Source organism: Mesorhizobium sp. M1142 (assembly GCF_040318565.1).
Taxonomy (GTDB): domain Bacteria; phylum Pseudomonadota; class Alphaproteobacteria; order Rhizobiales; family Rhizobiaceae; genus Mesorhizobium.
In genome coordinates this window covers 1-114,859 of record NZ_JAMYMK010000019.1, presented here as the reverse complement: position 1 = coordinate 114,859, position 114,859 = coordinate 1, and the positions used below count along the sequence as shown (strand labels likewise).

The following is a 114,859-nucleotide window of genomic DNA, read 5'->3' as shown; positions in this document are numbered from 1 at the left end:
CGCGCAGTTCCGACGGCCTTCTGGACATCTGGCTATCGACGCCTGGATCGGCGCGCATCGGCACCAATCCGGAGCAGTTGCTCGCGGCCGGCTGGTCGGCCAGCTTCGCAAGCGCAATCGCATCTGCGGCCCACGAACGAAAAATCGCGCTGCCTGCAGGGATGAGCATCGAGGCCGAGGTGAATCTGAACTACGAAGAAAACGGCCACTTTCTTAGCGTCCAACTGGATATTGCCGTGCCGAGTCTGGAGCGCGATATGGTACAAATTCTGGTGGATGAAGCGCACGAGATTTGTCCTTACTCCAAAGCGACACGGGGCAATATCGATGTCATAATGAGGATCGTCTGATTTGACCTCCATCGCTCTTCGGCGTTGAAGCTTTTGGCACCTCGCTCCCAGTCTGTTCGGGGTCAGATCATGATCATGCCCACTCGACGTGAATGTCCGCTTTCGATATCCGCGGGCTCGAAGCTGCCGGTCCGTTGTCGGCCCCATCAACGACGTTTGAGACCTTGATGCTAGGCAATGCCGACGACCTCACCTACCCCCCAGCCAACCGCGGCAACAAAAAAATCTCCGCCCCTTCCGGCAGTTCCTTCGACCAGGTGTCGCGATAGATCGTCCCGTCGATGGCGACGGCGATGCCGCGATCGATGTATGGCTCGAGGCCGGGATACTGTTCGGCCAGTTTCCTGAACAGCTCCCGAATATCCTTGGCCTCGATTTCGACCTTGCTCTTGCCTCCGGCGATCGCGCCGAGCGACCCCCAGAGCGTTACTTCGACCATCAGCCTCCCCGTTCAGCCTCGAGCGCCGCCAGGATGCGCGGCGGCGACATCGGGATATGCGTCATCCGCACGCCCGCGGCGTTCGACACCGCATTGGCGATCGCCGCCAGCGGCGGCACGATCGAGGTCTCGCCGACGCCGCGCACCCCGTAAGGATGGTTAGGATTGGGGATCTCGAGGATCTGCGTGTCGATCATCGGCAGGTCCGAGCAGACCGGGATGCGGTAATCCAGGAAGCCAGGGTTTTGCAGCCGCCCGTCCTTGCCGTAGATATACTCCTCGTTGAGCGCCCAGCCGATGCCTTGCGCGGCACCGCCCTGGTACTGTCCCTCGACATAGGTCGGATGCACCGCCTTGCCGGCGTCCTGAACGACGGTGTAGCGCAGCACCCTGGTCGAGCCTGTCTCGGGATCCACCTCGATATCGCAGATATGGGTGGCGAAGGAGACGCCGGCGCCGTCGGCGACGAGCTCGCTATGGCCTGCGATGGGTCCGCCCGTCTTTCCGGAAGCGGCCGCGATCTCCTTCATCGACAGCGGCGAGAGGTTGCCGTGCGTCGCGCCCTTGGCAATCGCATGACCCTCTTCCCAGACCACGTCGTCGACGGGTATGTCCCACATCTGCGCGGCGCGTTCTCGCAGGATCTTGATGGCGTTGCGAGCGGCGGAGATCGTCGCCATCGAAGACGAGAAGGTGCCGCGGCTGCCGTCCGTCATATCGTTGTAGCCGAGGCTGGAGGTATCAGCGACCACCGTCTTGATCTGCTCATAGGGGATACCGAGCTCCTCCGCCGCCACCAGCGACAGCGACGCGCGGGAACCACCCACATCGACCGTGCCGACGGCAAGCGAGACCGAGCCATCCATGCCGATGTTGAGGTCGGTGCAGGTCTGGCCACCGAAGTTGAACCAGAAGCCGCAGGCCATGCCGCGGCCCTGGTTCTTGCCGAGCGGCGCCTTCATGTGCGGATGGTTCTTCGCCGCCTCCAGCGTCGGGCCGATGCCGATCGGCCCATATACCGGGCCGTAGGACGATCTGGTGCCTTCCTGCGCCGCGTTCCTGATCCGAAACTCGACCGGGTCCATGCCGATCTCCTTGGCCAGCTCGTCGACCGCGCTTTCCACCGCAAACGCTGCCATCGGCGCCGACGGCGCGCGATAGGCCGCGGTCTTGGGCCGGTTGACCAGCACTTCGTAACCGACCGTCTTGACGTTCTCGAGCTTGTAGCAGGCAAAGGCGGTCATGGCGCCGATCTCGGCCCACATGCCGGCATAGGGGCCGCAGGAATAGCGCAGCGTCGCCTCGGCCGCGGTGATCGTGCCGTCCTTGCGGGCGCCGATCCGAACATCGATCGAGGTGGCGCTGGTCGGGCCGGAGGCGCGGAACACCTCGTCGCGCGTCATGACCAGCTTGACCGGCCGCCCGGCCTTGCGTGACAGCGCCAGGGCCACCGGCTCGGCCCAGACATGGGTCTTGCCGCCGAAACCGCCGCCGATCTCCGACGAGGTGACGCGCAGCTTCGAGGCTTCCATGCCAAGCAGCTGGGCACAGTGCTGGCGGTAGACAAAATGGCCCTGCGTGCAGACCCAGAGGTCGGCGGTGCCGTCGGAGCTGACATTGGCCACGCAGGCATGCGGCTCGATATAACCCTGGTGCGTCTGCTCGGTCTTGAAGGAGCGTTCGACGACGAAATCGGCCTGGCCGAAGCCTTCATGGATGTCGCCATGGCCATACTGGGTGCGCTTGGTGACGTTTGAAGGCTTGACGGGCTTTTCCTCGAGGCCCTCGGTGAAGATGGCGTCGTTGATCAGGGGTGCGGAGTGCTTCATCGCCTCGTCGACGTCGGTGACATGCGGCAGCACCTCGTAGTCGACCTCGATCAGCTTCAGTGCCTGCCTCGCCGTGCGGGCATCGACCGCAGCGACCGCGGCCACGGCATGGCCGTCATAGAGCGCTTTCTTGCGCGCCATGCAGTTGTCGAGGATGTCGTACATGGCGGCATCGCCGTCGGTCAGGTCGGGCAGGTCGGCCGCGGTGATCACCGCCTTGACGCCGGGAAGCATCTGCGCCTTCGACGTGTCGATCTTCCTGATCATGGCATGCGCATGAGGGCTTCTGAGAACGCGCCCGACCAGTTGCCCGGCCATGTTGAAGTCGGCGCCATAGCGTGCGCGGCCCGTCACCTTGTCGACGCCATCGGGACGAATGGGACGCGTGCCGACAGAGGTGAAATTGCGTCCGGAGTAACGCGGATCGAAATTCATCGTCATGCTCCCTTCATCACGCTTGTTTCATTACGATGGCGGCGTCCTGGACGGCACGCACGATCTTGTCATAGCCGGTGCAGCGGCAGAGGTTCCCGGCGAGGCCGAAGCGGATCTCCTCCTCGGTCGGATCGGGGTTCTTGGCCAAAAGGTCCTTGGCCGCCATGAGGAAGCCCGGCGTGCAGACGCCGCATTGAAGTGCGGCGTGCTCCAGGAATTTCTGCTGCAGCGGATGCAGCCTGTCGCCATGCGCCATGCCCTCGATGGTCTCGAGGTGCCGGCCCTCGGCCTCAGCGCCGAGCACCAGACATGAGCATACCAGCCGGTCGTCGAGGATGATGCTGCAGGCCCCGCAGTCGCCGGTGCCGCAGCCTTCCTTGGCGCCCGTCAGCCCCAGGCGATCGCGCAGGACATCAAGCAGCGTCTCGTCCGGCTGGCAAAGGAACTCGACATTGTCGCCGTTGATTGTCGTTGATACTGCTACACCGGCCATCACTTGCCTCCTGCACGTGTATAGGCGGTCGTGGCGGCCCGCTTGGCCAGCACACCCGCAACTTTCCGTCTGAATTCGATAGTGCCTCGCTTGTCGTCGATCGGACGGCAGGCGCCCGAGCAGACCTTGGCGAGCCTCTCCAGCGTGGCTTCGTCCAGCTTGGAGCCGATGAGAACCTCGGCGGCCTCCTCGACCAGAACCACCGTCGGCGCCACGGCGCCCAGCGCCACGCGGGCCGATTTGACGACACCCGCCTCATCGAGCGTCAGGTTCACGCCGGCGCTGACCACCGCGATGTCCATCTCGGTGCGCGGAATGAAACGCAGATAGGCATCGCCCGAACGCGGCAGACGTTTGTCGAGCAGGATTGCCTCGATGATCTCGCCCTTGGCCAGCGACGTCTTGCCCGGCCCAGTCGGCACCGCTTCCACGGCAATCGTGCGCCTGGTTCCCGGGCCGACGACCACCGCCTTGGCGCCAGCGGCCACCAGTGCCGGCACGCTGTCGGCGGCCGGCGAGGCGTTGCAGAGATTGCCGACGATGGTGCAGCGTCCCTGCACCTGCTTGGAGCCGATCAGCTTGGCTGCTTCGACGACGCCAGGCCATGCCTTCTGCAGGGCCGTGTTCTCGCCCAGCACGGCGCAGGGGACCGCCGCGCCGATGCTGAAGCCCTCGGCTGTTTCCCTGATCTCGCCAAGCCCGTCGATCGCCTTGATGTCGACGATCAGGTCGGGTTCGATAAAGCCGCCCTTCATTCTCACCAGGAGGTCGCTGCCTCCGGCGAGGATGGCGGCCGTGCCGGCCGAACTGGCCAACAGGCCGGCGGCGTCTTCAATTGAAAGCGGACGTATGTAACGCATCGTCTCCCCTTACTCGTCATAGTCACATCAACTGATATAACCGTCTCTCGACAATGGCCATCCTGTTCGTGCATTCGCGGATTGGGCCAGGCGCCGCAATTTCATTTTGCTCGTCCAACTGGACGCACCGCCAGCCACTAATGCTCGATCGGCCCCTTCGGCATGACCAGCGCCGTGCCAGCCGTCGTCGGGCGCTCGATCATGCGGCGGACGCGCGGTGGCTCGTTGCCGCTGTGCAGCGCCCTTATACGCTCGCCGATGACGGCGTCCGCGTAGGTGGCGCGCCTGTTGTGGCGGATATATTCGACCCAGGTCGGCGTGTGGTAGTGCTCGATCCATATCGACGGATTTTCGAGATCGCGCGCCAATGTCCAGTTGCGGGCGCCGTCACGGCGGCGGATGCGGCCGCGCTCGGCCATGGTGGCGAGGAATTCCGGCACGTCCTCGTTACGGATGACATATTCGATCATGATGGCGATTGGACCGCTGCGCGGCTTGAGATCAAGCGCCAGATGCGGCTCCTGGAAGCGGTTGAGCGGATCGAGGTTGAGCACAGCCTGCTGCGGCAGCGGCAGGAGCAGGCCGATGGCACCGCCCGCCAGCATGGCGACGCTGGCCGCCATCAGGGCGACTTCGGCGCCATGCGCGTCGGCGACGACGCCCCAGACCCAGCTGCCGAGCGCGATGCCGCCGAAGGTCGCGGTCTGGTAGACCGAAAGCACGCGGCCGACCACCCAGCGTGGCGTCGACATCTGTACGGTGACGTTGAAGTGCGACAGCGCCGTCACCCAGCAGGCGCCGCCGACCAGCAGGCCGAGCGACGTCTGCCAGGCATGATCGCTGACGGCGGCGTTGAAGGCGCAGACGGCGAAACCGGCGAATGCCGTGCGCACCATGGTTTCGCTGGACAGCAGCTGCCGTAGCCTGACGCTGATCAGCGCGCCGCCGACGGCGCCGATGCCGAAGGCACCGAGCATGATGCCGTAGATCAGGGCATCACCCTTGACGACGTCACGCGCGACCAGCGGCAGCAATGCCAGGACCGCGCCGGCGCTGAAGCCGAAAGCGGAGCTCCTGACCAGCACCTTACCGATATTAGGCGACATGGCGACGTAGCGCAGGCCGGCGCCCATTGCGGCGCCCAGCGTCTCGCGCGGCAAGGTCGATGCCGGCAGTTCCGGCTTCCAGCGGGCCAGCACGACGATGAGGCCGACATAGCTCAGCGTGTTGACGGCGAAGGCCGCGGCGGCACCTGCCGCGGCAACGATGATACCACCGATCGCCGGGCCGACGCTGCGCGTCAGGTTGAAGCCCATCGAGTTGAGCGCGATTGCCGCCGGCACCTTGGTGCGAGGCACCATGTCGCCGACCGAAGCCTGCCAGGACGGACTGTTGAGCGCGGTGCCGCTGTCGATCAGGAAGGTGAAGGCGAGCAGCGTCCACGGCGTCATCAGGTCGAGATAGGTGAAGACGGTCAGAAGAGCCGAGACGACCAGCATGAAGATCTGCGCGATCAGCATGATTTTGCGCCGGTTGAAGCTGTCGGCGATAGCGCCGGCCAGCAGCGCAAACAGCATGATCGGCAAGGTGGTCGAGGCCTGGACCAATGCCACCTGGTAGGACGAGGTGGCGATCGTCGTCATCATCCAGGCGGCGCCGACGCCCTGGATGAGGCCGCCGAAATTGGAAACCAGGCTGGCGGACCACACCGCCCGGAAGATGCCGTGCCGGAATGGCGCCAGCGCCGAGGCGCTTTCGTTTTCCGGTGTGTCGTCCCTCATAAATGCTTTCCCGGGGCTCAAATGCGTTTGTTCTTCCGATGAATTCGGCCCCTCAAAGCCATGGATTCAAAAAATAGAACATCATTTCGCAAGGGCGAACGCATTCTGGAAAAACATCATGGTCCAACAACACGATAGCGCCGGCCCGCCGTGGCGCTCGCCGCGCCGAGTGCGCCATATGAGTTGCGGGCACCGGCAGCGCCTCTAGCGGTCCTCGAAACCGGTCAGCACGCCGACGGCGTTGATGCCGATCTCCTCGACGGCGTAGCCGCCTTCCATGACGAACAGCGTCGGCAGGCCGAGCCTGGCGATGCGGCGGCCGATCCTGGGATAGTCGCCCGTTTTCAGCTTGAACTGGCTGATCGGGTCCTTCTCGAAGGTGTCGACGCCGAGCGAAACCACGACGACGTCAGGAGCATAAGCCAAAAGCCTCGTGCAGGCGTCCTCAAGTGAGGCGTTCCACACCTCCCAGCCGGTGCCGAAGGGCATCGGATAATTGTCGTTGAAGCCTTCGCCGTCGCCCTCGCCGCGCTCGTCGGCATGGCCGAGGAAGAAGGGATATTCGGTCATCGGATCGCCATGCAGGTTCAGCACCTGCACGTCGCCGCGGCGGTAGAAGATCTCCTGGGTGCCGTTGCCGTGGTGATAATCGACGTCGAGGATCGACACGCGCCCGGCGCCATGGTCGCAAAACCATTGCGCGGCGACGGCGGCGTTGTTGATGAAGCAATAGCCGCCCATGAAGGCTGCGCCGGCATGGTGCCCCGGCGGTCGGCAGAGCGCGAAGGCCGAACGGTCACCGGCCTTGACCAACGCGGCGGCTGTCAGCGCGACGTCATAGGACGACTTGATCGCGTCCCATGTACCTTTGACGAACGTCGCGCCGCCATCGAAGGAGTAGAAGCCGAGCAGCGCATCGATGCCTTTCGGTCGCACGTCGCCGCGCAGGCCGCGCGTCGGCCAGGTGAAGGGAATGGCCGAACCGCTGCGGCCCGATGCTTCCCAGAGCGGCCAGACGGTCGGCAGGAAATCGATGTAGTCGCTGTCATGCACCTTCCTGGCGGCGGCGAGGTCGTGGATTTCCGGCGGCAGGATCGGACCGAGTTTTTCGCTCTCCACCCGCGCCCTGATGAACTCGGCGCGCGAAGGCTTTTCAAATGCGGGCACGATGGCGCCGGCGATCAATTCGACATTGCCGGAATGGCCGGCATGGAGAGGCGAAAAAACAGTCTTCATGAACTTGTTCCGTGGTGAGACGCGGCGACCCTAACCGTCCTGCATGGCCCTCCACAAGGCGCTGGGCCAACCGGCCATGGCTTGCTGGCCCGGCAGCCGGTCGTCTAGCCTGTCGGCAGCGCAACCGAACCGCGGGTAATCATGAGTTCAAATGCCGACCTGATCGTCACCAATGCCCGTGTGCTGACCATGGACGAAGGCAATCCGACGGCCGAGGCGGTGGCGATAAAGGACGGCAACATCCTGGCGGTCGGCGATCGCCGGACGGTCGAGGCGCTGAAAGGGCCGGCCACGAAGGTCATGGATGCGCAAGGCGGGTCGGTGGTGCCGGGCTTCATCGAAGCGCATATGCATCTTTTCGGCGGCGCGGCCGAACTCGACAATCTGCACCTTCAGGGCGTGCATGGCTTCGATGCGCTGAGCGAAGCGATCCGTGCCTACGCGGCGGCACGACCGTACGCCAAACTGCTGCTTGGGGCCGGCGTCGACTACACCATCCTTTCCACGAAAGAGCCGGTCACCCGCCACCATCTCGACCGCATCATCCCCGATCGGCCGTTCGCGATGTCGGCTTCCGATCACCACACGATGTGGGCCAATACCAAGGCGCTGGAGCTGGCCGGCATCCTGCACGGCAGGCAACTCGGGCCCGGCAACGAGATCGTCATGGGCGCCGACGGCCTTGCGGCCGGCGAATTGCGCGAGGGCGAGGCGTTCGGGCCGATCCTCGAGCTTTCCGGGCAAAACCGCGTGCGGCTCGGCCTTGCGACAGGCGGCGAGCCCGACCCTTATCCTTCCGCCGCAGAAGTCGCGGCCGATCGCGACCTGATGCATCGCGGGCTGGAATGGTGCGCCCGCCACGGCATCACCTCGATCCACAACATGGACGGCAACCTCTACCAGCTCGAGCTACTTGCCGGTTTGGAGCAGGAAGGGCGGCTGCTCTGCCGCACCAAGATACCTTTTCATTTCAAGAACTTCATGACGCTCGACAGGCTGGAAAAAGCGTCGAGGATGGCCTCCGCCTACCGATCGGAATGGCTGTCGTCCGGCATGGTCAAGATGTTTTATGACGGCGTGCTGGAAGGCTGGACCGCGGTCATGGTCGATGACTATGCCGACCGGCCGGGCTGGCGCGGTGAGACGCTGTTCACGCCGGAGCATTTCGCCGAGGTGGCGCCGGAGGCCGACCGACGCGGCCTGCAGATCGCCGTGCATTCGATAGGCGACGGCGCGGTGCGCGCGGTCCTCGACGGTTACGAGGCGGCGCGGCGGAAGAACGGCAGGCGCGACAGCCGGCACCGCGTCGAGCACATCGAGGTTATCACCGGCGCCGACGTGCCACGCTTCGCCGAACTCGGCGTCATCGCCTCGATGCAGCCGCCGCACCCGCCCGGCGCCATGGACTTCCCGCTGGAACCGACGCTTTCGCGTATCGGCCGCGAAAGATGGCCGCTCAGCTATGCCTGGCGGACGCTGAAGCAGGCGGGCGCGCATGTCGTTTTCGCTTCCGACTGGCCGGTGTCGCGGGTCGACCCGATCCTGGGCATTCAGGCGGCGATGCTGCGCAAACCGTGGGCAGAAGGCGACCCCGACCAGAGCTTCTCGCTGATCGAGGCGCTTGCCGGCTACACGGTCGAAGGCGCCTATGCCGAATTCATGGAGCACCGTAAGGGCCGGCTGAAACCAGGCTATCTGGCCGATCTGGTGGTGCTGTCGGCCGATATCGAGGCAACTGAACCGGCTTCCTTGCACAAGGTGCATCCGGTCAGCACCATCTGCGGCGGCAAGATCACTTATCAGGTTTGATGATGGCGCTGACTGGGGCACGGAGCTTGCGTTTTGAACCGAGGCCCAGATGCATGGTTGCCAAGCCGACCGGCATATGCTGACAATCGAATGGGAACTGGATCCGCCATCAAGAGCGGACATGAAAATGGGGTAATGCGTGCCGGATCAACCGGGTAAGAGTGCAATCGAGGTCCGCGGCGTCCGCAAGGTGTTCGGTATCGGGGACGCACAAGTCGCCGCCCTCGACACGGTTTCGGTGTCGATCCGCGAGAACGAGTTCTTCACGCTGCTGGGGCCGTCGGGCTGCGGAAAGACGACGCTGCTGCGGCTGATCGCTGGCTTCGACTTCCCCAGCGAAGGCGAAATCCTGCTGCACGGCCAGGACATCGCGCCGCTGCCGCCGTTCAAGCGGCCGGTCAACACCGTCTTCCAGTCCTATGCGCTGTTCCCGCACATGACGGTGGCCGAGAATATCGGCTTCGGCCTTGAGATGCTGGGCAAGCCGAAGGCCGAAATCAAGGCGCGCGTCGCCGAGATGCTGAAGCTGGTCAAGATGGAGGCGCTGAGCGCCCGCCGCACCAGCCAGATCTCCGGCGGCCAGCAGCAGCGCGTGGCACTGGCGCGCGCGCTGGCGCCGCAGCCAAAAGTGCTGTTGCTCGACGAGCCATTGTCGGCGCTCGACTACAAGCTGCGCAAGGAAATGCAGATCGAACTGAAACGGCTGCAGCACCAGACCGGCATCACCTTCATCTTCGTCACCCACGACCAGGAAGAAGCGCTGACCATGTCGGACCGCATCGCGGTGATGTCAGCCGGCAAGATCCTGCAAGTCGGCACGCCCTGGGACATCTATGACAAGCCAGCCGAGCGCTTCGTCGCCGACTTCATCGGCGAAACCAATTTCCTGACCGCGGCCATCACCGGCATCGGCAACGGCAAGGCGCGCGCGACACTCAAATCCGGCGCGACGATCGACGCGACGGTGGCCGAGGGCTTCCAGCCGAAGGCGAATGCCACCCTGGTGGTCAGGCCGGAACACGCAAAGCTGACCGGCGGCAAGGGCGATCTTTCCGGAACCGTCGAAAACATCGTCTATTTCGGTACCGATACGCATATTCATGTCCAACTGGACAGCGGCGAAGCCTTCACCGTGCGCCAGCAGAACACGCGCAGCGCAGGCTGCGGTTTCGAGCGAGGCGACAAGGTCGGTGTCTCGATCGGCAACGACGCCGCGCAAGTGCTGAGGGATTGATGGCGAGCGCGGAAGAAGTCGCCAAGGCGGCCGAACGGCGCGATATCCGCGACCGCTGGCTGCTGTCGGCGCCGGCCCTGTTGATCATCTTCCTGGCAGCGACCGGCCCATTGCTGATCGTGCTGGTCTATTCGTTCCTGACACCCGGTCCTTATGGCGACGTGAAGTGGCAATTCTCGCCGGAGGCGTGGATCTCGGTGTTCATGGAACGCGACATCTTCGACGACACGCTGTCGCTCGCCGCTGCCCATGTCACCATCTTTTGGCGCTCTATCAAGCTTGCCATCGTGACCACACTCGCCACGTTGGTGCTTGGTTTTCCTACCGCCTATTTCATGGCAACGCGCAGCGAGAAGACGCGCGATCTCTGGCTTTTCCTGATCACCATTCCGTTCTGGACCAACCTGCTGATCCGTACCTTCGCCGTGCTGCAGATCATCCGCAACGAGGGTTTGATCAACACGGTGCTGCTCAAGCTCGGCATTATCTCCGCGCCGATCCAGATACTCTTCACCGACACGGCGATCCTTATCGGCATGGCCTATGTCTATCTGCCGCTGATGGTGCTGCCGATCTATGCCAGCATGGAGAAGCTCGATTTCCGGCTGGTCGAAGCCGGCTACGATCTTTATGCGACGCGCTTCCAGGTGCTCAGGCGCATCATTTTCCCGCTGGTCAAGCCCGGCGTCGTCGCTGGCTCGATCCTCGTCTTCATCCCGGCGCTGGGCGCCTATGTCACGCCGAGCCTATTGGGCGGCGGCAAGAACATGATGCTTTCCAACCTGATTGAATTGCAGTTCGGGCAAGGCCGCAACTGGCCGCTCGGCTCGGCGCTGTCGATCGCTGTGATGGTCATCGTCATGGTGGCGCTGCTTGCCTATGTGCGCAATGCCGGACAATCGGAGATGCGTCATGGCTAGCAGCTTCTCCATCAAGCATCAGTCCGGCTTCACCGCGATCGCCGCCACCTGCTTCGTCGTGCTTTATCTGCCGATCGTCGTGCTCGTCGTCTATGCCTTCAACGCCGCGACCTCGACGTCGGAATGGGGCGGCTTTTCGCTCAAATGGTTCCAGTTGGCGTGGCAGAACACGCAAGTCATAGACGCCACCTTGCGCTCCTTTGAGATCGGCGCCACGGCGGCGATCCTGGCCACCGTCTTCGCCACCATGGCGGCGCTCGCTACCACGCGCACGCCGCCCTATCCCGGCCTGACCTTCAAATATGCCGCCATCAACCAGCCTTTGATGGTGCCCGAGATCGTCACTGGCGTGGCGTTGCTGATCTTTTTTTCGCGCATAAAGATATTCACCGGCTATTCGGGGCTCGGCTATCTGATCGCCGCGCATACGGCGTTTTGCATTCCCTTTGCCTATCTGCCGATCCGGGCGCGGCTGGAGAACATGGACCTGACGCTGGAGCGCGCCGCCGCCGATCTCTACGCGACGCCGTGGCAGACGTTCAGGCGCATCACGTTGCCGCTGCTGTGGCCCGGCATTCTGGCGGGACTGATGTTGGCCTTCGTCATCTCGCTCGACGATGTTGTCATCACCGAGTTCGTGAAATCGGGCGGCCAGGACACGCTGCCGACCTACATGCTTGGCCAGATACGTCGAGGGATAACGCCGGAGATCAACGCGATATCGACCGTGTTCCTGCTCTTGTCGGTCGCCATCGTGACGTTGTTTTTCTTCATCAGCAGGAAACGGGACTAGACATGAAAATGGGAGCTAAGACCATGAACTGGAAGACCACGGCGACCGCCATCGGGCTGGCGCTGCTCGCCTCGACGAGCCTTGCTCGCGCCGACGGTGAGCTCAACATCTACAATTGGGGCAACTACACCAGCCCCGATGTGATCAAAAAGTTCGAGCAGAAATACAACGTCAAGGTGACCATCACCGATTACGATTCGAACGATACGGCGCTGGCCAAAGTTCGCCAGGGCGGCACCGGCTTCGACATCGCGGTGCCTTCGCAAACCTTCGTGCCGATCTGGATCAAGGAAGGCCTCGTGCAGGAGACCGATCCCGGCAAGATGGAGAACTTCAAGAACGTGGCGCCAGAATGGGCCAATCCCGATTTCGATCCCGGCCGCAAATATTCCGTGCCGTGGGCCTGGGGCACGGTGGGCATCGTGGTGAACACCGATGTCTACAAGGGGCCGTCGGACAGTTGGGGCATCATCTTCAACACACCAGACGAATTGAAGGGCAAGGTCAACGTCGTGCCGGAAATGAACGACGTCATGTTCGCGGCGACCAAATATGTCGGCGGCGCGCAATGCGCCAGCGACAAGGAAACGCTGAAGAAGGTGCGTGACACGCTGGTTGCTGCCAAGCCGAACTGGATCGCGATGGAATACAATACCATCGAGAAAATGGGCGCCGGCGATTTCAAGGCAACCAGCGACTGGAACGGCTCAGCCCTGCGCCAGCGGCTGGCGAATCCCAAGATCCACTATTTCTATCCCAAGGAAGGTTTTGGCCTCTGGAGCGACAATGTCATGGTCCTGAAGGACGCAAAGAATGTCGAGAACGCCAAGCTGTTCCAGAACTTCATCATGGATCCGGAAAACGCCGCCGGCCTGTCCGCCTTCCACCGCTACGCCAACGGCATTGCCGGTTCCGACAAGTACATGCCAGCCGATATGAAGGATGCGCCGGAAGTCATCATCCCGGAAGACGTCAAGGCGCATGGCGAGCTGCAAAAATTGTGTTCAGAGGAAGTGCAGGCCATCTACAGCAAGATCTGGACCGAACTGCAGAAGTAATCCACATCCGGACGAAACCCGGCGGCAATTGCCGCCGGGCCTTTTCCCGGCGATCGGACTGCCTATGATTTCTTATCGCAACAGCGAACCGGCGCCGCCGATCATGCAGGGTTCGCCGCCGCGGATGGTGCCGCCGAAGCTCGAATGGGACCGGCCGCCATGGAACCGCTGGGCGTTCCAGCATATTCGCGAAATCCTGCCGACCGTCGAGGTCTGGCGCGGCAATGGCCATCGCCACAGGCTGGAGCGAGCCGAGGTCGATCTCGACGTGCTGCCGGTGGGCGACAGCATGGGGCAGCCGACGACGCTGGCTGGACTGCTTGACGAGACTTACACCGACGGCTTCCTGGTGCTGAAGCGCGGCAAGGTCGCCTATGAGCGCTACTTCAACGGCATGACCGAGCGCACGCTGCATCTGTCCCAGTCGATGGCGAAGTCGGTCACCGCATCGGTGTTCGGCATACTGGTCGGACGCGGACTGATCGATCCGGGTTTGCCGGTGACCACCTATCTGCCGGAGCTGGAAGCGACCGGCTGGGAGGGCGCCAGCGTGCAGCATGTGCTCGACATGACGAGCGGGGTGCGCTTTTCCGAGGAATACACCGACCCCTATTCCGACATCGGCCAGGTCGATGTCGCCACCGGCTGGAAGCCGGTGCCGCCGGACTGCGATCCGGAATTGCGCTGGCCATCGCATATGTTCGAACTGATCCTGGGGCTCAAGGAAAAGAGCCGGCCGCACGGCGCTGCCTTCGAATACCGCTCGATCGAGACCGACGTGCTTGCCTTCATCATGGAACGGGTGAGCGGCAAACGGCTGGCGCAGCTGGTTTCGGAAGAGCTCTGGCAAAAGCTCGGCGCGGATGAAAGTGCCTGCTTCACCGTAGACAGCGCCGGCTATGCGGTTGCCGATGGCGGCTTCAACGCCACGCTGCGCGATTATGGCCGCTTCGGCCAGCTGATCCTCGGCAATGGTGGCGGCATCGTGCCGGCCGACTGGATCGAGGCGACGCGCAATGGCAGGCATGGGCCGGATTTCAGTCCCAGCCTGCCGGAAGGCAGCTATCGCAACCAGTTCTGGATCGAGGATCCGCGCTCGCGGGCGCTGATGTGCCGTGGCGTGTTCGGACAGCTGATCCACATCGACTGGGATACGAAAATGGTCGTGGTCAAGCTTTCGAGCTATCCGGATTTCACCAACGTCGCCTATTCTGTGGCGACGCTGCAAGCGGTGCACGCCATCGCCGCAGCGCTCGCCTGAAACTCGGCCAAAAGATCCTGAAGGGACGCTATGACCGGCAAGACCGCGTTTGAGACCAGGTATGGCTTTGCCCGAAACCAAGTGCTGCTCGGCAATTGGCGGGAAAGCCCGTTCAGCCGGTGGTCGTTCCAGAATGTCGGCGAGCTGGTGCCGAGCGCTGCCGTGACGGCAAGGCCGGGCAGCAGCGAGGCGCCGGCGCAGGATTTCGGCGGGCTACTTGGCGAAAAGGTCGCCCTTGCAGGCGGCGCGGAGACTGTCGCGGCGTTTCTCGCGCGCTCCGATACCGACGCGCTGACGATCATGAAAGCCGGCAAATTCGTCGGCGACTGGTTCGCACCGCATATGGAGTTCGGTTCACGCCACATCGTCTTTTCGATCAGCAAGTCGCTGACCGCCATTGTTGCCGGCATATTGGAAGGCGAGGGGATTTTCGATCCGCAGGCTCCGGTAAGCCGCTACCTGCCCGAAGCCCCCGGCTCGGCCTATGGCGATGCACGTGTGCGGCACGTGCTCGACATGAGTGTCAGCCTCGATTTCGAAGAGGCCTATCTCGATCCGGACAGCGCCTTCGCCCGCTATCGCCGTGCAATGCTGTGGAATCCAGGCGGGGGCACCGAGGGCCTGGCCACTTTCCTCACGACGCTGCAGAGCCTGACCGAGCCGCATGGCCGGACGTTCCGCTACCTTTCGCCCAATTCCGACCTGCTCGGCATCCTGCTCGAACGCGCGTCTGGCCAGCGTTTCGCCGATCTGATGCGCGAGAAATTATGGGAGCCGCTCGGCGCCGTCGGCGACGCCTCGGTGACAGTCGACATGGAAGGCACGGCGCGTACCGCCGGCGGCATTTCGGTGACACCGCGCGACCTTGCGCGCGTCGGCGAGATGATGCGGCAAGGTGGCGTGGCCAATGGCCGCCGCGTCGTGCCGGAAGCCTGGATGCGCGACACGACCGAAACCGGCGGTGACGCCGAGGCATGGCGGCGCGGCACGATGGCGTCCCTGTTTCCGCGTGGCCGCTATCGCAACAAATGGTACCAGACGGGCGCGGCAAGCGGCGCCTTCTGCGGCATCGGCATTCACGGCCAGTGGCTTTACGTCAATCCGATGGCTGAAATTGTCATCGCAAAGATGTCGTCGCAGCCGGTACCGGTCGACGATCCGCTCGATCTGGATTTGATTTCTTTCTTCGAGGCGCTGAGCCGGATGGTCTGATCCGATCTGTACCGCTCATGCAGCTTTCCTGTGGACCTTTCAGCGGGTTGAAAACGCTGCGGTTGGCGCAGCGGGCGTCTCCGCCTATGGTCGCTGCTCTTTTCGACCAACGACAGGTAGGACATGGCATCCGACATCAAGCGCATCGCAATCATCATAGCCGCCGAAATCGGCGCGCGGCCCGAACAGGCTGCGGCGGCGATCGGTTTGCTGGACGACGGCGCGACAGTGCCCTTCGTGGCGCGCTACCGCAAGGAGGTCACCGGCGGCCTCGACGACACGCAGCTGCGCGATCTTGCCGAGCGGCTCGCCTATCTGCGCGAACTCGACGCGCGCCGCGACACCATCCTTGGTTCGATCCGCGAGCAGGGCAAGCTAACCGAGGGGCTTGAAGCGAAAATCGCTGCTGCCGTGACCAAGGCGGAACTCGAAGATATCTACCTGCCTTACAAGCCGAAGCGCCGGACCAAGGCCGAGATCGCGCGCGAGCGTGGGCTGGGCCCGCTGGCGGAAGCTATTCTCGCCGACCGTGCGGCCACGCCCGCCGAGCTGGCGCTGGCCTACATCAGCGAAGGCGTGGCAGACGCCAAGGCAGCGCTCGAGGGTGCGCGCGACATCCTGTCCGAGCAGTTCGCCGAGAATGCCGACCTGGTCGGCAGATTGCGGACTTATATGAAGGAACGCGCATTCCTGCGGTCGCGCGTCGTCGACGGCAAGCAGGAGGCCGGCGCCAAATTTTCGGACTATTTCGACCATGTAGAGCGCTGGGCCAACGTGCCGAGCCATCGCGCGCTGGCCATGCTGCGCGGCCGCAACGAGGAGGTTCTGTCGCTCGACATCGAGGTCGATGCCGACGATGCCTCGCCGGTGAAGCCGGTCGAGCGGATGATTGCCGATGCTTATGCCATCGGCCGCCAGTTGCCGGGAGACCGCTGGCTGATGGAAGTAGCCAGCTGGACCTGGCGCATAAAGCTGTCGCTGCACCTGACGCTCGATCTGATGCGGGACTTGCGTGAACGGGCCGAGGAAGAAGCGATCCATGTCTTCGCCCGCAATCTCAAGGATTTGCTGCTTGCCGCCCCTGCCGGCTCACGGCCGACGATGGGCCTCGATCCGGGCATTCGCACCGGCGTCAAGGTGGCGGTGGTGGACGGCACCGGCAAGCTGCTGGCGACGACGACGGTCTATCCGTTCCCGCCGAAGAATGATGTCCGCGGCACGCAGGCCGAACTGGCCAAGCTCATCCGGCTGCATAAAGTCGAGCTGATCTCGATCGGCAACGGCACCGGCAGCCGCGAGACTGAAAGGCTGGTGGCCGACATGCTGGCTGACATGCCTGCCGGGTCCGGGCCGAAGCCGCTCAAGGTGATCGTCAGCGAAGCCGGTGCCTCGGTCTATTCCGCCTCGGCAACGGCGGCGGCGGAATTTCCCGGCCTCGACGTGTCGCTGCGCGGGGCGGTGTCGATCGCCCGGCGCCTGCAGGATCCGCTCGCCGAACTGGTCAAGATCGAGCCGAAGTCGATCGGCGTCGGCCAGTATCAGCACGACGTCGATCAGTACCGCCTCGGCCGCTCGCTGGAAGCGGTGGTCGAGGATGCGGTCAACGCCGTCGGCGTCGACCTCAACACGGCGTCAGCGCCGCTTCTGGCGCGGGTTTCGGGTCTCGGCGCATCGCTGGCCGAGGCGATCGTTGCGCACCGGGACGCGACCGGCCCGTTCGCAAACCGCCGCGAGCTGTTGAAGGTCTCCCGCCTTGGACCCCGCGCGTTCGAGCAATGCGCCGGCTTCCTGCGCATTCCCGACGGCAGCGAGCCGCTCGATGCCTCCGCCGTGCATCCGGAAGCCTATGGCGTGGCCAAGAAGATCGTTGCGGCCTGCGGGCGCGACGTTCGCTCTCTGATGGGCGACAGCGCCGCACTCAAGGCGCTCGATCCGCGCGTCTTCGTCGATGAGCGCTTCGGCCTGCCGACGGTGCGCGACATCCTGGCGGAGCTGGAAAAGCCCGGCCGCGATCCGCGCCCCGGCTTCAAGACCGCGACCTTTGCCGATGGCATCGACGACATCAAGGATCTGAAGCCCGGCATGCAGCTTGAAGGCACCGTCACCAATGTCGCGGCCTTCGGTGCCTTCGTCGATATCGGCGTGCACCAGGACGGATTGGTGCACGTCTCGCAACTGGCTGATCGGTTCATCAAGGACGCGCATGAGGTGGTCAAGGCCGGCGACGTGGTCAAGGTGCGTGTCGTCGACGTCGATATCAAGCGCAAGCGCATCGGCCTGTCGATGCGCAAGGATGGCGACGGTGGCGCACCGAAGCCACGCGACAATGGCAGCAGGCCGGTGCCGCGCGCGCCGGCGCCCCAACGCCAGTCGGAGCGGCCGGCGCAGCAGGGCGCGTTCGGCGCCGCGTTGGCCGATGCGTTGAAGCGGAAATAATTCGCGAGCCGGGCTGTGGCAGGTCAGACGGCGGCGCTCGACATTGATGATCCATCACCAATGCTCATGGATCGGCGAAGCTATTTCGTTTGATTTTTTCAGGACGGGAGCCGATAAGCCGCGCGTTTCAAGATTTCTGTTTCGATGCATGTCGTTATCTCCAGGCTGCCGAACACCCTCGGGTCAGGCCCGCGGGCAAGCTTTGGGCGACATGCACGAGTTTGGGAGACCGAGAGCCATGGCCGCCGACAAGAACGCATTCGTCTGGGATGATCCTTTCCTGATCGAGGACCAGCTTTCGGAGGACGAGCGCATGGTGCGCGATGGCGCCGCGGCGTTTGCCGCCGACAAGCTCGCTCCGAAGATCGAGGAAGCCTACCTCGAGGAAAAGACCGACGCCGGGATCTTTCGCGAAATGGGCGAGGCGGGTCTGCTCGGCATCACCATCCCCGAGGAATATGGCGGGCTCGGCGCCAACTACGTCACCTACGGGCTGGTCGCGCGGGAAGTGGAGCGGATCGATTCCGGCTATCGGTCGATGATGAGCGTGCAGTCGTCGCTGGTGATGTATCCGATCCATGCCTATGGCTCGGAAGAACAACGCAGGAAATACCTGCCGAAGCTGGCGTCGGGCGAATGGATCGGCTGCTTTGGCTTGACCGAACCTGATGCCGGTTCCGACCCGGGCGGCATGAAGACGCGGGCCGAGAAGACCGCGAACGGCTACAGGATCTCCGGCTCGAAAATGTGGATTTCCAACGCGCCGATCGCCGACATTTTCGTCGTTTGGGCAAAGTTGTCCGACGAAAGTGGGGGCGCGCATGACAACCAGATTCGCGGCTTTGTCCTGGAAAAGGGCATGAACGGGCTGTCGGCGCCGAAGATCGGCGGCAAGCTGTCGCTTCGCGCGTCGATCACCGGCGAAGTGGTGATGGAAGGCGTCGAGGTCGGCGAGGACGCGCTGCTGCCCAATGTCTCGGGTCTCAAAGGACCGTTCGGCTGCCTCAACCGGGCGCGCTACGGCATCTCCTGGGGTGCGATGGGCGCGGCGGAGGATTGCTGGCACCGTGCTCGCCAGTATGGCCTCGACCGCAAGCAGTTCGGCAAGCCGCTGGCCGGCACGCAGCTTTTCCAGAAGAAGCTCGCCGACATGCAGACCGAGATCGCGCTCGGCCTGCAGGGCAGCCTGCGCGTCGGGCGGCTTATGGACGAAGGCAAGATGGCGCCGGAGATGATCTCGCTGGTCAAGCGCAACAATTGCGGCAAGGCGCTCGACATCGCCCGCCAAGCCCGCGACATGCATGGCGGCAACGGCATCCAGATCGGCTACCACGTCATGCGCCACGCGCAGAACCTGGAGACGGTCAACACCTATGAGGGCACGCATGACGTGCATGCGCTGATCCTCGGACGGGCGCAGACCGGGTTGCAGGCGTTCTTTTAGCATCGGCAGGGGTCCTCCGCTTCCAGGGGGCCATTGCCTGGCATCTCCCCCGCAAGGCGGGCGATCGGCAGCTTTCGTCGGCGGTGCCACATTTTGTTCTTGCTTTGTGCCGGCAGCTATGCTACTAATTTGGATATGGTGCTAATTGGCTCCAACGACCCGCCCGCCGAGGCGGGTTTTTCTTTTCCGCTGTTTTCGACGAAGCATCGCGTGTGCTGCCGATCATCGATATCGGCGGGAAGCGCCCGGTGCTGGACCCGCCGCACCTCGGCCCAGCACCGTTGCAACGTCATGCCGCCACGCGGAATCCCAAGGTCGGCGCTCCGTTTCGTGAAGCTATGAAAGCTTCTTAATTTAGGTGCAGCGCAACATCTCTGCTTGGAGAATGCTCAGCATTCGTGTCAGGGTTCAGCGAACTCCTTTTGAAACGCCGACCTCAGGGGCACCATGGCAATTCTGGCAGCCGTCTATCACCTGACCCACTACAAATACGACAGGCCGGTCGTCTTGGGCCCGCAAGTCATAAGGTTGCAGCCTGCGCCGCATTCCCGCACGAAAGTGCTCAGCCATTCGCTGAAGGTCGGGCCGGCAAATCACTTCGTCAATTTGCAGCAGGATCCCTACGGCAATTTCCTTGCCCGCTTCGTCTTCCCCGAGCCGGTGACGGAACTGAAGATCGAGGTCGATCTCGTTGCCGACATGACAGTCTACAATCCGTTCGATTTCTTCGTCGAGCCCTCGGCCGAGACGTTTCCGTTCGAATACCCCGAAGAGATCAGGGACGATCTGACCATCTACCGGACGCCGGAACCGGCGGGGCCGCTGTTGGAGGCATTCCTCAAAACCCTCGACCGCAGCCCGACCAACACCGTCAATTTTGTCGTCGACCTCAATGCGAGGCTGCAGCGCGAGATCGCCTATATCGTGCGCATGGAAACCGGCGTCTTCTCGCCCGAGGAAACGCTGGCCGCCGGCAAGGGGTCGTGCCGGGATTCCAGCTGGCTCCTGGTGCAGATACTGAGGAACCTCGGCATCGCTGCGCGCTTCGTTTCCGGCTACCTGATCCAGCTGAAGCCCGACCTCGTCGCGCTTGACGGACCGCCCGGCACCGCAGTCGACTTCACCGATCTCCATGCCTGGTGCGAGGTGTATCTGCCGGGCGCCGGCTGGATCGGCTTCGACCCGACCTCCGGCCTGCTCACCGGCGAAAGCCATGTGCCTCTCGCGGCAACGCCGCATTTCCGCAATGCCGCGCCGATCTCCGGCATGGCGAGCTTCGCCAATGTCGAGTTCGGCTTCGACATGCGGGTCGACCGCATCGCCGAGCATCCGCGCATTACCAAGCCGTTTTCCGACGAAAGCTGGCAGGCGCTCGATGCGCTGGGCAACCAGGTTGACGCCGCGCTTGATGCCGGCGACGTGCGGCTGACCATGGGCGGCGAGCCGACCTTCGTCTCGATCGACGATTTCGAGGCTGCAGAGTGGAACACCGCCGCCGTCGGGCCAACCAAACGCGAAAAGGCCGATGCGCTGATCCGCCGGCTGCGCGAGCGCTTCGCGCCGGGCGGCTTCCTGCATTACGGACAGGGCAAATGGTATCCCGGCGAAAGCCTGCCGCGCTGGACCTTCTCGCTCTACTGGCGCACCGACGGCGAGCCGGTGTGGAGCGACCCGTCGCTGATCGCGCATGAAAAGAGCGAGGCGGATGTCGGACCGATGCAGGCCGAGAGCCTGCTGACCGCGATTGCCGACGAACTCGGCATCGACAAGACGATGGTCAGCGAAGCCTATGAGGACCCCGCCGAATGGCTGCTCAAGGAAGGCAAGCTGCCTGACAACGTCGATCCTTCCAATTCGAAGCTGGAGGACCCGGAGGAGCGCAGCCGCATGGCGCGGGTGTTCGAACGCGGGCTGACCAAGCCGTCGGGCTATGTGCTGCCTGTCCAGCGCTGGAACAGCCAGGCGTCAGGACCGCGCTGGCGCTCGGAGAAGTGGAAGACGCGGCGCGGCAGGCTGTTCCTGGTGCCGGGAGATTCACCGGTAGGTTACCGCCTGCCGCTCGGCACGCTGCCTTACGTGCCGCCGGCGCAGTTCCCCTACATCGTGCCGGTCGACCCATCGCTGCCGCGCGGACCATTGCCGGCGCGTGAGGCGATCTTGCCCGATTCTGCTTCTTCGCCTGCGTCGGCCGAACTTGAAGGCGCCGACGAAATGGCGCGACGCCAGCAGGCCGTTTCCTTCACGGCCGTTACCGGCCAGCAGGACCGCGTCGAACAGGAGATCACCGAGATCGGCGGCGCCGTGCGCACGGCACTTTCGGCCGAGCCGCGCGACGGACGGCTTTGTGTGTTCATGCCGCCTGTCGAGGCGCTGGAGGACTATCTCGAACTGGTCGCGGCGGCGGAGAACGCGGCAAAGGCTATTGGCCTGCCTGTGCATATCGAGGGTTACGGCCCGCCGCACGATCCGCGCCTCAACGTCATCCGTGTGGCACCCGATCCCGGCGTCATCGAAGTCAATATCCACCCCGCCGCGAATTGGCAGGATTGCGTGGCGACGACCACGGCGATCTACGAGGAGGCGCGGCAGACGCGGCTTGGCGCCGACAAGTTCATGATCGATGGCCGCCATACCGGCACCGGCGGCGGCAACCACGTTGTCGTCGGCGGCGCAACGCCCAATGACAGTCCGTTCCTGCGCCGCCCCGACCTGTTGAAAAGCCTGGTGCTGCAGTGGCAGCGGCATCCGTCGCTGTCCTATCTGTTCTCCGGCCTGTTCATCGGCCCGACCAGCCAGGCGCCACGCTTCGACGAGGCACGCCACGATTCGCTCTACGAACTCGAAATCGCGATGGCGCAGGTGCCGCATCCGGACAAGGGCGCGGCACCGCTGCCGTGGCTGGTCGACCGGCTGTTCCGCAACCTTCTGACCGACGTGACCGGCAATACCCATCGCTCGGAAATCTGCATCGACAAGCTATTTTCGCCGGACGGGCCGACCGGCCGGCTCGGGCTGGTCGAATTCCGCGGCTTCGAGATGCCGCCCAACGCGCGCATGAGCCTGGCGCAGCAATTGCTGGTGCGCGCCATCATCGCTCGGGCCTGGAAGAACCCGCTCGACGGCCGCTTCGTGCGCTGGGGCACCTCGCTGCACGACCGTTTCATGCTGCCGCATTATGTCTGGGCTGACTTTCTCGATGTGCTGGACGACCTCAAGCTGAACGGCTTTGCATTCCGTCCGGAATGGTTCGACGCCCAGCTCGAATTCCGCTTCCCGTTCTGCGGCGAGGTCCAGCATGCCGGTATCAAGCTGGAGCTCAGGCAGGCGCTGGAGCCGTGGCATGTGATGGGCGAGCAAGGCGCGATCGGCGGCACCGTGCGCTTTGTCGATTCCTCCGTCGAGCGGCTGCAGGTGAAGACCGAGGGGCTCAACCCGGAGCGTCACGCGGTCGTCTGCAACGGCCGCCTGGTGCCGATGAAGGTGACCGACAACCGCGAGATCGCGGTGGCCGGCGTGCGCTTCAAGGCCTGGCAGCCGGCGTCGGGCCTGCATCCGGCGCTGCCGGTCAACACGCCGCTGGTCTTCGACATCTATGACCGCTGGTCGGGCCGCGCGGTCGGCGGCTGCGTCTACCACGTCGCGCATCCCGGCGGGCGCAGCTACGACACGTTCCCCGTCAACGGCAACGAAGCGGAGGCGCGGCGGCTCGCCCGCTTCGAGCCGCGTGGCCATACGCCGTCCAGCTATGTGCTGCGCAACGAAGAAGGCTCTGAAGATTTCCCGATGACCCTTGACCTTCGGCGACCGCAAAGACTCTGATCAGCCATGGCGAAGGGGAATCACAAAAGGCTGCGCAGCAAGCCGCAGACCCACAGTCTGCTGGAGCACTACCAGCCGATCGACGGCGTCGTCGACGAGATGGTCGATGCGTCGGGCAATCCGCGGCCGGCCTGGCGGCACTTCATCGAGGCGCTGGAGGACCTGGGGCCGGAAAAGCTTGCCCAGCGCTTCGCCCGCGCCGACCAATACCTCCGCGACGCCGGCGTCTACTACCGAGTCTATGACAAGGCCGGCGCCAACGAGCGGGAATGGCCGCTGGCACATGTGCCGCTGCTGATCGAGGAGCAGGAATGGGCTGAGATCAGCGCCGGCCTGGTCCAGCGCGCCGATCTGTTCGAGGAGACCATCGCCGACATTTACGGGCCGAACCGGCTGGTCGAGAAAGGCATTCTGCCGGCCGGATTGATCGCGGCCAGCCCGGAATATTTGCGGCCGGTCGTCGGCACCAGGCCGGCCAGCGGCCATTTCCTGCATTTCTGCGCCTTCGAGCTCGGTCGTGGCCCGGACGGCCGCTGGTGGGTGCTTGGCGACCGCACACAGGCCCCATCTGGCGCCGGCTTCGCACTGGAAAACCGCGTCGCCACCACCAGGGCGCTGTCCGACATCTACGGCGAAATGCATGTGCACCGCCTGGCCGGCTTCTTCCGCCGTTTTCGCGATGCGCTGATCGGCATGGCCAAGCAAGCCGGTGGCCGTGTCGCCATCCTGACGCCGGGACCGCTGAACGAAACCTATTACGAACATGCCTATATCGCCCGCTATCTCGGCATCATGCTGCTCGAGGGCGAGGACCTGACCGTCTCGGGCGGCAGGCTGATGGTGCGCACGGTTTCGGGGCTGATGCCGGTGAGCGTCTTGTGGCGGCGGCTCGACGCCGCCTTCGCCGATCCGCTCGAACTGCGGCCGGACTCGCAGATCGGCACGCCGGGGCTGGTCGAAGCGGTCCGGCAGGGGGCGGTTTCGGCCGTCAACGCGCTGGGCTCCGGCCTGATGGAGACACGCGCGCTGCTCGCCTTCCTGCCGAAGATTTCGCGCGCCCTGCGCAACGAGGAACTGCTGCTGCCGACCGTGGCGACGTGGTGGTGCGGGCAGGAGGCGGAGCGCGAGCATGTGCTCGCCAATATCGATAGCATGGTGATCGGTCCGGCGCTGTCGACGCGGCTCGCCTTCGAGGATGACGGCTCGACCAAGCTCGGGTCAGCGCTGTCGGTCGAGGAGCGGGCCGAACTCGTCGCCCGGATCGAACGGGACGGCGGCGACTTCGTCGGCCAGGAAGCGGTGACGCTGTCGACCACCCCGGTCTATGTCGGCGGCTGGCTGGAGCCGCGGCCGGCAAGCCTGCGCGTCTATCTGGCGCGGACGCCCGAAGGCTGGACCGTGATGCCGGGCGGTTTTGCCCGTGTCGGCTTTTCGCTCGACCCGACGGCCATCGCCATGCAGCGTGGCGGCCAGGCGGCGGATGTCTGGGTGGTCAGCGACAGGCCGGTGGAGCGCGAGACGCTGCTGCCGCAGGAGCACGACAGCTTTACCCGAACCTTGCCAGGCAGCCTGCCCAGCCGCGCGGCGGAAAACCTGACATGGCTTGGGCGCTATATCGAGCGGTCGGAAGACACGGTGCGCATCCTGCGCGCCTACCATGTGCGGCTGGCCGAGACATCCGATCCCGAGATGCCGCTGCTCGCCGATATCAGGGACCATCTCGCGCCGTTCGGCATCGACGTCGAGACGGCAATCCCATTGGGGCTCATCAGCACCCTGGACAGCGCCGTCTACAGTGCCGGACAGATCCGAGACCGTTTCTCGCCGGATGGCTGGCTGGCATTGAAGGATCTGTCGAAGACCATCCATCAATTTGCCGCCACTGTGGCGCCGGGCGATGACGCGACAAGGGCAATGACGGTGATCCTGCGCAAGCTGGCCGGGTTTTCCGGCCTGCTGCACGAGAACATGTACCGCTTTGCCGGCTGGCGTTTCCTCGAAATCGGCCGCAGGCTCGAACGCGGCATCCAGATCGCCCGCACGCTCGCCCGGCTGACCAGAGCCCAGGCGCCTGAAGGCGCACTCGACATGATGCTGGAGATCGGCGACAGCGTCATGACGCACCGTCGGCAATATCCGGTGCAGGCGGGGCGGCGCACGGTGGTCGACCTTCTGGCGCTCGATCCGCTCAACCCGCGCTCGATCCTTTTCCAGCTCGAACGGCTGAAGGCCGAAATCGCGCTGCTGCCCTCCGTCGGGGCTGAAGGCCATATGTCGCCGGCGGCCAAGGAAATTCTGCAGCTCAACACGTCGATCGCCATCAAGGAGCCCTCGGACATGACGGCCGAGGCCCTCGGCGATCTCGCCAATGAAATCGGCGGGCTCTACAACAGCCTCGCCAAAGCCTATTTCGGGTAGAGACAGCATGCTCTACGACATCAGGCTTCACCTGCGTTACGACTATGATGCGGCGGCCGGTGGCGGCCGCCATCAGGTGCGCGTGCTGCCGCCGACCATCCCTGGCGTGCAGCGCGTCGTCGCCGCTTCACTGTCTTTTGTGCCGGCGCCCAGCGAACGCTCCGACTTTTCCGACTTTTTCGGCAACAGTGTCACCTCGATCGCCTTTCGTGACGCGCATGATGCGCTCGACATCAGGATGAGCGCGCGTGTTTCAGTGTCGCGGCCGGAGCCCGGGCTCGACGTATCGCCGGACATACGCCGGCTGAGGGAAGAACTCGGCGCCGTGCACTCGCTGGCGCCGGCGTCGCCGCATCACTTTCTGGCCACCAGCGATCATGCCGGCATCGACCCGGCAATCACTGCCTATGCGAAAGACAGTGCCGGCAGTTCGACAGTCGGCACGGCCATGGCTCTGTGCAACCGCATTCACCGCGATTTCACCTATGACGGCGAGGCGACCACCGTGCAGACGCGGGCCAGCGACGCCTTCGGCCTGAAGCGCGGCGTCTGCCAGGATTTTTCCCACATCATGATCGCCGGCCTGCGCGGCCTCGGCATTCCTGCCGGCTATGTCAGCGGGTTCCTGCGCACCATCCCGCCGCGCGGAAAGCCGCGGCTCGAAGGCGCCGACGCCATGCATGCCTGGGTCAAGGTGTGGTGCGGACGCGATGCCGGCTGGCAGGAATTCGATCCGACCAATGGCATGCGGGCAAGCAACGACCATATCACGGTCGGCTACGGCCGCGACTACTCCGATGTGGCGCCGATCGTCGGCGTGTTGAAAACCACGGGCGGGCAGGTCGGCGAACAGGCGGTCGACGTCATACCGGTCGTGCTCGAAAAGGCGTGATGACGCATGTCTTCGTTGCACGGCGACGTCGATAGGCTGTTCTGGAACCAAGAGATCAAGAGGCGGTGGAACCCGCAGCCGGCAAGCGGCTTATCTACGGAAATTCCGTGGAGAGGACATGCTCGACAAATCCGAGTCGTCGTCTGGCCGATCGGCTGTGAGGAAAGCTGCACCAAAGAACGGGGTGCCGCGGAACGGGGCGCTGGAGAATGGCGCGCAAGCCTCGGCCGTTCGGGCCTCGCTCAATTATGTCACCGACACTGAACCCGGTATTCGCCGGCTGCGTTCGGGCAAGGGGTTCTCGTACAAAGGACCCGACGGGCGGATTGTCGACGGGGAGGCGCTGGCACGCATCAAGGCGCTCGCCATCCCCCCGGCCTGGACGGACGTCTGGATCTCGCCGGATTCCGATGGTCATATCCAGGCGACCGGTAGGGACCAGCGTGGACGCAAACAATACCGCTATCACCCGCACTGGGCGGAGGAGCGTGACGGCGTCAAATATTCGAGCCTGGTCGCCTTCGCCGAGAGCCTGCCCGAACTGCGGCGGCAGATCGACGTCGATTTGCGCCGTCACGGCCTGCCGCTGGAACGCGTCGTTTCGGCTATCGTCTGGCTGCTCGACAACACGATGATCCGTGTCGGCAATGCCGCCTACGCGCGCGACAATAAGAGTTTTGGGTTGACCACGCTGCGCGACCGCCATGTCGACATCAAGGGCTCGAGCCTGCGCTTCGCCTTCATCGGCAAATCCGGCAAGGAATGGAGATTGAAGCTTGTCGATCGCCGGATTGCCAAGGTCGTGCGTGGAGCGCAGGACCTGCCGGGGCAGAAGTTGTTCCAGTATCTCGACGAGGAGGGAAACAGGCGTCCGGTGCGCTCAGACGACGTCAACCGCTATATCAGGGAACACGCCGGAGCGGAGTTCAGTTCCAAGCACTTCAGAACCTGGGGTGGCACCATTCATGCCGCGTCGCTGTTTGCCCAAACCGAACGTCCCGAAAGCCAGGCGCAGCAAAAGCGGGTGATGAACAATGTCATCGACAAGGTTGCCGAGCGGCTTGGCAACACACGCGCGGTCTGTCGCCAATGCTATATTCATCCGGAGGTCTTCCGCGCCTGGTCCGAAGGACGGCTGCTCGACGAAATGGCGGATGCCAACAAAGGCAAGCGCTCGGTCGCCGGGCTAGACGACGAGGAGGCCCTGGTCTTGAGATGGCTGAAGGCGAGAGAAAGCTGACGTCGGACCGCGGCGTATTTTTTTGTCGACGCCATGTCGGCATCGGTCCTAGTGTTTCGTCCTTTGAGAAAAGGACGAACCATGCTCTACGCGATCCTCTGCTATGCCTCTGAAGACGTCGTCTGCTCCTGGAGCAAGGAGCAGGACGATGCCGTCATGGAAAAACTTCTGGGTGTGCAGGAAAAATATGCCCAGGCGGGCCGCCTTGGCCCGGTGGCGCGGCTCTTGCCGACGACCGCGGCGACGACGCTGAGGAAGGTCAAGGGCGAATCGATCGTCATCGACGGCCCGTTTGCCGAAACCAAGGAACAGTTCCTCGGCTTCTACACGCTCGAATGCGCCGACCTCGATGAGGCGGTCGACTTCGCGCGTGAGCTTTCCGAGGTCAACCCGAGCGGCGGCTCCTATGAAATCCGGCCGGTCTCGCTCTTCAATCCCGCCAAGGTTTCCGCATGACCGAACTCGCCTGGATCAGCACGGCAATCAGCACCGCTCGCCCGCAGGTGATGGGGGCATTGCTGCGCTACTTCCGCGACCTCGACGCGGCGGAGGAAGCATTCCAGGACGCCTGCCTGAGGGCACTGAACAACTGGCCGAAAAACGGCCCGCCGCGCGATCCGGCAGCCTGGCTGATCTTCGTCGGCCGCAACAGCGGCATCGATGCGGTGCGCAAGCGCGCCAAGCAGGCGCCGCTGCCGGAGGAGGAGCAGATCTCCGACCTGGAAGATGCCGAGAGCGACGTCGCCGAGCGGCTGGACGGGGCGCATTACCGTGACGATATTTTGCGGCTGCTGTTCATCTGCTGCCATCCAGACCTGCCGGCCACACAGCAGATCGCCGTGGCGTTGCGCATCGTCTCCGGCCTGACGGTCAAGCAGATCGCCCGCGCCTTCCTCGTCGGTGAGAGCGCGATGGAGCAGCGTATCACGCGCGCCAAGGCGCGTATCGCCGACGCCGGGGTGCCGTTCGAGACGCCGGGAGCGGTCGAGCGCTCCGAACGGCTCGCCGCCGTCGCTGCCATGGTCTACCTGATCTTCAACGAAGGCTATTCCAGCAACAGCGGCGAGGCATCGGCGCGTGCGCCGCTTTGCGAAGAGGCGATCCGGCTGGCCCGGCTGCTGCTCAGGCTGTTCCAGACCGAGCCGGAGATCATGGGGCTGACGGCGCTGTTGCTGCTGCAACATGCACGCGCGCCTGCCCGCTTCGACGAGAACGGCGAGATCGTGCTGCTCGAAGACCAGGACCGCAGCCTGTGGAGCCGCAAGATGATCGATGAAGGCCTGGCGCTGGTCGATAAGGCGTTGCGCCATCGCAAGCCCGGTCCGTACCAGGTGCAAGCGGCGATCGCCGCACTGCATGCGCGGGCGGAAAAGCCCGAGGATACGGACTGGAACGAGATCGACCTGCTCTACGGCCTGCTCGAGCAGATGCAGCCGTCGCCGGTGGTGACGCTCAACCGCGCCGTCGCGGTCTCCAAGGTGCGTGGACCGGAAGCCGCACTCGCCATGATCGAGCCGCTGGAGGGGCGGCTTTCCGGCTATTTCCATTTCTTCGGCCTCAAGGGCGGACTGCTGATGCAGCTTGACCGCGGCGAGGAGGCGCGCGTCGCTTTCGACCGCGCCATCGCGCTTGCCAATACCGCCGCCGAGGCCGCGCATATCCGCATGCATATCGACCGGCTGATGAAAGAAGGCGCCAAGCAAACGGCGCATTGATCCGACGCCTTCGCCTGGTTCAACGGTCTGACCTTTGCTTAGACCATGCCGGGGTGGCGATTTTTCCCTGAAACGAGTAATGCCACGCCATGACAGCGCCTGGTGTGCCAACCGGCAGGGGGCGGGTATGGCGCCAGGCTTGGACCGACGCCATATGAGCGACGGGATCTGAAAGGGATGAAAATGACGATTGCGAAGGAAACGGCCGGGCTTCTGGCGAAACTGGGCGTTGCCGAAGGCGCGCTCACGGGCGGCGACCTCATCGTCCGCAGCCCGGTGACCGGCGAGCAGATCGCCGCGCTGAAGACCATCTCGCCGGCCGATGCGGCGACGACCATCGACAATGCCTACAAAGCTTTCCTGGCGTGGCGGCAGGTGCCAGCTCCCAAGCGTGGAGAACTGGTACGGCTGCTCGGCGAGGAATTGCGCACACACAAGGCCGAGCTTGGCCGGTTGGTATCGATCGAAGTCGGCAAGATCCCATCCGAGGGTCTTGGCGAAGTGCAGGAGATGATCGACATCTGCGATTTCGCCGTCGGTCTTTCCCGGCAACTGTACGGCCTGACCATCGCCACCGAGCGTCCCGGCCATCGTATGATGGAAACCTGGCATCCGCTCGGCGTCGTCGGGGTCATCTCGGCCTTCAACTTTCCGGTCGCGGTATGGTCGTGGAACGCAGCACTTGCGCTGGTCTGCGGCGACGCGGTGGTGTGGAAGCCGTCCGAGAAGACACCGCTGACGGCGCTCGCCTGCGAAGCGATCTTCAAGCGTGCAGCAGAGCGTTTCGGCGATGCGCCGAAGGGGCTGGCGCCGGTTCTGATCGGCGATCGCGCCGTCGGCGAGATCCTGGTCGATCATCCCAAGGTGCCGCTGGTCTCGGCGACCGGCTCGACGCGCATGGGCAGGGACGTCGGACCACGGCTGGCGAAGCGCTTTGCCCGTGCCGTGCTGGAGCTCGGCGGCAACAATGCCGGCATCGTCTGCCCGACGGCCGATCTCGACATGGCGCTCCGCGCAATCGCCTTCGGCGCCATGGGCACGGCCGGCCAGCGCTGCACGACGCTCAGGCGCCTGTTCGTGCATGAGAGCGTCTACGACCAGCTCGTTCCGCGCCTGAAGAAGGCCTATGGAAGCGTCTCGGTCGGCAATCCGCTGGAGACAAGCGCTCTGGTCGGCCCGCTGATCGATAAGGCTGCCTACAAGAATATGCAGAAGGCGCTGGAGGAGGCGGCTTCGCATGGCGGTAAGATAACCGGCGGAATGCGGGTCGAGAACGGCCATCCCGAGGCCTACTATGTGCGTCCGGCGCTGGTCGAAATGCCGCGGCAGGTTTCGCCAGTGACGGAGGAGACCTTCGCGCCCATCCTCTACGTGATGAAATATTCGGACTTCGACGCCGTGCTAGAAGAACACAATGCGGTGGGAGCGGGGCTGTCATCGTCGATCTTTACCCGCGACCTGCAGGAATCCGAGCGCTTTCTTAGCGTCGACGGATCGGACTGCGGCATCGCCAACGTCAATATAGGCACGTCAGGGGCCGAGATCGGCGGCGCCTTCGGTGGCGAGAAGGAAACCGGCGGCGGCCGCGAGAGCGGTTCCGATGCCTGGAAGGCCTATATGCGGCGCGCTACCAATACGGTGAACTATTCCAAGGCGCTGCCGCTTGCGCAGGGCGTGTCGTTCGACATCGATTGAAATGCCAGACCTCCGTCGCGGCGGCGCCAAGGCCGCCACGACGGCGTTCGGCTTGCGGTTCAGCTGGCGTCGGGAGTTACAACACAATTGTCGAAGGCTGAATCGATGATGGCGAGCTTGACCGCCTGGGCGGTCATGTATTCCTGATAGAACTCGCTCGACACCCACATGACCGAATGACCGCGCTGGCCCAGCCAGCCGATGCTGCCGAGTTCCTCCGCATCGCGCAATTTGCGTGAAAGGTGGGTCCGGGAAAGCTTGAGCCAGTTCGCGAAATCTCCGATTGAGACGACACCGGTCGGAATTCGGTCCAGGTCGGCATGATCGGGATCGACGCCGGACATCAGCCAATCCATCACGATGCCGCCATTGTCGAGCCAGGTGAACAAGGAAAAAGTCTGTCTTGGCTCGCGCACGGCATGCGACGAAAGCAGGCCGTCGGCCACCAGCGGCTGCAGTTTGGCGAGCACGTCCGGTTGTGCGACGAATGCAGCCAGTCGAGATCCACCGTCCAGGCTGTCCAGCGTTTTCAGATGAGCCATGACCCAGCCGGCAACCGTCTCCAGAGTGCCCGCGACCGGCTCAAAGGGGCGGATGCGCCCGTATTTAATCGGCAGATGCCGGATGAAACCGTAATGCAGCATCTCCTTCAGGAAGGCATCGGCGGTGTTGCGGCTGGCCACCGAATGCCGGCGGATTCCGTCCATGAACCGTGCGGACGTAAGTCCCTTGCGATGGTCGTCCGGCTCTCGATCGAAATACAAGGCAAGGCCGATATGGGCCATCAGCCAGCGTTGTTGCGTGGCGAACACCGAAGCCAGCCGCGGGTTCGCTTCATAGGTCTGGAGCAGCGCCCGCGACTGAGCCTGGACGTGCCGACGCAATGCCGGATGGCTGGCAATATCTTCAGAAACCAGCGCCATCCCGCCGAGCCCAACCAAATTTGCAACTGGAAATACCGGTCACAATTTCAGCCTTCGCGGACCGTGTCCAGAGCCGGCACATCAGGATACGAGCTGAATCCCGCCGGCTAGCAATTACGCGACTTGGTCGCCGAGGATGCGATCTCGCGAGGCGCTGATCTTGCCGCGCGAGACTAGCCTGCTTGAACCCATAATGGTGGCTTCGCCTGGCCAGCCCGCATTCCCCGACGGCGAGGCGGAACCAACACCAGTTTTGCTCGTTGAAGAACGCTGATTGGACTGAGACAGTGAGGAATTACAAAATGGAGAATGGGCTTTTCGCCACGCCGCCTGCAGCGTTCCGAAAAACAGAGTCGGTTTGGCTACGGGCGCTCAAGTGGCTGTTAAGCCGGGTGCGCAGCGCCTCCGACAGCTCCGGAACCATGTTGAAGCCAATCCTTGCTGGACCGGAGGATGGCGGGGTCCACTCCGCCTCGACGCGTTTGAGCCGATCTCGACGCGTTTGAGGCCGACCGCGCTGCGATTTTGACTCCAAAAGTAGCCGCTCACATATTTTTTCTTTTTATGGCCGCCGCCGCAACCTCGCCCATAGCCGCTTCGAAGGCCGGCCACGGCGGCGTGTCGGCCTGATGCAGCAGGCGGGAACCATCGGGCATGCTTGGCTATTAGATACAGGCGGCTGCTGGTCTGCCGAGCCAGGAGCCATTGCTTATGATCATCGATCCCCCACCGAAAAGCGCCATCCCGGCATCAGTTCCGTCGGTCGATCCAAAAGCCGCCCCGACGCCTCGCAATGCCGAAGCGGAGGTCTTTTATATCGAAGCGATCCGCGAGCTTGTCGCGACCGGCATCCCCTTTCTCGTCGCCGGCACCTATGCCGTAAGCGCCTATACCGGGATCACCCGCCCGACCAAGGATCTGGACATTTTCTGCAAGGCCGGCGACTGCGCGCGCATCCTCGCCCATTTCAAGCAGATCGGCTACGCCGTCGTGGTCGAGGACGACCGGTGGCTGGGCAAAGTGTTCAAGGGCACGCATTTTTTCGACGTCATCTTCACCTCGATGAACGGCACAATGCCTGTCGACGACCAGTGGCTGGAGCATGCTCGCCAGGCCGAATTGCTGGGCAGCCAGGTGCGGATCATCGGCCCAACCGAGCTTATCTGGTCCAAATGCTTCATCCAGGATCGCGGCCGCCACGATGGGGCCGACGTCGCGCATACCATCCTCAAAGCGCACGACCAGATCGACTGGCAAAGGCTGCTTTCCTACATGGAAGTCCATTGGGAAGTTCTGCTGATGCATCTCTTGAACTTCCGATGGATCTATCCGACGGAGCGCGACCGGGTGCCCGCGTGGCTGCTCGACGAACTGCTTGACCGGCTGGCCAAGCAGCGCGAATTGCCGCCTTCCCGGATGCGGATCTGCCGCGGGCGCATGCTTTCACGAACCGACTATGAGATCGACGTCAAGCAATGGGGCTTTGCCGACGTCGGCGGTGAAGGAGAATATAGCGATGGCTGACGGGCTCGAATCTGCTTCGGCAAAGGCGGAAAATGGCGGCACTCTCAAGGTCGCCGCAATCGGCGATCTGCATGTCGGCAAGGAGGACCAGGCCTCGTACCGCGACCTTTTCGGCGAGATGTCGCGTGAAGCCCAGGTTCTCGTGCTGACGGGCGACCTTACCAATCTCGGCAAGCCTAGGGAGGCCGAAATCCTTGCCGAGGAACTGCGTGCCTGCACGATCCCGGTCGTCGCCGTACTTGGCAACCACGACTATGAGTCAGGCGCCGTCGAGCAGGTTACCGATATTCTGCGCCAGGCGGGCGTTCACCTCCTCGACGGCGAGGCGACGGAGATTCATGAGGTCGGGTTCGTGGGGGTCAAGGGTTTCGTTGGCGGTTTTGGATCGCGCATGCTCGGCTCCTTCGGCGAACCGGCCATCAAGTCGATGGTGGCGGAAAGCGTGAACGAAGCGATGCGGCTTGAAAACGCTATGCGGCAGGTCCGCGCCAAACGCACGCTTGTCGTCCTGCACTACGCGCCTGTCGTCGAGACGGTCGAAGGCGAGCCGCTGGAGATCTTCCCGTTTCTCGGTTCGTCACGTCTGGCCGAGACGATAGACCGGTTCCAGGTCAGCGCAGTTGTGCATGGTCATGCGCATCGCGGCGCTTACGAGGGCCGCACGCCGGGCGGGGCGTCGGTCTATAACGTTGCCATGCATGTCGCCAAGCCGACCGGCCGCCCCTACGCCATGCTCGAAATCTGACAGGCGGCGCCACTGGCGCAGGCAATCGCAGTACACACTGCAGAACGATCACGGCAATTGCCGGCTAAAAAGCCGTCCGCTTCGGTGGAATGTCGTTTTCATCCGGGTTGGGAACGGGGTCCTCGTCGGGGAGCCTGTCGGGGTCCGGCTCACGCACGGGCTTGGGATCGGGAATAGGAGGCGGTGGCACCGGCGTCGGTGTCGGCTCGGGTGTGGGGATAGTGGCCATCGTAATCATCTCCTCTTGGCGCAGAACAACGCAACAGGTCGGCTGGTTCCCGGCTTGCCCGTTTTTGGAAAACCACACCGTCGCACTTGCCGGTCAGCCCATTTCGGGATTCGGCTGGCTGCCACCCGACTTGCTTGACCGCAGCAGCAGCGCCAGCGGAACCAGCAGGGCGGTTGCCACCGCGCAGTAGCGGAAGACATCGACATAGGCGAGCAGCGTGGCCTGGCGGGCGATCAACTGACCAAGCCAGCCGATCGCATGCTGCTTCGCCTCGACCATCGGCGAACCCTGGGCGACGAAATGCTCAGTCGCCTGCCGAAGCGCCTGCTGATAGGCGGGCGACGATTGCGCGGTGTGGCCGACCAGATTCGATTGATGGATCTGGGAGCTTTGCGAAATGACGGTGTTGGACAGCGAGACGCCGATGCTGCCGCCGATATTGCGTGCAACGTTGATCAGCGCCGACGCCTGGTTGGTCTTCTGCGGGGGCAGGCCGACATAGGCCGCGGTTGAAATGGGAATGAACAGGAACGGCAGCCCGACCATCAGGAAAACACGGGCAAAGGCAAAGAAGCGGAAGCTGGCGTCCGGAGTAAGCGAGGTCATGTGCCAAAGGGCCACTGCGACCACCGACATGCCCATCATGATCAGATATTTGGGCTGCACGATGCTGCCTACAAATCCGGACACCGGCATCAAGATCAGCATGGCGATGCCGCCCGGCATCATCGAAAGGCCCGAGAGCGTCGCGGTGTAGGCAAATGTCGTCTGCTGCAGCTGCGGCACGATCTGGGTGGTGCTGAACAGGATAGCACCGACTGCCATCATGACCAGGAACGCCGTGCCGAACTGGCGCGTGAACAATAGGTGCATGTCGACGACCGGATCGCTGCGACTGATTTCCCATGGGATAAGCAGCAGGAACGCGATCGCGGAAATCACTGCGAAAGTGGTGATGAAATTCGAGGCGAACCAATCGTAGCGCTGGCCCCGGTCGAGAAAGATCTCCAGGCACCCCAAGGCTATCGCCACCAGGACGAAACCGACCCCATCGATCTTCAGGCCGCCTTTCAGCCGTTCCTTGCGTTCGCGTTCGAGTACGTCCGGTTCGACCAAGAGCCACTGCACCAGCGCCAGCGACAGGATGCCGAACGGCACGTTGATGAAGAAGATCCAGTGCCAGGAGAAATGGTCCGTCAGCCAGCCGCCGATCGTCGGCCCGACCGTCGGTGCGACGATGACCGCAATGCCGTAAAGCGCGAAGGCCTGCGAGCGCTTTTCTGGCGGGAACGTATCGGCAAGGATCGATTGCTCGCTTGGCGCCATGCCGCCGCCGCCGAGTCCCTGAAGGACCCTGAACAGGATGAGCAGTTCCAGGTTGGGCGCCAGTCCGCACAGCAGCGACGCGACGGTGAAGGTCGCAACGCAGAGCATGTAGTAGCGCTTGCGGCCGATGACGTTTGCCAGCCAGCCGCTGACCGGGATGATCACCGAGTTGGCAACGAGATAGGTGGTAATCACCCAGGTGCTTTCGTCCATTCCGGCCGCCAGGCTGCCGGCGATATTGCGCAGGGCGACATTGGCGATCGAGGTGTCCAGCACCAGCATGAAAGTGGCGATGGAGACGACGACGGCGATAAGCCAGGGATTGTGCGTCCCGGCGGCGGATCGGCTTTCGCCCTGATTTCTGGCGGTTTCGCCGTTCATCGCACCTTGACCGTCGGCACCACCGACAGGCCGGGACCGAGAAGCACATCCGGCGGCTTGTCGAAGACGATCTTGACCGGCACGCGCTGCACCACCTTGACGTAATTGCCGGTGGCATTTTCAGCCGGCAGGAGGCTGAAGGCGGTGCCGCTGCCGGCCTGGATGCTGTCGACGCGGCCATGGAAGGACTTGTCCGGGTAGGCGTCGATGTCGATGTCGACCGGCTGTCCCTGCCGCATCAGATCGAGCTGCGTCTCCTTGAAGTTGGCCTTCACCCAGACCTCGTCGGGAACGAACATCATCAATACCTGGCCGGGTTGGGCGTAGGTGCCGTTCGCGGCGGAAATGCTCGTTGCGCGCCCGGCTGCGGGTGCTGTGATAGTCGTGCGCGACAGCGTCGTGCGAGCTTGCTCCTGGCTGGCCTTGGCCTGCTCGAGCTGCGCCTCGGCGCTCCTGGCCTGTGCCTGCAAGACCGAAACCTGGCTTTTGCCGAGGCGACATTGGCCTCGGCGCTGTCCAGCGCGGCCTGGTCCTGACGCAACGTCGATGCCGCCTGCTGCGCCTGCTGCTGCGTTGCCGTGCCCCTGGCCAGGAGTTCGCGGTTGCGTTGATCCTCGGCCTTGGCGAAATCCAGCGCCGCCTTGGCCTGGGCAACCTGCCTCTGGGCAGCGTTCACCTTTGCGTTTTGAGCCTCGACCTGGGCGGTGACATTGACGATTGCGGCCTCGGCCGCAGCGACGCCGGCATCGGCCTGCTTCAGGTTTGCCTGATAGTCGCTGTCATCGATACGCAGGAGGACATCGCCGGCCTGTACATGCTGATTGTCGGTAACCGCCAGCTCGGTAACGCGGCCGGCTATTTGCGCGCCGATCGTCACCGTGCGCGCGTCTATGAAGGCGTCGTCGGTCGATTCGTACTGGCGAGCGTTCAGCCACCAGATCGCGATGCCTGCCGCGACGAGCAACAGCGCAAGTGCTATCGCTGCGGCCGCATAGGGATGGCGCCTGGGAAAGCCGAGCAGACCGGCCTTTCGTTGCGAGGCATTCCCGTCGGGCTGTTCCTGCCGGGGCTCTGCCGATCGCCCACGAGATTCTCGCACCCGGGCCGGTTGCTCCCGAGTTTCATTTACAGGCTCGACGTCTTGTTCGACGCTTTGAGGCTTCGTGTCCAACGGAATTGCTTTCAAGACTGATATTGCAGCCGCCGAAGCGGACGCAAAGCCAAACGGCAAGCTTCCGCAAAAGTTCCTGTCCGGAACGGGGTGGTCGGGTTAACGGGTCGACATCGAACCCACCGAGCGGTGCCGGCGCGTTCGAACTAGAGCGCCGTTTCACCGGGCAGGTGATTCATATGCTTCATGTTGCGGCGGTCCGGCCTTGTCAGCGCTCCACGGCGCGATAATTGCTCATAAAGGCGTGGGCAAATTCACCTGTCGACAGGAGCCGACCATGAAACATCAAACACTCGACCAACTGCAAGCCGTCGCGGAAGTTGAGTCCTTCGCGGCGTATCCGGCGATGACTCGAAACCAACGGATTGAACGTTGGGCGGAACTTCTCGAACAAAACCCGACGCGATGCCTTGGGGCGCTTCCAGGCACCGAATATATGAACAGGGAAGCGCGCGACAGATCGCGTGGTGCTGGAACGCCGCTCACCGTCGCCTTCGAGGATCCGGTTCTGCGTGCCATGGGGCTGAAGGACGATACCTACGGTGAGGCAAAGCGCTTCTTCGAACTGAGCGATCGGCAGTTGCACCAAATCGTTTGCCATTGCCATGTCGGTGCTACGATGCAAGCGCGATGGGCCGCTGCCAGGGTGCGCGGGATAGTCCGCGGCAACAGATTTGTTGCCTGGTTGAAGGGATTGATCGCGCATTGACGCGGTACGAGGAACGGCGGAACACGCGTTCTTTCCGCGCCGTGGAGAGCGCTTCCGAACTTGGAAGGGCACGTGCCACGTCGGGCCGCGCAGATTGTGAAAGTCCTCGACGCTTGGCTGCGCCTTGTCGCGGCCATGCGTCCGTTTTGATGCGAGAATTTGAGTTGGCCCGCCGCAAGTGAGAGCCGTCGTCCGACCGGCGTCCGAGCGCAGTCGAGGCAGGTGCGATCTGGCTAGGATGGACCCGCGACCCTTTGACGTGGCTAACGATCGATTTCTCCGAACACGATGTCGAGCGAGCCGATGATCGCGGCGACATCGGCGATCATATGGCCTCGGGACAGGAAATCCATCGCCTGCAGGTGGGCGAACGAAGGTGCGCGGATCTTGCATCGGTAGGGAACATTGCCTCCGTCCGAAACGAGGTAGACGCCGAACTCGCCCTTCGGCGCCTCGACGGCGGCGTAGACTTCACCGCTCGGCACGCGAATGCCTTCGGTGTAGAGTTTGAAATGGTGGATCGTCGCTTCCATCGAGCGCTTCATCGTGGCACGCGGCGGCGGCGTGATCTTGTGGTTCGGGATCGCGACCGGTCCCTGGCCTTCGGGTGAGCGCAACTTTTCCAGGCATTGCCGCATGATCCGGACCGACTGGCGCATTTCCTCCATGCGTACAAGATAGCGGTCGTAGCAGTCGCCATGCTTGCCGACCGGAATATCGAAATCCATCTCCGAATAGCATTCGTATGGCTGCGCCTTGCGCAGATCCCAGGATGCCCCCGATCCGCGCACCATCACGCCGGAAAAGCCCCAGGCCCAGGCATCATCGAGGCCGATCACGCCGACATCGACATTGCGCTGCTTGAAGATGCGGTTCTCGGTCAACAGCTCTTCGAGATTGTCGCAGACCTTGAGGAAGGGATCGCAGAACCTCCAGATGTCGTCGAGGAGTTCCGGCGGCAGATCCTGATGCACGCCGCCGACCCTGAAATAATTCGCGTGCATGCGGGCGCCGGACGCGCGCTCATAAAAGACCATCAGCTTCTCGCGCTCGGCGAAACCCCAGAGCGGCGGCGTCAGCGCGCCGATGTCCATGGCTTGCGTGGTGACGTTGAGGAGGTGCGATAGCAGCCGGCCTATTTCGCAGAAAAGCACGCGAATGAGCTGTCCGCGTTTCGGAACCGATATTTCGAGGAGCTTCTCGGCGGCGAGACAGAATGCATGCTCCTGGTTCATCGGCGCGACGTAGTCGAGCCGGTCGAAATAGGGCAAGGCCTGCAGGTAGTTCTTGTACTCGATGAGCTTTTCGGTGCCGCGATGCAGCAGGCCGATATGGGGATCGGCGCGTTCCACGATCTCGCCGTCGAGTTCGAGCACCAGCCGCAGGACGCCGTGAGCGGAGGGATGTTGTGGCCCGAAATTGATGGTGAAGTTGCGAACTGCAGCCTCGACCATGACAGTCCTCCGCGATCAGGCGGGCTTTGGTTCCGTGCCGGAGCCGGCTTGTCCGCTTTCAGCCGCTCACGTCGTCGTCTGGATGATCAGCGTCAGCGTGCCGTCGCCGTCGATATTGGCCGCCACGACCTGCGTGGAATTAAGCCCATTCGCCGCCAGTGCCGATGCCGCCTGCGGCGATGCGTCGATCGAACTTTGCAGGATGCGCAAATCCTCGGCGCTGGTCTGGGTGACGACGGCCTCCGCCTGTGCCTTGATGTCAGGAGGCAGATCCTCCATCGCCACGATTGTCACTGCGGTGAAATTCTGGGCGGAGAACGCATCCTCCGGTGTAGCCTGGTCGGGAGTGGTCCCTTGGGGCGTGGCTTGCTCTGGCAAGGTTTGCGGCGCCGTCGGCGGCACAGGGGCAAGCTCTGGTCCCACGGATTGCGCATAGACCGGCGAGGCAAGGGCCAGTGCCGAAAGTGTGGCAATTGTCGTCGATAGGCGCATGGCCGTTCCTTCCGTTTGCTCAGCGGACGATCAATTCGGTGACGACAAAACCATCGTGTCGAAATATGGTTCCGTGACTGAGGTGCTGTCTTGTACTGAGTGCTGTCTGGCCGAAAGCCGTGATTGTCGCGGAGAGCAGGGCGCGAAATCCGGCGTTGCCTGTCTCAGGCAGCGGCGTGGCTGCGATCGGGCTGCGGCCAGCGCTGCAAGGCTTCACGGCCCTGAGCGGTCAGTTCGTAGATCCCGCGATCGGTGCGCGCGAACCAGCGATACACGTTGTGCAGCAGAATCTTGGGTGCGTTCGGCAGGTTGGGCTTCAAGTCACGCGGCCGTTTTGGGCCGTCGGCGAGTGCTGCGGCGCATGCCAGTGCCTGCTGGCGATAAGCGGTCATGATCGGCGCACGTGAGCCGCCGCCGGCGACAGGATCGCCCTGCCGACGCCGATGTTCGTCGATTAGTTTCGAGCGGCGCCGGGGATCCCGACGCGGGGCCAATGCCGTCGGGCTGAGCAGCACCTGAACCTCGCCGTTCGGTCGCACGCCAAGCAGGCCAAAGCCGAGCCGACGGCAGAGATTGCGGTATCTCACATCGCTCTCGCGGCCCTTGCCACGGGCCGACATGCATGCCGCGAGCCAGACCTCGTCGCTCGCCGCCATACGGTCGACGCCCTGGAGGATGAGCTCGAGATTGAACTTCAGCTTCAGCTCGCAGATGACGACGATCGGTGGAGAGTCGGCACTCAGCGCCAGCAGGTCGCAGCCGCCGATCTCGCCCTTGACCATAAATCCCAGGCCTTCGAGGAAGGCCTTGACCGGGCTGTAGAGTGACGTTTCGAGCATGGGCCTTTGTTGGCTGCGAATCATCCCGCCGATCGGCGGGTCAGCGCGATGATCGCTCTTTGCCGTTGAACAGAGGTAAACGACGGGCAAACAAATGGTCAGAGCAGTGCCGCGGCCGCTTGCGAATTTGGTATGCTGGTATAATGTGTACCTGAGGTAGCATGCTCCGCGTAGCTGCGCTGGACATCCGGGCGCCCGAGACACGTCCAGGCATCGTCATTTGAGCGACGGCTCCCCGCGTTTTTACCCGCCAGCCGGCGGCAATGTGCATACAAGTCAATGAGATGACGATCGGTAGGGCCGTCGTTGGAATTCAGGAGTAACGACATATGACAACGATTGCGCTGTTTGGTGCAGGCGGCAAAATGGGTTACCGTCTGGCAACCAATTTTCGCGGATCTTCGTATACGATACGCCATGTCGAGGTCAGCGACGCCGGCCGCGAGCGGCTGAAGTCGGGCCTCGGCATCGATGCCGTCAGCGCCGATGAGGCGCTTGATGGCGCCGATGTGGTGATCCTGGCGGTGCCGGACACGCACATCGGCAAGGTCGCGGCGAGTATCGAGAGCAAGCTTGCGTCAGGCACGATGGTCGTCGTGCTCGACGCCGCGGCACCTTTCGCCGGGCATTTGCCGAAGCGGCCGGATCTGACGTATTTCGTCACCCACCCCTGCCATCCGCCGATCTTCAACGACGAGACCGACATGGCGGCCAAGAAGGACTATTTCGGCGGCGTCAAGGCCAAGCAGCATATGGTCAGCGCCTTGATGCAGGGACCGGAGGAGGATTTCGCCAAGGGTGAGGCGATCGCAAAGATCATCTGGGCGCCGGTCATGCGCTCCCATCGCGTCACTGTCGATCAGATGGCCCTGCTCGAGCCCGGCCTTTCGGAAACGGTATGCGCTTCGCTGCTCGTCGTCATGAAAGAGGCGGTCGATGAGGTGGTGGCGCGCGGGGTCGACAAGCAGGCGGCGCTCGACTTCCTGCTTGGTCATATGAACGTGCTTGGCGCCGTCATCTTCGGCGAGACCAAAGGCGTGTTCTCCGACGCCTGCAACAAGGCGATAGAGTTCGGCAAGCCGGTTCTGATGCGCGACGACTGGAAACGGGTGTTCGAGCCGGAGGAGATTGCCGCGAGCATTCAGCGCATCACTTGAGGGCAGCGACGCGTTTTCGGAACATGTTACCTGAAATTGTCATTGACTCATTATACCAGTTGCCTTAGCTGTTCGATGGATCGGACCGTCAAGCTTCGCAGCAGGCTCAGGGGCCAGATGAGTGGAGGGTAGTGGGAAGCGATCCGTCGAAGTGAAGCCGGCAAAGGCTTGTGAATCTGACGCGACCCGCCACCTACGGCCGGCTGGCGAAATCGAATGCATATAGCCTTGGGACAAGGCGCGGATTTTCAACGGGAGGAATACATGAAACTGACACGCAGAATGACGCTTGCGGCTTTCGCCGGCATGCTGGCGCTTGGCACCGCCGCACCCGCCTATGCGGCGGATTTGATCGCCATCATCACGCCCTCGCATGACAATCCGTTCTTCAAGGCGGAAGCTGTCGGCGCGGAGGCCAAGGCCAAGGAACTCGGCTACGAGGCGTTGGTGCTCGTCCATGACGACGACGCCAACACGCAGTCCGAATTGATCGATACGGCGATCGGCCGCGGCGCCAAGGCGATCATCCTCGACAATGCCGGCGCCGACGCCACAGTCGCTGCGGTGCAGAAGGCCAAGGACGCAGGCGTTCCTTCCTTCCTGATCGATCGCGAGATCAATGCCACCGGCGTTGCCGTCGCGCAGATCGTCTCCAACAATTATCAGGGCGCCCAGCTCGGCGCGCAGGAATTCGTCAAGCTGATGGGCGAGAAGGGTAATTTCGTCGAGCTCGTCGGCAAAGAATCCGACACCAATGCCGGCATCCGCTCCAAGGGTTACCACGACGTCATCGACGACTATCCGGACCTGAAGATGGTGGCGCAGCAATCGGCCAACTGGAGCCAGACCGAGGCCTATTCAAAGATGGAATCGATCCTCCAGGCCAATCCCGATATTAAGGGCGTGATCTCCGGCAACGACACGATGGCGATGGGCGCCTATGCGGCACTTGCCGCTGCCGGTCGCAAGGACGTCATCGTCGTCGGCTTCGACGGGTCGAACGACGTGCGCGACTCGATAACTTCCGGCGGCATCAAGGCGACGGTCCTGCAGCCGGCCTTCGCGCAGGCACAGATGGCGGTCGAGCAGGCCAACGACTTCATCAAGAACAAGAAGTCTCCGGCCGAGGAAAAGCAATTGATGGATTGCGTCCTGGTCAATGGCGACAATGCCGCCAAGCTGGAGACATTCGCGCTCACCAACTGAGCCGGCGTAACATCAAGCGCAAGGGACGAGCTCCGGTTCGTCCCTTGCTTCCATTTCGCCCTTGCTTCCATTTCTGGGTGCTCCTGACCGCCATGCCGAACGAGCCGACATGTTCAACACGCTGACCCGGCCAATCCTTGTCGTGTCGTTCCTTGCAGCTATAGTCAGCCTGACCGCCTGCAAGATCCTGCCGACGCCGTCAGCGGAAAACGGCGGCACTGGCTCGGCCTTCAATCCCGACAAGATGGTCGAGGACATTTGGGCGACGAAAGCGATACCCTATCTGCAGCAGAAGGCCGGCCCGTTTGCCGAGGTTCATGCTTTGGCGAAGACCGATCCCGCCGCTGCCGGCGCCAAGTACGGCAATCCGAAAAAGCAGGCGAACTCGCCGTGGACCTTCGCCGTCCGGCTCGAGGGCAAGGTCGTTGCAGCCAATACACAGTCACGCGCGTCGACAATGGACGTCGATGCCGACGGCGACGGCAAGGCGGATGCGCGAGTGCAGATCGGACCCGCCACTCGCGGTACAGCGCTGCGCGACAGCCTTGACTTCATTCAATTCAACGATTTCACCAACCAGATCGACTTCGCCCAGTTCGGCAAGGCCTTCAACGCCTACGCCGACAAGACCGTGCTTTCCAAGCTGCCGCGCGAGGCACTCGAGGGCCGAAGCGTCAAGATCCTCGGCGCCTATACGCCAGGCAGCGGCCAGGACCTGCCGCTGGTGACGCCGGCGGAGGCAGAGATCGGGCCGAAGCCATGACCGGCGATCAAGACGTCATCCTGAAGCTGGAGGATGTCTCGAAAGTCTATTCGGGCACCGTCGCGGTCAAACGTGCGAATTTTGAGGTGCGCAAGGGTGCGGTCAACGTGCTGGTCGGCGAAAACGGGGCCGGCAAATCGACGCTGATGAAGATCATCGCCGGCGTCGAGCGGCCGACGCTCGGGCGCATTCTGCTGGACGGCGAGGAGGTCTCCTTCTCGTCATCCGGGGACGCGGTAAATCGCGGAATCGGCATGGTGTTCCAGGAGTTGAACCTGTTCGGCAACCTGACCGTCGCCGAAAACATTTTCGCCACCCGCGAGATCACCAACCGCTTCCGCAAGATCGACCGCAAAGAGCAGGAGCGCCGCGCGGCGGAGTTCCTGGAACGGCTGGAAGCCGGCATCCGGCCGGACATGCTGGTCGAGGATCTGCGCATCGGCCAGCAGCAGCTGGTCGAGATCGCCAAGGCGGTTTCGCTCGATGCGCGCATCCTGATCATGGACGAGCCGACCTCGGCGCTCAGCGCGGCGGAAGTCGAGATCCTGTTCAAGGTGATTGCCGACCTCAAGGCGGGCGGCGTGGCAATCGTCTACATCTCGCATCGGCTCGAGGAATTGATCCGCATCGGCGACACCATCACGGTGCTGCGCGACGGGCGCATCACCGGCCAGGCGAAGATGAAAGACGTCGACACCCAGTGGGTCGTGCGGCAGATGATCGGCTCGGACGCCAAGGACTTCGCCAAGGCCGACGGCCATGTGCCGGGCGACGAGATATTCCGCGCCGAGGACATTTGCCTACCGCGCGTCACCGGCGGGCTTGCGGTCGACCACGTCTCGCTGTCGCTGCGCGCTGGCGAGATCCTCGGCATCTACGGCCTGATGGGCGCCGGACGCAGCGAGCTGTTCGATTGCATCATGGGCCGCCACGGCCATTCGACCGGCGCGATATTCATTGCCGGCAAAAAGGTGCACGAGCGCGACACGACACGGCGCATCCGGCGCGGGCTGGCGCTGATCCCCGAAGACCGCCAACGCGAAGGGCTGGTGTCGATCCTCTCCGTCGCCAGCAATCTGACTCTGGCCAGCCTGTCGCGGTTCGTGCGCCTGTTCCACATTCGTGGTGCCGCCGAACGACAGGCGGTGACCCAGACGATACGCGAACTGGCCATCAAGGTCGCCGATCCGACGCAGGAAGTCTCGTCGCTGTCGGGCGGCAACCAGCAGAAGGTGGTGATCGGCAAGGCGCTGCTCACCGGACCGAAGGTGCTGCTGATGGACGAGCCGAGTCGCGGCATCGACGTCGGCGCCAAGGCCGACGTTTTCCGCACCATGCGCAAGCTGTCGCGCGACGGTCTGGGGATCCTGTTTGCCACCTCCGATCTCGACGAAGTGATGGCGTTGTCCGACCGTATCGCGGTGATGAGCAATGGAAAATTGACCGGTATCTTCGATCGCGCGGAGGCGACTGAGGCCGCGCTCGTCGCTGCCTCGGCCCTCGGCCACGGCCCGGTCCCGCACGGAGAGCAAGGCGCATGACTGACATTCCAGCCAAGGCGGTGGTCAACTCCATTTCGAGCGGCTCGGTCCTGCTGACGCTGATGAAGGCGAGGACGTTCATCGCGCTGATCGCCGTGCTGTTATTCTTCTCGATAGCTGCCCCTAATTTCCTATCGGCCGCCAATCTTATCCTGATGTCGAAGCACGTGGCGTTGAACGCATTCCTCGCAATGGGCATGACCTTCGTCATCATCACCGGCGGCATCGACCTGTCGGTCGGCTCGATCGTCGGCCTGTGCGGCATGGTGGCCGGCTATCTCGTGCTGAACGGCGTCGACCTGCAGGTCGGCTACACCATCTATTTCAACGTCTTCGAGATCGCGCTGATCACGCTTGCCGTCGGCATATTGATCGGCGCCGTCAACGGCTTGCTGATCACCAGGCTTAACGTTGCGCCATTCATAGCCACGCTCGGCGTGCTCTATGTCGCACGCGGCCTGGCACTGCTGTCGTCCGACGGGCGCACCTTCCCCAATCTCGTCGGCAAGCCGGAGCTCGGCACCACGGGGTTCGGCTTCCTCGGCGCCGGCCGGCTGCTTGGCTTGCCGGTTTCGATATGGATATTGGTCGTCGTCGCACTGGGGGCGGCCTATCTCGCCAGATACACTCCGCTCGGCCGCCATATCTTCGCCGTTGGCGGCAATGAGCGGGCGGCGCGGATTTCGGGCGTCCGCGTCAACATGGTGAAGATGTTCGTCTACATGTTTTCCGGGTTCTGCGCGGCGATCGTCGGGCTGATCATCTCGTCCGAACTGATGGCCTCGCATCCGGCGACCGGAGAGAGCTTCGAACTCAACGCCATTGCCGCGGCAGTGCTCGGTGGCACCTCGATGTCGGGCGGACGCGGCGCCATCGGCGGCACCATTGTCGGCGCCTTCGTAATCGGCATCCTTTCGGACGGGCTGGTGATGATGGGGGTGAGCTCGTTCTGGCAAATGGTAATCAAGGGCCTCGTCATCATCGTAGCCGTTGTCGTCGACCAAGCCCAGCGCCGGCTGCAGAGCCGTGTCACGCTGATGCAGATGGCAAAGGCCGGCTGACATGGCGGAGCTGCGTGGCGCGCTGATCGGCTGCGGCTTCTTTGCCGTCAACCAGATGCATGCCTGGCGCGACATAGAGAGCGCTTCGATTGCCGCCATCTGCGACCGCGATCCGGACCGGTTAAGGGTGGTCGGCGACCAGTTCGGCATCGCGCGGCGCTATACCGACGCTGCTGCGCTGTTTGCCGGCGAAAGGTTGGATTTCGTCGACATCGCTACCACCGTACCAAGCCACAGAACGCTGGTGGAGATGGCGGCGCAGTATGGCGTTCCGGTAATCTGCCAAAAGCCGTTCGCGCCGTCGCTTGCCGACGCCAAGGCCATGGTGAAAGCCTGCGCCGACGCCGGCGTGCCGTTGATGGTGCATGAGAATTTTCGCTGGCAGTCGCCGATCCAGGCGGTGCGTGCGGTGCTCGACAGCGGCGAAATCGGCACCCCCTTCTTCGGACGGATCTCGTTCCGATCGGCTTATGACGTGTTTTCCGGCCAGCCCTATCTGGCGACCGGAAGGCGCTTCATTATTGAGGATCTAGGCATTCATATCCTCGACATCGCCCGCTTTCTGCTGGGCGACGTCTCGACGGTCACCGCGCGAACGGCGCGCGTCAATCCCGGCATAACCGGCGAGGACGTTGCGACGATGCTGATGGACCACACGGGCGGCGCCACTTCCGTGGTCGACTGCAGCTACGCCAGCAAGCTCGCGACAGAGCCGTTCCCCGAGACGCTGATCGAGATCGACGGCAAGGATGGCACGATCCGGCTGGCGCAGGGCTACCGCCTCACCGTCACCGGCAGGAGCGGGACGGTCGGTAGCGACGTCTCGCCGCCGCTGCTGGCCTGGGCATCGCGGCCGTGGCACAACATCCAGGAAAGCGTCGTCGCCATTCAAAAACATTGGGTCGATTGCCTGACCAACGGAACCGAGCCCGCGACCTCCGGCGCGGACAACCTTAAAACATTAGCGCTGGTCGAGGCAGCGTACGCCGGCGCCGCAAGCCGGGAGCCGGTGCAACTCGACGCCTTGCTGAAATGACAGCCAACGCCTTCCTCCTCTACGGCACAGGTGCCGTTGAAGCCGAACCGGTCAGGCTGCAAGCCGGCGCGCTGACGGCGGACTTCGTCAACGGCAATCTGCGCACCATTCGGCATGGCGGCACCGAAGTTCTGCGCGCTATCGCCTACATCGTCAGGGATCGCGACTGGGGCACCTACGAGCCGAGACTGGCCGATCTTGCCATCGAACAAAATGCCGAGGCTTTTTCCGTCAGCTATTCGGCAAATTGCCGGGCACCGGACGGCAGCCGGCTCGACTTCCGCGCCACCATCAAGGGCTCCGCCGATGGTAAATTGGTCTTCGACGTGAGCGCTCTTCCCGACAGCGATTTCGAAACCAATCGCTGCGGCTTCTGCATCCTGCATCCGATTGCCGGCTTGGCCGGCAGCCCGGTCACGGTCGAGCATACCGATGGCAGCGTGGTCGCGACCAGGCTTCCAGAGCTGATCGATCCCTGGCAGCCTTTCAAGGATCTGCGGGCGATCACCCATGAGGTCCGGCCGGGCGTCACCGCTGAATGCCGGATGGAAGGCGACATTTTCGAGATGGAGGACCAGCGCAACTGGTCGGATGCCTCCTACAAGACCTATGTCCGGCCGCTCGCGCTGCCATGGTCATACATGCTGCCTGCCGGCGAGACCTTCCGCCAGACCATCAGCTTGCGGATGGAGGGTGGCGGGAAAGTGCCGGCTGCCGCGGCAAGCGCCGAACCGATTCGTGTCACGCTCGGCCAAGCCGGACCGGCGCTGCCGGATATCGCCGTGATCATCTATCCGGATGAGGTCGAGGCGGCGCTGGGCAAGCTGCCGATGCTGTCCGAGCTTGGCCCGCAGCAATTGATGTTCCACTATGACCCGACGCGCGGCCACGAGCTCGATGCCTTGCGATCCTACGCCCGGCTCGCCGCCGCCTATCCGGTCCGGACAACGCTCGAATGTGTCATTGCCGGCGACGGCGATCTCGACGCCGAGCTTTCAGGCGTCGCCGACAGGGTGCGGCAGGCCGGGCTCAAGCTTTCGGCCATTGCCGTTTCGCCCTCGGTCGACCGGCAGTCGACGCCACCGGGCAGCGCGTGGCCGCACTGCCCGCTGCTCGAGGACGTCTATGCCGCGACGCGGCGCGCCTTTCCCGACAGCCGCCTCGGCGGCGGCATGTTCAGCTATTTCACCGAACTCAATCGCAAGCGCGTGCCGGCCGATCCGCTCGATTTCGTCACGCATTGCACCTGCCCGATCGTGCACGCCGCCGACGATCTCAGCGTCATGCAATCGTTGGAGGCGCTGCCTTCCATCACAGCCTCGGTGAGGGCGATCTTCGGGCCAAAACCCTATCGGATCGGGCCGTCGACCATTGCCATGCGCCAGAACCCCTATGGCGGTGCGACCAAGGCCAATCCCGACAGTCAGCGCATTGCCATGGCCGACCGCGACCCTCGCCATACCGGGCTGTTCGGAGCCGCATGGACGATCGGCTATGCCGCACGTGTTGCGCCGGCTGGCCTCGAAATACTGACGCTCTGCAGCTTCACCGGACCATTCGGCGTGCTGGCCTCGTCGGGCGAACCTGTCGAAGACGGTACACCCCGGCCGATTTTCCACGCGGTGAAAGGACTTTGCGATCTGGCCGGCCATGCGCATGTGGCGGCGACAACGACCGATGAGAGGCGGGTGCTGGCACTTGCCGGCCGCTCCCAGACAGGCAAGATCATCATCTGGCTGGCGAACCTTACCCCGGTCGATGTTCCGGTCGACGTTTCCGGGCTCGGCTCCGATCAGGGCCCTCTCAAGATTTGGAATGGACGACTGTCACGCCAGATTCCGCGCGATACGTCGGGCCGAGACCATCTTGTGATGACACCCTACGCAATCGTCCGGATCGGCTGAAGTCATTTGCCGAGGCTCATGGGTAGCCGCACTTGCGTAGCGGTTGCGTGTAGCCGCAGCACTCCGCTGCCGAGTTGTCACCGGATTTGCTTTCGAAACTCGCCCGGTGCCATTCCAGTTGTCTTGGAAAAAAGACGGCTGAACGAGGCGACGTCCTGATAACCCACCCGATAGCAAATTTCTGAAACGCTCAGTTTCGTTTCCTCAAGCATGGACCTTGCCAACTCCAGCCGCCTTTCCTGGATCCATTTTCCCGGCGTTGTCTGGAGTTCGTCGAAAAACCTGCGAGACAGGGTTCGCGAAGACATGCCCAATTCGGTTGCCAGAAATTTCAGATCGATTTCCGACATCTTGTCTTTCGAGAGCTCACGCAACTTGTCCTCGAATGGGCTGGCTCCGTACGAAATTCCATCGAGGGAAAATTCGTAGGGACTCTGGAATGTGCGCGGCGGCGGGAGAACCAGAAGTTTTCGAATGATCCGCTCTTCCTTCGAGAAGCCCAGATCGATCAGCAAAGCCCTGGCGAGTTCGAGTCCGGAAAACCCGCCTCCGCATGTGTAGAGGCGGTCCTGGCGAATGAGGAGCCGGGAAGCGTCCCATCGCACTTGCGGAAACCGGCGGCTTGCCTCGGCTCTCAGCCACCAGGATATCGTCGCGCGTTTACCGTCCAATAATCCCGAATTGGCGAGCAGATAACACGCGCCGCAATGTGCTGCGATGATTGCGTCCTGCTGCTGCGCGAGCGCGATCAGCGGTTTTGAATGTTCACTCTCCTCGTCGAGCGAGCGCAGAAGCTCCGGAATCTCGACACCCGGCATGGCAATGAGAATCAGGACATCCATTTTCCGGGATGGTTGAGCTTTTGTCGGGAAGGAAATTCCGGTGCTTGATGCCGACGGCGCGCTCCTTGAAACGAACTCACAGGAGAGAACCTGCGAACGGCAGACATCATTCACAAGCTGAAACATTTCCACGAGCGTCGAGACGACGGCCGAATAGAAATTCGACGGCAGCCAGATCACAACGTGGAGGCTCCTGACAGCCATTGCGGTACTCCAGTGTCGTTCTCGTGGATGGCAAGCCTAGCATAGTCTTTGCAAGAATTGCCAATTCCAGAACAAGCGCGCGGGCTCCAGGAGGGCCTATGCGGGCTTGCTGATGAAGGCGGGGCCGCGGAAATCCATGGCTGCGAAGATGCAAATGCTGAAATCGTTGAATGAAAACACGCGGCAAATACATCGGATTCAGAGGGCAACAGAAAACTGCGTCGGTCCGGGCTCAGGCTGATCTGTGGTCAGTCAGTAGGCCGAGAGCAAGGTGCCGGCCGCTACGCCGGTCCGGACCTTGCTCTTGATTTTCAGCTGCCGGAGTTCATCACGTAAAGCGCACGCGAGCGTTCGAGGTGCTTGATCATCGCCTTCTCGGCGCCATCCGCATCCTTGGCTTCGATGCGTCCGATGATCTCTTCGTGCTCGGTCAGCGTGAACTTTTCCTTGCCGGTCCAGATCAGCATTTCGGTGTGGTATTCCTTTAGCCAGCCAAGCATTGCCTCGCTGACGGCGACATAGATCGGGTTGCCGGATATTGCCGAGATCTGGGTGTGGAATTTCATGTCGGCGGATATGAAGGCTTCCGAGTCGCCACGATGGCTGCGCTGCTCTGCAACCGTTGCGCGCAACCGCTGCACGTCCTCGGCGGTTGCCTTCTCCGCGGCCTCCCTGACCATGCCGCGCTCGAAGAAGATACGCGCGTTCTTGAGGTGCTCCAGCGTGTCCTTCGACGACGACAGGATGATCTTGGCGGCGCCGTCGACCTGTTTGATGATCGACTTGGCGGTCAGCTGCAGCACTTTCGCCCGTTCGCCATGCGAGATCGCGACGAGGCCCATATTGCTCAACGCCTGCATTGCCTCGCGGATCGCCGGCCTGCCGACCTCGAAGCGCTCCATCAATTCGCGCTCCGATGGCATGTCGTCACCCGGCAGCAATTCGCCGCTGGTGATCAGGCGCTTCAGTCTCAAGAATACTTCGTCGGAAAGCTTGCGCCGGACGATCGGCTCCGAACGGTTCATCGTCGCGAATCACTCCTTTGACCGGCCCCTATCTAACATTTTCGGCGCGAATTCCGGAACGCCTGCTGCCGGCTCGTCCCAGCCGGATAGGGCTTGCAAAGCTTATGTACTCATTATACCAGATTTCAAGGGCCAAGGAACCTTTTTCGAACCACCCCGGCAGGCCGCGCGAATATGATTGTTCTCACCTATCGCATCGAAACGCCCGGCAATATCGAGGCGCTGGCGGCCAAGATCGCAAGCGACCAGTCGACCGGAACCTTCGTCGCGCTGGCCGGCGAGACCGAAGAGCTCAAGGCCAGGGTCGCGGCGCGAGTCCTGGCGATACGGCATCTGCCCGATGCGGATCGGCCGTCTCTTCCCGAAACCGGTCCCGAAGCGCGCAATGGCCCGGTCAAGCGCGCCGACGTCGACATCGCGTTTCCGCTAGACGCCATCGGCACCGATTTGTCGGCGTTGATGACCATCGCCATCGGCGGCACATTTTCGATCAAGGGCCTGTCCGGTATCCGGATCGTCGACATGAGGCTACCCGAGGAGTACCGGGGCGCGCATCCGGGCCCGCAATTCGGCGTCACGGGCAGCCGCAGGCTGACCGGTGTCGCGGATCGTCCGATCATCGGGACCATCGTCAAGCCGGCGCTGGGGCTCCGCCCGCCCGAGACGGCCGCAATGGTGCAAGAGCTGATTGCCGCCGGCGTCGATTTCATCAAGGACGACGAGAAGCTGATGAGCCCGGCCTATTCACCGCTGTCGGAGCGGGTGAGGGCAATCATGCCGCTGATCCTCGACCACGAGCAGAAGACCGGCAAGAAGGTCATGTATGCCTTCGGCATCTCACATGCCGATCCCGACGAGATGATGCGAAACCACGACCTGGTGGCAAAGGCCGGCGGCAATTGCGCCGTGGTCAACATCAATTCGATCGGTTTCGGCGGCATGGCTTACCTTCGAAAACGCTCCAGCCTTGTGCTCCATGCCCACCGCAATGGCTGGGACATTCTCACCCGCCATCCCGGCCTCGGCATGGATTTCAAGGTCTGGCAGCAGTTTTGGCGGTTGCTCGGCGTCGACCAGTTCCAGATCAACGGCATCGCCTCGAAATACTGGGAACCCGACTGGTCCTTCGTCGAATCCTTCAAGGCGGTGGCCTCGCCGATCTTTTCGCCGGCCGATTGCGCATTGCCGGTCGCCGGTTCCGGCCAGTGGGGCGGGCAGGCGCCTGAAACGTTCCAGCGAACCGGCCGGACGGTGGATCTTCTCTATCTGTGCGGCGGTGGCATCGTCAGCCACCCGGACGGGCCGGGCGCCGGCGTGCGCGCCGTGCAGCAGGCCTGGCAGGCGGCGGTCCAGGACATTCCGTTGTCGGATTATGCCTTGAGCCATGTCGAGCTGGCGCGGTCGATCGAGAAGTTCGGCGACGGCAAGGCGGCCTGACGCCATGCAGAACCTGCTTCTGAGTTATTATGGCGACGACCTGACCGGCTCGACCGACGTGATGGAGGCGCTCGAGCTCGGCGGCGTGCCGACCGTGCTGTTCATGCGCCAGCCGGACGAGGCGCTGCTTTCGCAGTTTGCGCATTGCCGTGCCGTCGGGCTGGCCGGCACCAGCCGCAGCGAGACGCCGCAGTGGATGGACACGCATCTGCGAGATGCCTTCGCCTGGCTGAAGACCCTTAAAGCCGAGATCTGCCACTACAAGGTCTGCTCGACCTTCGATTCCAGCCCGGCGATCGGCAGCATCGGCCGGGCGATCGAGATCGGCTGCTCGGTTTTCCGGCAAGACGGCGTGCCGCTGGTGGTCGGCGCGCCGCAGCTGAAGCGCTACACCGCCTTCGGCCATCTGTTCGCGGCCTATCGCGAAAAATATTTCCGCATCGACCGCCATCCCGTGATGAGCCGCCATCCGATCACGCCGATGGACGAATCCGACCTGCTGATCCACCTGTCGCGCCAGACAGACCTCAGATCGGGCCTGATCGACCTGGCGACGCTGCAGTCTGCGTCGCGGTCGGAAGCATTCGACCGGCTTGTGGAGGAGGGCACAGGAATCGTGCTTGTCGATGTCGACAGCCTGGAAACCCAAGCGCTTGCCGGCAAGGAGATTTGGCGCGCTCGCAAGCCGGGGGGTTATTTCGTCGTCGGCTCTTCGGGCATCGAATATGCCTTGCTGGTCGAATGGGCATCGAACCGAATCGTGGATGCCAAACCCGCCTTTTCGCCGCCGGGCGCTGCCTACAGGATCGCCGTGGTCTCGGGGAGCTGCTCGCCGACGACGGAACGACAGATCCGGCATGCCCTGGCCGAAGGCTTCGACGGGATCGAGCTCGACCCGGTCGAACTGGTTTCTGAGGCTTCGAACGACGCTATTGCGCGCGCGGTCGCAACCGGCCGCTCCAGCCTACGGGCCGGGCGGAGCGTCATCCTCTACACCGCGCTCGGACCTGCGGCCGACCGCGGTGCTGAAATCGATCTCAGGGAAGGCGCCCGCCATAAGCTCGGCCGCGGCCTTGGCGAGCTTCTCCGCGAACTGACGCTTCAAGAGAAGCTGCCGCGCGTGGTCATCGCCGGCGGCGACACGTCGAGCCATGCACTTGGCCAGATGGGCGTCGACGCGCTGACGGTGCGAATGCCGCTGCCGGCATCGCCGGGCTCGCCGCTTTGTGTGGCGCATTCGCGCGTAAAGGCGATCGACGGGCTGGAAATTGCCCTCAAGGGCGGGCAGGTCGGAACCGACCGCTATTTCTCCACTATTCGCGATGGAGTCGGGTCGGCGGTTGAGAGCGGGAAACATCCGTTCAAATCGGTGATGCTCGATCGAGATCAGGGATAGTCATCAGCCGGCAAACCAGAAACCCCAGACATTTTAGGTCGGCGGCAATGCGACTCATTCCGCTATCTTGTACGGCCCCTTGCCCTGCTTGGATGATACTGACGGGCATAGGCGACACAGGCGTCCACCGTGCTGACACAGAGCGCATCGCGGTTGTTCGGCAGGTTGTTGTCGCCGGCGTATGCAACCTCGGCAACACGACCGTCAACCATTCGAATTTGCGTGTTGCAATAGCCGCCGGGGGCGACGTTGACGGAACCTCCGAGCGCAGGGACCGGGCCAATCGCCACGGTCGGAACCACAATGTTGAGATTGCCGCGTTGAACGACCCGCTGATAGGTCCAGATCTGGCCGGATTTGCCGACATCGGCAGTGGCGGTCGGAAAGCCGGCGCACATTCGAACGTCCGCCTCGCTAAGGCCGACCATCTCCTTGCGGGCTGCCGCCGCCGTGGCGTCTTCCCTCGCGGTGCTCGAGGTGTCGTCGGGCATGACGCAGGAAGACAGGATGGCGGCGCCTGCCGATAGAAGGAGAAGGGAAAGCTTTCGGGTGTGGAATGATGTCATACCGACTTCGGATTGCACGGGAGCCCCGAATGCCAACCTAGGAAGTGGGCCAATCGAGTCAACCGGCAGAAAATTCACGAAGTCGTTTGGTAGGTCATTCCGCCGCGCGCATCCGCTGCAAGAGGTTGAGGCTGCCGCCGTGACCCTCGCGCCCTATCTTCCGCCTGGGCATCGGATTTCCCAAACCGACCCCTTCTTGTCAGACGTACTGGCGCACGGTGCTGTGACTTTGGTTCGGCCGACGGTGTGCTAGTTTCTGCCGATTGCTCCGGAGACGTCATGCCTATCAAGCTGCAAGAAATCGCCCTCGCTCTTCTGCTGTTGGTTGCCGGAACTGGGGTCGGTCACGCGGAGACGGCCCAGCGGCCGCCGCCCACCGGCGGGGTTCTCTCGCTCCTGCCACCGCCGCAGACTTCCGATCATTCGATCGTCATTGCCGGACGCACGCTCGATTACGAGGCCAGGGCCGGCACGCTGTCATTACCGTCCGGCAAAGGCGATATCACCGCCGAGATCTTCTATGTCGCCTATGCTCTGCACGCCGGGAAAGAAACGGGACCGGATCCGCGTCGCCCGATCACCTTCGTTTTCAATGGCGGTCCGGGAGCAGCTTCCGCCTATCTTCATTTGGGCGCGCTCGGTCCGCGGGTTCTGGCGACAGCGGCCGATGGAAGTTTCCTGCCGCCGCCGCAGAGGCTGTTCGACAACCCCGACACTTGGCTCGACATGACCGACCTGGTCTTTGTGGACCCTGTCGGAACCGGTTACAGCCGTGAAGCGCCCGGCACGGAAGCACACAGCTTCTGGGGCGTCAGCCAGGACGCTGCGTCGATAGGCGCGTTTATCCGGCTCTATCTGGCGCAGACCAACCGTACGGCATCGCCTGTCTTCCTGGCTGGCGAAAGCTATGGCGGCTTTCGAGCAGCATTGCTCGCCAGGAAGCTTCAGGAAGACATCGGCATCAGCCCGAGCGGCGTCGTGCTGATTTCGCCGGCCCTCGAATTCACACTGGTGCGTCCGGACGAGTTCCAGCCGCTCCACTGGGCGCTCGAACTGCCGTCGCTGGCGGCAGTGCGCCTGCACAGCGAAGGCGTTTCTGGCCCGGCTCTGCAGGCACGGCTGGCGGAAGTCGAACGCTATGCGCTCGGCGAATATCTGGCCGCGCTGGCAGGTGGGCTGGAGCAGGGTGGAGGCCTGGCGAGCCAGCGTGTCGCCGCAATCACCGGTCTGCCGCTCGATCTCGTCCAGCGGCACTTTGCACGCATTCCCATAGGGCTGTTCGCCAAGGAGTTTGCACGGGCAAAGGGCAATGTTCTCAGCGCCTATGACGGCAACATCGCAACGGCGGACGTGGCGCCAGAGAGCCTGGGAGTCGAGGGTCCCGATCCGGTGCTCGACCGAAGCGTGCCGGCGCTTACCTCCGCTTTCGTCGGCTATGTGCGTGATGAATTGAACTTCCGTACGGATATCAGCTATCGGCTTCTCAACCGCGAAGTCAGCGGCAATTGGGATTATGGAACGAGCCCGACGCGTCAGGGCTATGCGGGTGTCATGGACGACCTTCAGCAGGCGCGCACGCTGAACCCCAGCCTCGGCGTGCTGATCGTCAACGGCTATAGCGACCTGGTGACGCCGTACATGGGCTCGCGCTACCTGCTTGGTCAAATTCCTTCGCTTGCCGGCGCAAAGCCCATTCGCAGCGAGGTGCTGGAAGGCGGGCACATGATGTATCTGAGGCCGGACGGGCGGGCGGCGCTGAAGCAGGCTGCGTCCGAGCTTTACCGAACGACGCAATGAGACGATTTGCGCAAAAAAGCGTCGGATGCGCTGTTCGCCCTCTCATCAGGCCCTAGTTCCATCGCGATTGATCGGTTACACACCTAGGATGGCGTCTTTTAGCGACGTTCGACAGCGGATTAGCCGGCTCTCCAGAATCGCGCCACTGGCGCGGCGTGCTGCCGAGCGGGCCATGCGGAATACCAGGCCACACAGGCTGACAAGCCTCGTCGACAGCTGGAACGCGCTGTCGCTGGCCACGCAGTTCCTGCTCGCGGGTGGTCTATTCTCCCTGTCGGCCATGGTGGTGGTGGGGATTTCAGTCACGAACCATATAGAAACCGTGGTCACGCAGAATTCGGCTTCCGCTACGGCTCTTTACGTGGACAGCGTTATTGCGCCGCTGCTTCCGGATATGCGCAAGAGCGAAGTCCTCGACGAGAGCGTAGCCCATGCGCTCGATGAAACGCTGGGACAAGGGGCACTCGGCACAAGGCTCGAATCCTTCAAGCTCTGGCGTCGCGACGGAACCATCCTGTATTCGACCGACAAGACATTGATCGGCAAGCGCTTTGAACCCAGCGACAATCTCCGGGCGGCATTCGCCGGCCAAATGGTTTCGGAGTTCGACAGGCTCGACGATCCAGACAGTGAGGCCGAAAGAGCCAGCGGCTTGCATCTCCTCGAGATTTACAATCCGGTGCTGCAGCCATGGTCGGGGGAAGTGGTGGCCGTTTCGGAATTCTACGAGGTCGCCACTGATTTTGAAAAAAACCTGCATCAGGCACTCATTCGAACCTGGCTGGACGTTGCCGCCGTCACAGCGGCCTTCTTTCTTGGGCTGTCGGCAATCGTGTTCCGTGGCAGCCGCACGATCAGCTCACAGAGCCGCTCGTTGAAGCAGCGCATTGCCGAGCTTTCCGATCTGCTCGCTCAAAACAGACTTTTGAGGCTGCGGGTGCAGCGCGCTTCGCAGCGTGCCACCGCACTCAACGAACGCTATCTCAGGCGCATCGGCGCGGACTTGCACGATGGCCCCGCGCAACTGGTTGCTCTCGCGGCGCTAGGGATCGATAGCCCGGTCATTGCCGATCCTGCTACGTCGCAATCGAAGCGTGCGCAGGAATTGCGGGCCATCAAAGCACATTTGGACGATGCCATGCGCGAGATCAGGAGCATCAGCAAGGGCCTTGTCCTGCCGCATATCGAGCATGCCGAACTGGGTGAGATTCTCCAGCTTGCCGTACGGGCGCACGAAGAACGAACCGGCGTCAAAGTGAGACTATCGATGACCGGCGGCCATACCCCGTTGTCGCCGGCGGCCAGGATCTGCATCTTCCGCTTCGTCCAGGAGACGCTGAACAATGGATTCCGTCATGCCGGAGGTGAAGGTCAGTCGGTCGAGAAACATTTCGACGGCGAACGCGTTTGTATCGAAGTGTCCGACGCCGGCCCCGGCTTTGATCCACAAATCGTGCGTCCCGAGGGGCTGGGGCTCGTTGGGCTGCGCGAGCGGGTGGAAAGCCTAGGGGGCCAGTTTACCGTGACGTCCTCACAAAGTGGCACGATCGTGAAAATGGCTCTCAACATCGTTGAAATGGGGCAGACATGACGACATCCATCAAGCTCGCCATCGTCGACGACCACCCGCTGTTCAGGGAAGGCGTTGTGCGCACGCTCGATCAGATCGGCGGGTTCGAGATCGTCGGCGAAGGAAGCAGCAGGGATGATGCCTTGCGGATAGTTGAAGACCGGCGGCCCGACATTCTGCTGATGGACATCTCGGTGCCTGGGGGTGGTCTTGGCGTGATCGAACCGGCCCTGGAACGGCATTCGGCACTGAAAATTGTGATGCTGACCGTTTCGGAAGAAAACCAGCATGTGATGGCCGCGTTGCAGAGCGGGGCGAGAGGCTATGTTCTGAAAGGGGTCGGGTCGAGGACGTTGGCTGCGATCCTGCGCACGGTAGCCTCGGGCGAACGATATGTTTGTCCACAATTGTCGGCGCGCCTGCTGGCCGATCTGTCGGCTCAATCAAAAGAGCCAGCGAAAGTTGACGGACTTGCCGAACTCACCAGCCGCGAAAGGGAGATCCTGACGCTGGTTGCCGCGGGCCTGAGCAACAAACGGATTGGGCTTCGGCTGAACCTGCATGAGAAAACGATAAAGCACCACATGACGCGAATCCTGGCCAAGCTCAACGTCAGCAACAGGACCGAAGCCGCAATGACTTTACGCGATGCGACTGAGCGCCGGCATTCGCCTGTTCGCGATCATGCTTGAGCCGAAACAGCCTCACGGGGCGGCTGTGTGATCTGGCCGTCAGTTGATCATTTCAAGCAACCTGTCCCGATCGGAACGCGTCGCCAGGCGCCGAATGATGGTACGGCCCTTGGCATCGCGCATTTCATATTGGCCGCTATCAACGCGCTCGCTGAGGCCGTTCGAATGCACCACGCCAATGCTCGGCCCACTCACCTCGATCCGGTCTCCCGTGGTTGCATTGATAAAGAGTTTTGGCCTGCTGCCCGGGGTTACCGCGGCGGCGGGATCAGGGAGATTGTCGTCCTGCGACTTTGCTTTGCCCTTGCCGGCTCCGGCATTCGAGTTTGAATTGCCGGAGTTTCCACCCGGATTGCCGGAATTGCCGCCCCCATTCCCATTTCCGTTCCCGCCATTGCCGTTGCCGTTCCCGCCGTCTTTGGCCCAGGCAGCCAGCCGGCCGAGCGGCTGCGATAGTCCGTCGAACACGACGCGATAGGGGCTCACGACGAGAACGAAGGTCAAAACGACTACAGAAATGCCGACATGACGTCCTCGCGAAGATCCGGTCCTTCGTCTCCGGGTCGTCATCAATGAACTTGCCAGTCGCATGGCGGAAATCCCCTTAATCATACGGACCTTTCGTGCTGCCTCCTGTTCGAATTCGTGCGATGCTTAAAACAATGGTTTGTATCGGTAAGGTCAAGACCCACCAGTCCCACGAGGGTAACTGGTGGGTCTCGCTGGCGCAGGAAGGGACTATTTACTGCGCAAGTCTTTTGCCTTCGCTTCGTTGCGTCTCTCGGCGGGGGGCGCCGAGTTCTCACCGTCAGCCAACAATAAATCCAATGGCTGCGATCCCGAAACACAGGCCAAATAACGGAAAAAGCAGCCAACGCGCCTGGTGAACGCTCGAATCCATAGCGGCCTCCTGTAACAGTCGGCATCGCAACGGGGCTCTTCTGAACTCGGTTCCTGAAACTCTCGCGTTTCGGGCTTTTGCGATAGCAGCCTCGGACCAAAGTTCGGCTGTGCAGGCCCTTGGTCGACAGGCCTACAGACTGAAGTCCCTATGCAAGGAGCCGCCTGCATTCGGCGACCTTTGTGTCCACCAGGCGGCGCGATCCACCGGTCCCTTCGAATGCTTTACCTTCCTGGCTCTATGGCGAAGCGACATTGGTCCACTGCATGTCATTGAAACGTCACCAGTAGAGACCCATATGCGGATTGCGTCGGATGTCTCCTCCCATTGCGTCCGGCGCGTTCCCCTCTGGAGGTTACAGACCTTCACGCTTGGCCGGGCTCAACAGTCCGGCCTTTTCTTTTGGTCATCGCTGTCTGGGTCGAGCATCGTTCTGCCGCAGCGCGCCGCCTCAGCTGCGAGGTGGAATTTGCTGGACAGACCATGTGTTGCCGTCAGGATCCTCAAAGAAGACAAATCTGCCCCAGGGAAAATCCTTGATATCGCTGACCTCAATGCCTTGGGGGGCCAGGTGCCGGTGTGCCTCATCGATGTCGGGCACAACCAGCTGCAGACCCCGTATGGATCCCGGGGTGCTGTCGACGATGCCTTTGCCCATGGCAATCGAACAGGCCGAACCGGGCGGCGTCAATTGCACGAAACGTATCTCGTCGCTTACCGTGTGATCATGATCGAGGTGAAAGCCGACCTTCCCAACATAAAAGGCGATGGCATTGTCGACGTCCGATACGGGGACCGGGACCAGTTCCAGCTTCCAATCCATGACAACCCTTTCGCAGCTTTCGCCAAGTGGTGCCGAACACCGTGGGCGACATCCCGCCATCTTCCCAATGCCATTGTCGGCGCGGGCCGCTCAATCGGTCAAGAGATATCCGGCAAAAGCCGGGTTCGGGCAACGTGAGGACTGGTCTCATTGCTGACGGCGTTCGGAACCGATAAGCGCAAGCTCAGTGTTGGCCAAGGCGTTCTCGTGCTTTCCGCCACGCCCGAACCGGGCAGGGTGGCGGTTCGGCCGAGTTTGCCGCGCGCTATGCAGCGCGCTTCGGACCGATCGGCAATTATGCCGTGAACGCCCACGAATTCGGCCTGTCTTCTTCTTGCCGCGATCAAAGACGCCAGCACTGTATCCAAGGGACATCCGAGCCGGTGCAACGTTCTAGCGGCAGTGCGCGATATCCGTTTCAAGGGAATCGCCTATCGCGAGACCGTACGGTGGAATGAAAGGCGACAATCTGGCCGCGGTGACTGCACTCAACGTGGTGGAAAACGGCCAGTTCCGACAGATCGCCGAAATCCGGCAGATGCAGAGTGTCGAGCAGACCAACCCCCGACAGGCTCTCCGACCGAACCGCTTTCCGCCGCTTTGCCAGGCGATTTTCACAGGACCGCGAAACAATTATCTCCGGTCGCCGTTTCGCCCGCAGAACCTTTCGAGGAGGCGACGATGAGCGCGACCGGCTTGGACGTTTTTGACAAAACGCTGCAAATAACAAACATCTGGCTAGACGAGATCATGGTGGATCTTGGTCCGGATCGACACGTCGCCTGGCATACGTTGGGCGCCGTTCTGCGAACCCTTCGGCACAGGCTGCAGGTCGGACTGGCAGCCAAATTGGGAGCGGAACTGCCGCTGCTCGTGCGGGGCGCCTACTATGATCGCTATCGGCCCGCCGACATGCCCGACAAGACACGCTCGCTCGAGGAGTTCCTGCAACACATCGCCGATGAATTGAAATCGACCCGTGCTGTCGATCCCGAGGATGCGGCACGCTCGGTGCTGCGTGTGCTTGCACGGCATATCGACCTTGGCCAGTCGGCAAAGGTGCGGGATGCGCTGCCAAAGGAAATCCAGGTCCTCTGGCCTGAAAGCGTGGGCGTCAAATAGCGGCGATCCTGCTCGTGCGGACGCGCGACGGACCGAAGCTTCGAACGTAAGCGCGAGTGGGTCTGGTCGACCCCGGTGACGCTATGTGCCGCGCTCGATGGCAAGGCTTAGCTGGGCAGCCGATGTGGGCTGTCGCGGCCTAACCTGGAAAGATCGTGAAACCGCCATCGACGCGGATTACCTGCCCGTTGATAAAGCGCGCGCGCGGACCGGCGAGGAAGGCCACCGCTTCGGCGATCTCTTCAGGCTCCGCATACCGGTTCAGCGATTTCTTGCTTGAGTCCATACGCTGCGGATCGACCACGCGGCTCGCCTGGAAGCGTGCCGTTTTGGTGGCGCCAGGGCTCACCGCATTGACGCGCACGCCATCGTCGATCAATTCCTTGGCGAGGCAGCGCGTATAATGGACGACAGCCGCCTTGAGCGTCGAGTAGACCACCTCGGGCGAGCATCCGATATGCGCTGCCGCCGAGGCGATGTTGATCACCGAGCCCGAGCCGCGCTTGACCATGGGCGGAACAAAGGCCTGGCAGACCAGCATCGTGCCTATGAGGTTGTTCTCGGTCAGAACCTTGATGTCTTCGTAGTCGATATCGAGTGCGTTGTTGGGATTGGGCTTTACGCCCTTGGCGCCGATGTCGCCGCCGGCGCAGTTGACCAGAATGTGCACGTCGCCGAGATCGGCCTCGATCTTCCTCTTCATCTCGGCGACAGCTTGTTTGTCGCCTATATTGCCGGTGACCGCGGTCACCCGCGTCCCATGCTTCTCCAAGCCCCGGGCAGAGTCGCCGAGATCCGCGAATTCGCCATATTGAGATGGCCGGGTCCAATCGAGGTCGTGGACCGCGACGTTTGCGCCAAGTCCGGCCAAGCGGTCGGCCATCACGCGGCCGAGGCCGCGTCCCGAGCCGGTGACGAAGGCAGTCAGGCCGCTGAGTTCTCGAGCAGTCATGCTGATTTCTCCATTGCAATGAAATCGAACTTCTTCATGTTGGCGGCGCTGCGCCGGATCATGTCGAGCTCGTACGAAACGAGCGCGCCGTCATCGTCCCGTTCCCATGGCGTGCGGTAGTCGGCGTCGTCCGCAAGGCGGTTCACGCGCGCAGCACTCAGGCACGCGGCGAACTCGCGGGCGGTCTTCGGCGCATATCCGTTCCACCAGTCGTCGGTGAGCCAGCGAACGTGACGGGCCTCCAGCGCGCCTGGCTCAAGCACCGCCGTCAGCGTGTCGTGGTGCTCGCCAAGGATGGCTGCCAGTTCGGCGAATGGCACGGCGCCGTCGCCGATCGCGCAGCGGACCAGACGGTAGCCCTCATCCGTGAACTGAATGCGATAATCCTTGAGGTGAACATGGCGGACATGGGGCGCGATCCGGCGCGTGAAGGCAAGCGGCGCCTCGCCGACAGGAAAGGTGTTGCCGGTGTCGTAGGTGATGCCGACACCCGGCCCGCCGAGTTCGCAGAACGCAACCAGTTCGTCGCTGCCGAAGTCCTGATGGTTCTCGATGCCGAGCATCCAGCCCTCGGCCGCCGCACGCGGTCCCCATTCCGTCAAGGCAGCGCGAATCGTGGCGTTGAACTCACTCCATTTCGGTCCCCACGCATTGCGGTCGCCGCACAGGACAGGCGTCAGTGCGATACGGATCGTCGTCGCCTCGAGCAGCCGCGCAGCCCGAAAGGCGTTGTCCAGCGGACCTGCCACCAGCAGTCCGCCGCTCACCACCGGGACGATGTCCAGCGCGGCAAGACGCCTGCGCAGGGCGACGATTTCGGCGTCAGTCAAGTCGGTCAACCAGGGTTCGTAGATCTCGAGCGTGCGTGCGCCTAGTTCCTGCGCCAGCGTAATGAAGCCTTCCAGCCCCACGCCGTCCGGATTGTGCCGTGGCGTGCCGCGGCCCTGCAGTCCGAGATGATAGGTCAGTCCGTAGGGGTTGAGGCCGAGACGAAGCATCAGCTTGGCGGTTCCAATGGAGAGCGGAGAAGCGTCACTAGCGCAGACCAGCATCGACGGTAATGGACTGTTTGGTGATCATGCGGCTGTCGTCGGCTGCCAGGAAGAGCACTGTGCGTGCAATCTCCTCGCCCAGCAGGACGCGGCGGATCAATTGCCGCTGCACCGTCTGGTCGACTGCCTCCTGCGTCTTGAACCACAGCTCGCGCTGCCGCTCGGTCATGACGGCGCCGGGTTCGACCGCATTGACGCGGATGTTATCCGGTCCGAACGAGCGCGCCAAAGCACGCGTCAGCGCCACCACAGCCCCCTTGGCGGTGGCATAGGCCACCATCTGGTCCGCTCCGAAACGCCAGGCGATGGAAGAGAAGTTTATGATCGAGCCGAAGCCGAGTTCCTTCATATGCGGATGCACAGCCTGCGCGGCGAAGAAGTGATGCCTCAGATTGACGTCGAAGCTGCGGTCCCAATAGTCGGCCGTTACCGCGTCGATGGGATGGCGTTGATCATTGGCGGCGTTATTCACCAGGGCGGCGACCGGACCAAGCCGCGCGCGCACGCCTTCTACCGACGCCTTTAGCGCATCGACGTCGGTCACATCGCAATGGAGATATAAGGGAGCCTGCCCGGCGGCACCAGCGAGCTCGCTCACCAACGCCTCCGCTGGCTCGTCTTGCACGTCGAGAAAGGCTACCCGGGCGCCATTCGAGGCGAAGGCACGGACCATATCGGCGCCGATGCCGGAGGCGCCGCCGGAGATCAGCACGACCCGATCGGTCAAGCTCGGATAAGTCGCGAATTGTACGGACATCGATTACAGAAGCGCCTTGGTTGTTGGATCGAACAGACAGGCGCGCGACATATCGATGCCCAGCGTTATCGTCTCGCCCATGACTGGAGCGTCGTCCGGCTCGAAACGGCCGGTGATCTCCAGGTCACCCAGCCTGAGCACGGCAAGCGTCTCGGCCCCGGTCGGCTCGACCAGTTCGACCGGCGCCTGCATGGACGCCACAGCAGGTTTGCGCGACTTCAGATCGGTCGTGAAACGGTAGATGTGTTCCGGCCGGATACCGAGCACGACGTCCTTTGGCGCACCGGCGGACATCGGCGCGGCAAGGGCAAGGCTGGCATCGCTGCCGTCAGCGGCGCGTACCGAGATGCTGGTCGAGCCGGTAAGCCGGGCGGGGATGAAATTCATCGCCGGCGATCCCATGAAACCGGCAACGAACATGTTGGTCGGCCGGTCGTAGATCCGCTTCGGCGTGTCGAACTGCTGGACCGAGCCCTGGTTCATCACCGCAATGCGGGATGCAAGCGTCATCGCCTCGACCTGATCATGGGTGACGTACACCGTGGTCTTGCCAACGCGATGGTGAAGCTTCTTGATTTCGGTACGCATATCGACGCGCAGCTTGGCGTCCAGGTTGGACAGGGGCTCGTCGAACAGAAACAGCTTTGGGTCGCGTACGAGGGCGCGCCCCATCGCGACGCGCTGCCGCTGCCCGCCCGAGAGCTGGCCGGGCTTGCGTTTAAGCAACTGTTCGATCTGCAGGAGCGCGGCAACCCGTTGGACAGCTTCCGCCTGCGCCGCTTTTGGCACGCCGCGGCTTTCCATGCCGAAGGTGATGTTCTGGCGCACTGTCATGGTGGGATAGAGGGCGTATGACTGGAACACCATCGCAATGTCGCGGTCCTTGGGTTGCACGGAGTTCACCAGCCGGTCGCCGATCCATATCTCGCCCGACGTGACGGTTTCGAGGCCGGCGATCATGGCGAGCAAGGTTGACTTGCCGCAACCCGACGGGCCGACAAGGGCGACGAATTCTCCGGTCTTAGCCTCGAGATTGATGCCGGCAAGAATCTCGAGCGAGCCGTAGCTCTTGTGAAGGTTGCGGATCATCAACGCGGACATGGGCGACGCCTCATTTGATGGCGCCCTGGGTGAGGCCGCGCACGAAGTATTTTCCACCGAACAGATAGATCAGCAGCGGTGGCAACGCGCCGATCAGCACGGCTGCGCTCATCACATCGTAAGCACGCGCGGTCGTGCCGCCGGCCGTGAGCGCGACCAGTGCCGCGGTAATGGGCTGCTGCTGGCCTGATGTGAAGACGACGCCGAACAAATACTCGTTCCAGATGCCGGTGAACTGCCAGATGACGGTGACAATCAGAATGGGCGGCGACAGGGGCAGGATGATCTTGCGGAAGATCCGCCAGAAGCCGGCGCCGTCGATGCGTGCCGCCTTGATCAGGTCGTCCGGTATGCTGACGTAGAAATTGCGGCAGAACAGGGTGGTGAACGAGATGCCCTGGACGACGTGGATAAGCACCAGCCCATATGTCGAATTGGTCAGGCCGAGCTTGCCGAGCAGGAACGCCCACGGCATCAGCGAAATCTGGCCGGGCATGAATACGCCAAGCAGCATCAGATTGAAGATCAGTTCGGAACCCCTGAAGCGCCATTTGGAGAGGATGTAGCCGTTCATGGCGCCGAGAATGGTCGAGATGATGGTGGCGGGGATCGTCATCGCCAGCGAGTTGAAGAAATTGCGCTTCATGCCCTCGCAGGTACCGCTGACGCAGTAGGATCCCCAGGCCTGCGCCCACGCATCGAACCGGAAGCTGCGCGGTACGGAGATGAGGCCGTTGCGGGCAATCTCCGACTGCTCGCGCAATGAGTTGAAGATCACCACCAGCAATGGCACAAGATAGACGACCGCGAAAAGCGTCAGCACGGCATAGACAAGGAAGCGGCTCCAGAAATGCCGGCGCGTGGCAGCGGCTTCCTCCGGATCAAAACGGGCATTAGGGGCAACTTCAGCCATTGCGGCCCTCCGCCCGCCGGCGCCAGACGATCCACAAGGAGTACGGCACCAGCACTACCGCGACCGCCGCGAGCATCATCATCGCCGCGGCGGCACCCTCGCCGATTTGGCCGCGCTGGAACATCAGGTCGTAGACATAGATGGCGGGGAAGGTCGTGGACACGCCTGGCCCGCCCCGCGTCAGCGCCGCCACCAGGTCGAAGGTCTTGATGGCGAATTGTATCTGAATGACCGCCACCGCCAGGAATATCGGAGCGATGGTTGGCAGAATGACCCTCCGATAGGTCCGGAAAACCGACGCGCCGTCGATTTGCGCGGCTTTGACGAGATCCGGATCGACCGACCGCAGACCAGCCAGGAAAAGTGCCATTGCGAAGCCGGACGACTGCCAGATACCGGTTATGATCACCGCATAGATCGCGGTGTTGCGGTTGGCCGTCAGGGCGAAGCTGAAGTCGGTCCAGCCAAGCCCTCGAACGAAGGCCTGGATACCGTCGACAGGGTTATACAGCCAGCTCCACACCGTACCGGTGACGATGAAGGACACCGCCAACGGGTACAGAAAGATGGTGCGCCAAACCGCCTCGCCGCGGACGCGCTGGTCGATCGCGATCGCGAGCAGCAGGCCAACCGCCATCGAGCCTACGATATAGAAGCCGCTGAACAGGAAGAGATTCGTATAGGCGATGTTCCAGCGCCGGTTTGCCCAAAGCGAAGCGTAGTTGTCCAGGCCAACGAACCCATAGGTCGGCAACAGCGACGAATTGGACAGGGAGATGTAGAGCGTCCAGAGTGTGAAGACGAAAACATAGATGAAACTCGCCGCTATCGATGGCGCCAGCACCAGAATGGGCACCATCGTGCCCAGGCGCTCGCGCCACGGACGGGCCGCGGCAGCTGCGGCTGGTACAATCAGATCATGGGTGGACATCGGGCTGCTCCGGCGAGGTCTGGCCAGGCGCTTCGCCCCGGCCATCATCGGCAGCGTCACTCCTGCGCTTCGGCCGCATCCGCCATCGCATTGGCCGCGTCCTGCGCACTCATATCCGGCGTTGCTACAAACTCCGTGATGCTATCCATTATTGCGCCGCGGACCTTTTGCGGAACCGTCATGTTGTGCGCCATTGAACGCACGAGCGTGCCGGCGGCGATCGAGGCTTGCAGATCCTTTTGCGAGAGTTGCTGGCAGGGATTGAAGCCGTTCGAAAGATCGACGTCGAGGCGGGCCGGGATGGACCCTTTGGTCTGATTGAAAATGGTCTGAAATTCGGGCGACAGGATGATGCTGGCAAGCAGCTTCTGTCCCTCGATGTAGTCCGGGTCCTTTTGCTTGAAGAACACGACCGAGTCCGAATTCAAGATGAAGCCGGGCTTGCCCCAATCGGTCGGCGCCTGTGCGCAGACATAGTCGGTGCCCTCCTTGAAGCCGCCGGCCGTCAGCAGGCCGATCGTCCAGTCGCCCATGATGTGGAAGGCGGCCTCGCCGCGGCCGACGAGATGCGACATGGTATCCCAGTCACGCCCGTTCATGCCGGGGTCCATGTACTTCGAGGTCATGGTGCGAAACTGCTCGAAGGCCTTGACCATGCCGTCGCTACGCATGGCATCGACGTCGCCCTCGACGAAAGCTTTCCTGTAGAGATCGAGGTCCTGACCGTACACGACCACTTCGAAGACCGTCGAGTCGGTCCAGTCGGCGGTCGAGTGCGAAATGCAGATCTTGCCGCTGGCCACGATCTTGTCGCAGGCGGCGTTGAATTCCGCCCATGTCTTCGGCATCTCGGTGACGCCCGCGTCCTTCATGACCTTCGGCGATGCCCACAGCCAGTTGATGCGGTGGATGTTCATCGGCGCTGCCACCCAATTCCCGGTCGGCTTCATCACCGGCAGCAATTCGGGAGCGACGACCTTCTCCCAATTTTCCGCCTTCGCCAGGTCGTCGAGATTGGCTGTCATGCCCGTCTCGTTCCATTCGGCGATCTCGGGGCCTTTGAGTTGCACAGCGGGAGGTGCGTTGCCGGCGATCACATCGGCACGCAGTTTGGCCAGGGTATTGGCCGTATGGCCTGCGATGGAGGTCTGCTGCCAGGTGCCACCCTTGGCGGTAAACATCTCGCCGAGCTTGGCGATAGCCTGGGCGTCCGATCCGGTGGCCCATTGATGCAAGAGGTTGGTCTTCGGCTCCGCGAGCGCTGTTCCGGTAATCAAGGTGAAGGCGGTAGCGGCCGCAAAGGCCGTCCTCAGGTATTTCATCGTTTCACTCCCATATGTGATGCACGGTTCGTTTCGACCGCTTGTGGCCTGCGATTTGAGGTCGTGGCCGGCGAGATGCAGTAATCTCCGTTCTTTCCAAGATGACATATTTGAGCTATCAGTCAACATGCTTTGTGCTCATCATGAACAAACCTTCGCTTAGAAATTGGCTGATCGACAGGCCGTCCGCGTCGCCGGAGAGCCTGATCGTCCGATGCTTGCGCGAGCGCGGCGTGCTTTCCGCGTCGCAAATTACCCGCATTACCGGTTTGGCGCGGTCGACGGTTTCAACCGCGCTCAACGGCTTGAGAAAGTCAGGGATGGTGATCGAATCCTCGGCCCATCGTGACGCGGCCAGGGGCATTGGCAGGCCGGCCACGGCATTGACGCTCAATCCCGCTGCGGGCACCTGCGTCGGCATCCACCTGGGCCTCGACGAGATGCGGTGCGTCGTCGCCGACGTCTCGCATTCTTTCGTTGCCGAACAAACTATCCCCATGGGTCTGGACTACCAGCCGCAACAGGCGGCCCAGCTCGCCAAGTCAGTAATTGCCCGATGCTACGAAGAGAACGGTCTGCCGATGGCGGGGCTCCTGGGGGTTGGGGTCTCCGTCTCGGGCCCAGTCAGCCGCGAAGGAGTGGTGCTGCGCGCGAGTATTGTTCCGACCTGGGCCGGGGTCAACATCCGCGATGTGTTCGGGCCGGTCCTCGAACAGCCGATCTTCGCCGACAATGAGAGCAACTGCTCGGCCATTGCCGAGCTGATGTGGGGTGCGGCCGTCGGCCACGACGATTTCGTGCTGTTCAAGGTCGATCTGGGCGTCGGCGGGGCCATTGTCCAGCACGGCCGGCTGGTGAGCGGCATCGCCGGCGGCGCCGGCGAATTCGGGCACATCAGCATCGATCCCGGCGGCGACCTTTGCCGGTGCGGCAATCGCGGATGCCTGGAGCTCTATGCCAGCTTTGCCCGGCCGCTCGAGCAGATTTCGCGCATCGTGCGGCGGCCGGTCACGATGGACGATGTGATCATGATGGCCGAGCAGGGCGACGTGAGGGCGCTGCGGATGATCGAGGACACCGCAGAGTTCGCCGGCCGTGGCCTTGGCCTGATCGGTTCGGTGCTCAATCCGCCGCTCATCATAATCGGCGGCCGCATGGCCTTGGCGGGCGACATTCTCCTGGCGCCACTGATCGCGTCATATGAACGCCATACGCTCATCAAGTCCCGCGATGTGGCGCCTGCGCTGCGCACGCGGATAATCGTTGGCAAGCACACGGAGAACGACGCACTGCTCGGCGCGGTCGGCCTCGTGCTGCGCCACAACAGCCGGCTTCAATGACCTGACTCCGCTTCGGGTGGTACTCTGAGGCTCGTTGTTCCAAATCGGTGCGCACCCGCATCGCAGCCAAGTCCCTCCGGCCTTTGGACTGGTTCACTCTGGCGCGTTAGAGCGTGGCCGATGATGAGCGTGCCGAGAGGTGTCACAAGAATCGCGTAGGTTTATGGTGTTAACGGGCAAAGCTTGGGGAGCAGTCGTCAATGCCGTATTGCTGCAGCAGGCCGAGCCCTACCTCTCGCCCGGCCGGGAAAACTGTAAGATGAAGCAAAGCGGAGTTGTCTTGCCGCACGGCGGTGGGCGGGTGGTGCCGGCTCTCGGGATCGACGTCCATGTGTGGCGGGTTGCTCTCGATGCTCCCCTTTCGCAGTCGGACATGGCCGTGCTCAATCCAGCCGAATTGACCAGGGGCGGACGGTTTGTTTTCGAGCAGGATCAGCGGCGCCATCTGGCAGCTCATGCCGGCTTACGCCGGGTGCTGTCCATGTACACCGGCCGAGCGCCGGGAGAACTCGATCTGCGGGAGACCCCACAGGGAAAGCCGTTCCTTGCGGACGGGCGCCTCGCCTTCAACCTTTCGCATTCGGGGGATCTTGCCCTTGTGGCCGTGGCTGCCGCCGGGCAAGTCGGCGTCGATGTCGAGCGCGTCGCCCCGCGGAGCGGCGAGATGTCCATGGCCCGTTCTCTGTTCGCGCCCGGCGAGATCGCACAACTTGAGTCACTGGCGCCAGAGGCCCGCCGCCTCATGTTCTGCCGGCTTTGGACTTGTCGCGAAGCCGTGCTCAAGGCTGCCGGCGTCGGCCTCTCCGGGGTGGGACTCGAGATTGGGATGGACGGGAGCGGCGAGGCCTATATCCTCTCGCCGCCACTGGAATTGGTTGAACCCCTCAGGCTCATTGAGTTCCGCCCAAGCGCGCACCACGTGGCCGCCGTCGCCTGGAGTGCACGCAGTCCTCAGGTCGTCGCACGCCGCTTCGATTTCGACTTGGGATTGCGTTGACGCTCCGGAACGGGCCTCGGGGACGCCTGTTTTTGGCGACGAGGATCGAGCGGACGGGTTTCTCTTCAAAAGCAGCCACATCGGCCTAAAAACTAATCAAATTGGCCTAAAAAGTAATCAAATCGGCTTAAAAGACACATTTTGCGATAAAAATGCTAACCTGGCGAGTTTTGCTCTTGGAGCTTCCGTTAGGACATGCACTTAAATACGCCGTGACTGTAAGTGCGCCGTGGGTTGGGCAACCCACGGTGTATACTAGGCGGGGGTCTGGGCATGAACATTCATCGTGGGGGCGATGCCCCTCAGCAGGTCATTGAGTCAACACAGCCAATCGCAGTTATCGGAATTGGTTGCCGGTTTCCTGGAGGAATCCAGGACGCGGACTCGTACTGGAACTTTCTCTTGGAGAAGAACTGCGGCATCGTCGATATCCCGGCGGATCGATGGAATGTCGATGCATTCTATGATCCGGAGCCCGATGCCCGGGGAAAGATGCGGACGCGCTGGGGTGGGTTTCTTGCCAGCGACGTTTTCGGCTTCGACCCGAGTTTCTTCGACATGTCGCCCCGCGAGGTGACAACGATGGACCCGCAGCAGCGCCTGGCGTTGCAAGTGGCCTTCGAGGCCGTCCAGGATTCGGAGCGCACATTGGCCGACCTGCGCCGCGGGCGCACCGGCGTGTTCATCGGAATCTCGACCAACGATTTCGCGCAGAACCTGCGCCGCGGACGTGTCGGTGGTGGGGATATTTTTGCCGGCACCGGTTCGGCGTTCTCGATCGCGGCCAACCGAATATCCCACCGTTTCGATCTGAAAGGGCCGAGTATCGCCGTCGACACGGCATGCTCGTCGGCGCTCGTTGCCATCGACCAAGCGGTGCGCCACCTGAGCACCGGCACCTGTGAGACGGCGCTCGCCGGCGGCGTCAACTGCATGCTCGATCCAGGCCCGTTTATCGCATTCTCCAGCGCCAACATGCTTTCGCCGACCGGCGGTATCTACACCTTCGACGAAAGGGCGGACGGGTTCGTGCGCGGCGAAGGCTGCGGTTTCGTTTTGCTGAAGCTTCTCGACCGGGCAATTGCCGACGGCGACCGGATCTATGGCGTGATCCGTCATTCGATGGTCAATCAGGACGGGTATACGCCGACCCTGACCTCGCCGAGCGGGGAAGCACAGCAAGCGATGCTGGAGGCGCTGGTGGAAGGCGCCGCCATCGATCCGGCCGATGTCGACTATGTCGAGGCCCATGGAACCGGCACGCCGGTCGGCGATCCAATCGAGGCGGCTGCTATCGGCCGCGTATTCGGTGTGAATTCACGCCCAAAACCGGCCTATGTCGGATCGTTCAAGCCCAATCTCGGCCACCTCGAATCGGCGTCCGGTATTGCGGGTTTCATCAAGACGGTGCTGACGGCGGGAAAGGGCATCGTGCTGCCGAACCGGAATTTCGAGCGCCCGAATCCGAGCATTCCGTTCGACGCGCTCAACATCGCTGTGGCAACGAAGCCGACGCCGATCGACCACCACGGCCGGCCGATCCTGGCCGTCGTCAACTCCTTCGGCTTTGGCGGTACCAATGCCTCCATCGCCGTGGAAGGATGGCGGGGGTTGTCCGCCAGCGCCAACCGTGCGCCAAGGCCGGTGATAGCCGGCCATCCGATAGCCGTCCCGATCTCGGCCGGCAGCACGGCCGGACTGGAACTGTGGGCCGGCCGTCTAGCCGATGCGCTGGAGCAGGGAGGCTCCCTTGCGGAGACCCCGGTCGAAGACATCACCGCCCATTTGAGCAGCGCGCGCGATAACTTCGCCCAACGGGCTGCGCTCATCGTCGAGCCGGAGCGTGCCGCGCTCCAGACCCAACTGCGCGCATTGGCTAAGGGAGCCATCGAGCAAAGCGCGGAAGGGCCAACCATCATCACCGGCAGGGCATCCAACCGTCGGCTCGCCATCGCCTTCTCGGGCCAGGGCGGCCAGTGGTGGGCCATGGCGCGCCGCCTGTTGAAGGAAGACCGTGCGTTTCGCCGAACCGCCGAGATGTTCGACGAAGTGCTGCGTCCGATGGTCGGCTGGTCGACCGTCGAGGAGATGCTGCGGGACGAGAAAAAGACCCGCATCAACGATGCCGACGTTACCCAGGCATCCATCTTCACCACGCAGATATCCCTCTACGAGCGCTGGACAAAGGCCGGCGTGCGGCCTGAGCTTCTGATCGGCCACAGCTTCGGCGAGGTCGCGGCCACCTACGTTTCAGGTATCATCGATATCGAGACGGCGGCTCGCATCATTGCCAAACGCGGCCTCATCCCGCTGAAGAGCGAGCGGCGCGGTGCAATGGCCACGATAGGGCTGACGGTCCATCAACTCGAACCTTTGCTGCCCGGTGACGAAAGCGTTGTCATTGCCGCCTACAACGGCCCGATCGCGCAAACGATTTCCGGCATGGAGGACGCGGTGCTTGGCGTGCTGGCCAAGGTCGCGGAAGCCTATCCCGATGCGACGGCCCGCCGGATGACCATGGATTTCGGATGGCACAGCGCGCATCTGGAAGACTGCAAGGAATGGTTCCTCGGCGAACTGGGTCCGGTCGCCTGGAAAGAAGGCCGTCTGCCGATCATCTCGACGGTCACCGGCATATTCGAGACGAAGTTCGACGCCGACTACTGGTGGGCCAATTTGCGCCAACCCGTCAGCTTTACCAAGGCCTTGGATTTCACCCTCGATTTCGGCATCAATACTTTCCTGGAAATAGGTCCGCACCGCACGCTGACGCCGCTCATCCGAGGCATCTCGCAGGAGCGCGGGGTAGACGCCGCCGCGGTGAACTCGCTCGATCGCAAAACTGACGATTTCTGGACGCTGGCGCGGGCCGAGGGCAGCCTTCATGTTGCCGGCGTCGAATTCGACCGGCCGAAATCGTTGAGTGGCCACGTGGCCGTTCCCAAGTTACCCTGGAACAACCAGCGCCTGCTGAATACATCCGAGGAAACCAAGAACTTCCTGTTCGAGGCACCCCGGCACGCACTGCTTGGATGGCGCGACTTCACTGCGGCGCCGTCCTGGACGAACGAAATCACGCTCAGAGGCTTCAAATTCCTGGCTGACCATCGGGTCAGCGGCGATTGCCTCTTCCCGGCCGTCGGTTACATCGAAATCATGGGGGCCGCACTGCGCGACCATTTCGGCTCTGAGTCCGTGGAACTGCGTGATTTCAAACTGTACGAAGCGCTTTCCATCGCGGAGGACGACGTCGTACTGTTTACGACGACGTTCGATCCGGTCGGTAGCAGGCTGCGCATCGCCACGTTCCATCGAGGTTCGGAGGATGGCTGGAGGACGCGTGCCGAAGCTTATGGCTTCAGCCACAAATATGAACTTGCACCAGCTCCTGCCGACCTGCTGCTGGATCGCCCGAACCTAGTCGAAAAGACGGAATTCTACCGTCTCGCCGAACGGCACGGGCTTGAATACGGTCCCTATTTCCAGTCGGTGAACGCACTCGACATTGTCGGCGACCGCCTGGTTGCCAAGCTGTCAAGCAAGGATCCCAACTTGGCGAAGCAGTATTTCGCCTTCCCCGGATTGCTGGACGCGGTGCTCCAGGCCGGCATCGGCCTGGCTTCACATCGAGACGGCGTGTGGGTTCCAGGTGAATCGCTGCCGCCGGCTAATGAAGACAAGGCCCAGTATCAGTTGCGCCTGCCGACCGGCGCCCGCAAGATCCTGCTGGGCGCTCCTTTGACGCCCGAGGTGATCGTCGACATCCAGCCGGGTCTCGACCCGTACTCGATGCGGTTCAGCGTGTTCTCGCCGGAAGGGCAGCCGCTCATCGTTCTCGACAACCTTCAGACCAAGGCGCTGGGCAAGGTCAGGAGCAGCAGGGCCAAGCAAGGTGCCGGCTCGGGCTCCAGTGTTTTCGAGGAGCATTTCGAGAAGCAGGAAGCCAAACCGGCAGCGCCCTCATTGCGTTGCGCCCACTGGTTGGTGGTGGGTGATGGAACGCAGCGCCTCGAAGCGACATTGGCTGAGCTGGTTAGCCGCGGAGCGACGGTCGAGGTCGCAAACCCCGCGCCGTTCCTGAACCTCGATGCGGATGAAGCGCTCGCCACGATCCGGGCATTCATGACCAAATCGGGTGGGACAGGTGGCATCCTGTTCAGCGCCGCCACCCCCGAAAAACTCGACGACAAAGCAGGCGGGGACGAGCTTCTCGCCAGGATCACGCCTATCGTGCACCAATTGATCACGCTTGGAAAAGTCATCGACCGGCTGCACAGTTCGTCCGAACAGCGGCCCGAACTGGTTGTCGTCACGTCCGGCAGCCGGCTTGTGCAAGGTGACCAGCCGATGAGCCTTTCAGGCCTGAGTGAGAGCGCCTTAATCGGCATTGCTCGCACAATGGCAAACGAGTTCAAAGGTTTGGGCATCCGCCTTATCGATGCGGATCCCACATCGCTGCAGTCGGGGGTGAGCATTTCGGGCGCCGTGCTGGAGGAAACCGCAGAGACGGAATTCATCCTGCGTGGCGCCGAACGCTATGTCCCGCGGCTGGAGCAACTGGCTTTGCACGAAGTGGCGCCGTTGCGGCGGACGCTGGAGACCGCGCGGGATTCTTCCAACTTCGCCGTCACCATGACGGGGCCTGGCACCATCGACAACATCGTACTACGCGAAATCGCCGATCCCGAATTGGCGCCAGACGAGGTCATGGTCGAGGTCGCCGCGGTCGGATTGAACTTCCGCGACATCATGGCGGCCACCAGCATCTTGCCGGACGAGTTGGAGAATGACGAGGCATACTGGCGCAATCTCGGGCTGGAGTTCGCCGGCACCGTCCGCAGGGTCGGCGAACGGGTGACCAATCTCAAGCCCGGCGATCGCATCATGGGTATGGGCAAGGGCTACCTCAGACGCTTCGCCAAGCTCCGGGCGGATCTCGCCATGCGCGTACCCGATGGTATTGATCTGATCCAGGCCGCGACCCTCCCGACAGCCTTCCTTACCGCTCACTACGCTCTCAAACATATCGGCCGATTGGCACAGGACGAAACCGCGCTGATCCATCTGGCTTCGGGTGGTGTCGGGCTCGCCGCCATCCAGGTCGCGCATGATGTGGGGGCTCGAGTCTTCGGCACTGCAGGCAGCGACACAAAACGCGCCTTCCTGAAGACATGGGGCGTGGATGAGGTCATGAACTCGCGCGCTCTCGATTTCGCCGACGAGGTGCGTTCCCTTACGCGTGGCCGCGGCGTCGACGTGGTGCTGAACGCGCTGTCTGGCAACGGCATCGACAAGAGTCTGGAGTGCCTGGCGCCCTTCGGCAGGATGGTCGAAATCGGCAAGCGCGATCTCGCCGACGACAAGCCGATCGGGCTTCGCTCGCTTTATCGCAACAACGCCTATTCGGTCATCGATCTCTCGACGCTCCCCGTCGAGAAGGAGAGCCTCTTCAGGCAATTGCTGGTGGAGGTGGAGGCTAAGGTTGCCGCCGGCGTCTATAAGCCGCTGGAGGCGACCCGCTTCCCGGCATCGCGCGCGGCAGAAGCCATGCGCATGCTTTCGCGAGCGCTGCACATCGGTAAGGTGATCGTCACTTTCGACGAACCTTCCGTGGACATCGAACTTGACCTCGGCGCACAGTTCGCCGTCTCCGCTCAGGCTTCCTACCTCGTCACTGGTGGGCTCAAGGGATTTGGCGTTGCGATCGCCGAGTGGCTCAGTCAGAAAGGCGCGGGAACCATCATCCTTGCCAATCGAAGCGGTGTTCCAGATGCCGAAGCGGCTGTGGCCATCGAGATCATGGAGCAACGTGGCACGCGCATCGTTCGCGCCGCTCTGGACGTGACCGATGCTACTGCCGTCGGCAGGCTGATCGGCGAATATGCTGGGGGTGACGCTCCTCTGCGCGGCATCGTGCACGGCGCCGCGGTGATAGAGGACGCTTTCGTCTCGCAGCTCGATGCAGGCAAGATCGACCGCGTGCTGAGGCCGAAGATAGCCGGCGGGTGGAACTTGCATGTCGCCGTTGTCGAACACGATATTCCGCTGGATTTCTTCGTGAATTTCTCGTCGATCGCGCAGGTTATCGGTTCGTCTGGGCAGGCCAACTACACAGCGGCCAACTCTGTTTTGGACGCAATCGCCACGTACCGCAGGGGTCGCAACCTGGCCGGCTCGTCCACCGCCTGGGGCATGATCGCCGGCAGTGGATTCGTTGCCAGGTCGGAAGCAATGACCAACTATCTCGATAGCGTAGGCATCAAGCCGGTTCAGGATTCTGAAGCGGCGGCGGCCCTGTCCTATCTTGTGCGCGCCAGATCGGAGAATCTCGGCTTTGCCAATATCGACTGGGCTGCGATCGCTCGCACGAACCCCGGCGCAGCGACGAATCCGAGGATTTCGCCGCTGCTTGGAGACAGAACCGGAGGGCGGTCTCGCATTCAGGCCGAGCTTGCAGCCGCGCCGCGCGAGGCGTGGGACGACCTGCTCGCCGACATGATCCGGCGCGAAGTGGCGAAAGTCCTCAAGGTCGAGGCAAGCGCCTTGGCGGATGACCGCAAGCTCAGTGAGCTCGGTCTCGACTCCCTCTCATCGTTCGAACTGAAAAATCGCGTCGAGGCTCAGGTCGAAGTCGACATCCCTGTCGCCAAGTTCCTGCAAGCGCCGACGATCGCGGGACTGTCGCGCCTCGTTGCTTCCGCTTTTGAGGCGAAACTGAAGGCGTCCGCCTTGCAGGTCCTGGCCGCACAAGCGAGTTCCGATGGCGTTGCAGCGCAGGAAGCCTTCCGGCCTCTTGGCCGCCAGGTCAATGCGATGATGCTGGACGGACTGCCGATGTCGTCGGCGGTCGCAAAGGCGGACAATCAGATCCTGGTCGAGACGAGTATTGAGCCTGGCGTGTCGCTGGCCGCGCTTGCGACAAGATTGGCGCGACTGGTCGAGCGACACGACGCGCTCCGGATGACCGGTGCGATATCGGCGTCCGGCGCCGTGGAGATAGGCTTCGAGGCTCAACCGATTGTTGAAGTGCTTTCGCCGGGCGGTCGTTTGGGCGATGTGGCGCTGCCTGGTCCGCTATGGCGGATCGGCGCGTGGCAGCGGCAGGATGGCGGTCACGAGCTACAAATCCGGGCTCATCGCGCGGCTGCGGACACGTTGTCGGTTCATCTTTTGCTTGCGCAGCTTGTGCAAGGCGAAGCAGAAGCGGTCGAAGCAGGGCCTAGTTTTACCGACTACGCGCGCGCAGCTCATCCGATGCCCGGATCGAGCGAGTATCGTCGCGACCTCGCCTATTGGAAGGAGATACTTCACCACGCGCCTGCGATCGCACCGATCCCCGGCCGCAGTCGTGCCGCGTCTCCCGTCGGTATGGGAACCAACAGGGGCCGTGTCGGGTTGCTGGAGATCACGCTTCCAGCAGCAGCATTCGCGTCGGGATCGGAGTTGCCGGCCGCGCGCTTTCTGGCCGCCTATGCCAAGGCCTTGGCAAGCCGCCTCTCGCTCCGATCAATCGTCGTCGACCGCTGGTATAGCGAGCGCGGGCAGGGAGCACCAAGCGGATTGATAGGCCCCTTGGATGGGTCCTATCCGATTGTCCTGCGAGCCATGAATGAACTCGGTTACGATCTGCTGAGGAAGGTCGAGCGTGCCGACGCAAACGGCCACGCGCATCGGTCAATGGATACGTCGTCTCTGGAACTGGCGCTCGAAGAAGATCTGCGCATTCGCCATGTTTCGCTGCGCCAATTCGGCTTCGCTTTTCTCGACCGTAGCCAAGTTACGGCGCTCGCCGCCTTGGACCATCCTCTCGATGCGATCCCCGCATCCGCGCACGAGATACAATTGTCCGCAGCGACCAGCGAAGCCGGCGTTGTCTGCCGGCTGACCGTGGATCTCGACGTTGTCGAAGAAGCAGCCGCGCGGTTGCTACTCGATCAGTTTCTCGACGAGCTTTCCTGCGAGCTCGAAACGTCAGGCCGCCTGGTGCCCATCGCAATGGGCTGGAGTCTGCGCGAGTGGTCCGGTCAGCCGAGTGGAGGCCAGGATGTCGAGCGCTCACCGCTCGACGGCGTGCCCAACGTCGAAAGAGAGATAGCAGTAACTAGCACGCAATTGGGATTACTGCGTTTCCAGGAACATCCAGACGCGACTTCGCATGCGCGTGCCGCATTCATTGTAAGCAAGGAGTTCAAGATCCGGCCGCAAATGGACGCCGATCGTCTCAGACGGGCGATCGAAACGGTCATGGCGCGACACGAGGTGATGCGTACCCGGTTCTTCCGCAAGGGGGCTAGATACGGCGCGTATCTGGAAAGGACGCCGACCGATTTCTTCAGGGTCGAGCAAGTCGCCGACGAATCCGAAGCGTTGGAGCGCGCAACCGAACTCGCGCAGGAAGGCATAGATATCCAGGCGCCGATGTTCCGTGTCACCGTCATCCGGTTCGGCTCCGAGAGCGACCTTATCGTCGCCAAGGCACATCATCTCGTTGTTGACGGCTATTCCCTCGGCCTCATCGTCGAGGAAACAGTCAAGGCTTATCTCGGCCTGCCTCTTGATCCGGTGGAAATGAGTATCGACCGATTCATCCGGGATTTCGACCATGTCGGAAAGCCTGGTTCGTTCGAACGGCGCGACGCATTCCTGCGCAAGGTATTCGCCGAGCCCTTGCCGCAAATTCCCAATCTCGGGCGCAAGGCGAAAGGCCGCCGGACGAATGTCAACCTGATCGATTGCAGCCTTAGCGAGGACGTGACGCTCTCGATAGCCAGCGACCAGCAGGATGCGCTGCGCAAGCGTGCCAGGGCAGCCGGCACGACGGAAACGGCCATGATCATCGCGGCCTTTGCGCAGACCATCGGGTCGCGCGGCGGCGTGGACGATATGGTGATGCAGGTTCCAGCAGCGTTGCGCCACGACCGGCGGCTGGAGAACTATGTCAATTTCGTCGCCTCGGACGTCCCTGTGCGTGCGCGGCTGTCTCGGTTCGAGACAATCGAAGCGTTAGCCGGTTCGCTCGGAGAAGGGATCGAAGAGGCTATCCAGTTCGCGCCCTTCATGGATTCGAACTACTTCGGAGACGTGCATGACGAAGTCGTGGCCAAGGGCTCCTATACCTCCCTCTTCGTCGCCGGCACCCAAACAGTCGACAGATGGACACGCGCCACGCAGTCGGCCCCCCTTCAAAGGGCCCATGCCGGTGGCGAACTTGATCTCGGCATGTTCAAAGTGACGCCCCTGCCTGACATGCGACGAGAAAAACCACGTACCAGCGAGATGGATCTGCGTACCTTTCCGACCGCGAACGGTCTTGGTCTGACCTTGATATTCGACCAATTGGGCTATGACCGTGCAGAAGCAGAAGATATCCTGAGGGAAGTCATCGAACGACTGTTGGCTGGGCAACCGGCGGTCGATGCAGCCGAGCAGGCGGCGATATAGTGATGCGTCGATTCAGGGGTCAGCGGGGCCGGTGGAAGCCGGTGCAGGTAAAAGGCACGTGATTCGCTTCATCTTAATCTTGTTTGCCGTTCTGGCGGCAGTCGGGCTCTTTTCTGGTTGGTATATCTGGCCTGCTCAGGTGGAGTCCTATGTCGCCCAGCGAAGGCTGATCGCGCGTGAAATCGCCGGACCCGGCCTCCTTGGTGCAACCAACCAGGTCGTCGTGACGGCAAGGATCCAGGCATTCCTGGCCGACGTTCGCGTCGACCGGAATGACGAGGTAAAGACCGGCGATATCCTCGCCACGCTAAACGCGACTGAAATCGAGTATCAGCTTGCCGCAGCGGTCGCCAACGACCGGGCCGCGGCGGAGAGCGTGCGCGAGGCCGAATTGGAGCGTGACCGGCTGGTTATCGCCGCCCGTACTGCAAAGGCAGATCTGGATCGCAGGAAGAGCCTGCTCGCCAGCAAATCGATTTCTCAGGCCGAGTTCGACCTCTTCGAAGGCACCCAGAAGCAAGCCGAGGCCGCATTGGCGCGAGCGACCGCTAGCATCGAGCGCGCAAAGGCCCAGGCCGCGGCCGCCTCCGCCGAGGTCGAGCAGATACGGAGCCGTTTCGGCGAAACCTCGATACGCTCGCCTGTCAATGGGGTGGTGGTTTCCCGCAGCCGCACGGTGGGAGACCTGCTTTCTCCGGGCGTCGAACTGATGCAGATCGTCGACCCGACGTCATTGCTGGTCATGGCGCGCTTCGACGAATCCGCGATGGGGTCGCTTCGGCCGGGGCAAGTAGCCAAAGTCACCTTCTCATCGGATCCGCAACGGCCCTACGCTGCTTCCATTGCGCGGATCGGCCGGCAGGTCGATCAAGAGACGCGCGAGTTCACGGTCGATCTTAAATTGCGCGAGGTGCCGGCGAACTGGGCTGTGGGTCAGCGTGCAAGCGTCACCATCCAAGCGGAATCGCCGTCACCGGGCATCGCGGTGCCACAGCGATTCCTGGCGAGAAACCAGGGACGGGTGGGTCTTTGGATTGCACATGACGGGCGGGCCTATTGGGCTCCTGTTTCGCTGGGCTACTCCAGCGGCACCGATATCGAGATCACGCGCGGCCTAAAGGTCGGTGATGTCGTGCTCAGTCCGACAGGCCGCTTCCAGTACCAAGCGGTTAACCTCCAGGCATTGAGCAGGTGAATCTCGCGGTCAAAGATATCAGGCATAACCTGCTGAGGTTCATCATGACCGTTTTCGGCGTCGGCCTGCTGATGGCGGCGACGATCGGCATGCTGGGCATGTATCGCGGCATCGTCTACGAAGCCTTGATCGTGATCGACGGCATTGGTGCCGACCTCTGGGTCGTCGAAGGGGGAAAGTCCGGACCGTTCGCCGAATCCTCCGCCGTACCGGCCAATCTCGATCGCCGCGTGGCCGGTGTGGCCGGTGTGGCGGCAACGCGGCGGTTCATCCAATACAACCAGCAGTTCGAAATTGACGGGCTTCCGCTGCGAATGTCCGTCACTGGTGTGGACTATCCAAGCGACAGTGGCAGCTGGATACCGTTGATCGCCGGTCGGTACTTCCAATCAAATCGCTACGAGGCCATAGCCGACAAGACTTTAGGCCTGGTTGTGGGTGACGAGATCCGGCTTGGACGAGATAGCTATACGATTGTCGGCGTGTCGGCCGGGCAGGTCGACATGGGTGGCGACGGATTGTTGTTCGTCACCATCCCGGACGCACAGGTCATCAACCGACTGCTGCCCAGCGAGGCGATCCTCCTCAACCGTGCGGCCAAGGGCAAGACGCGCATGGGTCTCGGCGACGAGACCGGAAGTGTCGCTGCGGTCATCGTCGAAACTCTCCCGGGCGCTGACAAGGAGGTCGTGCGTGACTCGATCAAACGCTGGGGCGACGTCGAGGTCCTCACGCAGCAGGACCAGGAAACGCTTCTACTGGACGGCCGCCTCGGCAAGCTCCGCGTCCAGATCCTGGCTTTCACGACGATGACGCTGCTGATCTGCTGCGCCGTCATAGCACTGACCATCTATACGATGACAATCGAGAAGGTCGCGCAGATAGCACTTCTGAAGCTGATCGGCGCCCGTGACCGGGTGATCATCGGCATGATTGCGCAGCAGGCGGGGTTGATCGGCTTTTGCAGCCTCGTTCTGGCCATAGCCATCTCGTTTACGATCTATCCGAGATTTCCGAGAACTGTGCTGATGACCGAATCCGATCTTGGCGTGTTGTCGTTCGTGCTGATGGCACTCAGCCTTGCGGCCAGCTGGTTTGCGATTCGTCGCGCGCTCGCGGTCCGTGCCCAGGAAGTGTTGGCCTGATGTCGAAGCGCCGCCTCGCCACGCTGGAGGTTCGGAACGCCAGCAAGGTCTACGAGAGCGGCGGCTCGCCGGTCACCGCGTTGGCGGCAGGTTCGCTGACCTTAAGCCCCGGCAGTGTTACCGGCATCGTCGGGCCCAGCGGCTCCGGCAAGACGACGCTGCTGATGATCGCCGGTCTGCTGGAGACACCGACAACGGGAGAGGTCCTGTTCGACGGCAAGGTGATTTCGCGTCCCGGTGCGAAGCTCAACGAGCTACGGGCCTTCAGGCGGACCCATCTTGGGTTTGTGTTCCAGAAAGCGAACCTGATCCCCTTTCTCACGGCCGCCGAAAACATTGCCATCGCCATGCAGGTCAATGATGTCGGTCGCCAGCAGGCGCAGGCGCGAGCCAGCCGGCTTCTCGCCGCGTTGGGCATCGAACATCGCGGCTCCAATTATCCTTCCCAACTTTCCGGCGGCGAACAGCAGCGCGTTTCAATCGCCAGGGCCTTGGCAAACGATCCCACCGTTATTCTAGCCGACGAACCTACCGCCGCATTGGATGGTACACGGGCGGAGATGGTGATGAAGGTTTTTAGACATCTGGCGGACAGCCGCAATGTCGCGATCTGCGTTGTGACCCACGATACGCGCTGGAAAACTTATTTCGATTCGATGCTCGAGCTCGAGGATGGGCGGGCACGAGAGCCGTCTCCCTTTGGCATGATGGCTGAACGGCATTGATCACCGCTCGACGCGGCCATGGCGGTGTTCCCGCTGAGAAGACGTTATGGCGATCCAACACGCGCCGCCTTCAATGTCATGGGCTGCACCGGCCGAAAGGACTGTCAAAGACTTACGAGTTGCTGGCCGAAGCGGCGGTGCTGAGGTTCACTACGCGACACGCACCGTGCGCTGCCTCGGCTTGATCGCGGTGGCGAGCAGCAGGCCGGCGATGATGAGGGCGGCGCCGGCGAGATCGTAGTCGTGCAAGCTTTCGCCGAGGAACAGATAAGCGAGGACGGCAACGAAGGCGGTCTGCAGATAGAGCAGCATGCTGGCGCGGCCGGCGCCAAGCGTCTCGACGCTACGGTTGTAGAGATAGTACATCAGAGCGCCGCCCGGGCCAGCAACATAGGCGAGGGCCAGCAGGCCGTTCGCATGCAGCGCCGAACGATCCCCGGAAAACAGTTCCCAGAGATAAAGGGGCAGTGCGGCCAGCGCGCCGGCTCCCAGCAGCAGGACCACCATCGGCAGAAGCTCGATAGCGAATTTGGCGCGACGCAGCAGCACGGTGTAGAGGCCCCAGCAAAACGCGCTGCCGACGATCCACAACTCGCCGGGATTGAACTGCAGCTGCATCAGCGCAGCAAGGTCGCCGCGCGCCACGATCACCACCATCCCGGCCAGAGCGACCAGCGCTCCAAGCGCTTTCCAGACACCGAGGGGCTCGCCGAGCACGAAGCGGGCAAGCACCATCGTCAGGATCGGCGACAGCGCCATGATGATGCCGGCGGTTGTCGCGTTGGTGTAGTTGAGGCCCGTGTAGATCATGCCCTGACACAAGGTCAGCCCGATGGCGCCGATGACCAGCACCTCGATCACCCGGGATTGGATCAGCTCGAGCATCGCCCCGTGATGACGATGGACGATAGGCAGCAGGATCGCGCAGGCAAGCGTCAGCCGCCAGAAGCAGAGTGCCCAAGGCGGCATCTCGGGGGCAACCCACTTGGCGGCGATATAGACGCCGGCCGACAGGAGCCAGCAGAGCGTCGCGAGAGAATAGGCGAGCGGGAGTGATGCGTCAGGTCTCGCCTTCGCTACACTTGGATGTGCTATCGGCAGCGATTGGATATCCGTCTCCTCCCACCGCAGACTTTAGCAGATTTGCAGCGCCTTGCTAAGCAGCGACAACAGCTGTTTCACCAGCCAGTGCAATCGGTGGGTCATTGTGGGTCCCGCCGTTCACGGTCTCGTTCCATTCCAACGCATGTTGGCCCATGAGCAACTCGATACCGAAAAGCGCAAGCCGTATCGATTTCGCGCGATACGAATGTGAGATTCATATCGCGCGACAGATATTCGGGCGGTTGCCACAATCTCCTCGCGCCATATTTCTACTGAGAGCAGATCTGTCGCGAATTCCTGGCCCTCGGATCACGCGCCGCTGTTTCGAAGCAATTGGAAGAATAAGCCACTGATTTCCGTTTACACAAAGAGCACGACGCAAATCCATGCGGAGGACTTCCGATGCATGCCGGCTTCCGAGGAAGCGTACTCGTAGCGGTGTTGGGAGCCGTCATGGCGAGCTGCGCTGGCATTCCGGCGCAAAGAGCCGAGGCAATAATCGGCTATGGGCCCAACCCCACTTTACCGAAACCAAGACCGACGCTGATCCCGACTGTTAACATCGCCGAGGCGAAAGGCTGGCAGAAAGGAGGTATGCCGACCCCGGCGAAGGGGCTGGCAGTGAACGCCTTCGCTACCGGCCTCGACCATCCGCGCTGGCTGCATGTGCTTCCGAACGGCGACGTGCTGGTTGCTGAAACCAATGCCCCTGCCAAGCATGACGAAGGCTTCAGTCTTAGAAAGGTCTTCATGGACCTGGCTATGAAGCGGGCCGGCGCCGCAACCAAAAGCGCCAACCGCATCACGCTCCTGCGCGACACCGATGGCGACGGCATTGCGGATGTGCGAACGACGTTCGCGGAAGGCCTCAATTCGCCGTTCGGCATGACGCTGTCCAAAGGCAAGCTCTTTGTCGCGAATACCGACGCGCTTGTCGCTTTCCCCTATTCCAACGGCCAGACCCGAGTCAGCACGTCGCCGGAAAAGATCATCGACTTGCCGGCCGGGGACCTCAACCATCATTGGACCAAGGACGTGATCGCAAGTCCGGATGGACGCAAGCTCTATGTCACCGTTGGTTCCAACAGCAACGTTGGAGAAAACGGCATAGCCGCGGAGAAGAACCGCGCCGATGTCCTTGAAGTGGATCGGTCGAGCAATCGTACTCGGGTCTTCGCCTCGGGCCTGCGCAACCCGAACGGGCTCTCCTGGAATCCTGAAACTGGCGAGCTTTGGGTCGCCGTGAACGAGCGTGACGAGATCGGCGACGACCTCGTGCCGGATTACATGACCTCGGTTCGTGACGGCGCCTTCTATGGCTGGCCCTACAGCTACTACGGACAGAACGTCGACGAACGCGCCAAGCCGCAGCGCCCCGATCTCGTGGCGACGGCGGTCAAGCCCGACTACGCCCTGGGCTCTCATACCGCCTCGCTGGGACTGACCTTCTCCAAAGGCGCCCGGCTCGGTCCGGCCTACGGCAACGGCGCCTTCGTCGGCCAGCACGGCTCTTGGAACAGAAGCGTGCATAGCGGCTATAAGGTGATCTTCGTGCCGTTCCGTGGTGGCAAACCGAGCGGCCCTCCGAAAGATGTGCTCACTGGCTTCATCGGGCGTAATGGCGAGGCGATGGGCCGTCCGGTCGGCGTAGCTATCGATCAGACTGGCGCACTGCTCGTCGCCGACGACGTCGGTAATGTCATCTGGCGGGTCCGCCGGGCGAATGGCCGTTGAGCGCAGGTGCCTTTCTGAGTCCGACCTCAGCCTTCGGCTACAGCGCCACGCCCGATATGACTTCATTCGGCTGCGACTTCGATGCAAATGCCAGGTGACGACACCGCGCCTGCCGCATGTCGGCCGCTACGGCGAGGTGGGCGAGGGGTGATCCTGTCGACGCTGCCGTTCCCCGGCGGCACGGCGCTGAGCGGCCCGCTCCACGTGCTCGGCATGCTTTGGTACGCACTGCGCGACCGCATCAAACATTGAGCGCAGGCAGTGGCAACTTCTGTCCCGCAGGATCAAGCCTGCGTAGACGTGCCTGCTTTTCCGCAGCTAATAGATAGATATGATTGCAGGATTAACCATTTCATAGCCCAGGCGCGGCTCCGATTTGTCTTTCGAAATCCCGCTGGAGACAGTTCCGGTTGAACTGCGATCCAGCTTTGTTTCCCTGGTTTTCTTGATCGTGCTGCGCGACAGGTCGGCGCAGGCCGACGCTGTGTTGACCACCCTCTTTTTCTCGTGCGCAACGGCGGCGGTGGATACGGCAGTCACCATTGCCGCACAAATAATCGCCAATCTCATTGATTCCCCCCTTAGTGCACCGCAAACGTGTGGTCGACTGCCTTGAAACGCCGGCGAAGACGTTACTCGCGCCTGGCCGATCCATACGGCTTCCGACTGCCCAAGAATGTGACTACATTAGCTGCAGCGCAAGTAACCATTTCGGACTAGGCAACGGGTTCACCCTTCGGCGGAAAGCGGCTGAGCTGCCGGCGAAAAAGCAGGCGGTTTAGCCGTTTCCGCCGCCGGGCGCCTTCTGAGAGCGATGCAGTCGATCGCGACTGAATGCGGCTATGCGGGAGGCTGGCAGAATAGAGCGACCGCTCTGCTTCGAGCACAACACTCGCCGGCCATAGGCTCGGAATCACCAAAGTCGACGACGGGATTTGGCTCGTCTCCGTCATGGACATACGTGCTCAAGGCTAACTCGGCGCAGCTTCGTTGCGGCACCGGCGGGCGCGTACAGCGGAGTGCTGGAGTGGCATCTGTTCACCGCCCGCCAGTCCGCTTCCGGCGGACTGCAGCAACGCGGCATTTTCCACTTTGAGGCGAAGTAATTCTCAACTATGGTTGAGCTAGGCTTTTGGCATGGGGGATATTGCCGATGGTTTTGTCACGCAGGGGTGTCGTGCTCGGCGGCCTGGCGCTGGTCGCGGTGGGTGCAACCAGCAATATTGCTCAAGCCACGGCGGCAAAATCCTTTTTCGCGGGTACCGCCAGCGACAACAATTTTGTCTATCGCAAGACCAACTTCGCCAAGATCGACAAGAGATGGCATCGCCAGATCGTCAAGTATTTTAGCAGCGAGCCGGTCGGCACCGTCGTGGTCGATACCCGCCACCATTTCCTCTACGTCATCATGGAAAACAAGACCGCCATCCGCTACGGCGTCGGCGTCGGCAAGGACGGCTTCAAATGGTACGGCCGCGCGACGATCGACCGCCGCGCGCTGTGGCCGGATTGGGTCCCGCCCCCCGAAATGCGTAAGCGCAGGCCGGAACTACCGCCCATGATCGCAGGCGGCGCGTCCAACAATCCGCTCGGGCCGCGCGCGCTCTATCTGCACCGCGACGGCGCTGACACCGGCTACCGCCTGCATGGCACGCTGGAGCCATGGAGCATCGGCACCGACGCTTCCAGCGGCTGCATCCGCATGTTCCCGGAAGACATCATCGACCTCTACCAGCGCTGCCCGATCGGCACCGCGGTGCAGGTCCTGCCGCACATCGCCGACCAGGCGCCCGCTTCCACCACTGTCGAATGATTGGCGCCTCATGAACCGTATGATTGAAAACACGCGCCGGCTGCTCGCTGCCGGCCTGCTGATGCTGGTCGCATCCTGCTCGACCAGCAACACGCTCGCCCCTTCCACGCCTGACATCACCAACACCGAGGTTGCCGGCTTCCAGAACGTGCAGCCGGGCAGCGAGGAGGATTTTATCCTCAATGTCGGCCGCCGCACCTATTTCACGCAAGGTTCGGCCGCGCTCGATTCTGTCGCCAAGGCCACCCTCGACACCCAGATCGCCTGGTTAACAAAGCATCCGCGCTGGCTGCTCAAGCTGCAGGGTTTCGCCGACGATCCCGGCGCAAGTGAAATGGCGCTGTCGCAGCAGCGCGCCGATGCGGTGATGGACTACCTCGCCGCCGGCGGCATAGACCGCAACCGCATGTGGGCCAAGGGCTACGGCAAGGACAGGCTCGTCCGCGACTGCCCGGACACCGCCTGCAGGTCGCAGAACCGCCGCGTTGTGTCCAATTTGCGCGATGAGAGGGACGAGTCGTAGAGGCTGTCCATGCGGGTTCGGAAGACGAGATCGTGCGCGGTGGCGAGCGCATGCTCGCGCAGATCCTCCACGTTTGCCAGTTCGTCACCTTCGTGATCGGGTATCAGCCGACCGCGGTAACGAATGTTCATGAAGTAACGCAAGTCCGCCACTCATCTCTCTCTCGCTTGATCGGGAACTGGAATACGTTGGAGTATTCCCTCTCGGCGAGCCGTAGGACTGGCCGGCGATCTGTTCCAGCTTCGCTCGATCCCTCATCCCGACGCGACCACGCGTGGCCCTGATCGCACCGGCGCCCTCCAGCATCTGCACTGCAAGTGTCACGCCCGGACGACGCGCGCCCAGCATAATGCTCATGAATTCGTGGGTGATGGGCATGTCGTCCTGCTCTAGCCGGTCGTGCGTCATGAGAAGCCAGCGCGCGAGCCGCTCCTCGACGGAGTAGCCGGCGTTGGCATAGGCCGTCTGACTGACCTGCACGATGAAGGTATGCACGAAACGCAGAAGGAGCGCGCGCAGCGCGGGGCTATGGTCCATAGCGGCCTGTAGCTCGCCCGCCCCAATGCGGAATGCTTCGCCTGCGACCTGGACCAGGCAGGTGTGCGGCGAACGGTCCACGCCGAGCACGATGGGGGCACCCACCAGGCCCTCCGATCCCACCATGCCGACCTCGAACCGTCCTTCCCCGGTGTCGGCGACGATTGAGGCAACCCCATATTCGGGGAAGGTGACATGGGTGATCCTTTGATCGGCTCTGAACAGATGTTCGCGCAGTCCAAACGACACCGCCTCCAGGTGCGGCTGCACCAGGACAAAGTCGTCAGGCGACAACGAAGCCAGCAGACGGTTGCGAAGGATCGATTGCTGAAGCTGAGCCATGCCCACAGCCTCCGTTTTGGAGCAAGAGCACGAGCACACCTCAGCCATTTCTCAGCCGCTTGCGCCCTAACGATCAGCAAGCGATCGTATCCTCCTCAGATCCTTGCGAAGCAATGGTGAACCCATTTTTCAGCGTCAGATCGGAGCTTAGGTACAGATTCGTACCGACATGTCTAAATGCAGACTTGCTTTCCACGGTTCTGGTCTAGAAATGCGTACCAAATCGCTCCTGGTAGTGGTCTTTCCCCAAGACTGATTTCGGCAGTTTGGGCACCAGTAGCCACGTGTCAGCAAGTTCGCTCGCGCGGCCTCGGTGGCAAGCATAACGAAAGGAACCAAGCTGCCAGGGCCAGGTTCGAAGCCGGTTCCTGAAGAGGTCAATCCATGTCGCGCGCGTGTCGCGTGGATTTGCGAGTGTCGCAGGAAATCCTTGCAAATCACCGGTGGCTGCTTGCAACATGGCGCGAAACACAATCGGCCAGCTTTAAGGGCTAGCCGATTGTCAAGTTTACTTGAGAAATTCTTGGTAGCGGGAGACCGCTACATCGCAAGACCCACTATCGAAGAGGCGTTCTTTTGCTATCGTCGGCAAGCGGCCTGACAGCAAATCGAGATCGAGCAACCACGAACTCGAAATTGCGAGTCGGGACGATGATGGATGGGACGAACTGCCCCGAAAAAGCTGAGAAATTCGGATACTTAACGTAAAGCCTTGGGTCATGGGTCATGCGGTACCGAATGCAGTACCGTTCGGGCGATCAACCAACGATTGGAAAGGTTCCCCAACCGCCGATCAATCCGATCAGCCTGTGCCAACGCGCAACGGCTCCAATACTCAAACGTTTCGGGCGGGACTGAAGAGGTTGATGACTGCCGCACCCGGAGCGGTTCGACGTATTTCCTTATTTCGCTTGGCCCGCTGAAATGCAGCCGCGTTTTTAGAAGGAACGACCGTCTGACAGGACGACGCAAGCACTTGATGGCAAGGCCGTCGAGTGGATGGAGAAAGTCAGCGACGAACAATATCCCGCTGAACGTTACAGGGCAGCAGCGTCTCGCACTTGCCTGCCAACTCACCCCAGCCAATACCTCGGCCCCGGCCCCTTGCGTCCTGCCATATCGGCAGGGTTCGCAAGGCTACACCGGTCGATCGACAGACAGCCGCAACCGATGCACTCGGTAAGCCCGGACCTCAGGCGCTGCAACTCGGCGATGCGCTGGTCGATGCGCTTAGTCCACTGGCCCGACAACCGCGACCAATCCCGACGCGACGGCACGCGATCGGCTGGCAACTTGGCGAGCTCGGCGCCGATCTCCTCAAGCGTCAGCCCAATTCGCTGCGCGAAGACGATGAAGGCGATCCGGCGCAGCACGGATCGCGGATAGCGTCTGTGTCCCGAGCCGGCCCGCTCGGACGCGATCAGCCCGCGCTCCTCGTAGAAGCGCAGGGCCGATGAGGCGACGCCGCTGCGCCGCGACACGTCGGTGATGGTCAGCATGGAATCCATGCATGAACGAAAGCACGATTCCCGCTTGACTTCAAGTTAACTTGAACTTGTAGCAAGGGCCATAAAGCTTGAAGGAGCACCGGCAATGCAGTCGAATATTGATCTTCAAGGACTTCGCGTGGCGGTCACGGGCGGCACCTCCGGGCTCGGAATGGCGCTTGTGCGGCAGCTGACCGTGCAGGGTGCGTGCGTGGCCTTCGTCGCTCGCACCGCCGCGAATGTCGAACGCATCGCTGACGAGACGGGCGCGCACGGCATTGTCGGCGACGTCGGCAAGAAGGAGGACACCTACTCGATCGCACTACAGGTCACTGCCAGCCTCGGCGGGCTCGACGTCCTGATCAACAATGCCTCGAGCCTCGGCCCTGTCCCTCTGGCGCTCCTCGCCGATACTGAGTGCGAGGAGCTGGAAGTGGCGCTCGCGGTCAACCTGGTCGGCGCGTTCCGGCTGACGAAGGCCCTGTTCGGTGCGCTTGCCGCGTCCGCACGCGAGGGCCGTGGCGCGATGGTGATCAACATCTCCAGCGACGCGGCGGTGAACGCCTATCCCGGCTGGGGCGCGTATGGGGCGAGCAAGGCCGCTCTTGCCCATCTGACGGCGATTTGGGAGGAGGAGGCGAAAGCCGACGGCATACGGCTCCTCGCACCCGACCCTGGCGACATGGACACCCCGCTGCACGCGCTAGCGCTTCCTGACGCCGATCCGTCTACATCGAAACGCCCCGAACTGGCTGCTGCCGAGATCATCGAAAAGATGATCGACGCGTTACAGGTCCGCGCTACGCTTCACGCCGGGGCATGCGCATGATTGCCGCCGATCGTTCCGATCGGCGCGCAGCCAGGCTGTTGGTCGTCGAGGCGGACGGCACGATGCGCGACCTGCCGCGCGCTGGAATCGCGACGCTATTCGGTCCCGGCGATCAGGTCGTCGCCAATGACGCCGCGACCTTGCCTGCCAGCTTGCACGGCACGCATGTCCCAAGCGGTGAGGCGATCGAGATCCGCCTGGCGGGCTGGCTGTCACTTCCCGATCCAACCCGTTTCGTGGCGATTGCCTTCGGCTCGGGCGATCACCGCACGCGCACGGAAGACCGGCTGCCTCCACCTCCGCTGTCACCAGGCGATCGCCTCCGGCTCGGCTCGCTTGACGCCGTCGTCGAGCGCCTTCTCGACCATCCACGCCTTCTCGAGTTGCACTTCCCAGGCAACCGCGCAGCGGTGCTTGCAGGACTGGCGCAGCACGGCCGGCCGATCCAATACGCGCATGTTCCCCAGCCGTTGGCACTGTGGGATGTTTGGACGAAGATTGCCGCCGGGCCGGTCGCGTTCGAGGCGCCGTCGGCAGGCTTCGCGCTCGACTGGCGCACGCTCCAAGCCTGGCGTCGGCACGACGTTGGCTTTGCAACACTCACGCATGCTGCGGGCGTGTCTTCCACCGGCGATCCCGCGCTCGACTCGCGCCTTCCCTTCGACGAGCCATACCGCATCCCTGGGCGCACCGCGGCGCAGGTCGCGCGGGCGAAGCTGCGCGGCAGCCGCATCATTGCGATCGGCACAAGCGTAGTGCGCGCACTTGAAGCAGCCGCCAATCCCGGCGGCAATGTGCGTGCCGGAAATGGCATTGCGACAGGGCGCATCGCGCGGGGCACGCGGCTTCGCGTGGTCGATGCGATTCTCACAGGCGTCCACCAGCCCGGCGAAAGCCATTTCGAGCTCCTGCGCGCCTTTGCCGATGATGCTCTGCTCGCTAAGGCCTCCGCAGCCTTCACCGCGTATCGATACCGCGCGCATGAATTCGGCGATTCCATGCTGCTCAATCGCCAACCGCTGCTTCTATCGCGCGAACGGAACCGTGCCGAGGTGCTCGAGACGAAGCCTCTACTCGAGGCGTGGCTATGATGTCGGCAGGTTCGGTGGCATTCCGGGCCGCACCGCGAACGTCAGCTTCGGAGAAGTGGAACAGACCCAAGGTTGATTGACGATTCTCCCCAGGTCCACCCGGTTCCGAACCGGCACAACGCGCCAATTGCCGACCTTTCCGGCGAGTGTACCACTACCCACTGCCGCCCCGAGCATCCCCGACACCGAGCCGTCGGCATGACGTCGACCGATCGCTCCGCCGCGGCCTGGATCGACCAATCGCTGGCCCACGTCGCTGAAGCCATCGGCCGCATGGACGACGATCGGTTCCTGGCCGAGCACCAGTCCGCCCACGATGAACCGCGCTCGCCGTCTGTGGACATGGTTGCCGCGGTGCTTGAGTGGTGGCGCCGGTGGCCGGTGGGGCGCGACGAATGAAGCGCCGGCCCAGTTCAACCTGGGCGACGCCGTTCAAAGCTGGGGGGATCGATCTTCACCAAGCGGTCTGCGGCCTCGACCGCAGCTCGTATCCTGCTGCGCAGCGCGAGATTCTTGGCCAGCATTTCTTCAGTGCGTTGAAGCGCGAGCTCGGTCCGATGGATGCGCTGCCTGGCAATGGCAACTTCCGATGTCAAAATATCGGCCGCTATCCCGTGGCCGTGGGGTTCCATAGTGTCCATCAGTTTCTAATACATGGGGGGCGATATCGTTCCCTGATATCGGGCGAGCGGGGTGCCGCCGTTCCTCTATCAGTGATGAGCGCTGCCAATATGGTCCGGCCGTCTTTGCAGCCGCGACAGGCGCGATGGGCCGAATAACCAACGCGCTCCCTGTCAAAACAGCGCCAGAAACAAGGCGCCCCCCTCGATCCATCCTGATGCGGCCCGATGAAGTGCGGGATATCAAATCAGCCGCCGACTATGCTGGCCGCGATGACAGGACCATTCGTCGTTGGGCAACGCGATATGGGATCGGGCGCCAGAGTGGACGAGGTGCGCCCCATCGAAATTAGCCTGCCAGCCTTGGAAATGGTTGCACGGCAAATTGGAGGCGCTGGAGACGCTGCGCGCCGGCGACAGATCAAATCGATGCTGCGGCCGCGCTCGAGTTTCAAACGGGCAACCGGCGTTGGAGACGGTCGCCCGGCCGCTTCACGTAACGGCGCGGCGGGCGAACGCCGCCGCGTCAACCCAGGAATAGCACATCGCCGTTCCGATCAAGTTCCTCCGCGACGACACGTCGGCCCGGTTCCTCGACAACCGCATATCCTCGTCGGGCGCCTCCATAGATTCGTTGAACCAACGACTGGAAAGGATCGGTGTTTCGCGTTCCGTTAGAGTCGCAAGAGCGTGGGGTGAGCGGTACTACATCCACCCGGCCAGACGCCATTCCAACCGCTGATCCGTCTCGACGCTTTCGGCCGCCTCGGCCGTCTCGCTAGGTCGCTTCGCCCGGCTTATGGAAGTTCGATCTCGCCGTCCACCACGTGGTTAAGGCCGGTGCCTTCCGCCGTCAGCGTCATGCGGACCTTCAGCTTCTTGCCGCCGATTTGCCCTTCGCGCACCGTCTCCTCGATCTTGCGCTGAGAGGTGACGCCGACTTCCTTCAGGAACTTGCGGATCGACATGTTGACGGCGTCTTCGCTCATGGCGGAACTCCTCTGTATCCGGAAGGGATTGTAAGGGAAGGCAAGGGATCAAGGAAGCAGGACGGTGACGCACGGTTTTATAGAAATAGACCTGGAGCCGGGTGGAGACGTCGGGTCCTTAAACTTGATCGGCCCCTGGCAGGAGGAGTGGAACCGATCGACGTCTTGCGCAGAAGGAGCACTATGACGGCTATCTCGGCCTTGCTCTGACCGATCAGGAAAAGAGTGATCTGATCGAGTACCTCAATCGATCTGATCAGCACTCGGCGCTTCTTTGGGTTCGATTGGGAGGAAAGATCATTAAAGAAGATCGTGGTGAGGTAATTGCGGGTCGGCACAACAGGCCAAGCGCTGTCTCGCCGGAAACTTCTTAAGGTGTCGATGACCGGCGCGGGCGATTGCAGGTGCAGGTGGGCTTGCTTCCTGCATGACAGGTCAGCCTGCGGCGCGGCGCCGAAACAACCCCAAAGCCTGTGGCGCTTTATTAGGATGTTCCAAACAAAGGTCGCCGCTGCGCCGGGTGCTCCCATTTCCTGAAGCCGAATGCATCCGAGATTATCGCGGGTGAAATCAGCCCCGATGGTTGGTGCCGCTTCTACAAAGCACGGCCTGCCTGATCGGCAGAGCCCAGCGGAGACTTTCGTTGTCTGCTGCGCTGGCGGGTGATGGTCTGCAGGCATCGGGTCGAGGATGTCGGGTCACATTAGGCATTCGACAAGTCCGGAGTCAGAGCCGAAGTGATCAACGACCTTTCCAATATTTGCCTTCCCGATTGACCCCTCCCGGTCAAGCAACTCAAATATCAGCGTTCCTCTGGCGGCTTGACGTTCTGGAACTGCATCAGCAGCAGCAGATCATAAATGATTTTGAGTGCGCCGCAGATCAGGAGGGGCCATGCCCGGAACGAGGCAGCGAACAGAACGCCCGCCAGGGCGGGACTGGCTGCGGCAGCCAAACTGCGCGGTACCGATGTGAAGCTCGCGGCGGCTGCCCGCTCCGCCTCCGTGACGACCGCCATGACGTAAGATGAGCGCGTCGGGACGTCCATCTGCGAAAGCGCGGCACGGATCAGCAGCAGGGCGAGCGCCAGAGGGAGCGTCGGCGCAAGCGCCGCCAGCATCAGGGCGATGCTGGACGGAATGTGTGTGAACACCATCGTTTTGATGAGTCCGATGTGCCGCGACAGCCAGGCGGCAACGGGGAATGAGAACGCCGAAAGGATGCCGGACCAGAAGAAGAAAAAGCCCGCTTCCGAAAGCGACAGGTCGAATTTTTCGAAAAGCCACAGGGCAAGCAGCGACTGGACGAGGAAGCCGCCGGCAAAGGCATCAAGGCTAAAAAGGGCCGCAAGCGTGAAAACGATATTCCGCGAGGGGCCAAGCGCGGACGTGCTGCCGGAGTCCGACGTTGGACGGCGCTGCGGGATCTGCGCGTAAAGGAGACCGCCGAGCAGGCCCAGCAACGCATAGAGCACGAACATCGCCTTGATGCCGGTGAGTTGATCGAGGCCGGCTGGAGCCAGAAGATCAGGTGTCGCCGAAGCGAGCGCGCCAACCGCGGCTGCGAGCGCACCCACAAGGCTGTAGCGCGCGAACATCTTGGTCCGCGCGGCGTCGGTGACTTCGCGTGTGAGCACGGCATGCTCTAAGGGCACGAATACGCTGACGCTGCCGGCCGACGGGTTGATGGTGCCTGCGAAGGCGATCACCAAAAGCAGCGCGTAGTCGTGGACGACAGCAAAGGCCACACCCGTGGCGACCATCAGACTGGCGGCGGTAAGCAGGAGTTGGCGGTGATCGTGTCGGGCACCAAGGAGTCCGACGGCGATGGTCAAGAGCGCTGAACCGAGCAGCGATGCGGTTGCAATGATGCCGACCTGCAGAGGCGCGAAGCCTAATGCGAGGAGATAGACCGGCAACAGAACGGCCACGAAGCCGTCGCCCATGTCCCGCAGGGCTCGGGCCGCAAAAAGAAAAGTCGCCGGGCGGATCTGCTGCACTGATCTAGCCTGACCTCGTCACCTGCATTGGCGTCACCGGCTTTGGCAGCGTCGCTCGACAGGGCCGGAAAGATCATGACGGAGTCGCATTAGACATTCCAGCAAGGCGAATATCGGATTCAATCCTCGGGCTACCGCCCAACAATGCTGAATCATATCGTGTCAACGGCTTGCAACGACCGAAGACGCAACTGGCGCATATTGCACTTGGCTGTCAAGGTCGGGAATGAGGGTCAGAACCTGCCCGTGATCTTGCATTCAGGGAAGGTCCGAGAAGGGTCGGATCGCGAAGTTCCCTGCATTGAACGTCCCAAGATGGCGATAGTGCCGTTTCGGAACCCGGTGGACCGGGAGCAGGATCGCCAATCAACCGGGGATCATGTTGCAACCAAGTTCGAATGTCGCGTTGCTGGCAAGTAGAAATGTCGCATTGGGACGTTTCAGGGGTAGGCGCCAGGTCAGGATTGCGGGGTGACGTGCATCCTGGCTTCGCCGTGAGCGCCCAATCGGGGGCGATCAAGTATGGCACTTCGGCTTAACTACCTTTGAGAGCGGCCACTTACGCGCGAGCTTCGTTGGCCGGTGTCGGTTGCGGGTGATCCGATATTCGTCCAGCATCGCGACGACATCTGCAATGCGAAGCTTGGCGAAGAGTTTGACAGCGCAGATCAGCGCAAGATGTCCGACAGGCTCTCGGGCTTCTTCTCGCCAAGTGACAGATCAAGGCCCGACAGAAGTTCGACGAGATGGCTTCGCATCAGGTCGGACGCGTTTTGTGCGTCGTGCTTTTCGATGGCATCGACGAGGGCGTGATGGGCGTGGCTTTCGCAGGTGGTGTCGCGGCGGCGCCAGTAGAGCGCGATGATCAGCGACGACCGCGACAGCAGGTCTTTGACGAAAGCGGTCAGGATAGAATGGCCGGCGATTTCGGCTATGCCGACATGGAATTTTGCCGACAGCATGATGGCGTCGCTGTCGCGGCCGGCATGCAGGGCCTCGTGCTCTTTTTCGAGATGAAGCCGCAGTTGCGCGATCTCGGCCGGCTTTGCCACTTCGGCGGCAAGCGCCGCGACCTTGGGCTCGATCAGCGCCCGCGCCTCGAAGACCTCGCGCGCTTCCTGCTTGGTCGGCTGGGCGACGAACGCGCCGCGGTTCGGCTCGAGCCGAGCCAAGCGGTCATGCGACAGCGCCTGCAGCGCCGCGCGTATCACCGCGCGGCTCACCGAATAGATCGAGGCGAGTTCGTCCTCGGGTAGTTTTGTGCCCGGTGCGAGGCGGTGGCTGACGATGGCGTCGCGCAGGCCGGCATAGACCGGAAACCAGCGCATCGTCGGCTTATCGCCATCCCGTGGCTTTGGCCCAAGCAGGTCCATCGTCTCATTGTCCCGGCGGCCGGATCGCATAGCGGCACGAACACCGCGTTTCCGGCCGCACATCGAACATCCTGTGTGGGAATGTCAACAATTTTGCACGCATCAGGATAGACGGCCGGAGGGCGAAAAGGGCGCAAAGATTCCGGCGAAGGATTTTTCGAGTGGAACCTGGTAGCCGCCGCGCTTTGAGGTCGACAGGCCAAGGCCGACGAGGCTCTCGCAGAGTTTTACTGCGCAGGCGACGCCGTCGAGCACGGGAAGGCTATGTTCGCGGCTGAGCGCGGCGGCGAGGTCGGCCATGCCGGCGCATCCCAGCACAATCGCTTCGGCCCGGTCGTCGCGGATGGCGCGCTCGATCTCCTCCGAAATTCGATGGCGGGCGTTGGAGCCGGGCACTTCGAGCTCCAGAACGGGAACGTCGCTTGCCCGCACCCTGGCGCAGCGGCTGGCGAGGCCGTAGCGCACCAGATTGTGCTCGATCGCCGGCACCGAACGCGACAGCGTCGTCACCACGCTGAACTTGCCGGCAATCAGGCTCGCCATGTGAAACGCCGCTTCGCCGATGCCGACCACCGGCATCTCGCCGACGCAGCGTACTGCGTCGAGGCCGGTGTCGTCGAAGCAGGCGATGACGCAGGCGCTCGCCGCCGGATGTCTCTGGATCTCGCCGATCATTCCCGGGATGGCGAAGACCTCGTCGAAATAGCCTTCGACGCTCGGCGGCCCGTCCTTCGGATTGACGGCGATGATCCTGGTGCCGGCCGAAGCCGCGCGGCGCGCCGCCTCGCCGATCTTTTCGGTCATGGACGCGGTGGTGTTGGGATTGACGACGAGTACGTCCATTTGCGCTTTCATATTTCGCCGCCGAGATAGAGTTTCTTGACCCGGTCGTCGCCAAGCAGCTCAGCCGAATGTCCGGCCAGCGCGATCTTTCCGGTCGTCAGTGCGTAGGCGCGCTGCGAGATGCGCAGCGCCATGCGCGAATTCTGCTCGACCAAGAGAACACTGACCTTTTCGTCGCGATTGATCGCCACGATGGAGCGGGCGATGTCCTGAACGAGCTTCGGCGCGACGCCGAGCGAGGGTTCATCGAGCAGCAGAAGCTTCGGTTTGGCCATCAGCGCCCGCCCGATCACCAGCATCTGCTGTTCGCCGCCGCTCATCGTACCCGCCGTCTGGGAATAGCGTTCCTTCAGGCGCGGGAAGCGCCCGAGCACCATGTCCAGCGTCCTTGCGATTTCGGCCTTGTCGATGCGGGTGAAGGCGCCCATCATCAGATTGTCGCGCACCGTCATGTAGGAAAAGACGCGCCGACCCTCCGGCACCATGGCGATGCCCATCCTGACCAGCTCGTCAGGGCGCGTTCCGTCGATGCGGTGGCCCTGGAAATGAATCTCGCCGCTGCGGACCTTCTTCAGGCCGGTGATGGCGCGCAGGATCGAAGATTTGCCCGCGCCGTTCGCGCCGATTAGCGCGACGGTCTCGCCCTCGTTGACGTTGAGCGACACACCCTTCAGTGCATAGACATGGTCGTAGTAGAGTTCGACGTCGGAGACTTTCAGCAGTTCGCTCATGGCTAAAATCCGATCGTCTCATCTTCGGCGCCGAGGTAGGCCTCGATGACCTTTTCGTTCTCCTGGATTTCCTTCGGCGTTCCCTCGGCGATTTTCACACCGAAGTTCAGGACGACGATTCGGTCGGAAATGTTCATGACGGCGGGCATATCGTGCTCGACCAGCAGGACAGTCACGCCGCGCTTCCGCACGCCGCGCACCATCTCCACCGCGCGCACGGTTTCGTCATGGTTCATGCCAGCGAAGGGCTCGTCGAGCAGAAGGACGGTCGGGTTCGTGGCGAGCCCGATGGCAATCCCGAGCGCGCGCAGATGGCCGTGCGGCAGCGTGCTGGCGATCTCATGCCGTTGCGCGCCGAGACCGAGGAAGTCGATGATCTCGTCGGCCGAGCGGCCGAATTCATCTTCGTCGCGCCGTGCGGTATTCGTGCCGAGATAGAAGCCGGCAAGGCTGGCATTGGAACGCAGGTGATGCGCGATTATGACATTGTCGCGCACCGTCATGCCCTTGAAGATCGTCGTCTCCTGGAACGTGCGCACGACGCCCTTCCGGGCGACGATATGCGGCGCCAGGCCTGAAATCCGCTCTCCCCGGAACAGCACTTCGCCCGAGGTCGGATTGAGAAAAGAGGAAATCAGCTTGAACAGCGTCGATTTGCCGGCGCCGTTGGGGCCGATGACGGAAAGGATCTCGCGTTCGCGGACCGCGAAGGAAACATTGTTGACCGCGACCAGCCCGCCGAAGCGTTTGGTCACTGCCTTGATCTGGAGAAGGTCAGTCATGGTCCTAGCCCTGCTTCTTGCCGAACAGCCGGAGGCTGAGCAGGCCGTTGGGAAGGAACAGCATCAGCGCGATCAGCACCGACGAGAAGATCAGCAACTGGAACTCGCCGGTCTCGAACAGGAAATCCCAGCCGAAATAGAGCACGAAGGTGCCGATCATCGGCCCGAAGACGTAGCTGAGCCCGCCGAGGAAGCAGTTCAGCATGAAGTTCACCGAGTCGGTGACGGTGAAGCTGGACGGATAGATCGACTGAGAGATGGCGACGAACATCGCGCCGCCGAGACCGCCGAGGAACGAGGAGATGGCGTAGGCGATGACGCGCAGATAGGCGATATTGACGCCGATCGAGGAGGCCAGTTCCTCGTTCTGCTGCAACGACTGGCAGAGTTTGCCGATGCGCGAATGGACTAGGCGGTAGAGCGCTGCAAAGCACAGCACCATCAGCACAACCGACACCAGATAGAAGGCGGGACGCGGATTGGCGAGCGTCGCGAAATCCGGAAGGATGGTCAGCCCGAATATCGAGATGCCGCCGGGGAGCGGAATGCTGACCATGCCCTTGGCTCCGTTGGTGATCGGCAGTGCCAGTGCGAGCAGCCGCGCCACTTCGGTCAAAACCAGCGTGACCATGGCGAAATAGACGCCGCGAAGCCTGAGGATGGGCAGCCCGATCAGCACGCTTGCAGCGGCGCAGAATAGCCCAGCCAGCGGCAGTGTCAGCCAGAACGACACACCATACTGGACGACAAGGATGGCCGAAACATAGCCGCCCATAAGCGCGAAGGCACCCTGGCCGATATTGATGCGGCCGATGTAGAAAGTCACCCACACCCCGGCGCTGGCGATGCTGAGCAGCGCGACCGAAGTCAGCGTGTAGTAGAGGTCGAGCCGACCCGTCGCCTCGATCAGCCAGGGCACGCCGATGAGTACGACCAGCAGGAAGACAGCGACGCCGAGGATGTTGCGTGTACGCTTCATGTCGATCACCCCCACGGCTTGCCCATGAGCCCGTTCGGGCGGATGCTCAGGAACACCATCAGCGCGGCGAAGATGACGAGATAAGTGACGTCGCCATATTGGCGTAGCACCGTCAGGCCGACCGATTCCATCATGCCGAGGATGAAGCCGCCGGCGATCGCTCCGCTGACCACGCCGGCGCCGCCGATCATCACCATCAAGAACGCCTTGATCGAGATCGGCCCGCCGATGCCCGAATTGACGCCGGTGATGGCGACCAGCAGCCCGCCGACTATGCCGGCAAGCATCGCGCCGAGCGCAAAGCCGATCATCGAATAGCGGTCGACCTCGACGCCCATAAGCTGTGCCGCGACCCGGTCCTGCGCCAGCGCCCGCATGGCGCGTCCCGGCTTGCTGTACTGCATGAAAAGCACGAAGGAGGCGATGAACAGTATGGCGAGTGCGCCGACCAGCAGCCGGTCGTAAGGCATTATGAGGCTGTCGGAGACGAAGACGCCGTTGACGATCTTCGGCACGCCGCGCTGCTTTTCGCCGAACAGGAGGAGGATCACGGCGTCGAGGAAGAATGCGACCGCCGCCGCGAGAAGCATCGTACTTTCCTCCCGCACGCTTCGCCTAATCACCGTTCTGAAAAGGAATTTCTCGACCAGCGCTCCAATGACCAGCAGCGTGATCCCGGACGCGACGAGCGCGACGACGAAAGGCATGCCGAGCTGGCCATAGACGGTGTAGGTGATGAAGCCACCGAGAACGTACATCTGCCCATGGGCAAAGTTTAGCACGTTCATCAGAGCGAAGATCAGGGTCAGACCGAGCGCGATCAAGGCGTATTGCGCACCAAGATAAAGCCCGTTGGCGATGACTTGTTCCATCAGGATGGTTCCCGTCCATTCAGAGGCTCAAGGCGAATGCACGAGCCTCTGCGGCAATCCGCTTCAGTGCAATTGCGTCAATCGACTTGAGCGACGAAGAGCGTCTCGAACTTGCCGTCGCGGTATTCCGTGACCACCATCGGGACCGAAAGCTGGCGCTTCTGGCCAAACGACGTCATTCCGACATAGGTCAGCTTGGCATCGCCCTTCAGATAGGGATTGGGCGCCGAGAAAGTGTCGATCGTCTTCTTGAACTCCTCGACATTGTCGATCGCGGCCGGGTTCGCCTTCAGCGTCTCGATGATGTATTCGAGCGCGTAGACCTTGGTGTTGGACTCGTCATTGTATTCGCCAAACATTTTCGTATAGCGGTCGACGAACTCCTTCATCATGTCGGATGCGATTTCGGGCGTCGATGCGCCGCCGACTGAGATGAAACCGTTGGCCAACTCGCCCGCGCCCTCTTCCAGCACCTTGGCATCCTGCGCCGTTTCGGTGGAGATCAGACCTTCGTAGCCGAGCTCGCGCGCGGCGCGGATCAGCAGCGGAGCATTGCCGGGCGCGACACCCGAAAGCACCAGCAGGTCCGGTTTTTGCAAAACGATCGGCGTCAGTACCGGCGTGAAATCGCGGGTATCGTTTTGGTAGACGTCCGTGGCAGCTACAACCTCAAGCCCGAGCGCCTTTGCCGCGGCAACACCGCCATCCCGTTGACTCAGCGGATCGGATTCGTTGGCGGCGACAAAGGCGACTTTTTTCACGCCCCTGTTTTCCATGAGATATTTGTAGATCGCCGGAGCTGACTGGTAGTTGGCGATCATGCCGAGCACGGCGTTGGACGCCGGCGGGGTGTAGAGTTCCTTCGGGAATGCGTAAGGAAAATAGATGATGCCCTTGGATTCTGCCACGGGACGCACCGCCGCCGCGCCGTCGTCGACATTCGGACCGACGACATAGTGGATGCCCTCCTGGGCCATCTTCTCCATGCCGGCGATCGCCCGCTTCGGGTCCTTCTGATCGTCGAAGGTGACGATTTTGATGTCATAGGTCTCGTCACCAATCTTCACCCCGCCGGTTTCGTTGATCCAGGCGGCGCGCGTCTGCATCGAGCGGACGTTGGATGTGCCCCACGCAGCGGCCGCGCCACTCGTCACGCCGACAAAGCCGATCTTGAGTTCCTTGTTGGCGGCTTGCACTGTGATTGTGCCGCCGGCCATGATTGCCAGCGCAGAGACGGCGCCGAGTGCGGCGAATGTGATTATTGAACGTCTGTTGATCATTGTTCTTTCCCCTTTGGAGGCCGCGCATTGTTGCGACAGAACTCGACCGATACGCGGACTTTTGTGAGTCAAGGCTCAAATCAATTATCTGTCAACAAAACTTTTACAGATTGTTGACAATCTTGTGCGGTCGTAGAGGAAGGACGTAGGACCGGCACGGCTTCGTGTCGGCGATGGTGCGGCATCCACAAAATAGGAATATAATCCGCATCCCATCAAGGCACATAGACTTCGTCCCGCCCTCAGCGCATGCTCGTATCGGGGAGCTGAAGGGCAACATGGACGCGATCAACGCACACCGACAAAAGGGCGGCTGTGTTGCCGGCACTTTGTAAGCCGTTCCAACGTTAAAATTGTCGGCTTGCTTCCCGTCCCTCGCGACTGCGGGGTGGTCGTTTAATCGATTGACTCGCGTAATGCACCGGCAGTTAATCTCCCCGCCAGGGCAAAAAGACGGGCTATGAAACTGGGAGCAAACGATGACTGTCCAAAAAGAAGACTATCGAACCAACAGAGCCGACTACGCCACAGCTGCGATGCATAGCCGAGCGACCGCTGAGGGCGATCGTGATGATTTGGTGGCGAGGAAAAAGTCCCTGTGGGTAACAGATCGGCGATCTGCAAAATTGGCTGCAAACCCGTCAGAAAGCTCGCCAGAACCCAAGGCAAAAGCGCGCGGTAAGTGAATCGTGCCAGCCACTTTCTTACCGCCGCGTACTTTGTTCGCATGGTTCAAGTACATTAGATTTGTCTAATGTACTAACCAGTCAGTCGAGCATTCCCGAACGCTCGCTGGTCAGGCCAAGCGGCCCCCTAACCCAAGCCGCTGGGCCGCCCCCTAAGGAAGTGCGTGTATCCCTGAGGCGGTCGTCGGTGACCCGCCTCCGTACCGCGGCCGGGATCGCAACCACGTCATCGACCCAACGCCCCGCATCGGTACCGCTCAAACGAATGGCAATTTTCTGTCCAGATGCGTTTAGTATCCATTCTCGGGAGACCCACGCGTGGTCGCGTGGGAGACAAGTGACTCCCCTTTAAAGGCATCGAGATGCTACCAGTGCTGAAAAGTCAGTTCCTTAGACCTAAAGATCGGGCGATTTGCCAGCGGGTTGTCGACCAGATAACCGCCGACGCTAAATGGTACAGCACTTCGATAGACGGTCAGATTCTGGTCTCGACCACGCTGAATCTCTTTCAATCAGGGGTCGTAAACGAAACGAATTTGCTGGCACATGTTCGCGCGCGGCGCCACGACTTCACTAAACTGACAGCCTAGCTCCACCCGGGCGGAAACAGCGCGCTAAGCTGCAGCATACACGTTTCCGCAACGAGAAAAGGCGGCAGATCGAGGTGCCAGCCCTGTTCTGGCTGAGTATCTTGTAGACACCAGCTTGACGCGCTTCAGAACAATGGTCTCGCCGTGCGGATGTTCGTCGAGGTCATCGATTCCGACCCCATGCTCAGCGATCCGGTCAAGAAGCCGGAGACCGGACCGGATGACCGTCGCCCTGGCAGCGCCTTCCACCGGCGCAGCGATCTGCTGTTCGATATAATCCATCTCTGGCTTCGCCATGAGGTCGAGAATGTGTGGGAACATCTTGCTGTACACGCGTGGTCGATAGCGGCTCTTTGTGCCGAGAACGCGGTTGGAGCGCCTGGATCCTCGGCGACGTGATGGTGCATGAGGCCCGACAGAACGGCGTCAACGGTCAGGTCGAATGTTTCCTGATCCCGGTTCCGGCGCTTGTTCGTCCTGAGCCCGACATGGGCCTCGCAGTTCAGGAGCAGCCCGATCGCTTCCTGGACGATAGCCTTGGTGTTCTCCGATGCGGCGAACCGATAGGCATTGAAGGGACTGTCGCGCTCTTCCTCTCCGTCATCGAGTTCGGTCACGATAGGGGTAGTCTGATCCATCTGCAAAATTTCTGGTCTTCAAAATAGCCACCCCGCATACGCGGTCGCATGAACGGCGATAAGCAGGCAAGGTGTCGCGGGAGCGCTCCTCGCTATGCCGCCCTGTCCCGCTTTGCCAGCTTCGCCACGGTCGCCCGAGAGCAGCCCATTACGTCGACAATCTGATTCCAGCTTGCGCCCGTCTTCAGCATCGCCGAGGCAGCGGCGTTCCGCTTCGCGTCCTCCTGCCGGCCCCGCATACGCCCGTCGGCCTTGGCCTTCTCGATCCCTTGGACCTGCCTCCTTCTTCGGTCGGTGTAGTCCTTGCGGGCAATGGCTGCGAGCATGTCCAGCATCATACTATTGATCGCCTCGGCCATGCGCCGGGAGAACTCGTCGCCTCCATCACTGACAGCCTGCCAGGATGTCGGCAGGTCCAGCGCCACGACGCGCACCTGCTTCGCCTTCAGGTCGGCTCTCAGCTTCTCCCAATCGGCCTCGTTCAACTGGGAAAGACGATCAACTTGCTCCACCAAGAGCACGTCTTGGGGATGACAATCGCGCATGAGCCGATCCAGCTCAGGACGCTTCAAGGTTGCCCCACTCTCGTTCTCTTCATACCAGGCGGCCACCGCCAGACCGCGCTCTTTTTTGAATCGTTCAAGGTCTTCCCTTGCCCGTCCTGCGTCTTATTCCTTGGTTGATGCGCGGAGATAGGCCCTGATGAAAGACATGTTCGGAAACCCTCTTCAGTTCAGTTAAGATGGTTTCCGGTTTGGCTGGTACCGCTGGAGCATACCATACGAGACCGGGTGCCTCGGTGGGTCACTTGATGAAGGAATAGGGCGTCAGGAACGGCTGACCGTACTGACCGGGCCAAGACCCCAAGAACTTGACGGAATAGCCTTTGAGGAACCCCGGTCGCCGCGTCTCGAAGTTCAGCCATGTTTTGGGAGACGAACGCCATGACCGCGAACGATTGCCGAAACATTGCCCAATACCCGGTCACCCCAAGCTCCATGCCTTTGACAAACCTGAAGCTGAACTGATCTCCCACATTCTTCCGGCCCTGCGACATGGTGTAATCCGCCCCGAGGATGTCCAGAAATGCTTGGGGCAGCCGGCCTTGAAATCGTTCATAGTTTGAATGCCATCGCGCAAACACGCCACCAGCCGGGCCGACAATCTCCCCAGTAACCCAGTGGTGAAGGGCAAACCCATGCGAGCGGCGAAGGTAGTCATTACGGAGGACATGATCGGCCCGTTCGCCGCCAGCACTCCTCCGCCCTTCAACGTAGCGGCCGTCCTCCTTCGGTCTGCCCAGTTCGGCGATTAGGCTGGGATAGTTTCGGTACACAGATTTGATCGACCGCTTGACGTCGTCATGCTGTTCAGCCGTCGTCGGGTTGGGCAGGAAGCGGCTTGCGAACGCCGCGACATCGTCCATCTCGCGTGTCCCTTCAGTGACATTGCTTGCAGGTAGTCACTTCCCCGCCCTTCGGTCGCCACTTTCCATCGAACAGCCCCCTTGGCGGTACGTGGTCGATGTCGACGCCGCGAGTCGATCCGGCACAATAGATGCAGAACGGCTGCTTGCTCCGTAACTTCTGGCTCAGACTCACCATGTTGGGGTCCAACTCTCCGACACAACATGTTACGGCCTCGCTGGCGGAAAGCGAAGGGCGCATGGGGGAGTCTCGCGCGAGCCAGTTATCCGATCCCCCGCTCAGAAATTTCTACCAAACATTCCGCCCCCTTCACACGAGATCGTATGTTGATTTTTTACCACTGTGGATCATCAATGATCGCTTGGGTTTAGCTTGAGGGGGCTCCCAGGATGGGCGATCAACCGAACTCTCCACCCGCCGCAGCTGCCACGAAGGACCTTGTTCAGAAAGTGATCCTGCAAGCCTCTCGCGGTGAAGTCTTATCCGTAAAGGAGACCATCGCAGAGATACGCCGAGACTCTTCGTATCTGCTGGTTACTGACGATGAGCTGGTCTACCTTATAATCACTGCGGCCCCGGCCTTCGGACTGTCAGTCGCGTTCGACCTCCACGAATAGTCCTCCCGGCAGCCCATTGGTTCGACCTCAGGTGTACGTCGGGACGACCGATCCGGGGTTGTGGGACCAAAGGCGGATCGAGGCGCGCTCTATAGGGTCGAGAGGGCAGGGGGTCCTCGCGCGAGCCAGTAATCCGATCCCCTGCTGAGAAATTTCTACCAAACATTCCGCCCATCATTCAAAGGAACAAATCCGCTCGCGGTGCAGTTCGGTCCTTTTAAGCATGCAGGCCGGAACATGGCTGAAATCGATAAAGCCAAACAGAAGGTTATTGCCGAAGTTGTGCGGCGGTGGATCACTTCAGAGGTAATCCGCAATCACCTTCGCAACCTGCTAAATCTGCCCGTAGAACGGGAGCTGCCGGCTGAGCAAAAGCATTTGCTGCAGGAACTTGATAGGGCCGACAAAGAGTGACTGTATGGCACTCCATTGGTTCTCCCCTCCGGTCCCCGTCAAGACCGAGCGTCCCGGGACCCTTCGCAACGTCAACAACGCCGAGACAGCCGGCGAGGAGCTGCTGAAGTGGACGAAGCGTGGCCCTTGCTGGGACCTCGCGGTGAGCGTTTGCATGGCCGTGATATTCGACGAGATGGAAGCTGAGGAGGCCCGTAAGGCATTCCTGGCTGCCGCTAAGGAGGAGGGTAGGCTTTTTCCTGATTAGCAGGTCGCATCGCTCTTCGCGCGAGCCAAATTCGATCACCGGCCCAGACATCTCTACCAAACATTCCACCCCCTCTAATTATCCCTCAATGGCAACCCATTGGTTCGTCCCTCCCGTGTTCGTGAAGACTGAAACCGGCGACAGGCATGGCTGCAACAATGCGAGGGCAGCCCTTGAGCAACTCAAGAGGTGGACCCGCAGAGGACCCGCTGGCACAAGGCGGTGAACCTTTGCCTGTCAGATCTAGAGAGCGATCCGATTGACCCTCAGGTGGTACGAAAGGGCTTTGAGGCTGCCGCCAAGGAAGCCAAGGTGTATCTCTCACCAGAGTAGGAACCCTCCACTCGTGTTCATCGAACCGGTTCGCCATCCGGTCCAGCAGCTTACGGGATGCCGCAATTACGCGGCGGGTTTCATCAAGTGAGAGCCGAAGGTCATCGATGTCTGTGCGCGCGCGACGCTCATTCAACCGAGAACTGTCTATTTGTAAGCGAGAGCTGTCTATCAAGTGATACCAATCGGAAACCATCTTTGCAGAGCTAGCGCGCCCGCATCTCAAACTTGATCATAGCCTCTAAGAACGTTTCGTTGGACTCGTCGCGAACGGTCATCACAAATTCTCGAAAGGGCCATCCGGCAGCTTATCCTTGGTAATCTCAACCAAGGCCTTTACCGCCTCCGCCTTTGCAGCTTCGAGGTCCGGGAGATCGGTACCAACAACGTCAAGGAAGACTTTGCCAGTGTCGGTGAAGTCGAAGAAATAGCGCGGCATCCCTACAAACACAGTAACGCGAGAATGGTTCACGCTTGCGTTGCGATTGGCTGTGCAGCGGGCGCTGGCCGCTCTAATGCGCGCAACGCTAACGAGCGTGACCTGACGTCTAATGATGTCCGCGACATTTGGTTAAAAACGTACCCGCCAAGACTCATCGCCCCGATCGGCTTAGAGTTACTTCCGAAAGGAAGCGCTCTCATGCTGCCATTGCCCCACGCCGTCGATCCAAAAGTAGTTGCCGAGATCAACAATCTTCTAGACCAGTACGCCGGGGCGGTACCGGTGCCCGTTCACAAGCTCGCCGCGGTTGTCCGGCTGCGCCTCAGAAGCCATCTTTCCATCGCGACTATTGAGGCGCTGATCGTGGACGAAGCCGAGTGTCGCCACCTGCCCATGCTGTTCGAACTGCCGGCAACACATGCGGCTGTAGTTTCATCTGCTCTGGGCCGTGCGATTTGAAGTTTAGGCGCTCTGCCCGTCTGGCAACGAAAAGCGGACCTCAGGTTCGCGAAGCGGTATGCCCACGGTCTTCGATGATGAGCGCAGAGCGGCCCCCTCATGGCAACCCATTGGTTCTCCCCTCCGGTGTACGTCAAGACTGACCGACTTGGGGTCACCTACGGCTGCAACAATGTCGAGGGTGCCGCCGAGGAACTCATGAAGTGGACCGAGAGGGGACCGAAGTGGAATCTGGCGGTGCAAGCCTGCAGCGACGCCTTTGAGGGCCGGGTGTCACCCAGGGATGTTCGTAAAGCCTTCGAGGCCGCTGCCGAGGAGGAGGGGGTGCTACGCTAAATCTAGCTAGGTCTCCATTCCGCTTTCCACCGCGTCCCACGTCTGATTACTGGTCGTTCTCAAACATTGGGAGAGAATTTATGTCTGATTTCAAAGTTGGCGATGTGGTGGAGCTAAAGTCTGGCGGTCCTAACATGACGATCAACGAGGCGCAGAGTGCCGGCGGGTTTATGTGTCAATGGTTCAACAACGACGGCGGGGCGTACAAGCTTGAGACCGTCAGGATTAAAGGTGAAATGCTCAAAGCCGTGCCGAAGTAGTCGCCGCGCCTTCCTGACAGGGGGTCCCACGTTGCCTTTGATTGTTACGAACGGAGCATTGCTTGATGGCGCTGATCTTGGAGAACGTTACCAAAGCCCAGAACCTCATGAGCAAGATCGGCCCACCCATCTGCCGATGTGGGCTTATCACGGCAGCAACTTCGCGGGCATGTGCCTAGAGTTCGATACTGCTGACCTCATGATCAGTGACTTCCATGCAGAGAAACTGCGCCCGGTGACCTATGCGCGCGCAACGCTCTGCCATCGCTCACGCTCGCCGACATGGGGGCGCAGCATCTCGAAGAGGCGGTGATTGCTCGCATCACGCGCAAGCGCGGTGAATGGGCTCACGAGAAGGAATGGCGCTTCGTTACTGGCCAAGCCGGGCCTAAGCACTTTCTCGACGATGCGCTTCGTCGCGTGTGCCTGGGTCCCCGTGTCAAACCTGAACACGCCGCGCGGGTATGCGAGGTGATGGACCGGCGACCGGTGGAGGGGGGAAATCAGGGGTTTTGAACTAGCGTTTCGCAGCATTAAGCCAGCTAGGCCGCTGGGCGAATGCGAGCGGGTCGGCATCGGCAAGTTCGATCCCGTGGAGGACCTGTTCGCGGAAGCGGAACTGAAGCAGTTTCTGACGGTGCCATTCGAGGCACTTCTTGAGGAATGCCGCCGAACCGCTTCGAGGCCGAACATGGAGGCAATGGCCGGGATTGATCTCGCCGGCAGCAACAGAAACGCCATTTACTTCTGGACGACCTATAAGCTCCGGAGCGGCCGTGAGGTCTTTCACAAGCGTTACTTCGACCGACGATTGCGCCTTGTCCTCGGGAAGGACTAAGTGGGGCCAGAAGACGGGATCGGGAGCATTGCCGTGGAAGGTTTGGACGAAGACACTCGGAAACGGCGGGAGACGCTGACTGCAGTTCAGTATGGCGGGATTTATCCCCCTCACGAAGCGTTCTACATCCAGTCGATCATCTACGCCGAGCCGGCTTTCGCCCTAATGGCCGAGCGTGGCACAGGACGCTATGTCGGGAGCGCCTTTATCACCTTGAACCGGGAGATGCGGGAACGCTTCACTTGCGGCCGAGGAGTATGAAACGTGCGGTGCCCCCCGCCGCAGCGACAGCCTTCGCTATTCCTTCTTGTCGACCAGCGCCCGTAGTGCCGAGACGTCATGCAGCAATAACCTGCTGCCGCGCTTTTCGATCAGGCCTCTCTTGGCGAGGTCGCTCATTTCGCGCGAGACCGCTTCCCTGTGCGTGCTCATCGTTGCCGCCAGCTCGGAATGCGTCGGTGCCGGGCTTATGGACACCTCGCCGTCCACGAGTGCGGCTTTCTCCGCCCGATGCAGGATCTCGACGATCAGCCGTTTTCGCACGACCAGAGTGCTGTATTCGAATACCCGCTCGGTCATGCGCCGGAGCTGGGCAGACAGATGCTCAAGCAGCACCCAGGCAAAAGTCGGGTGGGTCATCACGATATCCCGGAATGCTGTGCCGGACAGCCGTGCAGCGCGGGTTGCCTCCAGCGCGACTACGCTGGCAGAGCGTGCAATCCCGTCAATGCCTCCGAGCTCCCCGAAAATGTCACCCGGTTCGACATCGCGATACGCTATCTCCCTGCCGTCCGCTGAAACCAGTGTCACGCGAGCACGTCCTTCCAGCAGGAAGAAGACATCGCGACCAGTGTCGCCGTGGGAAATGATTAGCTCGTTGTGTCGATAGCTGCGCTCGTGCCACCGTTTGGTCAGCGCGGCCAGGTCGGCATCGCAAAGTCTTGAGATGAAGGCCAGAGAGCCTGTCACAACGGTCTCTTGTTCAATCAAGTGTACTTCACCTTACTCCCTATCCAAGGAAATTTGATGGCCGTAGGTCCCGCTTTCCGGGATGCAAACTGGGAGCGGATTTCGCCAATGTTTTCCCCGGTGTGGGAATTCCCACAGCCGAGCCTGGTTCGACTGTCATATCCTTGTTGCAACGTCAGGCCCGCCGGCTCGTGCGCAAGCCGGCGAAGGGAAAGGGAACAGTCATGAAATTCTTGGCTCCCGTCACAAAACTTGCTGCGGGGTTTCGCAAATTCGTCGCGCCGCGCTACCGCCCGGAGCTTTATTACATGCGTGGCCCGGGGCCAGCCACCGCCCGCCGTATGGGCACGCCGCGGCAAAACCAATCCATCGACCACTACGCCTAATTTGCCTCGCGGACGCCTGACGCTCTCGCCCGGAGTGCCGTTCGCGCCGTTCCGTACCGGTCAATTCAGATCAATGAAGGGAGGATCTGATCATGGTTATAATTCATGCTGCCGCCATTGGTCCATTTCGCAGGTGGTTACGCCTCCGCGCCGAGCGAAAAGCTCTCTTGTCGGCAACGGACCAGTTGAGCCGTTTACCCGATGACGTCCTTGGCGACATCGGCATCTCACGTGACGAAATCATGTGCGATTTGCGAAGCCGCGCCATCCGTCATGCGGAGGCAGGCGCGGCCGGCACGACGATCGAGCGCACCAGGATCGCTTCGGCCTCGATCCCGAAACGGTTGGCCGCCGGCAGTGGCTACGCCTCGGCCGAGATCCCCTTTGGCTGGTCCACGAGCGCGCGATCGAGCCTTACATCGAGGTTTCGACAAGCAGCGGCGCGCGGACGGGACCTTCGAACGGCACTACACCTGCGACCCCAAGGACTGGATGTTGACCGACGGGAGCTGGGGAGGATCTCAAAATGATCATGTCAGTTGTTAAGTCCCTCGCGCCTGTGACGCTCGGCACCGTGCTGATCGCAATCAGTCCGGCTTCATTGTCGGCTTCTGACGCCCAGGACCTCGCGTTCGCTCACGCTGACATGCCAATCAAACAGCTGAAAGACGTCTATTTGGATTGCGAGCGGGGAGGCCGCCGGTGCGCTGGGGACGGACGATGTGATGTACTGTTCGATGCGCGAGTTCCGACTAGGCGCGCGATAGCAGTTTGCGCATAATCAACGATGCATGGCCTTCTGCACCGTGCGACGCGGCCCTGCGATCGACCACTTCGAACCATGTTTGGACCGCGCACTTCGCCGATCAGCGCAGTAACCAACCCGCGGAGTTCCGCGAGCGACAGCCTTCAAACGAATCAGTCGGTGGTAGCGTCACGCATAGGGTGAATCACGAACGCGCTCGCCTGCAAACCCCTTCGCCCGGAAATCTGCCCCGGTTACGCGGTTCGCCAGCAGACTGAGAAGGAGCGGCTTCAGCCGATCGCCGATGCTATTTGTTATCTTTGTGCCGAATGGCAGCTTTGCGCCCCGATTTCGGCCGTTCGACTATATCGTTCGAACTCCCGAAAGCTGTCGGGGCTCCGGCCCTCTCAAACCCTCCACCGCCGTTGTCGCGCATGTGCCGCGTGCCACCTGCCGTGCTTTCAGCGAGCCGACCTTACCTCCAGTCTGGAACCTAGCAGTCGCCCAACTGGTTCAACCTTCCGCCACGGCCGGGCAGGGGAGGGCGTGCAAAACGGTAGGCGCGACCTAAGAAACGGTCGCGGTTCGAGTCGGTAGAGGGATACCGCCAATACAGTGCTGTGACCGAGTTCGTTTGCTGACGGGGCCTCTTAATCAGCGCAAATAAGTCCGACTCCGGACTCTGCAACCAGTTTCAGCATAAATCACTACTAGTCGCGATCTGACCAAAGCCCCGCCGGAAAAAAACGGCAAGGCCTTTTCCACGGCAGGTTTGGCGAAGCGCGGAAGGGCACTCGGCCGCCCACGTAACCGGCGTGCACGGTGAAGACGAGAAGGACGCTCTTCCAAGCGCGGAGTTCGAATCCTCCCTCACCGAAAACGGCGTATTCGCGGCACGTCAGCTTACGACACAAATATGCGGGGTTGATGGTTCGACCTGGTAGATGGCAGAGATCAACTTCGGCCTCGCTAAGCGAAGTCGTGGGGTTTATCCGACAGCGGAATCAGGATACGCGACGAGCACCCCGTGCCGGGTCAACCTCGCCGTCGGCAAGTACCGATCGGTGCGGAACCAAGCGGATTCACGCTTGTCGGCAGCGGACGCCGGCGGTGGCGATCAGCACCCGAGCAGGCTCCTCATTAGCAAGACAAACGTCCAGAGCGGAGGCCAATCTTGGCACGCGACTGCGCCATCCTGAACGACCGCTCTCCTCGGCTTAGTCAAACATACCTGCGGAATGATGCGCCTGGCCGGTGACAAATGAATCTCTGCTGGACCGCGGATGATATGGGGAGGCGCTCGCAAATCGCGCCCTACGCGCGGGTTGATCGGTTGATTAACATCAAAGCTTGAATATCAGAAATGCGCCAACTGTGACGGCGGTGGTCACCGTGGCTCGAGTGTCAGCAGATGTGGTAAGGGTGAGTGTCGGCGAGTAGCAGAGGTCCAGCAACAATGACTTTGAGG

Annotated in this window: 100 protein-coding genes and 4 pseudogenes (1 of these 104 cut by a window edge); 56 read left to right on the top strand and 48 right to left on the bottom strand. The window is 62.1% G+C overall.

Annotated features, from left to right (window positions below; genetic code table 11):
- On the top strand, window positions 1-350 hold the 3' portion of the coding sequence (locus tag NKH42_RS25530) for an Ohr family peroxiredoxin (RefSeq protein ID WP_352506303.1). The gene continues 70 nt to the left of window position 1, outside the view; only the last 350 of its 420 coding nucleotides appear in the window; its start codon lies off the left edge, out of view; the stop codon is at window positions 348-350.
- 193 nt (window positions 351-543) lie between these two features.
- On the opposite strand, the gene NKH42_RS25525 is transcribed toward NKH42_RS25530, so the two are convergent.
- The 6 genes from NKH42_RS25525 to NKH42_RS25500 all read right to left on the bottom strand — a co-directional run bounded on the left by NKH42_RS25525 (window position 544) and on the right by NKH42_RS25500 (window position 7,423).
- Window positions 544-789: a MoaD/ThiS family protein gene (locus NKH42_RS25525; RefSeq protein WP_023675441.1), complete on the bottom strand. Its 246-nt coding sequence runs from the start codon at window positions 787-789 to the stop codon at window positions 544-546.
- Window positions 789-3,053: a xanthine dehydrogenase family protein molybdopterin-binding subunit gene (locus NKH42_RS25520; protein WP_352737028.1), complete on the bottom strand. Its 2,265-nt coding sequence runs from the start codon at window positions 3,051-3,053 to the stop codon at window positions 789-791. Before NKH42_RS25520 ends, NKH42_RS25525 begins: the two co-directional genes overlap by 1 nt.
- 16 nt (window positions 3,054-3,069) lie before the next feature.
- On the bottom strand, window positions 3,070-3,546 hold the full coding sequence (locus NKH42_RS25515) for a (2Fe-2S)-binding protein (RefSeq protein WP_352478287.1): 477 nt from the start codon (window positions 3,544-3,546) through the stop codon (window positions 3,070-3,072).
- Window positions 3,546-4,406, bottom strand: coding sequence for an FAD binding domain-containing protein (locus tag NKH42_RS25510; protein WP_352506301.1), 861 nt, complete (start codon window positions 4,404-4,406; stop codon window positions 3,546-3,548). The genes NKH42_RS25515 and NKH42_RS25510 overlap by 1 nt, the downstream gene beginning before the upstream one ends.
- A 137-nt stretch (window positions 4,407-4,543) precedes the next feature.
- Window positions 4,544-6,187, bottom strand: a complete 1,644-nt coding sequence (locus NKH42_RS25505) for an MFS transporter (RefSeq protein WP_352506300.1) — start codon at window positions 6,185-6,187, stop codon at window positions 4,544-4,546.
- Window positions 6,188-6,391: 204 nt separating this feature from the next.
- A complete protein-coding gene (locus tag NKH42_RS25500; protein WP_352736972.1) occupies window positions 6,392-7,423 on the bottom strand; it encodes a histone deacetylase family protein in 1,032 nt (343 codons plus the stop codon).
- Between the two features lie 141 nt (window positions 7,424-7,564).
- Between NKH42_RS25500 and NKH42_RS25495 the strand changes: the two genes are divergently transcribed.
- From NKH42_RS25495 to amaB, 16 genes are all read left to right on the top strand, one after another.
- A complete protein-coding gene (locus tag NKH42_RS25495) occupies window positions 7,565-9,232 on the top strand; it encodes an amidohydrolase (RefSeq protein ID WP_352506298.1) in 1,668 nt (555 codons plus the stop codon).
- Window positions 9,233-9,371: 139 nt separating this feature from the next.
- The gene (locus tag NKH42_RS25490; protein WP_352506297.1) at window positions 9,372-10,466 is read left to right on the top strand and encodes an ABC transporter ATP-binding protein; all 1,095 of its coding nucleotides are present in this window, start codon (window positions 9,372-9,374) and stop codon (window positions 10,464-10,466) included.
- Window positions 10,466-11,386, top strand: coding sequence for an ABC transporter permease (locus NKH42_RS25485; protein ID WP_352478299.1), 921 nt, complete (start codon window positions 10,466-10,468; stop codon window positions 11,384-11,386). Before NKH42_RS25490 ends, NKH42_RS25485 begins: the two co-directional genes overlap by 1 nt.
- Complete coding sequence (locus tag NKH42_RS25480) at window positions 11,379-12,179, top strand: ABC transporter permease (RefSeq protein WP_352974631.1); 801 nt, start codon at window positions 11,379-11,381, stop codon at window positions 12,177-12,179. The genes NKH42_RS25485 and NKH42_RS25480 overlap by 8 nt, the downstream gene beginning before the upstream one ends.
- Before the next feature lie 23 nt (window positions 12,180-12,202).
- Window positions 12,203-13,237, top strand: coding sequence for an ABC transporter substrate-binding protein (locus NKH42_RS25475; protein WP_254816998.1), 1,035 nt, complete (start codon window positions 12,203-12,205; stop codon window positions 13,235-13,237).
- 64 nt (window positions 13,238-13,301) lie between these two features.
- A complete protein-coding gene (locus tag NKH42_RS25470) occupies window positions 13,302-14,498 on the top strand; it encodes a serine hydrolase domain-containing protein (RefSeq protein ID WP_352506295.1) in 1,197 nt (398 codons plus the stop codon).
- 30 nt (window positions 14,499-14,528) lie between these two features.
- On the top strand, window positions 14,529-15,710 hold the full coding sequence (locus tag NKH42_RS25465) for a serine hydrolase domain-containing protein (RefSeq protein WP_352506294.1): 1,182 nt from the start codon (window positions 14,529-14,531) through the stop codon (window positions 15,708-15,710).
- Window positions 15,711-15,833: 123 nt separating this feature from the next.
- Window positions 15,834-18,146 (top strand): Tex family protein, encoded by a 2,313-nt coding sequence (locus NKH42_RS25460; RefSeq protein WP_352506293.1) that lies wholly within the window; start codon window positions 15,834-15,836, stop codon window positions 18,144-18,146.
- Window positions 18,147-18,384: 238 nt separating this feature from the next.
- Window positions 18,385-19,590, top strand: coding sequence for an acyl-CoA dehydrogenase (locus NKH42_RS25455; protein ID WP_352689981.1), 1,206 nt, complete (start codon window positions 18,385-18,387; stop codon window positions 19,588-19,590).
- Window positions 19,591-20,037: 447 nt separating this feature from the next.
- Complete coding sequence (locus tag NKH42_RS25450; RefSeq protein ID WP_352689982.1) at window positions 20,038-23,409, top strand: transglutaminase family protein; 3,372 nt, start codon at window positions 20,038-20,040, stop codon at window positions 23,407-23,409.
- 6 nt (window positions 23,410-23,415) lie between these two features.
- Window positions 23,416-25,827 (top strand): circularly permuted type 2 ATP-grasp protein, encoded by a 2,412-nt coding sequence (locus NKH42_RS25445; protein ID WP_352689983.1) that lies wholly within the window; start codon window positions 23,416-23,418, stop codon window positions 25,825-25,827.
- 7 nt (window positions 25,828-25,834) lie between these two features.
- Window positions 25,835-26,719, top strand: coding sequence for a transglutaminase family protein (locus NKH42_RS25440; RefSeq protein ID WP_352689984.1), 885 nt, complete (start codon window positions 25,835-25,837; stop codon window positions 26,717-26,719).
- Window positions 26,720-26,837: 118 nt separating this feature from the next.
- On the top strand, window positions 26,838-27,959 hold the full coding sequence (locus tag NKH42_RS25435; RefSeq protein WP_352689985.1) for a DNA topoisomerase IB: 1,122 nt from the start codon (window positions 26,838-26,840) through the stop codon (window positions 27,957-27,959).
- An 81-nt stretch (window positions 27,960-28,040) separates the two neighbouring features.
- A complete protein-coding gene (locus NKH42_RS25430) occupies window positions 28,041-28,415 on the top strand; it encodes a YciI family protein (protein WP_254817007.1) in 375 nt (124 codons plus the stop codon).
- Window positions 28,412-29,674, top strand: a complete 1,263-nt coding sequence (locus NKH42_RS25425) for an RNA polymerase sigma factor (protein WP_352974628.1) — start codon at window positions 28,412-28,414, stop codon at window positions 29,672-29,674. Before NKH42_RS25430 ends, NKH42_RS25425 begins: the two co-directional genes overlap by 4 nt.
- A 183-nt stretch (window positions 29,675-29,857) precedes the next feature.
- Window positions 29,858-31,369: an L-piperidine-6-carboxylate dehydrogenase gene (amaB, locus tag NKH42_RS25420; protein ID WP_352689998.1), complete on the top strand. Its 1,512-nt coding sequence runs from the start codon at window positions 29,858-29,860 to the stop codon at window positions 31,367-31,369.
- Window positions 31,370-31,428: 59 nt separating this feature from the next.
- Here the strand turns inward: amaB and NKH42_RS25415 are convergent, their stop codons facing one another.
- Window positions 31,429-32,292, bottom strand: a complete 864-nt coding sequence (locus tag NKH42_RS25415) for a hypothetical protein (RefSeq protein WP_352689986.1) — start codon at window positions 32,290-32,292, stop codon at window positions 31,429-31,431.
- 711 nt (window positions 32,293-33,003) lie between these two features.
- Between NKH42_RS25415 and NKH42_RS25410 the strand changes: the two genes are divergently transcribed.
- Both NKH42_RS25410 and NKH42_RS25405 read left to right on the top strand, forming a co-directional pair.
- Window positions 33,004-33,816 carry a nucleotidyltransferase family protein gene (locus NKH42_RS25410; RefSeq protein WP_254817010.1) on the top strand — a complete coding sequence of 271 codons (813 nt, stop codon included), beginning with the start codon at window positions 33,004-33,006 and terminating at the stop codon, window positions 33,814-33,816.
- Entirely contained in the window at window positions 33,809-34,561 is a 753-nt protein-coding gene (locus NKH42_RS25405) for a metallophosphoesterase family protein (RefSeq protein WP_352478321.1), read from the top strand. Before NKH42_RS25410 ends, NKH42_RS25405 begins: the two co-directional genes overlap by 8 nt.
- Window positions 34,562-34,625: 64 nt before the next feature.
- Here NKH42_RS25405 and NKH42_RS25400 read toward each other — a convergent pair whose 3' ends face one another.
- The 4 genes from NKH42_RS25400 to NKH42_RS31310 form a co-directional block, all read right to left on the bottom strand.
- Window positions 34,626-34,790, bottom strand: coding sequence for a hypothetical protein (locus NKH42_RS25400; RefSeq protein WP_352478323.1), 165 nt, complete (start codon window positions 34,788-34,790; stop codon window positions 34,626-34,628).
- Between the two features lie 93 nt (window positions 34,791-34,883).
- Window positions 34,884-36,497 carry a DHA2 family efflux MFS transporter permease subunit gene (locus NKH42_RS25395; RefSeq protein ID WP_352506286.1) on the bottom strand — a complete coding sequence of 538 codons (1,614 nt, stop codon included), beginning with the start codon at window positions 36,495-36,497 and terminating at the stop codon, window positions 34,884-34,886.
- Entirely contained in the window at window positions 36,494-36,796 is a 303-nt protein-coding gene (locus NKH42_RS31315) for an HlyD family secretion protein (RefSeq protein ID WP_352826547.1), read from the bottom strand. Before NKH42_RS31315 ends, NKH42_RS25395 begins: the two co-directional genes overlap by 4 nt.
- 2 nt (window positions 36,797-36,798) lie before the next feature.
- On the bottom strand, window positions 36,799-37,596 hold the full coding sequence (locus NKH42_RS31310) for an HlyD family secretion protein (protein ID WP_502896154.1): 798 nt from the start codon (window positions 37,594-37,596) through the stop codon (window positions 36,799-36,801).
- A 349-nt stretch (window positions 37,597-37,945) separates the two neighbouring features.
- Here NKH42_RS31310 and NKH42_RS25380 point away from each other — a divergent pair, with 349 nt between their 5' ends.
- On the top strand, window positions 37,946-38,377 hold the full coding sequence (locus NKH42_RS25380; protein ID WP_254817079.1) for a hypothetical protein: 432 nt from the start codon (window positions 37,946-37,948) through the stop codon (window positions 38,375-38,377).
- Window positions 38,378-38,640: 263 nt separating this feature from the next.
- On the opposite strand, the gene NKH42_RS25375 is transcribed toward NKH42_RS25380, so the two are convergent.
- The 3 genes from NKH42_RS25375 to NKH42_RS25365 all read right to left on the bottom strand — a co-directional run bounded on the left by NKH42_RS25375 (window position 38,641) and on the right by NKH42_RS25365 (window position 41,162).
- Window positions 38,641-39,831 (bottom strand): NADH-quinone oxidoreductase subunit D, encoded by a 1,191-nt coding sequence (locus NKH42_RS25375; RefSeq protein WP_352506284.1) that lies wholly within the window; start codon window positions 39,829-39,831, stop codon window positions 38,641-38,643.
- A gap of 66 nt (window positions 39,832-39,897) precedes the next feature.
- Entirely contained in the window at window positions 39,898-40,323 is a 426-nt protein-coding gene (locus NKH42_RS25370) for a hypothetical protein (RefSeq protein ID WP_352506283.1), read from the bottom strand.
- 164 nt (window positions 40,324-40,487) lie between these two features.
- Window positions 40,488-41,162, bottom strand: a complete 675-nt coding sequence (locus tag NKH42_RS25365; protein WP_352478434.1) for a DUF2161 domain-containing phosphodiesterase — start codon at window positions 41,160-41,162, stop codon at window positions 40,488-40,490.
- Window positions 41,163-41,491: 329 nt separating this feature from the next.
- On the opposite strand from NKH42_RS25365, the gene NKH42_RS25360 reads away from it, so the two are divergent.
- The 7 genes from NKH42_RS25360 (at window position 41,492) to apnL (ending at window position 49,830) form a co-directional block, all read left to right on the top strand.
- The gene (locus tag NKH42_RS25360) at window positions 41,492-42,319 is read left to right on the top strand and encodes a phosphogluconate dehydrogenase C-terminal domain-containing protein (RefSeq protein ID WP_352506281.1); all 828 of its coding nucleotides are present in this window, start codon (window positions 41,492-41,494) and stop codon (window positions 42,317-42,319) included.
- Window positions 42,320-42,583: 264 nt separating this feature from the next.
- On the top strand, window positions 42,584-43,525 hold the full coding sequence (locus tag NKH42_RS25355) for a D-ribose ABC transporter substrate-binding protein (protein ID WP_352752685.1): 942 nt from the start codon (window positions 42,584-42,586) through the stop codon (window positions 43,523-43,525).
- Window positions 43,526-43,634: 109 nt separating this feature from the next.
- On the top strand, window positions 43,635-44,288 hold the full coding sequence (locus NKH42_RS25350) for a DUF2291 family protein (RefSeq protein WP_352506280.1): 654 nt from the start codon (window positions 43,635-43,637) through the stop codon (window positions 44,286-44,288).
- Complete coding sequence (locus NKH42_RS25345) at window positions 44,285-45,829, top strand: sugar ABC transporter ATP-binding protein (protein ID WP_352506279.1); 1,545 nt, start codon at window positions 44,285-44,287, stop codon at window positions 45,827-45,829. Before NKH42_RS25350 ends, NKH42_RS25345 begins: the two co-directional genes overlap by 4 nt.
- Entirely contained in the window at window positions 45,826-46,890 is a 1,065-nt protein-coding gene (locus NKH42_RS25340; protein WP_352506278.1) for an ABC transporter permease, read from the top strand. Before NKH42_RS25345 ends, NKH42_RS25340 begins: the two co-directional genes overlap by 4 nt.
- Before the next feature lies 1 nt (window position 46,891).
- The gene (locus NKH42_RS25335) at window positions 46,892-47,926 is read left to right on the top strand and encodes a Gfo/Idh/MocA family protein (RefSeq protein ID WP_352506277.1); all 1,035 of its coding nucleotides are present in this window, start codon (window positions 46,892-46,894) and stop codon (window positions 47,924-47,926) included.
- On the top strand, window positions 47,923-49,830 hold the full coding sequence (apnL, locus tag NKH42_RS25330) for a D-apionate lactonase (protein ID WP_352506276.1): 1,908 nt from the start codon (window positions 47,923-47,925) through the stop codon (window positions 49,828-49,830). The genes NKH42_RS25335 and apnL overlap by 4 nt, the downstream gene beginning before the upstream one ends.
- Window positions 49,831-49,907: 77 nt before the next feature.
- Here apnL and NKH42_RS25325 read toward each other — a convergent pair whose 3' ends face one another.
- Complete coding sequence (locus NKH42_RS25325; RefSeq protein ID WP_352689988.1) at window positions 49,908-50,876, bottom strand: GlxA family transcriptional regulator; 969 nt, start codon at window positions 50,874-50,876, stop codon at window positions 49,908-49,910.
- Between the two features lie 311 nt (window positions 50,877-51,187).
- Window positions 51,188-51,901 carry a transcriptional regulator NanR gene (locus tag NKH42_RS25320; protein ID WP_023720267.1) on the bottom strand — a complete coding sequence of 238 codons (714 nt, stop codon included), beginning with the start codon at window positions 51,899-51,901 and terminating at the stop codon, window positions 51,188-51,190.
- A gap of 174 nt (window positions 51,902-52,075) precedes the next feature.
- On the opposite strand from NKH42_RS25320, the gene oiaX reads away from it, so the two are divergent.
- Window positions 52,076-53,338, top strand: a complete 1,263-nt coding sequence (oiaX, locus tag NKH42_RS25315) for a 3-oxo-isoapionate-4-phosphate decarboxylase OiaX (RefSeq protein WP_352689989.1) — start codon at window positions 52,076-52,078, stop codon at window positions 53,336-53,338.
- Between the two features lie 4 nt (window positions 53,339-53,342).
- Complete coding sequence (locus NKH42_RS25310) at window positions 53,343-54,734, top strand: four-carbon acid sugar kinase family protein (protein WP_352689990.1); 1,392 nt, start codon at window positions 53,343-53,345, stop codon at window positions 54,732-54,734.
- Window positions 54,735-54,796: 62 nt separating this feature from the next.
- Here the strand turns inward: NKH42_RS25310 and NKH42_RS25305 are convergent, their stop codons facing one another.
- The gene (locus tag NKH42_RS25305; protein WP_352689991.1) at window positions 54,797-55,300 is read right to left on the bottom strand and encodes a hypothetical protein; all 504 of its coding nucleotides are present in this window, start codon (window positions 55,298-55,300) and stop codon (window positions 54,797-54,799) included.
- A 279-nt stretch (window positions 55,301-55,579) separates the two neighbouring features.
- Here NKH42_RS25305 and NKH42_RS25300 point away from each other — a divergent pair, with 279 nt between their 5' ends.
- The 3 genes from NKH42_RS25300 to NKH42_RS25290 all read left to right on the top strand — a co-directional run bounded on the left by NKH42_RS25300 (window position 55,580) and on the right by NKH42_RS25290 (window position 59,359).
- Window positions 55,580-57,097, top strand: a complete 1,518-nt coding sequence (locus NKH42_RS25300; RefSeq protein WP_352689992.1) for a S10 family peptidase — start codon at window positions 55,580-55,582, stop codon at window positions 57,095-57,097.
- A 172-nt stretch (window positions 57,098-57,269) separates the two neighbouring features.
- On the top strand, window positions 57,270-58,688 hold the full coding sequence (locus tag NKH42_RS25295; protein WP_352752698.1) for a sensor histidine kinase: 1,419 nt from the start codon (window positions 57,270-57,272) through the stop codon (window positions 58,686-58,688).
- Entirely contained in the window at window positions 58,685-59,359 is a 675-nt protein-coding gene (locus NKH42_RS25290) for a response regulator (protein WP_352689993.1), read from the top strand. The genes NKH42_RS25295 and NKH42_RS25290 overlap by 4 nt, the downstream gene beginning before the upstream one ends.
- Window positions 59,360-59,398: 39 nt before the next feature.
- On the opposite strand, the gene NKH42_RS25285 is transcribed toward NKH42_RS25290, so the two are convergent.
- Both NKH42_RS25285 and NKH42_RS25280 read right to left on the bottom strand, forming a co-directional pair.
- Window positions 59,399-59,863, bottom strand: a complete 465-nt coding sequence (locus tag NKH42_RS25285) for a hypothetical protein (protein ID WP_352689994.1) — start codon at window positions 59,861-59,863, stop codon at window positions 59,399-59,401.
- Between the two features lie 848 nt (window positions 59,864-60,711).
- Window positions 60,712-61,083, bottom strand: a complete 372-nt coding sequence (locus tag NKH42_RS25280) for a VOC family protein (RefSeq protein ID WP_352974625.1) — start codon at window positions 61,081-61,083, stop codon at window positions 60,712-60,714.
- Window positions 61,084-61,764: 681 nt separating this feature from the next.
- Here NKH42_RS25280 and NKH42_RS25275 point away from each other — a divergent pair.
- Entirely contained in the window at window positions 61,765-62,205 is a 441-nt protein-coding gene (locus NKH42_RS25275; protein WP_352752681.1) for a DUF2267 domain-containing protein, read from the top strand.
- 139 nt (window positions 62,206-62,344) lie between these two features.
- On the opposite strand, the gene NKH42_RS25270 is transcribed toward NKH42_RS25275, so the two are convergent.
- Genes NKH42_RS25270 through NKH42_RS25240 form a run of 7 tightly spaced genes read right to left on the bottom strand, consistent with a single transcriptional unit; the run spans window position 62,345 to window position 69,233 of the window.
- Window positions 62,345-63,157 (bottom strand): SDR family NAD(P)-dependent oxidoreductase, encoded by an 813-nt coding sequence (locus NKH42_RS25270; protein ID WP_352506266.1) that lies wholly within the window; start codon window positions 63,155-63,157, stop codon window positions 62,345-62,347.
- The gene (locus tag NKH42_RS25265; RefSeq protein WP_352506265.1) at window positions 63,154-64,155 is read right to left on the bottom strand and encodes a sugar phosphate isomerase/epimerase family protein; all 1,002 of its coding nucleotides are present in this window, start codon (window positions 64,153-64,155) and stop codon (window positions 63,154-63,156) included. Before NKH42_RS25265 ends, NKH42_RS25270 begins: the two co-directional genes overlap by 4 nt.
- Before the next feature lie 37 nt (window positions 64,156-64,192).
- Window positions 64,193-64,966, bottom strand: coding sequence for an SDR family NAD(P)-dependent oxidoreductase (locus tag NKH42_RS25260; RefSeq protein WP_352506264.1), 774 nt, complete (start codon window positions 64,964-64,966; stop codon window positions 64,193-64,195).
- A 3-nt stretch (window positions 64,967-64,969) separates the two neighbouring features.
- Entirely contained in the window at window positions 64,970-66,067 is a 1,098-nt protein-coding gene (locus NKH42_RS25255; protein WP_352506263.1) for an ABC transporter ATP-binding protein, read from the bottom strand.
- A 10-nt stretch (window positions 66,068-66,077) separates the two neighbouring features.
- The gene (locus NKH42_RS25250; RefSeq protein WP_254817037.1) at window positions 66,078-66,980 is read right to left on the bottom strand and encodes a carbohydrate ABC transporter permease; all 903 of its coding nucleotides are present in this window, start codon (window positions 66,978-66,980) and stop codon (window positions 66,078-66,080) included.
- The gene (locus NKH42_RS25245; RefSeq protein ID WP_352466746.1) at window positions 66,973-67,911 is read right to left on the bottom strand and encodes a carbohydrate ABC transporter permease; all 939 of its coding nucleotides are present in this window, start codon (window positions 67,909-67,911) and stop codon (window positions 66,973-66,975) included. Before NKH42_RS25245 ends, NKH42_RS25250 begins: the two co-directional genes overlap by 8 nt.
- Window positions 67,912-67,967: 56 nt before the next feature.
- Window positions 67,968-69,233 carry an ABC transporter substrate-binding protein gene (locus NKH42_RS25240; protein WP_352506261.1) on the bottom strand — a complete coding sequence of 422 codons (1,266 nt, stop codon included), beginning with the start codon at window positions 69,231-69,233 and terminating at the stop codon, window positions 67,968-67,970.
- 101 nt (window positions 69,234-69,334) lie between these two features.
- On the opposite strand from NKH42_RS25240, the pseudogene NKH42_RS25235 reads away from it, so the two are divergent.
- The 7 genes and pseudogenes from NKH42_RS25235 to NKH42_RS25205 all read left to right on the top strand — a co-directional run.
- A pseudogene (locus NKH42_RS25235) lies at window positions 69,335-69,505 on the top strand (hypothetical protein); the annotation flags it as partial.
- Window positions 69,506-69,616: 111 nt separating this feature from the next.
- Window positions 69,617-70,573 carry an ROK family protein gene (locus tag NKH42_RS25230; RefSeq protein WP_352690000.1) on the top strand — a complete coding sequence of 319 codons (957 nt, stop codon included), beginning with the start codon at window positions 69,617-69,619 and terminating at the stop codon, window positions 70,571-70,573.
- A 259-nt stretch (window positions 70,574-70,832) separates the two neighbouring features.
- The gene (locus tag NKH42_RS25225; RefSeq protein WP_352506259.1) at window positions 70,833-71,570 is read left to right on the top strand and encodes a 4'-phosphopantetheinyl transferase family protein; all 738 of its coding nucleotides are present in this window, start codon (window positions 70,833-70,835) and stop codon (window positions 71,568-71,570) included.
- A 273-nt stretch (window positions 71,571-71,843) separates the two neighbouring features.
- Window positions 71,844-81,011, top strand: coding sequence for an SDR family NAD(P)-dependent oxidoreductase (locus tag NKH42_RS25220; RefSeq protein WP_352905548.1), 9,168 nt, complete (start codon window positions 71,844-71,846; stop codon window positions 81,009-81,011).
- Window positions 81,012-81,069: 58 nt separating this feature from the next.
- Window positions 81,070-82,206: an efflux RND transporter periplasmic adaptor subunit gene (locus NKH42_RS25215; protein WP_352478377.1), complete on the top strand. Its 1,137-nt coding sequence runs from the start codon at window positions 81,070-81,072 to the stop codon at window positions 82,204-82,206.
- Window positions 82,207-82,250: 44 nt separating this feature from the next.
- Window positions 82,251-83,351: an ABC transporter permease gene (locus NKH42_RS25210; RefSeq protein WP_352752677.1), complete on the top strand. Its 1,101-nt coding sequence runs from the start codon at window positions 82,251-82,253 to the stop codon at window positions 83,349-83,351.
- Window positions 83,351-84,076: an ABC transporter ATP-binding protein gene (locus NKH42_RS25205; protein ID WP_352478380.1), complete on the top strand. Its 726-nt coding sequence runs from the start codon at window positions 83,351-83,353 to the stop codon at window positions 84,074-84,076. Before NKH42_RS25210 ends, NKH42_RS25205 begins: the two co-directional genes overlap by 1 nt.
- Window positions 84,077-84,226: 150 nt before the next feature.
- Here the strand turns inward: NKH42_RS25205 and NKH42_RS25200 are convergent, their stop codons facing one another.
- Window positions 84,227-85,186, bottom strand: coding sequence for a DMT family transporter (locus tag NKH42_RS25200; protein WP_352752696.1), 960 nt, complete (start codon window positions 85,184-85,186; stop codon window positions 84,227-84,229).
- Window positions 85,187-85,582: 396 nt separating this feature from the next.
- On the opposite strand from NKH42_RS25200, the gene NKH42_RS25195 reads away from it, so the two are divergent.
- Complete coding sequence (locus NKH42_RS25195) at window positions 85,583-86,914, top strand: PQQ-dependent sugar dehydrogenase (protein ID WP_352752675.1); 1,332 nt, start codon at window positions 85,583-85,585, stop codon at window positions 86,912-86,914.
- Window positions 86,915-87,008: 94 nt separating this feature from the next.
- A pseudogene (locus NKH42_RS25190) lies at window positions 87,009-87,166 on the top strand (FAD-dependent oxidoreductase); the annotation flags it as partial.
- A gap of 66 nt (window positions 87,167-87,232) precedes the next feature.
- Here NKH42_RS25190 and NKH42_RS25185 read toward each other — a convergent pair.
- Window positions 87,233-87,484, bottom strand: coding sequence for a hypothetical protein (locus tag NKH42_RS25185; protein ID WP_352752673.1), 252 nt, complete (start codon window positions 87,482-87,484; stop codon window positions 87,233-87,235).
- A gap of 583 nt (window positions 87,485-88,067) precedes the next feature.
- Here NKH42_RS25185 and NKH42_RS25180 point away from each other — a divergent pair.
- On the top strand, window positions 88,068-88,727 hold the full coding sequence (locus NKH42_RS25180) for a L,D-transpeptidase (protein ID WP_352752671.1): 660 nt from the start codon (window positions 88,068-88,070) through the stop codon (window positions 88,725-88,727).
- A gap of 10 nt (window positions 88,728-88,737) precedes the next feature.
- Window positions 88,738-89,250 (top strand): OmpA family protein, encoded by a 513-nt coding sequence (locus NKH42_RS25175; RefSeq protein ID WP_352478386.1) that lies wholly within the window; start codon window positions 88,738-88,740, stop codon window positions 89,248-89,250.
- Here NKH42_RS25175 and NKH42_RS31305 read toward each other — a convergent pair.
- The 3 genes from NKH42_RS31305 to soxR all read right to left on the bottom strand — a co-directional run bounded on the left by NKH42_RS31305 (window position 89,148) and on the right by soxR (window position 91,637).
- On the bottom strand, window positions 89,148-89,381 hold the full coding sequence (locus NKH42_RS31305; RefSeq protein ID WP_502894195.1) for a DUF6894 family protein: 234 nt from the start codon (window positions 89,379-89,381) through the stop codon (window positions 89,148-89,150). The two genes, NKH42_RS25175 and NKH42_RS31305, sit on opposite strands and share 103 nt — an antisense overlap.
- On the bottom strand, window positions 89,335-90,129 hold the full coding sequence (locus tag NKH42_RS25170; protein WP_352506254.1) for a Crp/Fnr family transcriptional regulator: 795 nt from the start codon (window positions 90,127-90,129) through the stop codon (window positions 89,335-89,337). Before NKH42_RS25170 ends, NKH42_RS31305 begins: the two co-directional genes overlap by 47 nt.
- A gap of 1,073 nt (window positions 90,130-91,202) precedes the next feature.
- Window positions 91,203-91,637, bottom strand: a complete 435-nt coding sequence (soxR, locus tag NKH42_RS25165; protein ID WP_127862987.1) for a redox-sensitive transcriptional activator SoxR — start codon at window positions 91,635-91,637, stop codon at window positions 91,203-91,205.
- 85 nt (window positions 91,638-91,722) lie between these two features.
- On the opposite strand from soxR, the gene NKH42_RS25160 reads away from it, so the two are divergent.
- The 3 genes from NKH42_RS25160 to NKH42_RS25150 all read left to right on the top strand — a co-directional run bounded on the left by NKH42_RS25160 (window position 91,723) and on the right by NKH42_RS25150 (window position 93,935).
- Window positions 91,723-92,445, top strand: a complete 723-nt coding sequence (locus NKH42_RS25160; RefSeq protein WP_352974622.1) for an SDR family NAD(P)-dependent oxidoreductase — start codon at window positions 91,723-91,725, stop codon at window positions 92,443-92,445.
- Window positions 92,442-93,536 (top strand): S-adenosylmethionine:tRNA ribosyltransferase-isomerase, encoded by a 1,095-nt coding sequence (locus NKH42_RS25155; protein WP_352478392.1) that lies wholly within the window; start codon window positions 92,442-92,444, stop codon window positions 93,534-93,536. The genes NKH42_RS25160 and NKH42_RS25155 overlap by 4 nt, the downstream gene beginning before the upstream one ends.
- Before the next feature lie 198 nt (window positions 93,537-93,734).
- Complete coding sequence (locus NKH42_RS25150) at window positions 93,735-93,935, top strand: hypothetical protein (RefSeq protein ID WP_352478394.1); 201 nt, start codon at window positions 93,735-93,737, stop codon at window positions 93,933-93,935.
- Between the two features lie 14 nt (window positions 93,936-93,949).
- Here NKH42_RS25150 and NKH42_RS25145 read toward each other — a convergent pair whose 3' ends face one another.
- From NKH42_RS25145 to NKH42_RS25100, 11 genes and pseudogenes are all read right to left on the bottom strand, one after another.
- Window positions 93,950-94,177: a hypothetical protein gene (locus NKH42_RS25145; RefSeq protein WP_352478395.1), complete on the bottom strand. Its 228-nt coding sequence runs from the start codon at window positions 94,175-94,177 to the stop codon at window positions 93,950-93,952.
- A 477-nt stretch (window positions 94,178-94,654) separates the two neighbouring features.
- Window positions 94,655-94,775, bottom strand: a pseudogene (locus NKH42_RS31300) (AAA family ATPase); the annotation flags it as partial.
- Window positions 94,776-94,953: 178 nt separating this feature from the next.
- Window positions 94,954-95,145 carry a DUF6494 family protein gene (locus NKH42_RS25140; protein ID WP_023679340.1) on the bottom strand — a complete coding sequence of 64 codons (192 nt, stop codon included), beginning with the start codon at window positions 95,143-95,145 and terminating at the stop codon, window positions 94,954-94,956.
- A gap of 802 nt (window positions 95,146-95,947) precedes the next feature.
- Window positions 95,948-97,090, bottom strand: coding sequence for an MFS transporter (locus NKH42_RS25135; RefSeq protein WP_352506395.1), 1,143 nt, complete (start codon window positions 97,088-97,090; stop codon window positions 95,948-95,950).
- A 722-nt stretch (window positions 97,091-97,812) separates the two neighbouring features.
- Window positions 97,813-98,517: a GntR family transcriptional regulator gene (locus NKH42_RS25130; RefSeq protein WP_352506251.1), complete on the bottom strand. Its 705-nt coding sequence runs from the start codon at window positions 98,515-98,517 to the stop codon at window positions 97,813-97,815.
- A gap of 102 nt (window positions 98,518-98,619) precedes the next feature.
- Complete coding sequence (locus NKH42_RS25125) at window positions 98,620-99,360, bottom strand: aspartate/glutamate racemase family protein (protein WP_352506250.1); 741 nt, start codon at window positions 99,358-99,360, stop codon at window positions 98,620-98,622.
- Between the two features lie 8 nt (window positions 99,361-99,368).
- A complete protein-coding gene (locus tag NKH42_RS25120) occupies window positions 99,369-100,091 on the bottom strand; it encodes an ABC transporter ATP-binding protein (protein WP_352478401.1) in 723 nt (240 codons plus the stop codon).
- 2 nt (window positions 100,092-100,093) lie between these two features.
- A complete protein-coding gene (locus NKH42_RS25115) occupies window positions 100,094-100,873 on the bottom strand; it encodes an ABC transporter ATP-binding protein (RefSeq protein WP_352478402.1) in 780 nt (259 codons plus the stop codon).
- Between the two features lie 4 nt (window positions 100,874-100,877).
- Complete coding sequence (locus NKH42_RS25110) at window positions 100,878-101,852, bottom strand: branched-chain amino acid ABC transporter permease (RefSeq protein WP_352506249.1); 975 nt, start codon at window positions 101,850-101,852, stop codon at window positions 100,878-100,880.
- Between the two features lie 5 nt (window positions 101,853-101,857).
- Window positions 101,858-102,724, bottom strand: coding sequence for a branched-chain amino acid ABC transporter permease (locus NKH42_RS25105; RefSeq protein ID WP_352478406.1), 867 nt, complete (start codon window positions 102,722-102,724; stop codon window positions 101,858-101,860).
- 77 nt (window positions 102,725-102,801) lie between these two features.
- Window positions 102,802-104,004 carry an ABC transporter substrate-binding protein gene (locus tag NKH42_RS25100; RefSeq protein ID WP_352478408.1) on the bottom strand — a complete coding sequence of 401 codons (1,203 nt, stop codon included), beginning with the start codon at window positions 104,002-104,004 and terminating at the stop codon, window positions 102,802-102,804.
- Window positions 104,005-104,483: 479 nt separating this feature from the next.
- Between NKH42_RS25100 and NKH42_RS25095 the strand changes: the two genes are divergently transcribed.
- Entirely contained in the window at window positions 104,484-104,690 is a 207-nt protein-coding gene (locus tag NKH42_RS25095; RefSeq protein WP_352506248.1) for a hypothetical protein, read from the top strand.
- A 614-nt stretch (window positions 104,691-105,304) separates the two neighbouring features.
- Here NKH42_RS25095 and NKH42_RS25090 read toward each other — a convergent pair.
- A complete protein-coding gene (locus NKH42_RS25090; RefSeq protein WP_352506247.1) occupies window positions 105,305-105,562 on the bottom strand; it encodes a hypothetical protein in 258 nt (85 codons plus the stop codon).
- Window positions 105,563-105,678: 116 nt separating this feature from the next.
- On the opposite strand from NKH42_RS25090, the gene NKH42_RS25085 reads away from it, so the two are divergent.
- Window positions 105,679-105,945, top strand: coding sequence for a hypothetical protein (locus tag NKH42_RS25085; RefSeq protein ID WP_352506246.1), 267 nt, complete (start codon window positions 105,679-105,681; stop codon window positions 105,943-105,945).
- Between the two features lie 65 nt (window positions 105,946-106,010).
- Here NKH42_RS25085 and NKH42_RS25080 read toward each other — a convergent pair.
- Window positions 106,011-106,631, bottom strand: a pseudogene (locus tag NKH42_RS25080) (recombinase family protein).
- 20 nt (window positions 106,632-106,651) lie between these two features.
- Window positions 106,652-107,344 carry a hypothetical protein gene (locus tag NKH42_RS25075; protein ID WP_352691722.1) on the bottom strand — a complete coding sequence of 231 codons (693 nt, stop codon included), beginning with the start codon at window positions 107,342-107,344 and terminating at the stop codon, window positions 106,652-106,654.
- An 855-nt stretch (window positions 107,345-108,199) separates the two neighbouring features.
- Here NKH42_RS25075 and NKH42_RS25070 point away from each other — a divergent pair.
- Together NKH42_RS25070 and NKH42_RS25065 are read left to right on the top strand one after the other, a co-directional pair.
- Complete coding sequence (locus NKH42_RS25070) at window positions 108,200-108,376, top strand: hypothetical protein (RefSeq protein WP_352478410.1); 177 nt, start codon at window positions 108,200-108,202, stop codon at window positions 108,374-108,376.
- A 4-nt stretch (window positions 108,377-108,380) separates the two neighbouring features.
- Complete coding sequence (locus tag NKH42_RS25065) at window positions 108,381-108,623, top strand: DUF982 domain-containing protein (RefSeq protein ID WP_352478412.1); 243 nt, start codon at window positions 108,381-108,383, stop codon at window positions 108,621-108,623.
- Between the two features lie 610 nt (window positions 108,624-109,233).
- On the opposite strand, the gene NKH42_RS25060 is transcribed toward NKH42_RS25065, so the two are convergent.
- Window positions 109,234-109,395 carry a DUF6894 family protein gene (locus tag NKH42_RS25060; protein ID WP_352702918.1) on the bottom strand — a complete coding sequence of 54 codons (162 nt, stop codon included), beginning with the start codon at window positions 109,393-109,395 and terminating at the stop codon, window positions 109,234-109,236.
- Between the two features lie 201 nt (window positions 109,396-109,596).
- Here NKH42_RS25060 and NKH42_RS25055 point away from each other — a divergent pair, with 201 nt between their 5' ends.
- The 3 genes from NKH42_RS25055 to NKH42_RS25045 all read left to right on the top strand — a co-directional run bounded on the left by NKH42_RS25055 (window position 109,597) and on the right by NKH42_RS25045 (window position 110,453).
- Entirely contained in the window at window positions 109,597-109,857 is a 261-nt protein-coding gene (locus NKH42_RS25055) for a hypothetical protein (protein ID WP_352478416.1), read from the top strand.
- Window positions 109,858-109,956: 99 nt separating this feature from the next.
- The gene (locus NKH42_RS25050; protein WP_352702920.1) at window positions 109,957-110,193 is read left to right on the top strand and encodes a DUF982 domain-containing protein; all 237 of its coding nucleotides are present in this window, start codon (window positions 109,957-109,959) and stop codon (window positions 110,191-110,193) included.
- Window positions 110,194-110,273: 80 nt separating this feature from the next.
- Window positions 110,274-110,453, top strand: a complete 180-nt coding sequence (locus tag NKH42_RS25045; protein ID WP_352478420.1) for a YodC family protein — start codon at window positions 110,274-110,276, stop codon at window positions 110,451-110,453.
- 517 nt (window positions 110,454-110,970) lie between these two features.
- Here NKH42_RS25045 and NKH42_RS25040 read toward each other — a convergent pair.
- On the bottom strand, window positions 110,971-111,243 hold the full coding sequence (locus tag NKH42_RS25040) for a hypothetical protein (protein WP_352478423.1): 273 nt from the start codon (window positions 111,241-111,243) through the stop codon (window positions 110,971-110,973).
- Between the two features lie 81 nt (window positions 111,244-111,324).
- On the opposite strand from NKH42_RS25040, the gene NKH42_RS25035 reads away from it, so the two are divergent.
- On the top strand, window positions 111,325-111,552 hold the full coding sequence (locus tag NKH42_RS25035) for a hypothetical protein (protein ID WP_352506240.1): 228 nt from the start codon (window positions 111,325-111,327) through the stop codon (window positions 111,550-111,552).
- A 36-nt stretch (window positions 111,553-111,588) separates the two neighbouring features.
- Here NKH42_RS25035 and NKH42_RS25030 read toward each other — a convergent pair whose 3' ends face one another.
- A complete protein-coding gene (locus NKH42_RS25030; protein ID WP_352478425.1) occupies window positions 111,589-112,260 on the bottom strand; it encodes a Crp/Fnr family transcriptional regulator in 672 nt (223 codons plus the stop codon).
- A gap of 224 nt (window positions 112,261-112,484) precedes the next feature.
- Between NKH42_RS25030 and NKH42_RS25025 the strand changes: the two genes are divergently transcribed.
- A complete protein-coding gene (locus NKH42_RS25025) occupies window positions 112,485-112,646 on the top strand; it encodes a hypothetical protein (RefSeq protein WP_167522729.1) in 162 nt (53 codons plus the stop codon).
- The last annotated feature ends 2,213 nt before the right edge of the window (window positions 112,647-114,859 follow it).

Bases quoted from the DNA above. Each gene is read 5' to 3' on its own strand.
- NKH42_RS25525 (WP_023675441.1), bottom strand. From the start codon at position 789: ATGGTCGAAGTAACGCTCTGGGGGTCGCTCGGCGCGATCGCCGGAGGC.
- NKH42_RS25520 (WP_352737028.1), bottom strand. From the start codon at position 3,053: ATGAATTTCGATCCGCGTTACTCCGGACGCAATTTCACCTCTGTCGGC.
- NKH42_RS25515 (WP_352478287.1), bottom strand. From the start codon at position 3,546: ATGGCCGGTGTAGCAGTATCAACGACAATCAACGGCGACAATGTCGAG.
- NKH42_RS25510 (WP_352506301.1), bottom strand. From the start codon at position 4,406: ATGCGTTACATACGTCCGCTTTCAATTGAAGACGCCGCCGGCCTGTTG.
- NKH42_RS25505 (WP_352506300.1), bottom strand. From the start codon at position 6,187: ATGAGGGACGACACACCGGAAAACGAAAGCGCCTCGGCGCTGGCGCCA.
- NKH42_RS25500 (WP_352736972.1), bottom strand. From the start codon at position 7,423: ATGAAGACTGTTTTTTCGCCTCTCCATGCCGGCCATTCCGGCAATGTC.
- NKH42_RS25495 (WP_352506298.1), top strand. From the start codon at position 7,565: ATGAGTTCAAATGCCGACCTGATCGTCACCAATGCCCGTGTGCTGACC.
- NKH42_RS25485 (WP_352478299.1), top strand. From the start codon at position 10,466: ATGGCGAGCGCGGAAGAAGTCGCCAAGGCGGCCGAACGGCGCGATATC.
- NKH42_RS25480 (WP_352974631.1), top strand. From the start codon at position 11,379: ATGGCTAGCAGCTTCTCCATCAAGCATCAGTCCGGCTTCACCGCGATC.
- NKH42_RS25475 (WP_254816998.1), top strand. From the start codon at position 12,203: ATGAACTGGAAGACCACGGCGACCGCCATCGGGCTGGCGCTGCTCGCC.
- NKH42_RS25470 (WP_352506295.1), top strand. From the start codon at position 13,302: ATGATTTCTTATCGCAACAGCGAACCGGCGCCGCCGATCATGCAGGGT.
- NKH42_RS25465 (WP_352506294.1), top strand. From the start codon at position 14,529: ATGACCGGCAAGACCGCGTTTGAGACCAGGTATGGCTTTGCCCGAAAC.
- NKH42_RS25460 (WP_352506293.1), top strand. From the start codon at position 15,834: ATGGCATCCGACATCAAGCGCATCGCAATCATCATAGCCGCCGAAATC.
- NKH42_RS25455 (WP_352689981.1), top strand. From the start codon at position 18,385: ATGGCCGCCGACAAGAACGCATTCGTCTGGGATGATCCTTTCCTGATC.
- NKH42_RS25450 (WP_352689982.1), top strand. From the start codon at position 20,038: ATGGCAATTCTGGCAGCCGTCTATCACCTGACCCACTACAAATACGAC.
- NKH42_RS25445 (WP_352689983.1), top strand. From the start codon at position 23,416: ATGGCGAAGGGGAATCACAAAAGGCTGCGCAGCAAGCCGCAGACCCAC.
- NKH42_RS25440 (WP_352689984.1), top strand. From the start codon at position 25,835: ATGCTCTACGACATCAGGCTTCACCTGCGTTACGACTATGATGCGGCG.
- NKH42_RS25435 (WP_352689985.1), top strand. From the start codon at position 26,838: ATGCTCGACAAATCCGAGTCGTCGTCTGGCCGATCGGCTGTGAGGAAA.
- NKH42_RS25430 (WP_254817007.1), top strand. From the start codon at position 28,041: ATGCTCTACGCGATCCTCTGCTATGCCTCTGAAGACGTCGTCTGCTCC.
- NKH42_RS25425 (WP_352974628.1), top strand. From the start codon at position 28,412: ATGACCGAACTCGCCTGGATCAGCACGGCAATCAGCACCGCTCGCCCG.
- amaB (WP_352689998.1), top strand. From the start codon at position 29,858: ATGACGATTGCGAAGGAAACGGCCGGGCTTCTGGCGAAACTGGGCGTT.
- NKH42_RS25415 (WP_352689986.1), bottom strand. From the start codon at position 32,292: ATGGCGCTGGTTTCTGAAGATATTGCCAGCCATCCGGCATTGCGTCGG.
- NKH42_RS25410 (WP_254817010.1), top strand. From the start codon at position 33,004: ATGATCATCGATCCCCCACCGAAAAGCGCCATCCCGGCATCAGTTCCG.
- NKH42_RS25405 (WP_352478321.1), top strand. From the start codon at position 33,809: ATGGCTGACGGGCTCGAATCTGCTTCGGCAAAGGCGGAAAATGGCGGC.
- NKH42_RS25400 (WP_352478323.1), bottom strand. From the start codon at position 34,790: ATGGCCACTATCCCCACACCCGAGCCGACACCGACGCCGGTGCCACCG.
- NKH42_RS25395 (WP_352506286.1), bottom strand. From the start codon at position 36,497: ATGAACGGCGAAACCGCCAGAAATCAGGGCGAAAGCCGATCCGCCGCC.
- NKH42_RS31315 (WP_352826547.1), bottom strand. From the start codon at position 36,796: ATGTTCGTTCCCGACGAGGTCTGGGTGAAGGCCAACTTCAAGGAGACG.
- NKH42_RS25380 (WP_254817079.1), top strand. From the start codon at position 37,946: ATGAAACATCAAACACTCGACCAACTGCAAGCCGTCGCGGAAGTTGAG.
- NKH42_RS25375 (WP_352506284.1), bottom strand. From the start codon at position 39,831: ATGGTCGAGGCTGCAGTTCGCAACTTCACCATCAATTTCGGGCCACAA.
- NKH42_RS25370 (WP_352506283.1), bottom strand. From the start codon at position 40,323: ATGCGCCTATCGACGACAATTGCCACACTTTCGGCACTGGCCCTTGCC.
- NKH42_RS25365 (WP_352478434.1), bottom strand. From the start codon at position 41,162: ATGCTCGAAACGTCACTCTACAGCCCGGTCAAGGCCTTCCTCGAAGGC.
- NKH42_RS25360 (WP_352506281.1), top strand. From the start codon at position 41,492: ATGACAACGATTGCGCTGTTTGGTGCAGGCGGCAAAATGGGTTACCGT.
- NKH42_RS25355 (WP_352752685.1), top strand. From the start codon at position 42,584: ATGAAACTGACACGCAGAATGACGCTTGCGGCTTTCGCCGGCATGCTG.
- NKH42_RS25350 (WP_352506280.1), top strand. From the start codon at position 43,635: ATGTTCAACACGCTGACCCGGCCAATCCTTGTCGTGTCGTTCCTTGCA.
- NKH42_RS25345 (WP_352506279.1), top strand. From the start codon at position 44,285: ATGACCGGCGATCAAGACGTCATCCTGAAGCTGGAGGATGTCTCGAAA.
- NKH42_RS25340 (WP_352506278.1), top strand. From the start codon at position 45,826: ATGACTGACATTCCAGCCAAGGCGGTGGTCAACTCCATTTCGAGCGGC.
- NKH42_RS25335 (WP_352506277.1), top strand. From the start codon at position 46,892: ATGGCGGAGCTGCGTGGCGCGCTGATCGGCTGCGGCTTCTTTGCCGTC.
- apnL (WP_352506276.1), top strand. From the start codon at position 47,923: ATGACAGCCAACGCCTTCCTCCTCTACGGCACAGGTGCCGTTGAAGCC.
- NKH42_RS25325 (WP_352689988.1), bottom strand. From the start codon at position 50,876: ATGGCTGTCAGGAGCCTCCACGTTGTGATCTGGCTGCCGTCGAATTTC.
- NKH42_RS25320 (WP_023720267.1), bottom strand. From the start codon at position 51,901: ATGAACCGTTCGGAGCCGATCGTCCGGCGCAAGCTTTCCGACGAAGTA.
- oiaX (WP_352689989.1), top strand. From the start codon at position 52,076: ATGATTGTTCTCACCTATCGCATCGAAACGCCCGGCAATATCGAGGCG.
- NKH42_RS25310 (WP_352689990.1), top strand. From the start codon at position 53,343: ATGCAGAACCTGCTTCTGAGTTATTATGGCGACGACCTGACCGGCTCG.
- NKH42_RS25305 (WP_352689991.1), bottom strand. From the start codon at position 55,300: ATGACATCATTCCACACCCGAAAGCTTTCCCTTCTCCTTCTATCGGCA.
- NKH42_RS25300 (WP_352689992.1), top strand. From the start codon at position 55,580: ATGCCTATCAAGCTGCAAGAAATCGCCCTCGCTCTTCTGCTGTTGGTT.
- NKH42_RS25295 (WP_352752698.1), top strand. From the start codon at position 57,270: ATGCGGAATACCAGGCCACACAGGCTGACAAGCCTCGTCGACAGCTGG.
- NKH42_RS25290 (WP_352689993.1), top strand. From the start codon at position 58,685: ATGACGACATCCATCAAGCTCGCCATCGTCGACGACCACCCGCTGTTC.
- NKH42_RS25280 (WP_352974625.1), bottom strand. From the start codon at position 61,083: ATGGATTGGAAGCTGGAACTGGTCCCGGTCCCCGTATCGGACGTCGAC.
- NKH42_RS25275 (WP_352752681.1), top strand. From the start codon at position 61,765: ATGAGCGCGACCGGCTTGGACGTTTTTGACAAAACGCTGCAAATAACA.
- NKH42_RS25270 (WP_352506266.1), bottom strand. From the start codon at position 63,157: ATGACTGCTCGAGAACTCAGCGGCCTGACTGCCTTCGTCACCGGCTCG.
- NKH42_RS25265 (WP_352506265.1), bottom strand. From the start codon at position 64,155: ATGCTTCGTCTCGGCCTCAACCCCTACGGACTGACCTATCATCTCGGA.
- NKH42_RS25260 (WP_352506264.1), bottom strand. From the start codon at position 64,966: ATGTCCGTACAATTCGCGACTTATCCGAGCTTGACCGATCGGGTCGTG.
- NKH42_RS25255 (WP_352506263.1), bottom strand. From the start codon at position 66,067: ATGTCCGCGTTGATGATCCGCAACCTTCACAAGAGCTACGGCTCGCTC.
- NKH42_RS25250 (WP_254817037.1), bottom strand. From the start codon at position 66,980: ATGGCTGAAGTTGCCCCTAATGCCCGTTTTGATCCGGAGGAAGCCGCT.
- NKH42_RS25245 (WP_352466746.1), bottom strand. From the start codon at position 67,911: ATGTCCACCCATGATCTGATTGTACCAGCCGCAGCTGCCGCGGCCCGT.
- NKH42_RS25240 (WP_352506261.1), bottom strand. From the start codon at position 69,233: ATGAAATACCTGAGGACGGCCTTTGCGGCCGCTACCGCCTTCACCTTG.
- NKH42_RS25225 (WP_352506259.1), top strand. From the start codon at position 70,833: ATGAAGCAAAGCGGAGTTGTCTTGCCGCACGGCGGTGGGCGGGTGGTG.
- NKH42_RS25220 (WP_352905548.1), top strand. From the start codon at position 71,844: ATGAACATTCATCGTGGGGGCGATGCCCCTCAGCAGGTCATTGAGTCA.
- NKH42_RS25210 (WP_352752677.1), top strand. From the start codon at position 82,251: ATGACCGTTTTCGGCGTCGGCCTGCTGATGGCGGCGACGATCGGCATG.
- NKH42_RS25205 (WP_352478380.1), top strand. From the start codon at position 83,351: ATGTCGAAGCGCCGCCTCGCCACGCTGGAGGTTCGGAACGCCAGCAAG.
- NKH42_RS25195 (WP_352752675.1), top strand. From the start codon at position 85,583: ATGCATGCCGGCTTCCGAGGAAGCGTACTCGTAGCGGTGTTGGGAGCC.
- NKH42_RS25185 (WP_352752673.1), bottom strand. From the start codon at position 87,484: ATGAGATTGGCGATTATTTGTGCGGCAATGGTGACTGCCGTATCCACC.
- NKH42_RS25180 (WP_352752671.1), top strand. From the start codon at position 88,068: ATGGTTTTGTCACGCAGGGGTGTCGTGCTCGGCGGCCTGGCGCTGGTC.
- NKH42_RS25175 (WP_352478386.1), top strand. From the start codon at position 88,738: ATGAACCGTATGATTGAAAACACGCGCCGGCTGCTCGCTGCCGGCCTG.
- NKH42_RS31305 (WP_502894195.1), bottom strand. From the start codon at position 89,381: ATGAACATTCGTTACCGCGGTCGGCTGATACCCGATCACGAAGGTGAC.
- NKH42_RS25170 (WP_352506254.1), bottom strand. From the start codon at position 90,129: ATGGCTCAGCTTCAGCAATCGATCCTTCGCAACCGTCTGCTGGCTTCG.
- soxR (WP_127862987.1), bottom strand. From the start codon at position 91,637: ATGGATTCCATGCTGACCATCACCGACGTGTCGCGGCGCAGCGGCGTC.
- NKH42_RS25160 (WP_352974622.1), top strand. From the start codon at position 91,723: ATGCAGTCGAATATTGATCTTCAAGGACTTCGCGTGGCGGTCACGGGC.
- NKH42_RS25155 (WP_352478392.1), top strand. From the start codon at position 92,442: ATGATTGCCGCCGATCGTTCCGATCGGCGCGCAGCCAGGCTGTTGGTC.
- NKH42_RS25150 (WP_352478394.1), top strand. From the start codon at position 93,735: ATGACGTCGACCGATCGCTCCGCCGCGGCCTGGATCGACCAATCGCTG.
- NKH42_RS25145 (WP_352478395.1), bottom strand. From the start codon at position 94,177: ATGGACACTATGGAACCCCACGGCCACGGGATAGCGGCCGATATTTTG.
- NKH42_RS25140 (WP_023679340.1), bottom strand. From the start codon at position 95,145: ATGAGCGAAGACGCCGTCAACATGTCGATCCGCAAGTTCCTGAAGGAA.
- NKH42_RS25135 (WP_352506395.1), bottom strand. From the start codon at position 97,090: ATGGGCGACGGCTTCGTGGCCGTTCTGTTGCCGGTCTATCTCCTCGCA.
- NKH42_RS25130 (WP_352506251.1), bottom strand. From the start codon at position 98,517: ATGGACCTGCTTGGGCCAAAGCCACGGGATGGCGATAAGCCGACGATG.
- NKH42_RS25125 (WP_352506250.1), bottom strand. From the start codon at position 99,360: ATGGACGTACTCGTCGTCAATCCCAACACCACCGCGTCCATGACCGAA.
- NKH42_RS25120 (WP_352478401.1), bottom strand. From the start codon at position 100,091: ATGAGCGAACTGCTGAAAGTCTCCGACGTCGAACTCTACTACGACCAT.
- NKH42_RS25115 (WP_352478402.1), bottom strand. From the start codon at position 100,873: ATGACTGACCTTCTCCAGATCAAGGCAGTGACCAAACGCTTCGGCGGG.
- NKH42_RS25110 (WP_352506249.1), bottom strand. From the start codon at position 101,852: ATGAAGCGTACACGCAACATCCTCGGCGTCGCTGTCTTCCTGCTGGTC.
- NKH42_RS25105 (WP_352478406.1), bottom strand. From the start codon at position 102,724: ATGGAACAAGTCATCGCCAACGGGCTTTATCTTGGTGCGCAATACGCC.
- NKH42_RS25100 (WP_352478408.1), bottom strand. From the start codon at position 104,004: ATGATCAACAGACGTTCAATAATCACATTCGCCGCACTCGGCGCCGTC.
- NKH42_RS25095 (WP_352506248.1), top strand. From the start codon at position 104,484: ATGACTGTCCAAAAAGAAGACTATCGAACCAACAGAGCCGACTACGCC.
- NKH42_RS25090 (WP_352506247.1), bottom strand. From the start codon at position 105,562: ATGGATTATATCGAACAGCAGATCGCTGCGCCGGTGGAAGGCGCTGCC.
- NKH42_RS25085 (WP_352506246.1), top strand. From the start codon at position 105,679: ATGGTGCATGAGGCCCGACAGAACGGCGTCAACGGTCAGGTCGAATGT.
- NKH42_RS25075 (WP_352691722.1), bottom strand. From the start codon at position 107,344: ATGGACGATGTCGCGGCGTTCGCAAGCCGCTTCCTGCCCAACCCGACG.
- NKH42_RS25070 (WP_352478410.1), top strand. From the start codon at position 108,200: ATGGCTGAAATCGATAAAGCCAAACAGAAGGTTATTGCCGAAGTTGTG.
- NKH42_RS25065 (WP_352478412.1), top strand. From the start codon at position 108,381: ATGGCACTCCATTGGTTCTCCCCTCCGGTCCCCGTCAAGACCGAGCGT.
- NKH42_RS25060 (WP_352702918.1), bottom strand. From the start codon at position 109,395: ATGCCGCGCTATTTCTTCGACTTCACCGACACTGGCAAAGTCTTCCTT.
- NKH42_RS25055 (WP_352478416.1), top strand. From the start codon at position 109,597: ATGCTGCCATTGCCCCACGCCGTCGATCCAAAAGTAGTTGCCGAGATC.
- NKH42_RS25050 (WP_352702920.1), top strand. From the start codon at position 109,957: ATGGCAACCCATTGGTTCTCCCCTCCGGTGTACGTCAAGACTGACCGA.
- NKH42_RS25045 (WP_352478420.1), top strand. From the start codon at position 110,274: ATGTCTGATTTCAAAGTTGGCGATGTGGTGGAGCTAAAGTCTGGCGGT.
- NKH42_RS25025 (WP_167522729.1), top strand. From the start codon at position 112,485: ATGAAATTCTTGGCTCCCGTCACAAAACTTGCTGCGGGGTTTCGCAAA.